Consider the following 115343-nt stretch of genomic DNA (forward strand, 5'->3'; position numbering starts at 1 on the left):
GCCCGCCGGGGCCCGGCGCGCCCGCCCCCCCCGCCCCCCGCCCCCCCCCCCACGCCACCGCGGTGATCAGACCTTGAGGGGCTCGCCCTCGCCGTCCCGCGCCGCCGGCCCGGCGACGGCCTGCGGCGTCTCGTCGTGCGTGAGGTCCGGCAGCCGGTGCAGCCACTTCGGCAGGTACCAGTTGCGCTCGCCGAGCAGCGCCATCACGGCCGGCAGCAGCACGCCCCGGATGATCGTCGCGTCGATCAGCACCGCGGCCGCGAGGCCGACGCCCATCTGCTTCATCGACTGCATGGACAGCGTCCCGAAGATCGCGAACACGGCGACCATGATGACCGCGGCACTGGTGACCACCCCGGCCGTGGTGACCACGCCGTGCCGGATCGCGTCCTTCGTCGCGAGCCCCCGCAGCCGCGCCTCACGGATCCGGGAGACCACGAACACGTGGTAGTCCATCGACAGGCCGAACAGGATCACGAAGAGGAACAGCGGCAGCCAGGTGATGATCGCGCCGACGCCCTCCGCGCCCACCAGCGAAGCGCCCCAGCCGTGCTGGAAGACGGCGACGAGAATGCCGTAAGCGGCGCCCACCGACAGCAGGTTCAGCACGATCGACGTGACCGCGATGGTCAGCGAGCGGAACGACAGCAGCATCAGCGCGAAGGCGAAGACCACGACGAAGGCGAAGACCGGGGCGACCGCTCCGCCCAGCTGGTCGTTGAAGTCCTTCGACCCGGCGACCTGCCCGGTGATCGGGGCCTCGACGCCTTCGACCTTGCCGAGGGTGGCGGGCCGCACGTCGTCGCGCAGCGTGTCCAGGCTCTCGCCGGCCTTGTCCAGGTCGGAGCCGCCGACCAGCGGGACGTACACGTAGGCCAGGTTCTGCGCGTCGTGCAGCTTGATCTCGACCGGACCCCGCGAGGCGCCCGAACTGATCGCCCGCGCGCGGAAGTCGGCGAGCGCGGACTTCACCTCGGGGGCGTTGATGTCCTTCGCCTTGACGACCACCTCGGCCGGCTCGGAGCCACCCGGGAAGGCGTCGTTGAGCCGGTTGTAGGTCTGCACGATGGGCAGGGAGTCGCCGAACTCCTGGTCCAGGGTGAGCTGCTGGGTCTTCATGCCGAGCGCGGGCGCCGCGACCGCGAGCAGCGCACCGGTCGCCACGGCCAGCGAGACGGCGGGCCTGGCGAGCACGACCTTCAGAACGGCGCTCCAGAACCGGCTGCCCTCGGAGGTCCGGCTGCCGGTGCCGTTCTTGCGGCGCTTGTCGGGGTGCAGGAACGGGATCCGGCCCTTCTCCACGCGCTCGCCGAGCAGCGACAGCAGCGCGGGCAGCACGGTCACCGAACCGACCATGGCGACCGCGACCACCATCAGGGAGGCCAGGCCCATCGCCTCGAACGTGGCGAGCCCGGTGAACAGCATGCCCGCCATCGCCACGCACACGGTGACACCGGAGACGATCACGGCACGGCCACTGGTCGCGGCGGCGATCCGCAGCGCTGTCTCCGCGTCCCGGCCCGCCGCCCGCTCCTCACGCTCACGGCGCAGATAGAACAGGCAGTAGTCGACCCCCACGGCCAGGCCGACCAGCAGCATCACGGAACTCGCGGTGTCGTCCATCGGCTGCCAGTGGCTGACGATGCTCATGAGACCCATCGTCGCCATGATCGCGGTGAGCGCGAGCGCCACCGGGAGCAGCGCGGCGACCAGCGCGCCGAACGCGATCAGCAGAATGCCCAGGGCCACCGGCACGGCGGAGTACTCGGCCTTCTGGAAGTCGTCGCCGAACGCGTCGGAGAACGTCTTCATCATGCTTGCGCCGCCGATCTCCTCGATCCGCAGCGAGGAGTGCTCCTTCCGCACGCCCTCGACGGCGTCGAGCACGGGCTCGACCCGGTCGCCCGCGGTGTCGGAGTCACCGCGCATGTCGAACTGCACGAGCGCGCTGCGGCCGTCCTTCGAGATCGTCTTCGTGTCGTACGGCGACGTCACGTCGGTGACCTTGCCGGTCCGCTCGACGGCCTCGACGACCGAGGCGACGGCGTTCCTGAACTCCGTGTCGGTGGCCTTGAGGGAGCCGTCCTTCGCCTGGACGAGGACGGTCTCGTTGGCCGGCTCCTCGATGCCGGCGTCCTCGATGATCTTGGCGGCGGTGTGGGTCTCGCCCGACAGCTGGTCGCTCTCCTTGACGTCGACCGTGCCCATCGCCGAACCGAGCCCCATCGCCAGGACGACGAACAGCACCCAGATACCGACGGCAGCCCATCGGTGCCGGGCGCTCCAGCCACCGGCCCGGGCCGCGAAGCCCCGCACCCGTATGTCTCCGTTCCCCATGACCGGACTGCCCCCTCGTGATGCGGTGGCGGCCCCCTGCCGCCCCCTTCCGCTTCGAAGGTATGGGCCGGATAAAGCCATCTCGTCGTGCTCTCCGGTGAAGTGACGGGGCCGGAACTCATCCCCACGGAGCGAGCCGGCTCCCCACTGGGGAGGACCCCAGGAGACTGTGGTCCCTTACACCTATCGACAGACAAACCGGGCTCCCCGGGTGTGTGGATCCTGAGCAGACGGTTGTGCCCCGCGAAGACCGATGAGTAATTTACGGGGCCGGGCAGCTGCCCGCCGCGGTCGTCGTGCCCACCCCCACGGGGCACGACGGCCGCTCTATCGTGAGCGGATGACGACGACATACGCGGCCCTGCTGCGCGGCATCAACGTGGGCGGCAGCAGGAAGGTCCCCATGGCCGACCTGCGCACGCTCCTGACGGACCTCGGCCACGACGACGTGCGCACCTACCTGCAGAGCGGCCAGGCCGTGTTCTCCAGCGGACACGGCGGCGAGGAGTCGCTGGCAGCCGAGATCGCGCAGGCCTTGGAGAAGCGCTTCGGGTTCGGCGTCGACGTGATCGTGCGCGACCACGCCTACCTCCGGGCGATCGCCGACGCCTGCCCGTTCCCGGCCGCCGGCCTGGAGCCCAAGCAGCTCCACGTCACCTACTTCTCCGCGCCGGTCACCCCCGACCGCTTCGCGGAGATCGACCAGGACGCCTGCCTCCCCGAGGAGTTCCGTCTCGGCGACCGGGCCCTGTACCTGTACGCCCCGAACGGCCTGGGCCGCTCCAAGCTGGCCGAGCAGCTGTCGAAGCCGCGCATCAACAAGGGCGTGATCGCCACGACCCGCAACTGGAACACCGTCGTCAAGCTGGTGGAGATGACGGGTGTCTGAGCACAACCCCGCCGTCGAGGCCGCGATGGAGGGCGAACTCGCCCTGCTCACCCCGACGGTCCGCCACTCGCCCGAGCAGGTCGGGGCGCTGCTCCACCCCGACTTCCACGAGTTCGGCGCCTCCGGCCGGCACTGGAGCCGGACCGCCATCATCGCCTCACTGGCCGCCGCGACCACCGAGCCGGGAGCCCGCCCCGTCGCCGTCTCCGCCCTGCGCGGCGTCCAGCTCGCCCCGGACCTCGTCCACCTCACGTACGACACGGAGTACGACGGCAGCCGCGCACACCGCAGTTCACTGTGGCGACGCACGGAGGGCCGCTGGCTGCTCTGGTTCCACCAGGCGACCCCGTTCAGCGAACGGGCAACGTGACCCGGCGCTCTCCCGGATAGGGCGCGTACGACGTGATCACTTCCGGCACGGTCAGCCGCGGGTCCGCGAAGAGCAGTGGCCAGTCGCTCTCGGAGCGGGCGGCGGCGACCTCGTCGGCCGCCGCGAGATCGTCCTCGGTGAGCGGCGCGCCCTTGCGGAGCCCCGGCTCCCAGCCGTCCCAGGGGAGCAGCTCCACACCGTTCAGCGCGGCCAGGTCGCGCAGGACGTTGCCCCTTACGAACCACAGGCCGCGCAGCCCCTCGACCGAGCTGAAGCCGCACGTCTGCGGGTCCACCCGCCCTTCACGGCAGGCCCGCCAGACGTCACCGGCCGTCAGGAAGGCGTCCCGCGGCACGTCCATCGGGTCGAACGGGACGTCGTAGCCGCTGTGGACCTGCGGGTCGGCCAGCCGCAGGCCGCCGTCCGGGGCGCGGTACTCGGTGACCCAGTGGTCCTCGTACCAGCCGTCGGCCAGGTAGGTGGCGAATCCACAGCGCAGACGCGCCGGCGTCCCCGTGGCCCGCAGGAGCGAGCACAGCAGGAGGGAGAAGTCCCGGCAGGTTCCCACGAACCTCGCGCCGGGCGCCCGGTGTTCGGTGAGGGGGGTGGACCCGCGCTCCCGCAGGATCCGCAGGATCTCCGTGACGTACCGGGACTCCGCGTCGTGGTGCAGCCGTTCCCCGGGCACCTCGTATCCGAACCGCCCGCCCTCGCAACGGTGGATGATCAGGCCCCTGACCAGCGCGGCCAGCCTGCGCGGGGCGCGGGGCAGCCCGCTCGTGCCGAAGTCCCCGGGATCGCTGTACGGCGTCTGCCGCGAGAAGAAGTCCTCGTTCATGCCGGGACCCTCGGCCCTGCCCCTGGGGCAAGGTCAACCTGCCGGCGATTCACCTGAACACCGCCTGCGCCCCCTGCGTACCTAGGAACGGACGGCACGAGAACGGAGTCTCGCGAGAGGAATCGCACGGCCACCGACAGGAGCCCGCAGTCATGAGCGACACGAACCTCGTCTACGCCTACGCGGTCCTGCGCCGCACCCCCGAGGCCGCGGCGGCCACGCCCCATCTGCGCGGTGTCGCCGGAGAACCGATTCACCTGATCACCCCGGCGGTCACCGGCCCCCAGCTCGCCTTCGCCATCGGCCACGTCCCGCCCGCCGACTACGACGACACACCTCTCCAGGCCCACCTCCACGACGTGGACTGGCTGGAGGCCACGGTCCGCTCCCACCACGCCGTGGTGGCCGCCCTGGTCGCCTCAGGCGCCGCCGTACTGCCCCTGCGCCTCGCCACCGTCTACCGCGACGAGGACGGCGCCCGGCAGGCCCTGGACACCCGGCGTGGCTACTTCCTCTCCCTGCTCGACCGCCTCACGGGCCACGTCGAACTGGGAGTCAAGACCTACGCCACCCCGGACATCGCCCCACCCGAAGCCGACCCCGAATCCGCACCGGACCCGGTCACGGGCCTCGGGGTCGGCCGCGCCTACCAGGTCATCCGCCGCCGCAGACAGCGCCGCAACGACGAGGCCTGGCGCTCGGTCACCCAGGCCGCCGCCCGCCTCACCGACACGGCCACCGCCCTCGCCGCCGACCGCGTCGCCCACACCCCCGAACGCGGCAGCCTGGCGGGCTCGGCCCCCGGCACCAACATCGGCAACGACGCCTACCTCGTCCCGGCCGACCGCGTCCGCGCCTTCCGCACGGGCATCCTCGCGACCGCCGAGGGCGTCCCCGGCCTCCGCGTGGAGATCAGCGGCCCCTGGGCCCCGTACTCCTTCGCCCTCCAGCCGGAACCGTACGAGGAACCGGCGGCGTGACGCTCACCCCGTGGGCATTCCTGCCGCGATGGCTTCGGACACCGAGCGGTGCCGGAGGTAGTCGAGCACTCCGTGCGGCCAGGCCGGCGCGATGCTGATCTCCGGCAGTTCCTCGACGCCCGGGAACACCCGGGCCAGTTCCCCCTTGGGGACGGCCACGAAATCCCCGGCGTCGGCGACGTTCACCCACCGCCGCACGGCCGTGGGCTTCGTGCCCTTCCCGTCGCACGGGGCCGGGTCGAGGCGGTGGAACACGGCGTGGGGCAGCGCCAGCGGCGAGCCGAGGGTGAGCAGCAGCCTCACGTCGAGTTCGTCCGCGAGTTCGTGCAGGGCCTCGTAGGCGACGACGCTGCCGAGCGAGTGCGCGACGACGATGTCGGGCCGGTGCCCCAGCAGTGCTTCCCGCACCCGCTCGCGTACCGCCCCTCGCCGGTCGGCGAAGTAGCGTCCCACCTCGGGGAAGAACATCCTGACCGTCTTCTCGACGACGGCAGGGCGCTGCCCGGACCGTCGGGCGACGTGCCCGCAGACCCACCGGACCCACCCGGTCGCCCGCCCCTGCACGCCGCTCGGGTCGACCCCCCAGGCTCGCGCCCACTGCTCGATCAGCACCACGTCGGCGTCGTCCAGATCGTCACTCTGCCGCTCACCGCGCAGAAGGTCGGCGTAGTACGCGGTTTCGAGCTCGAGCCCGGGGAGCCTGTCGCCGAGCGCTTCCAGCCAGTCCGCACGCAGGCGCTTGGCGCCGAGGCCGGGGGTGGTGTCGGCGGCCTTGTAGTTGCGGACGCCGTGGATGCCGAGGAGGCGGGTCATGGCAGGAGGTCCTCCGGGGCCTGGGGAGTGCAGCGGTAGGTGCCCAGGGCGCCGTCGACGACGGCGTAGACGACCTGAGAGCCGGCGAATCCGAACGAGGACACCTGCCCGGCGAGCGGGATCCTGGCGCGAAGGTGCAGCGTCCGGGCCTCCCGGACCTCGATGTACTGGGCGCGCCCCCGTTCTCCGAGGGCCACGCCGATCAGCTTGCTGTCGGAAGAGAAGACGAGCGGCAGCAGCGAGTGCGGCGCAGCCGACAGGGAGACGCTGCCGACGTCCTGCAGGAGCGCCGGTTCGGTCGGGAAGACGCACAGCCGCTGGAACGACATGGCGGCCAGGAGGGAACCGTCGGGTGAGCTCGCCAGGTGGGCGAGCGGTTCCGCCCAGGGCCATCCGGCGATCTCCTCGCCGGTGACCGGGTTGCGAAGACTCAGCCTCCTGCCGCCGGCATCCTGCACGGCGACGAAGCGCCCGTCGGACGAGCCGACGACGCCCGTGTCGAAGCGCGGCAGTTCCGGCAGACGGGCCTCGCCGGTGAGGCTCTTCCACAGCCGCAGATGACCGTCCTCGTTGCCGCTCACGAGGACCGACGTGCCGGGATGCACGGCGATGGAGGCCGACGCGGCCGCGACCGGCAGCCGGTTGACGACGTGCATCGACGCCGTGTCGATGACATGGAACTCCCTCCAGCCGCCGACGACCAGCAGGCTCCCGTCGCCGCTGAAGGCCAGGTCGTTCCCGGCCCCCAGATCCACGCTGCCGACGAGGGTGCGCGTGGCCACCGAGTGCAGGGCGACCCGGCCGTGCGCCGCTACGGCGACGAGGCGGCCATCGGGGGAGAAGCAGGCCGATCGGGCGTACTCTCCACTGTCCACCCGCGTGCGGTCACCGCCCGCGACGTCCCAGAGGGTCGTCCCGGCGGTGGAACACACGGCGAGCAGGTGTTCCGTGGGGCTGAAGGCCAGCGCACGGACTCTGGTCAGGTGCTCCGTCTCCCCGAAGCCCCACCGCGCCTCCTCCGACGGGCAGTCACCGGTGATGTCCCACACCGAGACGCCGAGTTCCTCGCTCGCGACCGCGAGCCGACGGCTGTCGGACGAGAAAGTGAGCGCCCCCACGGTGCCGGTTCTGCACTCCCAGGGCGGTCCGGCCGGAACACGGTTCGCCACGTCCCACAGCTGCACACTGCGCGTGAAGGAGTTCCGTGAGAAGGCGAGCAGGCGGCCGTCAGGGGAGAAGGCCACCTTGTTGACCCCGGCGGGGGACGTCTTGCCGAAGAGAGGTGCGACCGACCGCCAGGTCTCCGTCTCCAGCACCTGCACACCGCGGTCGGTCGACGCGGCGAGCAGCGAACCGTCCGGGGAGAACGCGATGTCGTACACCGCGCCGCCCGCGGTCGTGACGGAGCGGCTGTTGGAGTTCACATGGCCGCCCCGCGACCAGAGGAGCGTGTAGGCGGCGCTCTCCGGCTGGACGGCGACCTCCTGCGCGATACGGCTGAACCGCTCCCGGATGTCGGAGAGCCCGAGCCGGTCGGCGTCGAACGCGAACACGGACGCCCGCTCGGCGGCGTCGCTCAGGCGGGCGTGGGTGCCCCACGAGGCGCTGAGCAGCCGCAGGAAGTCGGTGCCCTGCTCCGAGTGGACGAGGTCGAGAGCACGGTGGTCGTCCCTGAGGCTGAACCGGATGAGGAAGTACGGGTCGGTGAGCAAGGACTCGGCGTGCGTGACCGACTGCGTCCGTGCGGCATGTGCCAACGCATGCCGCAGCACGTACGGTTCGCCCTCGGCGGCCTCCCACGAGTCGCCGTGTCCCGGCTCGGCCCCCGCGTACGGCCCGACGAGCTCCGACAGCAATCTGTCTTCGAGATCGAGGCTCCCCGCCTCGTCCAGCGGCTCCTCACTCGTCGGATGGTCGTGCAGGTAGTCGACCAGACCCTGGTGGAAGAGCCGGTACAGGGTCTCGCCGCTCTGCGGGTCGCTCCCGTACCGCAGGAAGGGCGAGGCCTCCCACAGGGTGTCCTGGAAGTGCCGTTCGTCGAGGGAGTCGGCACCCAGGGCCCGCAGGCAGCGCTTCAGGGTCGTGCGCGGCATGCCGTCGCCGCGGGAGCGGGCCAGCACGGCGAGCACCGCCCGCAGGTGCGGGTAGTCGTCGCGCCGTGTCTTCAGGATCGATTCCAGCAGCGCCGGCAGGTGGGGCGACGCCGCCCTGGCGTACATGTCGGCACCCACCTCGTCGCGGGGCGGGTACTTCAGGGTCAGCAGGAAATGCACGTACAGTCCGGCGAGCAGGAACGGACCCCACGGCTCGTCCGGTCGCGCGCCGCGCACGATGTGTGCCGCGCCCTTCCTGGCCAGCAGACCGGTGAACGGGGAGGACTCGCCCGTGGCGTAGGGCTCCCGGGTGGCCAGGAGCCGCTGGACGTAACGCCGGACGTCCTGTTCGACAGCGTCGGGTGCGGCCGAGTCGAGGTCGATGTGGACGCCGTCGATGTCGGCCGCCTCCTCCAGGGCCGACAGCGCGCCGACCACTTCGCGGCGGCCGCCCAGCAGGATCCTGCACGGCGCACGGAGGGTCTGCTCACCCAGGGACCGAGGTGCCAGCAGTTCGGCCACCAGGCGGAGAACCGCGTGCGGCTCGGTGCTCTCGTCCACGGCATCGAGCACGATGAGACGGTCCTTCGGGCCCCGAGCCAGCAGAAAGCGCAGCCCCTCGGCCGTCTGAGGCGGCGCGTTCCACTCCCGGTCGCCCTCTGCCTGCCCGTCCGTCCGCACGGGCCGGTGCACCCTCACCGCGGACGCGATGGCGTCGGCCACCTGCCGAGCCGACCGCTGGCGCGCATGCACCGCGACGACGTCCGGTACCTCGGGCAGGTCGAGTCCGGACGACTCCCACAACTCGCGAAAGCGCCGGCGCAGTCCGGGATCCGCGGCACAGACCACGACCCCCAGGAGCCCGGACTTCCCCGCACCGGCCGCACCCGTGACGGTCAGCAGGGGGCCCGCCCCGGACAGCCACTCCATGTAGCGGGTGAGTTCCGCCGTGCGGCCGGAGAAGAAGCCGATACCGGTGTCGACGGGGACGAGGCCGCGGCCCGAGGCGCGGTCGGCGAAGTAGGCGGTGTCGTCGGTCCGCCGGCCGGGATCGCCCTCTCCGGGGACGTGGCCCAGTGAGCGGCGCCGGGCCCTCAGCTGTTCGGGGGTCAGCGTGACCAGACGGGGGTTCGGCAGGAACGGCCAGTCCGCGTCCCCCAGTTCGACGCTGAAGCCGAGTGAGAGACGCTGGTCGGCGGGGTCGCTCCGGATCACCCGGATCAGTTCGCGGACGAACCGGCTGAACCCGATCGACTCCTCGTCGATGTGGAGGTCCAGGTCCGCGAGCCGGTGCAGTGCGGCAGCGATCCGGCTGCTGAACTGGCCGCGCTCCGTGGGGGAGTTGCTGACGGCGGCTCCCAGCGCCCAGACGCCCCGGTCCGCGTCGATCTCGGTGAGCGGCTGCCTGCCCGTCGCGACGCCGGCCGAGCAGGTGTCCACGAGGAAGACGACACGGTGGCGCATACCACCGCGCTCGACTTCCGCTTGCGCCTTCTCGATCCACCGGTCGACGTCCACCTCGCGGTTGTCGCGGGCGACGAAGGACAGCCGGTGACCTCGATCGATCCTGCCGTGCCCGATGAGGTGGACGACCACGACACCACAGGGCGGGCTGTCGACGAGCTGCCCGCGCAGTAGCCCCTCCACCTCGATCTCGGTCGGATCCAGCGTGGTGCCGACCTTGGCGCCGAGCCGGTCGAAGGCCTGCTCGACCTCACTCATCCGCGCCGGGACGAACCCCAGTTCCTCCATGTCGGAGCCCTCGTCGAAGCTCCCCACACCGATCAACAGCACGGTGACGTCAGGAGCCGGCGGCTGCCGATTCTCGCTCTCCAACTGGTCTCCCCGGGCGCCTGGTTCGGAGCGGCGCCGGGACGATGCGTCAGCGTCGCTCTCCGACGCTACCCGATCATCCGCCGGACACAAGGCCGGTCGTGACGCCCGGGACGGCGGCACCGAAGGCCTGAGATCGCGGGCGGGCCGGGGAAGACGTCAGGCGCTCACAGCCGACGGCAACGGCATCCGTGCCGCCTCGTACCGCTCCAGCACCACCCGTGCCACCTCCGGCGCCGGGCCCAGGACGTCCGCCAGGACGTCCGCCTCCGCCGCGCCCCGGGCGATACGGTCCGGGAGGAAGCCGGGGGCCAGGACGTACGGGGCGACGGCGACGCGGGAGCAGCCGAGGGCGCGCAGTTCGCGGACGGCGTCCTCCGTGCGCGGAAGGGATGCGGAGGCGAACGCAGGCCGCACGGCGCACCAGCCGGTGTGCCGCCACTCCCGCGCGATTTCTGCGATCACTGCGATCGCCTCCGGGTCGGTGGACCCCGCCGAGGCCAGGACGACCCCGGTCGAGGACTTGTCGGCGGGCGTCAGGCCCGCCTCGTACAGGCGCCGCTCCAGTGCCGCCAGCAGCAGGGGGGAGGGACCGAGGACGTCCGCCTGGTGGATGCGCAGCTGCGGCGGCGCCTCAGCGAGGACCGCGGGGATGTCCGCCTTCGCGTGGAACGCGCGGGTGAGCAGGAGGGGCAGGGCGACGACGTCGCGTACACCCTGCACCGCCAGGGACTCCAGGACCCCCTGTACCGAAGGGACGTTGAAGTCCAGGAAGCCCGTCTCCACCCGTACGTCGGGGCGCGTCGCGCGCACCCGGCGTACCAGGGCGTGCACCGTCGCGGCATGCCGCGGGTCGCGGCTGCCGTGGGCGATGACGAGGAGGACGGGCTTGGCGGTCATGGCCTTCAGTTCTTCACCAGCAGGCCGCGGCTGCGCAGCACCCACCGCTCCAGCGGGCTGAAGATCAGCAGGTCGATGGCGATGCCGACGACCAGGATGAGCAGGATCGCCTCGAACACCATGGCCATGTCGCTGGCGTTGCGGCCGTTCTCCAGCAACTGGCCGAGGCCCACGCCGAGGTCGGGGAAGGACGCGATGATCTCGGCGGCCATCAGGGAGCGCCAGGCGAAGGCCCAGCCCTGCTTCAGGCCCGCCACGTAACCGGGCAGGGCGGCGGGCAGGACGATGTGCCAGGTGCCCTTGAGGCCCGTGGCGCCGAGCGTGCGGCCCGCGCGCAGGAACAGCGGCGGCACCTGGTCGACGCCCGAGACCAGGCCGTTGGCGATCGAGGGGACCGCGCCGAGCAGGATCACGGCGTACATCATCGAGTTGTTCAGGCCCAGCCAGATCACCGCCGGCGGCACCCACGCGACCGACGGCAGGGACTGCAGGCCGGACAGGATCGGGCCGATCGCCGCGCGGATGAACTTCACCCGGGCCACGATCAGGCCCAGCGGCGTGCCGATCACCAGGGCGAGGAGGAACCCGAGCAGACCGCGCGAGACGCTGGTCCAGATGTAGCCGAGCAGCTCGCCCTGGAGCCACGCCGTCTGCACGACGTCCCACACCTCGGACGGCGCGGGCAGCTTGGTCGGGTCGTCGACCACCTTGAACGAGACGAGGGCCTGCCAGACCGCCAGCACCAACACCACGGCGAGGACGGGCGGCAGGATCTTCTGGGTGAAGGTCCGCCGGAACGGGACCCGGCCCGTCTGCCGCGTCTCCAGCGCGTCGAGGCCCGCCTCCAGCCCGGCGAGATCGTTGCCGTCCTTGGCGACGGCCGTCGAATCAGTGCTGGCCATGACGGCGGATCTCCCCACGCAGTTCTTCGGTGATCTCGACGGACAGCTCCGCCACGGCGGTGTCCTCGATGCGGCGCGGATGCGGGATGCCGACCGTCCACTCCCGCGCGATCCGCCCGGGGCGGGACGACAGCAGCACGACCCGCTGCGCGAGCCGCACCGCCTCGCGCACGTTGTGCGTGACGAACAGGACGGACACCTGCGTCTCGCGCCAGATGCGGGTCAGCTCGTCGTGCAGCACGTCCCGCGTGATGGCGTCCAGCGCGGCGAACGGCTCGTCCATCAGCAGCAGCTTGCTCTCCTGCGCGAGCGCGCGCGCCAGCGCAACACGCTGACGCATACCGCCCGACAGCTCGTGCACCCGCTTGCCGTGCGCGCCCTTCAGCCGGACCAGTTCGAGCAGCTCCTCGGCCCGCTCCCGGCGCTCGGCCTTCGGCACGCCCCGCAGCTTCAGGGCGAGTTCGATGTTCTTGCCCGCGGTGAGCCACGGGAACAGCGCGTGCTCCTGGAACATCAGCGCCGGACGGCCGTCCGTGGCGATCTCGCCGGCGCTGGGGCGGTCCAGGCCCGCCACCAGGTTGAGCAGCGTGGACTTGCCGCAGCCCGAGGCCCCCAGGAGGGTGACGAACTCTCCGGGCGCGACATCGAGGGTGATGTCGTCCAGGACGAGTTGCTGTCCGGCGGGCCCCGCGAACGACTTCGACACGTGCTCGATCCGGGCGGCGTGCGTGACCGACTCGGTGCCGTCGGCAGCCTTGGTGAGGGTCGTGGCCATGGTCGTCACCTCCTGGGAACTCTTCACAATGCGGCTTCGGACCGGGCTTACTTCGCGCCGAGACCGGCGTCGTCGACCGCGGGCTCGCCCTCGGCCTTCAGGACCTTGTTCAGCGGCGCGAGGTCGTAGATGCCCTTCAGGTCGGGCTTCTGCAGCAGCCCCGCCTTCACCGCGTGCTCCGCCTCGGTGTTGAGAGTGGAGGCCAGCGGGTCGTCGGTGAACCGGATCGACTTCCACGCCGGGTCGAGCACATCGGCCGGCAGCGCCTTGCCGGAGTCCTGCTCCAGCTGCTTGTTCGCCGCCGCCTTCGCCGCGTCCGGGTTGGCGTTGATCCACTTGTTGGTCTCGACCGAGCCCTTGAGCACGGCCTCGACGACCTTCGGGTGCTCCTTGAGGAACTGCTGCCGCACGATGATGTTCGTGATCACGAACTTCTTGTCCGGCCACAGCGTGGACTCGTCGAGCAGCTCCTTGCCGCCCTCGGCGACCAGCTTCGAGGCCGTCGGCTCCGGCACCCAGGCGCCGTCGATCGAACCGGACTTGAAGGCGTCCGGGGTGACCTTGTTGTCGCTGCGGACGACCGTGACGTCACCCTTGCCGCTCTGCGGGTCGACCTTCCAGCCCTGCTCCGCGGCCCAGTTGAGGAACGCCACGTCCTGCGTGTTGCCGAGCTGCGGGGTCGCGATCCGCTTGCCCTCGACGTCCTTCAGCGACTTGATCTTGTCCGGGTTGACGACCAGCTTCACACCGCCGGACGCCGAACCGCCGATGATGCGCAGGTTCTTGCCCGCGGACTTGGTGTAGCCGTTGATCGCCGGGGAGGGGCCGATCCACCCGATGTCGATGGACCCGGAGTTGAGCGCCTCGATCTCCGAGGGGCCGGCGTTGAAGATGGCCGGGTCGACCTTGGTGGCGCCCAGGGCCTTCTGGAAGATGCCCTTCTGCATGCCCACCAGCGCGGTGCCGTGGGTCAGGTTGCCGAAGTAGCCGATCTTGACTTTGTCGAGACCCTCGATCTTCTTCGCCCCGGCGGCGACCTTGGCGGTGCCGTCGTCCTTGGCCTGGGAGCCGTAACCGCAGGCGGCCAGTGTGAGCAGGGGAAGTGCGGCTATGACCGCGAGGCTGCGGCGCAGAGCGGATGAAGCAGGCACGGGAGGTGGTCCTCTCGGAGGCCCGGCGGTCACGGTCTTTCAGGTCGTGGCCGGGAGGTCGGCAGGTTTTCGTCTACGGCGGTGGGGGGTGAGGGCGCGCAGGCAGTGCGCGTACGTCAGCGCACACATCGCGCCACTCCGCCCTGCCCGCTGCCGAGAGCACCGCTGCCGACGCGGCCGCCCTCCTTCGCGAACGTGGAGTAGAAGTCGGGGGAGTTCATGTCAGAAGTCCCACCCGTCGTCCTCGGAGTCGTCCTTGACCGGCTCCGGGGCCGCGAAGGACTCGCCGACCATGCCGGCGGTGAGGGTCTGGCCGTCGTTGGGGTCGATCAGGATGAACGAGCCGGTGCGGCGCGAGTCGGCGTAGGAGTCGACCGGCAGCGGCTCGGCGGTGCGGATCTTCACCCGGCCGATGTCGTTGGCGACGAGCTGTCCCGGGTGCGGGTGCAGGGACAGGTCGTCGAGCGTGAGACGGGACGGGATGTCCTTGACGATCGCCTTGATCGTGCGGGTGCCGTGCTTGAGCAGCACCCGGTGACCGACCGTCAGCGGGGCGTCGGCGACGTGGCAGACGGTCGCCTCGATGTCCTGCGTGGTCGCGGGCGCGTCCTTGGTCGGCACGATCAGGTCGCCGCGCGAGATGTCGATGTCGTCCTCCAGCAGGAGGGTCACCGACTGCGTCGTCCACGCCACGTCGACCGGCTCGCCCAGCAGGTCGATGCCGGAGATCTTCGAGACACGGCCCGACGGCAGCACTGTGACCGAATCGCCGACGCGGAAGGAACCGGCCGCGATCTGACCGGCGTAACCCCGGTAGTCCGGGTGCTCCGAACCCTGCGGGCGGATCACGTACTGCACGGGCAGCCGGGCGTGGCAGTGGCTCAGGTCGTGACTGACCGGCACCGTCTCCAGGTGCTCCAGCACCGTCGGGCCGCCGTACCAGTCCATGCTCGCGGAAGGCTCCACCACGTTGTCCCCGACGAGCGCAGAGATCGGGATCGCCGTGACCTCGGGGACGCCCAGCTCCGTCGCGTACGCCGTGAACTCCTCGGCGATGGCGGCGAACACCTTCTCCTCGTAGCCGACGAGGTCCATCTTGTTGACCGCGAGGACCACGTGCGGCACGCGCAGCAGGGCGGCGATGGCCGCGTGCCGGCGGGTCTGCTCGACCACGCCGTTGCGGGCGTCGACCAGGATCACCGTCAGCTCGGCGGTGGAGGCGCCGGTGACCATGTTGCGCGTGTACTGCACATGGCCGGGGGTGTCGGCGAGGATGAACCGCCGCAGGGGCGTGGCGAAGTAGCGGTAGGCCACGTCGATGGTGATGCCCTGCTCCCGCTCGGCCCGCAGGCCGTCGGTGAGCAGCGCGAGGTCCGGCGCCTCCTGGCCCCGGCTCGCGGAGACGCGCTCCACGGCCTCCAGCTGGTCGGTGAGGACCGACTTGGAGTCGTGCAGCAGCCGCCCGACCAGGGTGGACTTGCCGTCGTCGACCGAGCCCGCGGTGGCGAACCGCAGCAGGGTGGTCTCCGCGAGTTCCTCGGTGGTGATCGTGCTCATCTCTAGAAGTACCCCTCGCGCTTGCGGTCTTCCATCGCGGCCTCGGACATCTTGTCGTCGGCGCGGGTGGCGCCGCGCTCGGTGAGCCGGGAGGCGGCGATCTCCACGATCACCTTCTCGATGGTGTCGGCGTCGGAGTCCACCGCGCCGGTGCAGGACATGTCACCCACGGTCCGGTAGCGAACGAGCCGCTTCTCGACGGTCTCGCCGTCCTTCGGCCCGCCCCACTCGCCGGCGGTCAGCCACATGCCGCTGCGGGAGAACACCTCGCGCTCGTGCGCGTAGTAGATCTGCGGCAGCTCGATGCCCTCGCGGGCGATGTACTGCCACACGTCGAGCTCGGTCCAGTTGGACAGCGGGAACACGCGGACGTGCTCGCCGGGCGCGTGCCGGCCGTTGTACAGGTTCCACAGCTCCGGGCGCTGACGGCGCGGGTCCCACTGGGAGAACTCGTCGCGCAGGGAGAACACCCGCTCCTTGGCCCGGGCCTTCTCCTCGTCGCGGCGGCCGCCACCGAAGACGGCGTCGAACTTCTCCGCCTGGATCTTCTCGGTCAGCGGCAGCGTCTGCAGCGGGTTGCGGGTGCCGTCCGGGCGCTCCTTGAGGACACCGCGGTCGATGTAGTCCTGCACGGAGGCCACGTGCAGCCGCAGCCCGTGCTCCTCGACCGTGCGGTCGCGGTAGTCGAGGACCTCGGGGAAGTTGTGCCCGGTGTCCACGTGCAGCAGCGAGAAGGGCACCGACGCCGGCCGGAACGCCTTCAGCGCCAGGTGCAGCATGACGATGGAGTCCTTGCCGCCGGAGAAGAGGATCACCGGCCGCTCGAACTCGCCCGCCACCTCGCGGAAGATGTGCACCGCCTCGGACTCGAGGGCGTCGAGGTGGGAGAGCGCGTACGGGCTTTCGGTTCCCTCGGAAACGGTCGCGACGGTCGTCGTCATGCCAGTCCCCTTTCGCTGAGCAGGGCGTACACGGACGCCGCGGACTCCTGCACGGTCTGGTCCTGCGACTCGATGCGCAGGTCGGGCGACTCGGGCGCCTCGTACGGGTCGTCGACCCCGGTGAGCCCCGTGAGCTCGCCCGCGGCCTGCTTGGCGTACAGGCCCTTCACGTCCCGCTCGCTGCACACCTCGACCGGCGTGGCCACGTGCACCTCGACGTACGCGGTGCCGTTGGCCTGGTGGCGCTTGCGCACCGCCTCGCGGCTGTCCTGGTACGGCGCGATGACCGGGACGAGGGCGAGCACGCCGTTGCGGGCGAGCAGCTCGGCGACGAAGCCGATGCGCTGCACGTTGGTGTGCCGGTCCTCGCGGCCGAAGCCGAGGCCCGCCGAGAGGAACTCGCGGATCTCGTCGCCGTCGAGCACCTCGACCCGGTGGCCCTCCTCGCGCAGGCGGCCGGCCAGCTCGTGGGCGATCGTGGTCTTGCCGGCGCTCGGCAGACCTGTGAGCCAGACGGTGGCTCCGGTCGTCACGTCACTCTCCTGAATCGTCGTCGTCATCCGTGCAGCCCGCATTCGGTCTTGCTGCGGCCGGCCCAGCGGCCGGCACGGGCGTCCTCGCCCTGAAGGACCCGGCGGGTGCAGGGGGCGCAGCCGACGGAGGCGTAACCGTCCATCAGCAGCGGGTTGGTCAGCACACCGTGTTCGGTGACGTAGGCGTCCACGTCGTCCTGGGTCCAGCGGGCGATCGGGGAGATCTTGACCTTCTGCCGCTTGTCGTCCCAGCCGACCACCGGGGTGTTCGCCCGGGTCGGGGACTCGTCGCGGCGCAGGCCGGTCGCCCAGGCCCGGTAGTCCTTCAGGCCCTCTTCCAGGGGCTGCACCTTGCGCAGCTTGCAGCACAGGTCGGGGTTGCGGTCGTGCAGCTTCGGGCCGTACTCGGCGTCCTGCTCGGCGACCGTCTGACGCGGGGTCAGGGTGATGACGTTGACGTCCATCACGGCGTCGACCGCGTCACGGGTGCCGATGGTCTCCTCGAAGTGGTAGCCGGTGTCGAGGAAGACCACGTCGACGCCCGGCATGGCGCGGGAGGCGAGGTGGGCGACCACCGCGTCCTCCATGGAGGAGGTCACGCAGAACTGCTTGCCGAACGTCTTCGCCGCCCACTGGAGGATCTCCAGCGCGGAGGCGTCCTCCAGGTCGCGGCCCGCCTGCTCGGCGAGCTTCTTCAGGTCCTCGGCGGTGCGCTCGTCCTGAACGGTCGTCATATCTGTGCCCCTCCGGATTCGGATCGCTTCAGCCCCTGGGCCAGCAGCCCGAGGAACTTCAGCGAGAAGGCCCGGTTGCACGCCGCGCATTCCCACGCGCCGTGCCTGCCGTCGGCGGCCTCGCTCGGACGCAGGTCCTCGTCACCGCAGTAGGGGCAGTAGAACGGGGCGGCTCGCTCGCTCACGACAGGGCCTCCTCGCCGGCCCGCGCCGCCCAGGTGGCGAACCGCTCGCCGTCCTCGCGCTCGGCCTGGAACCGCTTCAGGACGCGCTCGATGTAGTCCGGCAGCTCGTCGGAGGTGACCTTCAGGCCGCGCACCTTGCGGCCGAAGCCGGCCTCCAGGCCCAGCGCCCCGCCCAAATGCACCTGGTAGCCCTCGACCTGCTCGCCCTGGTCGTCGAGCATGAGCTGGCCCTTGAGACCGATGTCCGCGACCTGGATACGGGCGCAGGCGTTCGGGCAGCCGTTGAGGTTGATGGTGAGCGGCTCGTCGAAGTCCGGCAGGCGGCGCTCCAGTTCGTCGATCAGCTGCGCGCCGCGCTGCTTGGTCTCGACGATGGCCAGCTTGCAGAACTCGATGCCGGTGCAGGCCATGGTGCCGCGCCGGAACGTGGAGGGCCGGGCGGTCAGGTCGAGCGCCTCCAGGGCCTCGACGAGCGACTCGACCTGGTTCTCCTCGACGTCGAGGACGATCATCTTCTGCTCGACGGTGGTGCGCACCCGGCCCGAGCCGTGGGCCTCCGCGAGGTCGGCGATCTTCGTGATCGTCGCGCCGTCGACGCGTCCCACGCGCGGGGCGAAGCCGACGTAGAACCGGCCGTCCTTCTGCCGGTGCACACCGATGTGGTCGCGCCACTGCTGCGACGGCTGCTCGGGGGCCGGGCCGTCCACCAGCTTGCGCTTCAGGTACTCGTCCTCCAGGACCTGCCGGAACTTCTCCGCGCCCCAGTCGGCGACGAGGAACTTCAGGCGGGCGCGGGTGCGCAGCCGGCGGTAGCCGTAGTCGCGGAAGATCGAGATGACGCCCTCGTAGACGTCCGGCACGTCGTCGATCGAGACCCAGGCGCCGAGGCGCACGCCCAGCTTGGGGTTGGTGGACAGGCCGCCGCCGACCCACACGTCGAAGCCCGGGCCGTGCTCGGGGTGCTCGACGCCGACGAACGCGACGTCGTTGATCTCGTGCACCACGTCCAGCAGCGGCGATCCTGAGATGGCCGTCTTGAACTTGCGGGGGAGGTTCGAGTACGCCGGGTTGTTCAGGACGCGGCGCTTCATCTCCTCCAGCGCCGGGGTGGCGTCGATGATCTCGTCCTCGGCGATGCCCGCCACCGGCGAGCCGATCATCACACGCGGGGTGTCACCGCAGGCGGTGACCGTCGACAGGCCGACGCCCTCCAGCCGGTTCCAGATCTCGGGCACGTCCTCGATCCGGATCCAGTGGTACTGGACGTTCTGCCGGTCGGTGATGTCGGCGGTGCCGCGCGCGAACTCCTGGGAGATCTCGCCGATGACCCGCAGCTGCTGCGTGGTCAGCGCCCCGCCGTCGATCCGGACGCGGAGCATGAAGTACTCGTCGTCCAGCTCCTCCGGCTCCAGGACGGCCGTCTTGCCGCCGTCGATGCCGGGCCTGCGCTGGGTGTACAGACCCCACCAGCGCATGCGTCCACGCAGGTCGTTGGGGTCGATCGAGTCGAAGCCCCGCTTGGAGTAGATCGTCTCAATGCGTGTCCGCACATTGAGACCGTCGTCGTCCTTCTTGAACTGCTCGTTGCCGTTCAGTGGGGTGTGGTGCCCCACGGCCCACTGACCCTCACCGCGGTGACGGCTCACCTTGCGGCGGGGAGTCGCGGCAGCAGGGTTCTGCGGGGTGGCGGCCATGGTTGATACGTCCTTCGGGACAGGCGAAAATGCGGCTCTGACCTGCGCATGCGTGCGCATGGGCATAGGGCGCGTCATTGCGCGGGAGTGAGGCTGGAAAGAAAGATGCCGGGCGCGGGCTGAGTACGCTCAGTGCGCCGGACAGATGGCGCTGGACATGCGGCCGAGGTCGACGTGCCGCCGACTCACCAAGGCAATCCCAGTTCCAGACATGACGGAAGCGTGTCACGGCGATCTGGACACAGTCCAGCTTTGTCCAAGATGCGGACACCCTTGTCTCGCAGGGCAAGACAAGGGTGGCGTTGGTCACACCGGGAGTCCTTGAGGTGTCCGTCCAGGTCAGACGGGGAACGCCCCAGGCCACGGTCCCGGAGCGGCGACCTCCGCCTCCTCCTCGACCTTGGTGTCGAACAGCTTGAAGCCCCGCCGCTGGTAGTTGTCCATCGCGTGCTCGCCGTCCTTGCTGCAGGTGTGCAGCCAGACCCGCTTCGTCGGCGTCAGTCCCGCCCAGCGGTCCGCGAGGTCCCAGGCCCGGGCCGCGCCGTACGACAGCAGGTGCCCGCCGATGCGCCGGCCCCGGAACGCCGGGAGCAGCCCGAAGTAGACGATCTCCACGACCGCGTCGTCCTGCGCCTGAAGCTCCACGAACCCGGCGGGCGTGCCCCGGTCGTACGCCACCCACGTCTCCACGCCGGGCCGCTCGAGGTGCTCCACCCACCGCGCGTACGGCCAGCCGAGCCGGTCCGTCCAGAGGATGTCGCCGCCCACCGACGCGTACAGGTACCGGCTGAACTCGGGCGAGGGCACCTCGGAGCGGACGACCCGGACGTCCCCGTCCGGCGCGACGGCCGGCAGCAGGTCGGTCGGGGAGGTCTGCTCCAGGGACCAGGTGGTCACGGCGATGGTCGGCATGGGGGTCAGCAAACCATCAGGGGTGACGACCTGTCGAACGCCCGGCCTGGCGGGACGGAGGTGCCGAAGCCGGTGGAAGAGGGGCTTCGGTCACGTCATCGCAAAGCCGGAATTGCAAAACTAAAGACGAGATCAAGACTGCGCCGGGGGCCCGGAAAAGCATTGACCGGCGAGTCGTGATCATGCGAATCTCGGCCCGCTCGACAAGGAATTGCACGGCCTCCCCCCACGCCCTTTCCACCCTGCCTCCGGGCATTCGGATGAATTGGAAGAAGTGTCACCATGGCCAGTGCTCTCACCCCTCCCGCCCCGGTCCGGCGTTTCGACAGACGGGCGGTGGCCCTCGCCCTCGCCGTCGTCTCCTGTGCGGGTGCCACCATGTTCGCCACCGGCGGCCAGGCCCACGCGTCCACGCCGATCTACACCTCCTCGCCCTGCATCTCCCGTGACTCGCGGGGTTACGACCCGGACTGCGAGGCCGACCTCTTCATCAACTACAACTCCTCGCCCCAGAGCGGCGTCAAGCCGGCCCCGGGCGCGGCAGCCTCCATGTACGGGGACGTCTACGACTTCTCGGGCGGCCTGGACGGCAACGGCATCTATGTCTTCGTCTTCAGCACCGGAGGCGGCCTCCCGGGTGCGGGGCAGAAGATCAAGAACAACGCCGCCGCCGCCGACCCCTGCGGCGTGAACAACTACCGGATCTACTACAACTCCGGCTACACCGGCCACTCCCAGTACTTCGGTTCCGACCAGTTCTGCGGCGCTGACTTCAACTTCGACTCCACGCTGAAGAACGAGGACGCCTCCGAGCACTGGTCCTGACGGCGTTCGTGACCGGACGACCCGTCGCGGCAGGGGAGAGATGATGCGCAGGTCGAGGGCCGCAGGGCCCCTGGTGGCCGTGGTGACGGGCGCGCTGCTCGCCCTGGCCGGTTGTTCCCCCTTCGGTGCGGTCGGCCGGTCCGCGACAGAGGGTGCTCGTCCGTCGCCGACCGGTACTCCCGCGTGGCCCGCGGCGACGCCACGGTCGGGCCTCGCCAAGGGCCTGGTCCTCCCCCTGGAGGCCTATATGGAGCCGTACGCGGACACCGTGGCCGTTCAGGAGGCGGTCGACCGGCTCACCACCCGGTGCATGAAACGGTACGGCTACACCTACAGCGCCCCGGCCCGCGGTATGACCCCACCGCCGAGCAGCGACGACTCCAACATGCCGCGGCGCTACGGCATCACCGACCGGGACCTGGCGGCCCGGTACGGCTACTTCCTCGGCGACTCGGGCCGCACACCACCGCCGGCACCGAGACTCACGCCCGCCGAGACGGCCGTACTCACCGGGCGGCTGGCCGTCGCCCCCGGGGCGAAGAGGGCCCCGGCGCGGATCGACGGCAGACGCATCCCCGAGGACGGGTGTCTCGGGGAGTCGATCCGCCGGATCGGCCCGCGCATCGACGAGTCGCCGGCCGGCAGCCTCGACTACGAGAGCCTGCGCCGCTCGCAGAGCGACCCCCGGGTCCTGGCGGTGGTCGGTGCATGGTCGCGTTGCATGAAGGCGAAGGGCTACGACGTCGACAGCCCGCTGGATGCCGCGAAGCTCACCCCCGACACCCATCACGGACAGGCCGACCAGGCCGACATCACCACGGCCCTGACCGACATCGACTGCAAACGCCGGACCGGGCTGGTCAAAACCTGGTACACCGTCGAGTACGCCGTCCAGCGGCAGCAGATCGAACAGAACCAGCTGCAACTTCAACAGCTGAAAGAGCGCATCGCGGCCGAAGTAAAAACGGCGATGGCGGTACTCGGCCGGAATTCCTGAACCACCTGTGGCGAAAATTTCGAAACCGCTGTGTCCTCGAAAGGAATTCCCCCTTTCCATGAGATCGCGAACAGCACGGCGGCGGCGCACCGCCGTGGGCGTGGCCACCGTCGCCGGGTTCCTGTCGGTCGGCGGGCTGGCCGGGTCCGGACTCGTGCGGTCGCCCTCGCAGGCGGCGGCGGACACCCGCCCGCCGCCGCCGAGCGTGATCACCGCGCCGGTCGTGCGGCAGGTCCTGCGCTCCACCGTGGTACTCCGCGGCACTTTCGCCAACGGCCGAACGATCTCCGCGCAGCCCACCTCCGTGGCCGCCACCGAGGCTCCGTCCCGGCCCGCACAGCTCGTCGTGACGGGGGTGTTCACCAAGGCCGGCCGCCGGGTGGAGGCGGGCAGGACGCTGGTGGAGTACTCCGGGCGGCCGGTGTTCGCGCTGCCCGGAGCGGTACCGGCCTACCGCGATCTGGTCTTCGGCGAGCAGGGCGGTGACGTCGGGCAACTGCAGAAGGCGCTGGCCTCGCTCGGCTACGGCACCGGCGGCGACAGCCGGGGCGTCTTCGGCCCCGGCACCGAGCAGGCGGTGCGCGCCCTCTACCGGCACCTCGGCCGCCCCGCCCCCGTGTCGCGGGAGGACGGCACCACCGGCGACGACACGAGCAGTGGCCGGGGCGACGTGGCCTCCGGTGCGGCGCACTCCCCGGACGGCGAAGACGCGGCCGGGGCGCAAGGGCGGGTCCCGCCCGCCGAGCACGCCATGGTGCCGGCGTCGGAAGTGGTCTTCGTGCCGAATCTCCCGGCCCGGGTGGTGTCCGTCCCCGTCCAGGTCGGCGATCCGGTCAAAGGGCCGGTCATCACCCTCGCCCGCGGCGGCCTCACCCTCACCGGGCAGCTGGACCCCGCCCAGGCCGGCCTCGTCACCCCGGGGATGAAGGTGTCCGTGCTCGCCGAGGCGACCGGCGCGCAGGCTCGGGGCACCGTCGAGTCGGTCGGCGCCCTCGTCACCCCCGGCGACGGCAAGGACGGTCCCGAGGACTCACAGGACTCACAGGACTCCGGCGGCGCGACGGGCGGCGGAGCGTACCGGCCGCTGGTCGTGAAGCCGGCCAAGGCGTGGAGCGCGGCCTTCGCCGGCCAGGACGTACGGATCACGGTGACCGCCGCCGCCACGGCGAAGGAGGTCCTCGCGGTCCCCGAAGCCGCGGTCACCGCCGGCGCGGACACCCGTACGGCGGTCACGGTGGTCACGGACACCGGAGGCCGGCGGACCGTGCGGGTGACCACGGGGGTGTCCGCGGACGGCCTGGTGCAGATCACGCCGGTCGGCGCGCGACTGGGACCGGGCACACGGGTCGTGGTGGGGACATGACGGCGGCCCCGGCGGGCCCGGCCACCTCCGCCGCGCCGCCCGTGGTCCTGCGGCTGGCGGGCTGCTCGAAGACCTATCAGGGTTCCCCGCCCGTGCACGCACTGCGCTCGGCCGACCTGACCGTGCGGGCCGGTGACTACCTGACGGTGGTCGGGCCGTCCGGCTCGGGCAAGTCGACGCTGCTGAACCTGCTCGGGCTGCTGGACCGGCCCACCGCGGGCACCTTCACCCTCGCCGGCGTGGACGTGGCGCGGTTGCCGGAACGCGAGCGCACGGCCCTGCGAGGACGCCGCATCGGTTTCGTGTTCCAGGAGTTTCACCTGCTGCCGTACCGCACCGCACAGGAAAACGTCGCGCTGGCCCAGCTCTACGTCACCGGCCCCGCCGCCGACCGGGACCGGGCCGCCTCCGACGCGCTGGAGCGGGTGGGACTGGGGCACCGTCTGCACGCCCTGCCCACCACACTGTCCGGTGGCGAGAGACAGCGGGTGGCCATCGCCCGCGCCCTGGTCAACGAGCCGGACCTGCTGCTGTGCGATGAGCCGACCGGCAACCTCGACTCCGCCACCGCCTCCACTGTCATGGACCTGCTCGGACGTCTCAACGCGGCGGGCGTCACCGTCGTCGTCATCACGCACGACCCGGCCGTGGCCGCCCGAGCCCGCCGCCGCGTCACGATCCTCGACGGCCGGATCCTGGCACCTGACACGCACCGGGAGGACACCGCGGCCGCACCCCCGGCCGCTGAAAAGGCCGGTGCCCCGTGATCACCCGCCTGCCCCGGCGGGCCGGCACCCGCCCTCCCGGCATCGCCCCGACCCGGCTGCACGCCCGTGACCTGCTGGCAGAGGCGCTCACCGGCCTGGTTCAGCGCCCGGGCCGGTCCACCCTGACCATGCTCGGCACCGTCCTCGGCGTCTGGGCCTTCGTGGCGGTGCTCGGCCTGACGTCCACCGCGACGGGCCAGATCACCAAGTCCTTCAGCATGCTGGAGGAGACCACGGTCACCGTGACGGACGCGGCCCCCGGCAGTGCACGGGCCACCAGCTTCCCGGCCGATACCGACGCCCGCCTGAAGCGGCTCAACGGCGTCGTGTCCGGGGGGCTTTGGTGGACCGTGCCGGTACACGACAGGATCATCTCGGCGCGGCCGGACGTCACGTCTGCCGCCGCGGGCGCCCCGGGGTCCGGCATCGGAATGTACGCGGCCTCGCCCGGCGCCCTGCGCGCCATGCGGCCCACCCTCTCCACCGGCACCCTCTACGGCACCTTCCACCAGTCCCGGGGCGAGCGGGTGTGCCTGCTGGGCCTCTCGGCGGCCCGGCTCCTCGGCATCAGCCGACTCGACGGCGGCCCCGCCGTCTTCGTCGACGGCACCTCGTACAGCGTCGTGGGCATCGTCGCCGACACCGAAAGGCTGCCCCAGACCCTGCTCGGCGTGGTCATTCCCACGACCACCGCGCTGCGCGCATATGGCGCCCCCACCGACTCACCGGCCCAGGCACTGATCCGGACCCGCCCCGGCGCGGCACAACTGGTCGCGCGCCAGGCGCCGTCGGCACTGCGTCCGGACCAGCCGGACCTCATGAAGGCGACACCGCCGCCCGACCCGCACGGCCTGCGGGACCAAGTGGACACCGACCTTTCGGGGCTGTTCCTGGTGCTGGCCGTGATCTGTCTGGTCGTGGGGGCGTTCGGCATCGCCAACACCACCCTGGTCGCCGTCCTGGAGCGGCGGGCCGAGATCGGCCTGCGGCGCGCCCTGGGCGCCCGCCCACGCCACATCACCGCCCAGTTCCTGACCGAGTCCACGGCCCTGGGCACTCTCGGCGGCCTGCTCGGCACCTGCCTCGGGGTCGGCACGGTCCTGGGCACTGCCCTGGCCCGGGACTGGACGGCCGTGCTCCAGCCCGCCGCCGTCCTGCCCGCCCCACTCGTCGGCACCGTCACCGGACTGCTCGCGGGCCTGTACCCCGCGCTGCGGGCCGCCCGCACCGAGCCCCTCACGGCATTGCGCCGGTGAGCCGCGGCTCCCGCCCCGACGCGGTTCCCGGGCGGCCCATGCCCTCCAGACCCCCTGTTCTTACGACCTTGGAGAAACCTTGAGGCTGAGACACAGACCTCGTGCACCCTTCGCCCTGCTGGCCGCCGCACTGACGGTCACGGGCCTGACGCAGGCCGGTCCGGCCTGGGCCGCCCCACCGGCCGCGGCGAAGACCACCGCGACGGTGGCGCCGGGCGCGGCGGACAACGAGCCGAAAGCTCCCACCCAGGATCAGTCGTCCAAGGTGCTCTCCCCGGGCACCGTCCTGCCGAAGACCTGGAAGTCCTCCAACGACACGGCCGTGACCGTGGCCGGCGACGGGTCCGGGCTGCACCTCCTCACCGCCAAGAGCCGTGACGCCTACCAGTGGCGCACGCTCGCCACCCTCTCGGAACCCGGCTTCGGCACCGACCTGTGGATCGGCAACGCGTGCGTGACCGGTTCCGGCAAGCGCGCGGTCGTGGTCTACGCACCCAGGGACTTCACCAACCGGCCGGACCTGATGGAGCGAGGCGGTTTCGCGGCCGTCGTCGACCTGACCAGCGGCAAGGTGACCAAGCTCGCCGACACGGTGACCCTGGCGTACTTCGACCCGGGCTGCGGCACGGGGGAGACCGCCGTGCTCACACAGGTCGGTGACGACCGGACCGACCAGACCCGGCTGCTGACGGTGGACACCGTCACCGGTGCGGTCACCCACCGGCAGACCACGAAGGTCCGCGTCACCTCGGCCGTCCCCACCGGCACCTCTGTCGTCGGCGCGGCGGCGGGACGGCTGATCCGCTTCGACCGCACGAACCACGCCACCCAGCTCGCGACCACGTCGGGCCCCGCCTACGACCTGCGGGCCGACAGCGGTGGCGGCGTGGACTTCCTGGACGGCGGGGGCGGCAAGGCCCGCGCCCGCCGCACCGCCGACGGTAGGACCGCGACCTTCGCCGAAGGCGCCACGGGCTCGCTGGGCCTCGCGGCCGGAACCTCCGGGCGGGTCTTCCTCACCGGCGAGCCCACCGCGGCCCATCCGCCCGCCACCGTGCGCCGGCTGAATGCGGCGGCCCACGCCACGGTGTCCTCCACCGGCGCGCTCGCCGTGGACCAGGCGGTCTCCGCGAGCCTGCGCAGCCACGTCAGCAACCCGCTGGCGGCGACCGCCTGGAACACCCCCGCACCGCTCCGGATCAAGACGGAGATACCCGCGACCGGGAAGAAGGTCGCCTTCACCGTCGGCGCGGCCCCCGTCACGCCCGGCACCGCGGGCAGAAAGGCCTCGCCGGCCCTGACGACCGCCCGCACCACGGCGAAGGCCAAGCCCGCCACGGTCAAGCCCGCCATGGCGACCGCCGCCAACGGCACCGCGGCACCGGCCACACTGTCGGCGGCGACGATGTCCGCGGCGACGGTCACCACGGCGGCGGCGGGCGACCCCGACTCCACCGTCGACACCGACCGCGCATGCTCCCAGCCCCGCAACGACCCGGCGCAGCAGGCCTACCAGCCGACGCCCAATCAGGTCGAGTGGGCCGTCGACATGGCCGTACGCGGTGACCTGACCAGCTCCTGGGTCCGCCAGGGCGGTTGGCGCACGGCCGACGGACTCGGCACGGTGAACCCGCAGGCCATGTTCCCGCTGCCCGGACTCACCGGCACCTCGGGCGGACGCATCCCCGCCCAGGTCCTGCTCGGCGTACTGGCCCAGGAATCCAACCTCTGGCAGGCCGAGGGCGGCGCCCTGCCCGGCCAGACCAGCTCTACCCTCGCGAGCACCAACGGCTTCTACGGCCACCCCAACGACCCGGCGACCCCCGAGGACCACTGGCTGATCGACTGGTCCAAGGCCGACTGCGGCTACGGCATCGGCCAGCAGACCGACGGCATGAAGTCCGGCGACGCCGACGAACTCCCGGCCGCCCAGCAGAAGGCCATCGCACTCGACTACACCTCCAACATCGCGGTTGCCGCGCAGACGCTCGAAGAGAAGTGGAACGAGCTCCACGACACGGCCGTATCGCCCGGCGGCATCAAGCTCAACACCGACGACCCCGCAGGCATGGAGAACTGGTTCGCCGCCCTGTGGGACTACAACTCCGGCCTCAACTACTACGTCCCGGCCAACCCCACCGCTCCGTGGGGCCTGGGCTGGCTGAACAACCCCTCCAACCCGCTCTACCCGCCCGACCGGCACGCCTTCCTCGACCAGAACACCTACGCCGACGCCGGCCACCCGCAGGACTGGCCGTACGAGGAGAAGGTGCTCGGCTGGGGAGCCTGGCCCATCGACACCGGACGGGCCTACGCCGACAGCGGCACCGCGAACAACAGCAACACCGCGGGCTACTCGCCGGCCTGGTGGGACAACGACCGCGACCGGTCCTCCGTCAAACCCGACCTCGACACCTTCTGCTCCCCGGGCGTCAACGACTGCGACCCGACCGCCCCACCGCGCTGCGAGGTGGACCACCTCGGCCCGAGCTGTGACCCGCCGCACTGGTACCACGCCCCCCAGACCACCTGGAAGGTCGCCTGCGGAACCAGCTGCGGCCACGAGTACCTCACCTACCAGACCCTCAAGACCGAACTGGGCAACGGCAACAACGGGTCGGGCCACATGTGCGACAACTCGGTGCCGTCGGGGGCCGTCGTCGTGGACGACGTACCGGCCTCCCTGCCCCCGATGACCGACGGCTGCTCCAAATCCGGCTGGAGCAACGGCGGCACGTTCTCCTTCAGCCCCTTCCAGGCCGACGCGCAGAACCACTACGAGGCCAAGGGCGATCTGCACCAGATCGGCGGCGGGTTCGGCGACCACTTCTGGTACGCCCACACCAGGAACCTGGACACCGGTGCGTACGACCAGTACGGCTCCGACCTCTCGCAGACCCCCGACGTCTCCGGTGTCATGGCCGTCACCGGCACCTGGAAGCTGAGCTCGCAACTCAGCGGATGGACCCGCGTCCTGGTCCATCTGCCCGACACCGGCTCCCAGACGCAGGACGCCGTCTACACCGTGCACCCGGGAGCGGGATCGGCCCAGAACCGCATCCTGAACGTGCACACACAGACCAACTCCTGGGTCAGCCTCGGCGTGTTCGACTTCTCCCCGTCGTCCGGCGCCTACCAAGGGGTCTCGCTCAGCAACTTCGCCCCCGACGGCACGGCTGACGAGGACATCGCCTGGGACAGCGTCGCCTTCCAGCCCCTCCCGTCCAAGCCCAAGGACATCGTGGTCCAGATGGGCGACTCCTACTCCTCCGGCACCGGCGCGGGCTCGTACGACTACGGCACCGCCACCGGCCCCTACGCCTCCATCGCCACCCAGTCCTCACCCGGCCACGACTGGAACGCCTGCCTGCGCAGCGCGAACTCCTGGGCGCGCAAGGCCGATCTGCCCGGCACGAGCACATCCGTCGGGTCGCGCGCGGACGCTCTGGACAAGACGCTCGACTTCCACTCCGTGGCCTGCAGCGGGGCCTTCTCCTACGACCTCGACACCTCCCTCGACACCAACGGCAACGGAGGCCCGGGAACGCTCGGCCAGTACGGCGAGGTGTCCCAGCTGGACTCGGGCTTCCTCAACGCCGACACCACGCTCGTCGCACTCACCGTGGGCGGCAACGACGCCAACTTCGGCGGCACCGTGGGCGCCTGCGGAGACCTCACCCAGGGGTGCCCCTCCGACTCGACGGTGCAGCAGAACCTCACCTACGCGACCGGGAAGATCCCCCCGCTGCTGCAGGACATCCACGCCAAGGCACCCAACGCGAAGATCATTCTGCTCGGGTATCCGGAGCTGTTCGACACCGGCAGTCTCACCTGCGTCAGCGTCATGACGGCGGGGGCGCAGGCGCAGTTGAACGTGTGGGCGGACGACATGAGGGACAAGGAACAGGCAGCGGCGGACCAGGCGAAGGCCGCCGGCGTCCCCGTGACGTTCTATTCACCCGACAGCGAGTTCTCCGGCTACCGCATGTGCGACTCGCCGTCCGGCATCAACGACCTGGTGGCCGGCCCCGCCGCCGACAACCCGGCCGACTTCTCCTGCCCCGGCAATCCCATCTGCCCGGGGATGGAGAGCTACCATCCCACCTCCACCGGCACCTCCCGATACGCCCTGGCCTTCCAGGACGCCATGGCGGCGGCCAAGTACTGACCCTCTGAAGGGTGGCCGCCGCACGAGGCGGCCACCCACCCCCCGGCCCTCCAGGCCGCTCAAGTCCCCCTCGGTACGGAGAAACGCCCATGAAACCCGGTGCTGTCGCCCCGCCCCGGCGGACCGTGTACAGAGTCCTGGCCGTCGGCGGCACGCTCCTCATCGCGGTCGCGGTCGTCACCCTCGTCTGGGCCATGGCGACCTGGCCGCACCCCCCGCCGGCGGGAACCACCACCCGGGACCAGGCACGCACGCACATGCGGCAGGACGCCGAGCACTACGCCGACGCCCTCGCCGCCGCGGGCCGCGACACACCCCTCACCCAAGAGAGACTGCGCACCCTGCCGACCCCGGCCGGCCTCGCCATCGGAACCACGACCCTCACCACGCGCGGCGCGTCCACGGTCGTGACCTTTTCCACCCACGCGTCCTACGGCAGCCCCACGGCCCGCACCGGGACCACGGCCTGCTACCGGGTCACCCTGACTCCGGGCCGGCCCGCACCCACGCTCGCCGAGGTGCCCGTCGCCACCTGTGGCACCCGGCGAGAGGCGTCCTAACCGAGCGCCCGCTCGACCGACGCCAGCGGCAGCGCGAACAGCATCCGCCCCGACTGGGACCAGACCTCGCCGGTCTCCTGCCAGTAGGACAGGGAACCCGACCCGCCGCTCCAGCAGTTGCGCGTCTCGTCCGTGCCGCACTCCGCCGCCCGGGCGCCCTCCGTGTCCTGGCGCCACAGCGTCCCGTGCCCGCCCGGACTGCCCGCCGCGCGGTCCAGGTACCAGCGCGAGCGGTACGCCAGCACACCCCGCACCTCGGCCGCCTTGGTCTCGTACGCCTCGGTGGGCGCCGCCCGCCCCGAGGAGTCGGCGGTGAGCGGACCGGAGCGGTCCGGGTCCCGGTTCAGCGCGTAGCGCCACAGCCGGGTGCGCCGGTCGCCGTCGGCGGGCGCCCACTCGCTCGCGACGAGACTGTCGGGGGAGGTGCTGCGGTCGAGGGAGACGGTGGCCGGGCGGGATGTACCGGCCCCGCCGGGCAGGGTGTACGAGCCGACGGCCGGCAGCACGAACCGGTAGCCGTGGGCCGCCCAGCCGCCCCGCACCCGGCCGACCGCGTCGGACTCGACGGTGGCGCGCTGGATGCGGTCCATGTCGTACACGTACAGCGCGTCCCGGCCGCCCTCGCGGGTCGTCACCAGCAGCTTGTCCTGGTACCAGACCATGCCGGACAGCGGGGAGACCAGCCCCCGGTAGTCCCGCCCGCCGTCCACCGGTACGGCCAGCAGGGCCCAGGTGTAGCGCAGCGCGCCGGGGTCGTTCGCGTCGACGAAGGCGACCTTGGCCAGGCCCTGCCCGGGGGCCGGGCCCTCCATGGAACCGCCCTCGGCGCCGCGGGTCCAGCCGGAGAGGATCACGCGGTTGCCGCCCCAGCGGCCGTCATCGTCCGCGTCGCCCGAGGTCGTGACCGCGCCGGCCCGCCATCCTCGGGTGTCGGAGCCGCCGAAGCAGTACGCGCGAGCGGCCGCCGGTTCCACCGGCAGGCTGCGCTTCTCGGCGGTGGAGCAGCCGGCCGCGTCCCGCAGCGGGAGGTCCGCGCCCTCCAGTACCGTGCGGACGCCGACCGGCCGGCCCATCTTCGACGCGAGCCGGTCCAGCCACCGCCCGGGCACCCGGTGCTCGGCCAGGTACGGCTGCCCCGCCCCGTCAGGCGCGGCGACCGGCTTGAGAGCCCCGGGAGCGTCGGCGACGGTGGCCTGTGAGGCGCTGATCAGGGTGGCGGCGGCGGTGAGCGCGAGGGCCGTCCCGGCCAGGGTCGCGCGCAGCGCCCTGCCCCGCCTGCGCCGCCGGTGTCTGCCGCGATGCTTCATAACGTCCTCCCGAGACGGACCAACTGCGCCTGATGATCCGCACGTTGACGGAGGAGCAGGTGGGGTGGCCCGTAGAGGGATGCTACGGCAGGTGAGCGGTGCCGCGGACGAAGACCCCGCAAATATGCGAAAGATGCACCCCTCAGGGCGGCTGGTGCGGCACGCGCAGTAAAGCTCAGGGCTGCTGAGCGGCACACGCAGTAAAGCTCAGGGTTGCTGAGCGGCACGCACTGTGACGCTCGGGGCGGCTTGCGGCATGCGCCGTGAACCTCAGGGCGCCGCTTCGACGCCGCGCTGCCTGCTCACCGCCGGTGCGGTCGAGTGCGGCAGCAGATCCCGGGGGTCGGCGGGCAGCAGCACCTCGACCTCGACCTCCTCGGCGAAGCGGTACGGCCGGTGCTCCAGGAACGCTCCCAGATACCGTCGCACCCGCGACATCTCGGCACGCACCGTCACCGTGCGGGCCGGGTCCCCGAACACGTCCCCGGCCAGCCCCGAGGCACTGCGGCCGGAGCGGTGGGCGGCGAGGAGGAACAGCAACTCAGCGTGCCGTGGACTCAGTTCCCGGACCCAGGAGCCGGCCCCGCCACGCACCTCCACCGACCAGTGCCGCGCCGGCCTGAGGTCCAGCACGATCCTGGCCGGACCCTGCGGCACCGGCTGGTCGGCGGCCGCCCGCACCAGCCAGCCCCCGGCCAGCGGCTCCACCGAGCACGGCCCGAGCGCCGGCAGCCGTATCCGGCCCGCCGACAGCGACTTCGGCAGGGCCACGCGCCGTACGTACGGCATCCCGCTGACCGCGGCGGTCCAGCCGTCCGGGTCGACGACCAGGCCACGGCCGCCGAGCCGGGCCAGCACCGGCGCCGCCACCGCGCGCAGCCGCTCCAGCGACTCCGTGTGCATCTCCCGCAGCCGGGCCTCGGCCAGCTTGGCCACCGAACCCACCCAGGCGAGCGTGGCCGGATGCATCGTCTCCAGCGGCCCGCTCACGTCCACCACGCCGAGCAGCCGGCCGTCCCGGGGGTCCGTCAGGGGAGCACCCGCGCAGGTCCAGTCGGCCAGAGAGCGCACGAAGTGCTCGGAGGCGAAGACCTGCACGGGCCGGCGCACGACGGCCGGGGTGCCCACGCCGTTCGTGCCGACGACGTCCTCACGCCAGTCCGCGCCCAGCTCGAAGCCGAGCCCGTCCGCCTTGCGCAGCACCTGCGGGCTGCCCTCACGCCACAGCACCCGGCCGTCCTCGTCGGCCACCACCATGATGTGGTGCGCGACGTCAGCGGCCGCCAGCAGGCCCTCCCGCAGAACCGGCAGCACATGGCGCAATACCGACGTCTCGCGCCGCCGCCGCACCTCCTCGCGGGACAGCGGGGCCGCCCGGACGTCGTGGTCCGGGTCGATCCCCCCGCGCAGCATCCGCTCCCAGGACCGCTCGATCACCGGACGCGGTGACACCGGAGCGGGCTGCCCGGCCAGCCGCGCGGCGCGGACCTCGCTGAGGACCCGGGCCGCCCGTGTGCTGTCGACGGCGGCCAAGTGCGTGACGTCCATGCGCGTGCGCCCCCGGGGTCGCTTTTGACTGTCCGTCTCATAGTGCCGCCTGCCCCGGCCGGACGCGCACAGTCCGCACACAGTCGGCAGCAAGTTGCAACCCCCTGCAACCCTGGTGGACGGCCCGGCGGTGTCCGAAACTTGATCCGCGCCGTCCCGAGCGGCGTTCAGCGGCTCGAACGGGCCAGTACGGCGGGGGTGGTGCCGTGTCGGCGCAGCACCACCCTCGCTCTTCGCGCGCCGAACCCGCGCGCACGCGGACCGGTCGACCGGATCAGGACACCGGCCGGGCCCGCTCCACCACCGACGCCAGGTCCAGCGTGTGCGGCAGCGTCCCGAAGGCCGCGCCCCCGTCCCCGCCGAGCCGCCCCGCGCAGAACGCGTCGGCGACCTGCGGCGGCGCGAAACGGACCAGCAGGGAACCCTGGAGCACCAGCGCGAGCCGCTCCGTCAGCCGCCGCGCCCGCCCCTCCACACCCTCCAGATCGGCGAGTTCGGTCAGCAGGCTCTTGATGGCTGCGTCCAGGCGGTGATCGGCGCCGCGCGCCTGCCCGACCTCCCGCAGATACGCGTCCAGCGCCCCCGGCTCCCGCTGCAACGCCCGCAGGACGTCCAGCGCCTGGACGTTGCCCGCGCCCTCCCAGACCGAGTTCAGCGGCGCCTCGCGCACCAGCCGCGGCATCTGGGACTCCTCGACGTAGCCGTTGCCGCCGAGGCACTCCGCGGCCTCCACGGCGACGGGCGGGCACCGCTTGGTCACCCAGTACTTGGCAGCCGGCACGGCGATCCGCAGCAGCGCCCGCTCCTGCTCGCCACCGTCGTCGTACGCCGCCGCGAGTCGCAGCGCCAGCGTCGTCGCCGCCTCCGACTCCAGTGCCAGGTCGGCGAGGACGTTGCGCATGAGCGGCTTGCCGGCGAGCTTCCCGCCGAACGCCTCGCGGTACGTGCAGTGGTGCACGGCCTGCGCCACGGCCTGCCGCATCAGCCCCGCCGAGCCGAGCACACAGTCCAGCCGGGTCGCCGCGACCATCTCGATGATGGTGCGCACCCCGCGCCCCTCCTCGCCGACCCGGCGCCCCCACGTCCCGTCGAACTCGACCTCGGCCGAGGCGTTCGACCGGTTGCCCAGCTTGTCCTTCAGCCGCTGGATCCGGAAGACGTTGCGCGTGCCGTCCCCGAGCACCCGCGGCACCAGGAAGCAGGTCAGCCCGCCCGGAGCCTGTGCCAGCACCAGGAAGCCGTCGGACATGGGCGCCGAGCAGAACCACTTGTGCCCGGTCAGCTCGTAGGTCCCGTCCTCGGCGAGGGGCCGTGCCGCCGTGGTGTTCGCCCGGACGTCGCTGCCGCCCTGCTTCTCCGTCATGCCCATCCCGAACAGCGCCCCGGCCTTGAGGTGCGCGGGCCGCAGCTCACGGTCGTAGACCATGGACGTCAGCCGGGGCTCCCACTCGGCCGCCAGGTCCGGGTCGGCGCGCAGGGCCGGCACCGCCGCGTGCGTCATCGACAGCGGGCAGCCGTTGCCCGCCTCGACCTGCGTCCACACCAGGAAGGCGGCGGACCGCCGCAGATGCCCGGCCGGCCGGTCCCAGGCGGCCGTCAGACCGGCCGAGACGCCCTTGCCGAGCAGCCGGTGCCAGGAGGGGTGGAACTCGACCTCGTCGACGCGGTTGCCGTACCGGTCGTGCGTGAGCAGCCGCGGCGGGTTCTCGTTGGCCAGCCGCCCCCACTCCTGCACCTGGGCCGAGCCGGAGGTCCGGCCGAGCGCGGTCAGCTCGCCGAGGACCTCCTCGCGCAGGTCCGGATCGACGTGCCGGCCGACCGCCTCGGCCAGGGCCCGGTCGGCGGAGAAGACGTCGTACCCGGCCAGAGGCGGGACCTGGTTCGTCACGGTGTGGGTGCTGCCTGCCATGCTGCGAACGTACCCCGCGGTAGCGCCTTGGCACCCGGTGGACCCGGCCCGGTCCGCGAAGACCCGGCCTGTGGGTGAGTGGGGACGGGCACGGCGGATACCGTTAGGGGGTGCAGCCAGCAAGTGAAACCCCCGACACGCCCTCCGGGCGCCTCCACCGGGCACGGGCCCTCTACCGGAACGTCTCCAAACGCAGGACCGCCTGGCTGTTGGTCAAGGACACCGTCAACTCCTGCGTCGAGTACCGCATCCTCGGCCTCGCGGCCGAGGCCGCGTTCTTCACTCTGCTGTCGGTGCCGCCGCTGCTGCTGAGCATGATCGGGCTGCTCGGTTACGTCGACGCCTGGACCGGCGCCGACACCATCCAGAGCCTGCAGACCAACCTTCTGGAGGCCTCCCGCACGGTCCTGTCCGACCAGGGCGTCCGCGAGATCGCCCAGCCCATCCTGCACGACGTGATGAAGGGCGGCCGGCCGGACGTCATCTCCATCGGCTTCCTGTTCGCCCTGTGGTCGGGCTCCCGCGCGGTGAACGTCTTCATAGACACGATCACCGTGATGTACGGCCTCGACGGCGTCCGGGGCATCGTCAAGACCCGACTGATGGCGTTCCTGCTGTTCATCGTGGCCCTGCTGATCGGCTCGGTCGCGCTGCCGCTGATGGTGGCCGGGCCGGACGCCGTGGTGCGGATCGTGCCCTGGTCCACGACGGTCGTCCAGGTCCTGTACTGGCCCACGGTGATCCTGCTGTCGATCGCCTTCCTGACGACGCTGTACCACGTGTCCGTCCCGGTCCGCTCCCCGTGGATCGAGGACGTGCCCGGCGCGCTGGTCGCCCTCGGCATGTGGGTGCTCGGCAGTTTCCTGCTGCGGATCTACCTGACCAGCACGGTCGAGGGCCCGACGATCTACGGCTCCCTCGCCGCGCCCGTCGCCGTGCTGCTGTGGATCGGTGTGTCCGCGTTCGCCGTGCTCGTCGGGGCCGCCGTCAACGCCGCCATCGACCGGGTCTGGCCGGCCGCCGCGACGGCCGCGGCCCGCGAGGCCAACGAGCGGCTGCGGCAGGCCCAGGTCGCCGAGTACGTCGCCCGCGCCACCGCCACGGACGAGGCCGACCCCGACATGCCCTCCGAGTTCCCGGAACGCTGGTCCCGCTTCCTGCCCCCCGAGGACGTCTCGGCCCGCCTGCGCACCCACGTGAAGAGCACCCACGTGAAGAACACCCACACCAAGAGCACCCAGGTGAAGAACACCCAGGTCAACGGCGAGGGGCAGCCGCCCACGGACACGTGACGGGCGAGGCCCTCACGGCTACCGCGTCCCTGCCGCGGCCTCCTCACGTACGACGTCCCCGAAGCCCTGGGGCGCACGCCCCAGCACCTGACGCATCCCGTCCGTGAGGTGCGCGGTGCGGCCGTCGGAGGGTGTCGAGGAGGGGGCGAAGATCCCCGTCATTCCCACCTCACCTCACCTCCTCCTCGCGTGGCACACCGAAACCGGGCGGCGCCTCTCCGTAGTCCCGCGTCGACACCGCCCGGTACGACAGCGGGCGCCCCGTCGCCCTGGCCCCTCGCCCCTCGCCCCGGCGATCTCCCGCGACGGCCTCCCCGGAGGTCGGTGGTCGCGCCCCGAGAGCGTGCGAGTCCGCCCCTCGAACGGCACGTGGCCCGGTCCTTTCCGCGCTCGCGGATACCGGAGCCGGCACGAGCAGCCCCGGGGCCCGGCCCGCTGCCGGGCCCGCGGCGTAGCGTGGCTCCCATGTACGTGGAGCGGGCGTCGCGGCTGCCCGGGGCCGTCGTGTGGACCAACAGCCCGTCCCGGCCCGGGGCGGGACGGGTGCTGCCCGACGGGTGCATGGATCTGCTGTGGCACGACGGGCGGCTGATGGTGGCCGGGCCCGACACCCGCGCCCACCTCCCGGACGGTGGGACCGGCCCCTGGGCCGGAGTCCGCTTCTACCCGGGCACGGCCCCGGGGCTCCTGGGCGTTCCGGCACACGAGCTGCGCGACCGGCGCGTCGACCTCGCCGACCTGTGGCCGGCCCCGCGGGTGCGGCGTCTGGCCGACGGTGTGAACGCCGCCGCCGACCCGGCGAGCGGCCTGGAGGAGCTGGCGCTGCGGCAGGCCGCCGGTTCCGAACCCCCGGACCCGCTGCTGCGGCGGGTCGTCACCGCCCTCGACGCGGGCCGCCCCGTCGCCGCGACCGCCGACGAACTCGGCCTCGGGCCACGCCAGTTGCACCGGCGCTCGCTGTCCGCCTTCGGCTACGGCCCCAAGACCCTGGCCCGGATCCTGCGGCTGCACCGAGCCCTCGCACTGGCCCGGGCGGGTGTGCCGTTTGCGGAGACGGCAGCCCGGGCCGGTTATGCCGACCAGGCCCATCTGGCCCGCGACGTGCGGGAGCTGGCGGGACTACCGCTGGGGCAGCTCATCGGCGGCGGTGGCTAGCGGGGCGTACAGATCCACTCCGTTGCCGTCCGGGTCGTGCACGACGGCGTACCGCTGCCCCCAGAAGGCGTCCCACGGTTTGAGCTCGCCGTGGTACCCGGAGCCGACCAGCTCGTCGTACAGCGCGTCCACCTCCCCCGGCCCGTCGCAGCGCAGGGCGAGCGAGGCCCGGCCCCCGCCCGTGGGCGGCCGCCACCCGGGCAGGAAGGAGCGGACCGTCTCCTCGGTGTCCAGCATCAGCCGCAGCCCGCCGGGCAGTCCGGCCTCGGCGTGTGGCTGGTCCCCGGCGTCGTCCGGAAAGGCCAACCCGAGCCGGCGGTAGAACGCGACGGAGGCGGTCATGTCGGAGACGACCAGGCCGATGGCATCGAATCGTGCAGTCATGAGGCCACAGTAGGCAGGCACAGGCGACCCGGTCTTGAAGAAAACGGACGCCTCGCAGCGGGCCCCGCGTCGTAGTTCCGGCTCTCCCCCTCGGACCCCCCCGGAGCCCCCTGGCCATCACCCGGAACCAGGAGTCCGGAGCCGACATCAGCTGAGCACGGTGCAGAGGTGGACGTCCCGCAGGCTCGTCCCGATCAAGGCGTAGAACCATCCCCGCGTGCCTTCCAGCACAGCAGGCTGCCGCCTCGGCTCGCCGGAACGGCTGACGTCCCACGTCAGCCGCATGTAGGTGGTCAGGCCGTCGTAGCGGGTCGAGCAGCATCGCCTTTGCCTGCGCGGGCGCCCGGGTCCGGCAGGCCGCGTACCAGGGCGGCTCCCGGGCCGACCAGAGCCACCGGTCACGCCATTCACCCGTTCGGCGTAATTCCCAGCCCCCTGACATCTCGTCGTTTCGGCAGGTCGGATGAGTCGTGGCAGGGCCCGCACGCATTGAGGGGTCTGGTCACGGTGGCGTCGTATGTGCAACGGCGCTTGCCTGGTCGCAGAGCTGCCCGCGAGTGCCGGCGTGCGTGCGCCGGGCCGCCAGGGGCAGCGGACGGCCCGCACGGAAGGAGTGTGATCGCATGGCCAGCGAACCCGAGGGGAACGCTCCGCTCGAAGCGGTCAGGGAGACGCTCGAAAGGACCGTCTCCGACGTCCAGCGCGTCCTGGGACTCCAGGGACTGCGCGCCGGCGACGGCGGCGGGGAGGCTCAGCTCCAGGGGGGCAGCACCCTGTCGATCGGCTGCAGCACGTACAGCATCGCGTGCAATCCCAAGTGATGTGGCCGGGGCCGAGGGTCGGTCCTCCGGAGCCTCGACAAGGAAAGGAACGCGATCTCATGGCCAATGAGCCGCAGGGGAACGCCCCGCTCGAATCGGTCAGGGAGACGCTCGAGAAGACCGTCTCCGACGTCCAGCGCGTCCTGGGACTCCAGGGACTGCGCGCCGGCGACAGCGGAGGGGGCGCTGTACCTCAAGCCGGGGTCAGCACTCTGTCGGTCGGTTGCAGCACGGCCAGCGTGATCTGCGGCACCCAGACCATGCAGCGGTAGGGACCTGATGCGACAGCCACTCTGCCGGGGCCCGCGCCACGGCCCCGGTGGGCGGCCATGAACCGCCTCGCGGCCATGGCCGCCCACCATCACTACGGTCTCGTCGACCCCCGGTACTACGAGCCGCTGTCACGCCGCCCGATCACGTCGGAGTACCGCGACGCCCTACGCCGGTTGCTGCCGGAAACATGGATCCTGCAACGCGGCGATGTATGGCTGCACGCGCGGGGGCCCGCAGAGGCGGAAGCGCCCGCCCAGGGCTTCAAGATCCACGTCTCCGCCACCCCCGCGCACGCACTCCGGCTGCTCGATCTCGTGGTGCCCGTATGTGTGGGGTTCGGTGTCGAGTTCAAGACCGCCGGCGATCCGGTCCTGCTCGGCCTGCTCAACTCAAAGCTTCAGGAGCGCGGTCGCTCCGGCAAGTTCATGACCGTCTACCCACCGGACGAGGGCGTGTTCACCGAGCTGATCGAGGCGCTGTACCGGCGTACGGCCGACGAGGCGGTCGAGGGACCGTACATCCTGTCGGACCGACGCTACCGCGACAGCGGTGTGCTCTTCTACCGCTACGGCGGCTTCCGCCCCCTGCGACGGCTCAACGTCGACGGCACGACGAGTACGTACCTCGTGTCGCCCACAGGCGAGTACGTCGCCGATGAACGCCTGCCGTACTTTCACCTGCCCCCCTGGGCCCGCGATCCGTTCGCCGCGCGGTCCGACGCGGTATCCCAGGAGGCCACGGACAGCATCATCCTCAACGACCGTTACCTCATCGACGGTGCGCTTGCGTTCTCCAACGCGGGCGGTGTGTATCACGGCACGGACAAGGTCACTCTCGAGCCGGTCGTCGTCAAAGAGGCCCGCCGGCTCACCAACTGCTGGACGAGCGAGGACCGCGTGTGGGACGCGGTCGACGTGCTGCGCCATGAATACGACATGCTGCGCCATCTCGAAGGCCTGGACTTCGTTCCCCGGCCGGTCGACCTCTTCCGCGACTGGGAGCACACCTTCCTCGTCGAGGAGCGGATCGAAGGCATCTCACTGCACGACTTCTGGGCCCGGGACAATCTCATCCTCGCGCCGTACATTCGCAGGGAGGGGCGGCTGGCACGGTTCGTTCCTCGTTTCCGGGACGTGGCCGAGCGGCTGATCGCCATGGTGGAGGAGGTCCACGCACGAGGAGTGCTGTTCGGTGACCTTTCACCGAACAACATCCTGATCGACCCGGACACCCTGCGCATGGGGTTCATCGACTTCGAGTGCGCCGTCCGCGAGGACGACGAGGCAGCGATGCTGGAGTACGGCGGCCGGCTGGGTACACCCGGGTTCCTCCACCCGGATCGCTCCTCACGTGACAGGCTGCTGCCGTGCGACGACTGGTATGCCGTCGCCATGCTTCTGTACGGCTGTGTGGTCCCCGTGACGGCGCTGTTCGGTCTCAACCCGGCGGCCAGGGACGTCTTCCTCGACGAGTTCGTCGAACTGGGCTTGCCCGATCAGGTGAAGTCCGTCATCACGCATCTGACGACCGGAGCGGTGGGTGAGGCGAAGACCGTACTCGCCGAATGGCAACGGGACGAGGGCATGCGACGCCCGACGGGGAGGGCCGCGGTGCGGGAGGGAGTACCGGACCGCATCCTGGCGCAGGTACACCGGACCCTGGCCGGCCTGGCAGACGGCCTGCTGCGGACAAAGGACGAGCGGCGTTCCGATCGTCTGTGGCCGTCCGACCCCATGGTCTTCGCGACGAACCCGCTCAGTGTCGCTTACGGCGCCTGCGGCCCGGCGCTCCTCCTCCATGCCATCACTCGCGAGACGCTGCCGGACGAGGTGGCCTCCTGGCTGCTACGGCAGCCCGTCGACACGGACACCTGCCCGCCCGGTCTCTACCTCGGTCTGGCCGGCATGGCCTGGGCCTTCCGTGATCTGGGCCTGGAGGACAGGGCCGCCTCGCTGATGGAGACGCTGTACACCTCCCCGCTGCTGTACGAGGAGCCGGGCGTGTTTCTGGGCGCCGCCGGATGGGGCACGGCCTCGCTTCATTTCCACGCCCAGACCGGGGCGCGGGTACACCTCGATCACGCCGTCCGCGCCGGCGAACACCTCCTCACGACCGCACAGCACGAGGAGAAGACCTCCTATTGGCCATGCCGTCACGACGGGTTGGTGCACTACGGCTACGGCTATGGGGCGAGCGGGATCGCTCTCTTCCTCCTCCATCTCTATCGGGCGACCGACGACAACCGCTTCCGATCCTGTGCCGTCCGCGCACTGGAATTCGACCTCGCCCATGTGAGTCACGGCGAGTCGGGGATGCAATGGCCGCGGTTCCAGGACGAGACGGTCGTGTATCCGTACTGGATCCACGGAAGCTCCGGCATCGGCAGCACCCTGGTGCGCTTCCACCACCTACTCGGCATCGAACGCTACGGCGAACTCGCCCGGCGCGTCGCGGACGACACCTACGTCAAGTACTCCTACACCCCGGGGCTGATCCAAGGCCTCACCGGAGTTGGCGAGTTCATGCTGGACATGTACTCCTTCACCGGTGAGGAGCGCTACCGCCGCAATGCCTTCGACATCGCCGAGACCCTCCTGTGGTTCAAGATCGAAGGAGAGGACGGCACAGCTTTTCCCGGCACATGGCTCACTCGTGTCTCCCACGACTACGCGACCGGTTCGGCGGGCGTCGGTCTGTTTCTGTCCCGACTCCTCCGTCCGCGCCCCCGAGCCTTCGTCGACCTCGCGCCATCATGAGGGCATGAGGGCATGAGGGCTCAGCACGACGACGAGGGCGAACGCCACCGGCGCCGCACAGGGGATGTGCGGCGGGCCCCGCACGACCACGCGCCGGTGGTCCCCGCGCCCCGCGGGTCACGTCTCGGTACGCCCCCGCGGAGACGCCTGCGTCAGGGCGGGAGGTGTCGGTCGGGCCGGGGAGGTGCCGGAAACAGGGCGTGGACGCGTTGGTCAGGGCGGGGACGTTTCCGTCATGGCGGGTGTGCCCGTCAGGCCGCCCCGTCGGAGCCGCCGGGCCGCACCGCGACCGCGTCGACCTCGAACAGCATCCCGGGCAGCGCCAGCGAGGCGACCCCGCTCAGCGTCTGCGCCGGGAGCCGCTCCCCGAAGCGGGCGTGCAGGGCCTTGCCCAGGATCTCCAGCTTGCCCAGGTCGTGGTCCACGATGAACGTGCCGAGCCGTACGACGTGTTCGTAGCCGAGACCGGCCCCCTCTAGGGCCGAGCGCAGCCGGTCGAACGCCAGCTCCACCTGCGCGGCGAAGTCGCCCGGCACCGGGGCGCCGGTGGCGTCCGAGGCGTACTGGCCGCCGATGAAGACGTTTTCACCGGGTGCCGACACGGCGTGGCTGTAGCCGAAGGGCGTGGGGTCGTGGAGCGTGGCCGGGTTGGTGATGGTGCGCGGGTCGCGCGTCATGGGAGGCAGCCCCTTCGCTGAGTACGTCCGCCGCCACACCGACGACGGACCTGGCTCTCCCGCCAACTCCGAGCGCACACAGGCGCATTCCCGCCCGCCCGGGCAGCCGCCTGCCCCGTCGCGCACGTGCACGCGCGCGATGCGCTCCCGACAGCCCACGCCGCACCTGTCCGACAGCCCACAACACACCTACGCGCGCGGGGCCGCCGTGCTCGCCCGTTCCACCAGCCGCGTCGACAACTCCGTGCGGGTGCTCTCCGGACGATGGCCGTCCATCATGCGCAGCAGCGACCGCAGAGCAGTGGCGGCCATCTCGGACAGCGGCTGGCGCACGGTCGTCAGGGCGGGGGAGGCCCAGCGCGCCTCGGGCAGGTCGTCGAAGCCGACCACGCTGATGTCGTCCGGGACCCTCAACCCCCTTTCCGCCAGCGCCTCGTAGGCGCCCAGTGCCATCCGGTCCGAGCAGACGAAGACGGCGGTCGGCGGCTCGGGCAGGTCGAGCAGTTCCAGCATGCGGCGGTGGGCGACGCTCTCGTCGAAAGCGGCGTGCCGGACGTACTCGGCGCGGTGCCGGATGCCTGCCGACGTGAGCGCCGAACGGTATCCGGCGACCCGGGCACTGCTGCACATCGTGCGGCGGGGACCGGCGATGACGGCGATCCGCTCGTGGCCCAGGGACAGCAGGTGCTCCGTGGCGGTCAGGCCACCCTGCCAGTTCGCCGCCCCCACCGAGACCACGCCCTCCGGTGGCTCCTGCACCGGGTCGATCATCACGAACGGGATGCGGTGCTGCGCCAGCCACGCGTACTGCGGGTCGCTCAGCTCGGCCAGGTTGAACACCACGCCCGACGAGCCCCGGGCAACCAGCTTGTCCAGCCAGCCGCGCTCCGGGCGGCCGACCCGGGAGCGGAGCAGCGCCGCCGACACCACGACCTCCAGGCCCGCGTCGTGCGCCGCCTCCTCCACGCCGTGCAGCACCGCGCCCGACCAGGAACTCTCCAGCGAGTGCACCACCAGGTCGACCAGCCGGGGGGCCTTCGCCGCGTCGAAGCGGGGTCTGCGCACGTACCCGAGCCGGTCGAGCGCCTCGGTCACGCGGCGACGGGTCTCGGGTGCCACGTCCTCACGGCCGTTGACCACCTTGGACGCGGTCGGCACCGACACCCCCGCCTCGCGCGCCACGACCGCCAGCGTCGGACCGGCCGCCACGCTCGCACTCGCCGTACGGACCATCGGGAACCCACCTCTCCGGCCCGCCCGAGGGCCGTGGAAAGTTTCGACCAGCGCTGCACACGGCGGTCACGGGATCCGGCCGGGCAGAAAGCGCTTCCTATCGTAGGTCGGGCGCAGGACGGCGGGAAGACGGGCGGATTCACTGCTTCGCGCCGGTCAAAACTTTCGAAACCCCGAACAGCGCCTCAGCCAGGTGCGCAGGTCAGCCGAAACCCGGTGAAGTCCGCCGTGAACGCCGCGTCCACGAGGTCCCGGGCGTGGATCCCCGCCATCGCACCGGTGAACCGCAGCCGGGAGCCGTGGTCGTCGGACAGCCGGCCGAAGTCCAGCGCCGGCCCGACCGCCGTACGCACCCCGTCACGGACGTACCAGAAACGGGCTTCGGCCCCCTCGACCGTCACCCCCAGCGTCACCGGCAGCCTGTCCACCTGCCCGTCCATCCGTTCGTCCCCCCGGCGGTCCACCTGCCCGTCCACCCGACGGTGCATCCGTTCGTCCCCCCGGCGGTCCACCCGATGGTCCACCTGTCCGTCAACCGGCCCGGCCACCCGGGGGCCCACCGGCCGGTCCGTTCGTCCGTCCACCGGCCGGTTCGTTCGTCCGTCCACCGGCACATCGACGACGGCGACCTGCCGCAGGCCGTCCTCGTCGCGCTCGACGAGACTGAGCACCGTACGGCCATGGCCACGGCCTCGTGTCCCGCTCCACTGCTGTCCGCGCTGCGGTTCGCCCTCCGGCTCCGCCCACGTCAGGTCCAGGGCGAGATACGCCTCGGGGTTGTACCAGAGCACCAGTCCGGCCGCCTGCGTGAAGGTCACCGGCCGTGCCTCCACCGTCACTTCGGCCTCGGCGTGGTGCTCGGTGAGACGCTGGGCCAGCAGGGAGGCCGCCCACCGGGACTCCGGCCCGTGCCGGCCGCGCAGCCGGACCCACCCGGGGCGGGCCGTCGTATCCGCCCAGGACGGGTCCGGCGGCTCGCGCAGGGTGCTCCACGGCCAGGACAGGTCCTCCGGCGGTGCGGCCGGTGGCAGCGGGTGCGGTCGCGTGGGCACGTCGACCTCGGCCGCGGGGTGCCACCCGCCCTGCCGCAGCCGGGGCCAGCCCTCCGCGTCCCAGGTCACCGCCTGGATCGCGGTCTCCCGGCCGAGGGTGCAGCGCCGGCCCAGCGGGGTGTGCAGCGGACGGGCCGTCAGATGGCTGAGCAGCCACTGCCCGTCCGCCGTCTCGACCAGCTCACCGTGCCCCGCCTTCTGCAACGGCACCCCCGGATCGTCCCGGGTGGTCAGCAACGGAAGCTCGTCCAGCTCGTACGGCCCCGTCAGCTCCTTGCTCCGAGCCACCCGCACCCCGTGTTCCCAGCCCGTGCCGCCCTCGGCGAGCACCAGGTAGTACCAGCCGTCGCGCCGCAGCAGCTTCGGCCCCTCGATCAGCCGGTCGTGCTGGAGCAGCAGGTGCGTAGCGCCGAGGGGTTCCAGCGTGTCCCGGTCCAGCTCCGTCGCGACGATCCCCGCGAACCGCTCACCCCCGGGCCGGTGGTCGTTCTGCAGGTTCAGCAGCCACAGCCGGCCGTCCTCGTGGAACAGCGCCGGGTCGAAACCGTGGCTCGCTACCCGGCGCGGTGCGCTCCACTCGCCGCCGACGCGGGAGGCCGTCGAGATGTAGGTGTCGAGGTCGAAGTAGGGGGTGCCGACCGAGCGCACGACGGTGTACGTCACCCAGAACCGTTCCCCGTCCCAGCTCAGCGACGGGGCCCAGATCCCGCCCGAGTCGGGCACCCCGGCCAGCGAGTCGCCGGGGACAGCCCCCCGCACATGGCCCGCGTACTCCCAGTGGGCCAGGTCCCGGGAGCGGTGCAGCGGGATCGTCGGGAACCACTCGAAGGAACTGGTCGCCACGTAGTACCAGTCGCCGGCCCGCACCAGCGACGGATCGGGGGCGAAGCCGCGAAGGACGGGGTTGTGCAGGACGGTCACGCGAGGGCTCCCGGAGCGTCGGTCGCCCTGGGGGCCGCAGGGAGTCAGGGTCACCTGCGGCCCCCAGGAGTCAGGGGATACGGCGAAGGGGGATCACTTGAGGGCGCCGAGCGTCACACCGGTCCGCCAGTAGCGGCGCATGGCGACCATCATGATCGCCATCGGGACGATGGACAGCAGCGCTCCCGTCAGCACCAGGCCGGTCAGGTCGATGCCCGACTCCAGTCGGGTGCCGGACCAGTTGTACAGGCCGAGGTTGAGCGTCCAGTTCTCCTTGCCGCGCAGCACGGTCAGCGGCAGGAAGAAGGCGTTCCAGGTGTTGACGAAGGCCAGCAGGAACACCGTCGCGCCGCCCGTCGTCATCATCCTCAGCACGATGCTGAGGAAGATCCGCAGCTCCCCGGCGCCGTCGATCCGGGCCGCCTCCAGCAGCTCGTAGGGAATCGTCGCCTCGGTGTACACCTTGGCCAGGTACACACTGAACGGGTTGATCAGGCAGGGGATCAGCATCGCCCACGGCGTGTCCACCATGCCGATCGCGGAGAACAGCAGATACAGCGGCAGCGTCAGCAGCGCGATCGGGATCAGGAACGAGCCCACGACACACGCGAAGATCGCGTTGCGCCCGGGGAAGTCGAAGCGGGCCAGTCCGTAACCGGTTGCCAGCGCGATCAGCGTGCCGCCGAGCGAGCCGACGCCCGCGTACAGGAACGAGTTGGCCGTCCACCGCAGGAAGATCCCGTCCTGGTAGGTGAACACCTGATGCAGGTTGTCCCACAGATGCCAGCCCGAGAACCACAGGCCGTTGCTCTGGTAGAGCGCCGTGCGGTCCTTGGTCGCGGCGACGATCAGCCACCACACCGGGAACAGGCTGTAGACACTGGCCAGCGCCAGTCCGACGAGGAGGAAGCGCTGGCCGCCCCGTCGGCGGGAGGCCGGGTCGGGCTCGGACAGCCGCCGCACGCCACGGACTTGGGGCCGCTCGGCCGTCCGCTCGGTCAGCGTCATCAGTCGGCCTCCTTCGAGGTGAGCCGGTAGAAGAGGAAGGAGGCGATGCCCAGGATCAGGGCCAGGAGCACCGACAGGGCGGCCGCGTAGTTGTAGTTGCCCGCGTTGAACGCCTGGTTGTAGATGATCATGATCGGGGTGAAACTGTCGCTGACCGTCTGCGGGGTGATGTTGCGGAACAGCGCCGGCTCGTTGAAGATCTGCAGCATCTGGATGATCGAGAGCAGACCTGTCAGGACCAGCGCCCCGCGCACGAACGGGATCTTGATACTGCGTGCGATCCGCAGCTCGGAGGCGCCGTCCAGCCGGGCCGCCTCGAACAGCTCCCGGGGCACGCCCTGCAGCGCCGAGTAGATGATCACCATGTTGTAGCCGATGCCGTGCCAGGTCAGCAGGTTGCCGATGGACGGCCACACCATCGACGGTGCGAAGAAGTTCCAGTCGAGGCCGAGGGACTTGCCGATCGCGGTGAGCGGGCCGACGTCCGGGCTGTAGAGGTTGACCCACACGATCGCCGCCACCACGCCCGGGATCATGTAGGGCACCAGCAGCACGATCCGGAACCTGCTCGCCACCCTGGACGTCAGCGCGTCCAGGAACAGCGCCAGCAACAGGCTGACCAGCAGCATCAACGGGATCTGGACACAGGCGAACAGCACCACCCGGAGGATGGAGTTCACGAACGCGGAGTCCGTCAGCCCCTGGGTGTAGTTGTCGAGCCCGACGAACTCCGTCGTCGCACCGCCGAGGCCGAGCCCCGACTGCTTCTCCGTGAACAGCGACTCGTAGACCGCGTAGCCGATCGGAAGCAGATACAGAAACAGGAAGCCGAGCTGGAAAGGCACCGTGAAGGCAGCGCCTTTCCAGCGCATGGAGCGAATCATCGAATGCCTCAGCCCTTGACGCTGATACCGCGGGACTTCAGGTCCTTCACCGTCCACTCCTGCATGTGCGCCAGCAGGTCGGTGACCTTCTCCTGCTTGTTGACGACCTTGGCCCAGCCCGCCTGGAGCTCGGTGAACATCGCCGTCCAGTTGGGCCCGAAGGTCCAGTCGGTGGTGACCGTTCCCAGGCTGTCCGTCACCACCTTCTGCGCCGGCTCGTAGTTCTTGCCGAGCAGCTTCTGCGAGATCGACTCGCCGACGTAGGAACCGCTGTCCTTCAGCGCCGGCATCACGCCGTTGCCGGTCTCCGGGCTCGCCATCGTCTTGACCGCGTCCTGGTTCGTCGACATCCACAGGGCTGCCTGGGCCGCCTGCTTCTGGTCCTTGCACTGCTTGGTCACCAGGGTCACGCTTCCGGTCAGGTTCGTGCCGGCCGGTGTCTTCGCCGCCTCGCCCCGGTACGCCGGCCAGGGCGCGAGTGCCCAGTCGCCGAAGGACTTGGTGAAGTTCTGCACCATGCCGGCCATCTGCCAGGTGGAGATCTGCCGGGTCGCGGTGGCACCGCTGTCGTAACTGCGCTGCACGGCCGCGTAGTCGGCGAAGGACAGCTTGGCGTTCAGGTCGTTGTCGATGATCTCCTGGATCACCTTGGCGGCCTTCAGGGTGCCCGCGTCCTGGAAGTCCACCTTCCAGGCGTTGCCGTCGATCGCGTACCAGTGCGCCCCGGCCTGCATCGCGAGCACCTCGAGGGTGCTGGGGTCCTCGCCGGCGTAGTTGGTGATCTTGATGTTGTGCTTCTTCAGTACCTTGCCGGCGGCGATGACGTCGTCCCACGTCGCCGGAGGCTTGAGCCCGTACTTCTTGAAGACGTCCGTGCGGTAGATCGTGAACTGGGGCGCCGAGCTGGTGGGAACGCCGTAGAACTTGCCCTGCACCTGCGCGCTCGCCCAGGCGCCGGTGTTGAACTTGTCCTTCTCGCCCTCGACGTAACCCGTGATGTCGGCGAGTGCGCCCTGCGAGACCCAGCTGGTCACGTACTCGGCGGTGTTCTGCACCAGGCAGGGGGCGTTGCCGGCCTTCACCGCGTTGGTCAGCTGCTTCTGCATGGTCAGCTGGTCGGTGACCTTCGTGTACTTCAGCCGGACGTCCTTGTGCGAGGCGTTGAACGCCTTGACGACCGCCTCCTGGCCGTTGGCCCAGCCCCAGAAGGGGAGGGTGACCGGGCCGGACCTCGACGCCGCGTCGTCACCCGAGTCGGAACCGCCGCAGGCGGAGAGCAGACCTGTCAGCGCGATACCCGCGACAGCGGCGGAGGCGAACCTTCTCCGGGGGCTGGTGAAGTTCATCTGACCGTGATCCTTCGGAATAGGGCGTTCTCGGAACGAGAGGGAGGCGGCGGCTCGGGGTGCCGACGGGAACGGCGGCCGGAAACACATCGGCTCGCGGTAGTGGGGGGTTCGGCCAAGCAGAAGCTGTAGTAAGCGGTTGCTGGGACGTTAAGCGGATGTGTCCACTCATAGCAAGAGGTGCGCGGCAGTTTGTTTACGGCGGGCGGCCCGGGGCGGCACGGTCCGCGGTACCGGTCTTGTCTCCGCCATGGTGGACGTATGTGCAGGTCAAGGCCGTGCGACAAGGGGGTGTGCCGAGGAGCGACAGGCCTGGAGGGGAGGCCCGTGACGGGCCGCGAGATGGTGGTAACCGGTTACGTAACGCTCTCCGCGGGGCCGCCTTCCAGGAACCGCCTTCCGGTTGTCCCCGGGCCCGCTCGCTACCCGCGGGGAGCGGGCGGCCGCACCGAGTTGCGGACCAATACGTGGGTGCCCAGGATCAGATGGTCGCCGTCGGCGCCCTTGCGGCGGCCCGCACCGCCCTCGCGCCGGTCGGCCACCGCCCGCAGCGCGACCCGGCCCATCTCCTCGTACGGCACGTGCACGGTGGTCAGTTGGGGTGTGAGCTGCGAGGCCAGCGGGATGTCGTCGTAGCCGACGACCGAGACGTCGTCGGGTACCCGCAGACCCGCCGCGCGCAAGGCCTGCATGGCACCCGCGGCGACCACGTCCGTCCCGGCGAGCACCGCGGTGAAGTCCGGCGTGTCGTGCAGGGCCGCCTCGACGGCCTCGTAACCGTGGTCGTAGTCGTACGGCCCGTGCCGGACCAGCCCCGGGTCGAACGGCGCCCCGTACGCCTCGAAGGCTCGCCGGGCACCCCGCAACCGACCCTGAGCGGTGGTCAGTTCGGCGTGCCCCGGCAGGACGAGGACGCGGCGGTGCCCCGCCGAGAGCAGGTGGCTGGCCATCGCGTAGGCGCCGCCCTCGTTGTCGTAGTCGACGGTCGTCGCAGGGACGTCACCCTCCAGCGGGGGCCGGCCGACCAGGACCAGGTGCGAGCCGGCCGCGTCCAGGGAACGGGCGAAGCGGGCCATGCGCAGCTGGTACTCGTCGTAGTCGTAGGCGCCGCCGAGCAGGATCACGGCGGCGACTCCCTGCTGCCGCATGAGGTTCACCAGCGCGAGCTCCCGTTCGGGGTCGTCGCCGGTCGTGCCGACCAGGGAGAGCCAGCCGCGCAGGGTGGCGGCGCCCTCGACGCCCTTCGCCACGTGGGCGAAGGCGGCGCCGGTGATGTTGTTGATGAGGATCGCCACCGTCGGTGTGCCGCCGCCCGCGAGTGAACGGGCATGGGCGTTGGTGACATAGTCCAGGTCCCGGACCACCTTCATCACCCGGCGGCGCAGCTCCTCCGACACCGGGTAGTTACCGGAAAGCACCCGCGAGACGCTGGCCACGGAGACGCCCGCGCGCTCCGCGACATCACGGATGGTCGCCCGGCCGGCGTCGCTCGTCGCCTTGCGCTGACTCACCCTTGGGGCTCCTTCGCGGTAGTGGTCCGGTCTGTGATCGTCCGGTCCGTTGTGGTCCGGCCCGTTGTGCTCCGGTCCCTGGATGGTCCGGTTGTCGCGGTCCGGCCGGTGGTGGGCCGGGGCGGTGCGCCCGCTGTGCCGCGGCCGCCGGTCGGGGCCGCGGCGCCCCGGGTCCCGGTGCGCCGGGCCGTGCTGCGCCGGTGCATGGCGCCCCGGCCGCCGTGCCTCGGCCCGCCGTCCCCGAGGTCGCTGTCCCCCTGCCCGCTGTCGCCCGGCCCGCCGGGCCATGGAGCCGGTTGTGACGGCCCCGGGGTCGTCGGTGCGGAAACCGTATCCCATCATTCCCCCAGGCCGGGGGGCCTGTGGACAACGGACGCCGCGGTACGCCGCCGCGCTGTCACGCCCCCAAGCTGGATGCGCCTCACGACGTCGGCCCCCACGCTGGATGCGCCTCACGACGGCTGCCCCCACGCTGGATGCGCCTCACGACGTCGGCCCCCACGCTGGATGCGCCTCACGACGGCTGCCCCCACGCTGGATGCGCCTCACGCCGCCCGCCCCAAGCTGGACGCGCCTAACGCCCCCGCCCCGCACCGGAGCCGCCTCACGCCACCCGCACCAGATCCGCGCGCCGCACCTCGTGGGCCAGCGGTGCGCCCGCCGCCACGCGCTCCAGTTCCTCGACGACGATGTGCCCGAGCCGCTCCAGCTCGTTGCCGAGGGAACCGGCGATGTGCGGGGTGAGAAACACGTTGGGCAACTGGTACAGCGGTGATCCGGCGGGCAGCGGCTCCGGGTCGGTCACGTCCAGCACGGCGCGCAGCCGGCCGGAGACCAGCTCGTCGGTGAGCGCCTCGTGGTCGACCAGCGCGCCGCGGGCGGTGTTGACGAGCACACCGCCGTCCCGCACCAGGGCGAGCCGGTCGCGGTCGAGCATGTGACGGGTCGCCGGGATGTCGGGGGCGTGCAGGCTCACGATGTCGCTGCGGCGGAGCAGATCCTCCAGCGACAGCGACTCGGCACCGAGGGCGGCGGCCTCGGCGGGGCTCACGTACGGGTCGTGCAGCAGGACGGTGAGGTCGAACGGCCGCAGCAGTTCCAGCAGCCGGCGTCCCACGCGCGAGGCGCCGATGACGCCGACGCGGCGGCCGAGGTTGCCGGTCGCCGCGGTCTCGGAGGGGCCCGGGTGGGTGTGGGTGCGGCGGAAGCGCTCGCGGTGGTCGAAGGCGTCCTTGCCCAGCAGCAGGATCATCGCGAGCGTGTACTCCGCGACCGGCAGGGCGTTGCCCGTCACCGCGCTGGACACCGTGACCCCGCGTTCCCACAGGGCCTCGCCGACCAGGGAGCGGACCGAGCCGGCCGCGTGCAGCACGGCGCCGAGCCGCGGAGCCGCCGTGAGGACGCCGGTGTCCAGGTGTGGGCAGCCCCAGCCGGTGATCAGCACCTCGGCGGAGGCCAGGGCGGCGGCGCCGGCCGGATCGGCGAAGTCCCGTACCACCAGCCCGGGATCGATGTCGGCCGTGCGCCTCAGCCGCTCCATCAGCGGCGGAGGGAAGAGCAGCGGGAGGTGAACCGGGTCCATCGCGAACACGGCCCGCGGCAGCTGAGGGCTGGGCATGACTCTCCTGGAGCAGAGGGATGGAAACAGTTTCAGAAAGCGCCTTCTACCGTAGATCCGTCACGAAGCGGCGGTCAATCGCCCATCAGGGGCCACCTCGGGAGGCGCAGGTGCGGGACGGTATCCGTTCCCCGACGAGCCGCCGAATGACCACTCTCGGAAATCGGTTACTACGGTTTCGGTGGCGGAAGGTCAGGCAGGGACGAGGTTCCAGAGGTGCTGAGCAGCGGCGAAGGGCACCCGCACAACCGGTTTCCGACGCACAGTGTTTTCGAAAAATCGCTCAGGCTCTTGACGCGCCATCCCGCCCGGAAGAAGCTCTGCCGGACGCATAGCAACCGGTTTCCACGCTGATCCCTCCCGTCAGCGTTCCGAGTGTTCCGGCATGCGACCGGCATGTCGAACGGCAAGAGCAGGAGGTGGTGCGTCCATGCACCCACATGCCGGTGCACCCCTGAGCCGCCGCCGGTTCCTCTCCCTTTCGGCAGCCGGTGCCGCGACCGGTACGGCAGCGCTGAGCGGCTGCGCGATGCGGGTCTCCAGCGGTGTCAGCGGCGACGGCGAGACCGTCACGGTGATGGCGAAGGCCGACGACTTCTCCCCGGAGCTGATCCGGCAGGCCCGGAAGGACCTCGGCGTCAAGATCGTCACGGTGCGCTACGACATCACCAAGCTCATCGGCATGATGACCAACGGCGCCCCGCCCGATCTGGTGCGCGGCGTCGGTGCCACGGACGCCCCCTACTTCGCGGCACGCGACGTGATGGAGGACCTGGACCCCTACTTCGCCCGGAGCCACGTCCTCAGGGCCGCCGACCTCGACCCGGTCAACGACCTGTGGCGCTACGACGGCCGCACCCAGGGCAAAGGCCCCCGCTACGGCATGGCGAAGGACTTCTCGCAGGACTCCATGTTCTGGTACAACACCGCCCTCTTCGACGAGGCGGGGGTCGGCCACCCGCCGGAGACCGAGCCGGTCACCTACGAGGAGTGGCTGGAGGACGCCAGGCGGCTCACCCGGCGCAGGAACGGCCAGACGACCGTCTTCGGCGGCAGCTACCAGGGTGTGCTCACTCCCAATCTGCTGGCGAGCCTGACGGCGTCCGCCGGAGGCAACCTTTTCACCGACGACTTCTCCCGGATCGACTTCACCACCCCCGAGGCCCGCAAGGCCCTGGCCTGGTACGTCGAGTACGGCCGGAGCCGGGTGGGGCCCAGCATCGTCCAGCCCGACCCCAACGCCTGGGACGGCCCGACCTACCAGGCGGGCCGGATGGCCATGTCCAACTCGGGCTACTGGCTCGGTGGCCTGATCAACACCGACAAGAAGCTCGCGTCCCACTCGCGCCTCGCCCCGGCCCCGCTCTTCGCGGGCGGCCGGCGGGTCAGCCCCTGCCAGGCCGGAACCGGATTCTGGATGCCGAGGAAGGCGAAGAACAAGGACGCCGCCTGGCGGGTCTTCGAGTGGTTCTTCGGCGAGGGCCCGGCCAGAGCCCGCGCATCCGGCGGCTGGGGCATCCCCACTCTGAAGTCCCTGCGCCCGCTGATGCCCGCCCGGGAGGACTACCAGAAACGGGTGCTGAAGGTGCAGAACGCCGAGCTCAAGCACTTCTCGGTGATCGCTTTCACGCCCTACGCCTCGGCGGACTCGCTCTACGCCCTCTTCAACCAGGAGGCACCGGCAGCGATGAACGGTCACATGTCCGTCGACGCCCTCGCGGGCCGCCTGAACTCCGTCATGAACGAGCAGTTGAAGCGCGGGAAGGAGCAGGTCGGATGACGGTCGACCAGATGTCCGTCACCGGGAGGCCCGGCGTGCCCGACGGCATCGCCCGCAGGGCCCCTGCCGACCGGCCCCGGATCTCCATGACCGGCCGCAGGCATCGCGCTTTCTACCTGTTCACCGCCCCCTGGGTCATCGGTTTCCTGCTGCTGACCGTCGTGCCGATGGCGTACGCGCTGTGGCTGAGCTTCACCACGTACGACGGCATCTCGCCGCACTGGCGCTACGTCGGACTCGGCAACTACGCCGAGCTGTTCTCCGATCCGCAGACCTGGAACTCCCTCGGCCGCACGGGCCTGTTCGCGGTCACGTCGGTGCCGCTGTCGATCATCGCGGGACTCGGCCTGGCCGTCCTGGTCAACCGCCCCATCAGGGCACGCGGGCTGTTCCGCACCCTGCTCTATCTGCCGGCCGTGGTGCCACCGGTCGGCGCCGGTCTCACCTTCAAGGCGCTCTTCGACCAGAACTCCGGCGCGGCGAACGGTGTCCTCACCCTCTTCGGGTTCGACGCCCTCGGCTGGCTCGCCGACCCCTACGCCCGCTACGTGCTGCTGATGAGTGTGCTGTGGGCCGCCGGAAACGTCATGATCATCTCGCTGGCCGGGCTCCAGGACGTGCCCCGGGAACTGCACGAGGCCGCCCGGATCGACGGAGCCGGCGCCTGGCGGACGTTCCGCAGCATCACCGTGCCCCTGCTGTCGCCGGTCCTGCTCTTCCAGACCGTCACCGGTGTGATCGCGTCCGTGCAGACCATCATGCCGCTGCTGCTCACCCCGGACGGCACGACGGCGGGCGTCACCGCGCTGCCGCAGTCCAACTACCTCTACATGATGCACGTGTTCTCGCAGTACTTCGCGCTCGGCCGCTACGGCTACGCCTCCGCGCTGCTGTGGGTGCTCTTCGTCCTGATCCTCATCGCCACCGGGCTCATCTTCAGGTTCACGTCCGGTGTGGTGTTCTACAACGTCGACCCGGAGGCGAAGAAGTGACCGCCACCAGTCTTCCTCCCGGATCCGCGCCCCGGGCGCGGATACGTGCCGGCCGCCTGGTCCTCTACACGGTCCTCGTCGTCGTCACCGGACTGTTCGTCGGCCCGTTCGGCTGGCTGGTCCTCAGCGGTCTCAAGACCCCGGCGGAGCTGGCCGCCTCGCCCGTGCACTGGCTGCCCACGCACATCCAGTGGCACAACTTCGCGGACGCCTTCAACCTGATCGACTTCCTCGGCTATGCCCGCAACTCCCTGATCATCGCGACCCTCTACGCCACCCTTGTCACCCTCAGCTCCGCCTGGGTCGGCTTCGGCTTCGCCCGGCTGGAGGCCCCGGGAAAGAAAACGCTGTTCGGCATCCTCATCGGCTCGATGATGCTGCCGCAGATGATCACGCTGCTGCCGACCTACCTGATCTTCGCCAAGCTCGGCATGGTCGACACGTACTGGCCGTGGGTGCTCTGGGGCCTGGCCGCCGCCCCCTATCTGGTCTTCCTCTTCCGCCAGTTCTTCGCCGGACTGCCCCGTGAGCTGGAGGAGGCGGCGATCGTCGACGGCTGCGGATACGGCACGATCTTCTGGCGCATCTTCCTGCCTCAGTCCTGGCCCGTGCTCTCCGCGAGCTTCGTGATCGCCTTCACCTGGTCCTGGGGCGACTACATCGCGCCCCAGCTGCTGCTCTCCACCGACCGCTCCACCCTCGCGGTGGCGGTCATGTCCACCTACGTCACCTCGGCCGGCACTCCCGTGGCCAACCTCCAGGCCGCGGGCTCCGTGATGTACGTCGTGCCGATCCTGTTGATCTTCCTGGTCGCCCAGCGCGGGTTCATCGCCGGAACGTCCACCTCCGGCCTCAAGTAACCCTGCCCGCTGCCCTGTTCAACCTTCGCAAGGAGTCGCACATGTCCCCGTCCCCGTCCCGCCGCAGCGCCCTCCAGGCGGCCGGCGCCACCGTTCTCGCCGCCGGGTTCACCCAGCTCTCGGCGGCCGCCGCCCGGGCGGACGAGGCCGCCGTCGCCGCGCCGAAGCTGGTGACGTACCCCCGCCCGTCCGCCATGCCGACGAACACGAGTTTCAAGGTGCGGGTGCGCACCGCCCCCGACGGCGAGTGGCAGACGCTGGACATCTGGCGGCCCCAGCTGGGGGAGATCAACCCGGCCACCGGGGCCGGCAAGACCTACAACTCGTCACTGGCGTACTTCGACTTCCAGGGATCCGTCGAGGTGGAGGTCACCTACCTCAAGGGCGGCACCACCAAGGTGCGTGTGAGACCGGACTCCTACGGCATCAAGCCCGAAGTGGGGGGTGACACCCTGCGCTTCACGCTCGACCGGCCGCGCAACGTCGTCGTGCAGATCAACGACGACATCTTCGACTGTCTGCACCTCTTCGCCCGCGCGGTCGAGAAGAAGAGGCCCGCGCAGGACGATCCGAACGTCCTCTACTACGGCCCCGGCGTCCACACCACCGCGGACGGCACGCTGCTCGTCCCCTCCGGCAAGACCGTGTACCTCGACGGCGGCGCCGTGCTCAAGGCGACCGTCATCTTCCGGAACGTGGAGCACGCCGGGATCGCCGGCCGGGGCGTGCTCGCCGGAACGGCGGGCGGCGGCGCCCTCGTCGAGAACTCACGCAACATCTCCATCGGCGCCGTCACCGTCCTCAACCCGAACGGCTACGCCGTCCAGCTCGGCGAGGCCACCGGCGTCACCATCAAGGGCCTGGGCTCCTTCAGCTCCAAGGGCTGGGGCGACGGCATCGACGTCTTCTGTTCCAGCAATGTCGTCATCGACGGCGTCTTCATGCGCAACTCCGACGACTGCATCGCCATCTACACCCACCGCTGGGACTACTACGGCGACACCAGCAACGTCACCGTGCGCAACTCCACCCTGTGGGCGGACGTCGCCCACCCCGTCAACGTCGGCACGCACGGCAACTCCGACAACCCCGAGGTCCTGAAGAACCTCACCTTCAAGAATCTCGACATCCTGGACCACCGCGAACCCCAGATGGGCTACCAGGGCTGCATCGCCCTCAACCCGGGCGACAGCAACCTCATCAAGAACGTCAAGGTCGACGGTGTACGCGTCGAGGACTTCCGCTGGGGCCAGCTCATCCACATGCGGGTCATGTACAACACGAAGTACAACACCTCGGTCGGCCGCGGCATCCAGGGCGTCTACGTCAAGGACCTCTCCTACACGGGCAAGCCGCTCGCCACCTGTCTGCTGCTCGGCTACGACGCCAAGCACGCCATCAAGGACGTCACGTTCGAGAACCTCGTGGTCAACGGCACGGTCATCGCCGACTCGATGAAGAAGCCGACCTGGTACCTCACCACCGACACCATCCCGATGCACGCGAACGAGCACGTCCTGAACCTGAAGTTCCTCACCACCGCCGAGGCGGCCGCCGCGTCATGAGCACCGACCCCACGCCCACGCACCCCGTGAGCCACAGCGCCCTGAGACCCACCGCACCGAGCCGCCGCGGCTTCCTGGGCGGTGCCGCCGCCCTGCTGCTGGCGTCGGGCGCGAGCGGACTGCTCGTCCCCGGTACCGCCCGGGCCGCCGGCCTGGACGTCACGGCACCACGCACCTTCACCCACCCCGGCCTGCTGCACAGCGCCGACGACCTGGCCCGGATGAAGGCCGCCGTCGCCGCCAGGGAAACCCCGGTGTACGACGGTTACCTCGCCTTCGCCGCCCACGCGCGCTCGAAGTCGACGTACGCCGTCCAGAACGACGGCCGGATCACCACCTGGGGCCGCGGTCCGGCCAACTTCCAGAACCAGGCCGTCGCCGACTCCGCGGCGGCCTACCAGACCGCGCTGATGTGGTGCATCACCGGCGAGCGCGCCTACGCGGACAAGTCCCGGGACATCCTCGACGCCTGGTCGGCGTCCCTCACCGCCGTCACCGGCGCGGACGGGCCCCTGGGCGCGGGGCTCCAGGTCTTCAAGTTCGTCAACGCCGCCGAGCTGCTGTGCCACACCGGTTACGACGGCTGGGCCGAGGAGGACGTCGAACGCTGCAAGGAATCCTTCCTGCGCGTCTGGTATCCCGCCATCTCCGGTTACATGCTCTACGCCAACGGCAACTGGGACCTCACGTCCATCCAGTCGATCCTGGCCATCGGCGTCTTCTGCGAGGAGCCCACGCTCTTCGAGGACGCGCTCAGGTTCGCCGCCGCCGGGGCGGGCAACGGAAGTGTCCCGCACCGCATCGTCACGGACGCCGGACAGGGCCAGGAGTCCGGGCGCGACCAGGGGCACGAGCAGCTCGCCGTCGGCCTGCTCACGGACGCCGCGCAGGTCGCCTGGAACCAGGGCGTCGACCTGTACGCCTTCGACGGGAACCGGCTGCTGAAAAACGTCGAGTACGCCGCCCGCTACAACCTCGGTGGCGACGTTCCTTTCGTGCCCGACCTGGACCGCACCGGCAAGTACATCAAGACGTCCGTCTCGGCGACAGGGCGCGGCACTCTGCCCCCGGTCTACGAGATGGCGTACGCGCACTACGCGGGCGTCCGCGGCCTGGACACGCCCTTCACCGAGGCGGCCGTCTTCCGCGGCGGCGGCGGTGCCCGCGTCGTCGAGGGGAGCAACGACGACCTGCCCGGCTGGGGCACCCTCACCTTCGCCGGCACGAAGGCCCCGTCGCCGTCAGCGCCCACGGCTCCGGCCGGTGTCACGGCGGTCGGCGGCGAAGGGTCCGTCGCGCTGGCCTGGCTGCCGTCGGCGTGGGCCGAGTCGTACACCGTCCTGCGCGCGGCCGCCGCCGACGGGCCGTACGAGAAGCTCGCGACCGGGATCACCGGCCCGGCGTACACCGACCGCCGGACCCGTCGGGGACGCGCTTCCTACTACAGGGTCACAGCGGCCAACTCCACGGGCGAGAGCGTGCGTTCGGCCTGGGCGGCAGCGGCCCCCGGGCTCCCCGGCCCCTGGCGGACCCGTGACGTCGGAGACGTCGGGCTCCCCGGCTCCGCGCTGTTCGACGGGGAGCGGTTCGTGCTGGAGGCGTCCGGCACCGCCGGCACCCACCGCCTGGCGTACCTGCCGCTGCGCGGCGACGGTACGGTCACGGCCCGCATCGTATGGCCGCTCAGCTCCCAGTACTCCAAGATCGGCGTCACCGTCCGGGCCGCCCCGGACGCGGACGCCGCCCACGCGGCCATGCTGATCCAGGGCCTGCCGCTGCACACCTGGAGCGGTGTGTGGAGCGTACGGGCGAAGGCCCAGGGAGCGGTCACCGGCACGGGAAGCACACCTGTGCCCCCCTCACAGCAGCCGGCCATCACGACCGGTGCCGCCTTCCCGATCTCCTCCCTCGGTGACCTCCCGGAGTCGGCGACACCGCTCCAGGCCCCGTACGTCGAGGGCGCCGGCGACGGTTACCGGCTGCGCATGCCCTACTGGGTGCGGGTGACCCGCCGGGGCGGCCGCTGCACCGGGGCCATCTCCCCGGACGGCGCCCACTGGACCGAAGTCGGCACCAGCGAAGTCGAGTTGGGCAGAACGACCTACGTCGGTCTCACCCTCACCTCCTGCCTGGGCGTCGACGAGGACTACGCCGAGACCGGCACCGGTGCCTTCGACAACGTCAGCGTCACCTCCCGCACGGGCGGTGAGGTCTGGTCCGTGCCACGCCCCGCCCGGGCCACGGTCGACCTGCGGGCCGCACCGGGCGCCGACGCGGTCGAGCTGGCCTGGACCGACCCGGACCTCTCGGCCCGCTACACGGTGCTGCGCTCCACCTCCGCGAAGGGCCCGTTCGAGACGGTCGCGAGCGACCTCGGCCCCGTCGGATTCGGCACCCGCGTCCGGTACTCCGACGCGACCGGAACACCCGGCACCACGTACCACTACGCGGTGGCGAAGACGAACCGCGCCGGACGCGGCCCGCTGTCGGCTCCGGCCGAGGCGACCATGCCGGCCCCCGCCACGCCCCGGCTCGCCTCGCCCACCGAGGCGTTCACGAACCGGGGCGCCCCCTTCCGGCACCTCCTGCGCGCCACGCACCAGCCCACCCGCTTCACAGCGAAGGGACTGCCCGACGGGTTGCGCCTCGACCGGCGCACCGGCCTGATCTCCGGGACCCCCACCCGGACCGGCGAGTTCACCGTCACCACCACCGCCGGCAACGCGGCCGGAGACGCCACCGGCACGCTCACCCTCACGGTCGGCGACCCGCCGCCCGCGCCCTGGGCCCATGGCGACCTGGGCGACGTCATCCTCGACGACCGCGCCTACGGCACACTCGGCGTGGTCGCCGTCCAGACCCCCGGCAGCACCTCGTACGAGACCGGCACCTTCGTGGTGCGGGGCGCCGGAACCGACCTCACCGTCAACAACCAGGGCATGACGGGCCAGTTCGTACGACGGCCCGTCAGCGGTGACTGCGAGGTCACCGTCCGCCTGGTCTCCCGCTCCGGAGCCACCGGCGACCGGGTCGGCCTGCTCATGGCCAAGTCCCTGTCGCCGTTCGATCTGGCGGCCGGGGCGATCGTCTCCGGCGGCACGAGCGCCCAGCTGATGCTGCGCCCGACCGTCGCCGGAAAGTCCGCCTTCACGGGCAACGCGGCGGTCACCGCCCCCTGCCTGCTGCGGCTGAAGCGCACCGGGACGCACTTCACCGCATCCGCCTCGACCGACGACGGCGCCACCTTCACCCCCCTCGCCGACGGAGACATCCCCGGCTTCGGTGACGCCCCCTACCACGTGGGCCTCGTGGTCTGCTCCCGCGACCCCCTGGCCCGCAGCACCACCCAGTTCGACGAGGTGAGCATCACCCCCGTGTAGTACTCCACGGATCGGAGAACCCCACATGAGCCGCACTTCCCCCCACACGCACCACGACGGCGGCCAGGTGAGCCGCCGCGGTCTGCTCAAGACCGCCGGCGGCCTCACCGCGGCCCTCGCCCTCGGCGCCACGGCCACGGCCACCGCCACCACGGCCGGCGCCGCACCCGCCACCTTCGCCCACCCCGGCATGCTCCACAACGCCGGCGACATCAACCGCGCCAAGGTCAGAGTCGCCGCGGGCGACGACCCCTGGCTGTCCGGCTGGAACAAGCTGACCGCCAACTCCCACTCCCAGTCCACCTGGACCAACCGGGCCACGGCGACGATCATCCGCGGCGGCACCGGAGAGAACTACCCGCAGCTCTACAACGACATCGCGGCCGCCTACCAGAACGCGCTGCGCTGGAAGGTCGGCGGCACCGAGGCCAACGCCCGCTGCGCCGCCGCCATCCTCAACGCCTGGTCACACACCCTGACCACGGTCACCGGCAACGCCGACCGGTTCCTCGCCGCCGGCATCTACGGCTGGCAGTTCGCGAACGCCTGCGAACTCATGCGGGACTACCCGGGGTTCGACCTCGCCGCAGCCCAGGAGATGCTGGTCAGAGTCTTCTACCCGCTCAACAACCAGTTCCTGACCGGCCACAACGACGCCTGCATCACCAACTACTGGGCCAACTGGGACCTGTGCAACATGGCCTCGATCATGGCCATCGGCATCCTCACCGACAACGCCGCCAAGTACGACCAGGCCGTCACCTACTTCAAGTCGGGCGCGGGAAACGGTTCCGTCCAGCACGCCGTCCCGTTCCTGTACGGCAACGTCGAGGGCTACGACCTCGGCCAGTGGCAGGAGTCGGGCCGCGACCAGGGCCACACCATGATGGGCATGGGTCAGATGGGCGCCCTGTGCGAGATGGCCTGGAACCAGGGCGACGACCTCTACTCGTACGACGGTCGCCGCTTCATGAAGGCAGCCCAGTACGTCGCCAAGTACAACCTGAACATGGACGTGCCGTACACGACCTACACCTGGGGTACCGGTCAGAACTGCTCCCAGCAGTCACAGACCGTGATCAGCTCGGACTCCCGCGGCCAGGTCCGCCCGGTCTGGGCGATGCTCCACTACCACTACGGGCGGCGCCTGCTCCTCGACGACAAGTACATCGCCCAGATGTGCTTCTCCGTCGCCCCCGAGGGCGGGGGAGGTGACTACGGCACCACCAGCGGCGGGTTCGACCAGCTCGGCTTCGGCACGCTGATGTACGCCAAGTAACCCGAACAGTCCCTCCCGTCCGCTCGTGCACCGGAATACCGCGCCACAATGAGGTGCTCTGATCTTCACGGTGCACGAGCGCGGTGAGGAGGCTGGTGGACGTATGACGGCAGACCAGGAGGCCCGGCAGGCCGACCCCGTGGTGAGCACGCCCTTCGGCGCCCTGCGGGGCCGGTACGAGCGCGGAGTCGCGGTCTTCCGCGGCATCCCCTACGCGGCCCCTCCCTTCGGCCCCCGCCGCTTCCGCCCGCCCGTGCCGCTGCCGCCCTGGGACGGTGTCCGTGACGCCGGTGTTTTCGGCCCCACCCCGCCGAAACCGCCGTACTCCGACGCCTTCGCCCACTACCTGTCCGACCCGGTCGTGCCCGGCGACGCCTGCCTCAACCTCAACGTCTGGACCCCGCAACCCGACCCGAAGGCCCGCCTCCCCGTCCTCGTCTGGCTGCACGGCGGCGCACTGACCAGGGGTTCTTCCGCCGTCCCCGTCTATGACGGGCATGCCTTCGCCCGCGACGGCGTGGTCTGCGTGTCCATCAACTACCGGCTGGGCGTCGAGGGCTACGGACTGTTCCCGGACACGCCCCCGAACCCCGGCCTGCGCGACCAGATCTCAGCCCTGACCTGGGTGCACGAGGCCATCGAGGCCTTCGGCGGCGACCCCGGCCGCATCACCCTCTTCGGCCAGTCCGCCGGCGCGATCAGCATCGGCGCCCTCATCGCCGCCCCGCAGATCCAGGGGCTGGTGCGGCGGGCCGTCCTGCAGAGCGGACCGCCCGAGGCGTCCGAGCGGGCCAAGGTCCGGCGGATGGTCCGCCGTATGGCCTCCCGGCTGAAGATCCCCGCCACCGCCGAGGCCTTCGCCGCCGTCGACCGTGATCTGCTGCTGCGCACCCAGGCCGAGGTGGGCAGGCTGAGCAGCCCGGTGGTCGGCGGGCCCGCCTTCGGTCTCGTCATCGACGGCGACGTCGTCCCGCGCGACCCCCTTCAGGCCCTCACCGACGGCGGTGCGGCCCCCGGGGTCGAGCTGCTGCTGGGCTGGACCCGCGACGAATACCGGCTGTGGCTGGTGCCGGGCGGCCTCCTGGACCGCGTCGACCGCCTCGGGGCCGTCGCCCTCGCGGGCGCCATGGCCCGCTGCCACTGCGGCAACGAGGTACCGCGTGGTTACCGCACCCTGCACCCCGAGGCCGGCACGGCGGAGACCGTCGGCCAGCTCGTCACCGACCATCTGCTCCGCATACCCCTGCACCACCTGGCCGACGCGCGCACGGAAGCGTCGTACGTCTACGAGTTCGCCTGGCCCTCGAACCTGCCCGGCCTCGGCGCCTGCCACGCGCTGGAGCTGGGCTTCGTCTTCGACACCGGGGACGTCCCCGAGTCGCGGAAACTCGCCGGGGAGGGCGCCCCGCAGGAACTGGCCGACGCCATGCACGGGGCGTGGGTCCGGTTCGCCACCGACGGCGACCCCGGCTGGGAGCGCTGGGACGCGACCCATCCGGTGCGCGTCTTCGGGGACCCGGCGCCGGACGCCGAGGACGGCCTGGCGTACACGGCCCACGGCCCCCGGGACCGTGAACTGGCCCTCTGGAAGGCCGACGCCCTCAAACCCGCGGAACTCCCACCGGCCTCGGTCCCCGTCGACGACCCGCACGGCCGCGTCACGGAACTGCGGTCGGCCGTACGGCGCCTGCGACGCTCGGGCGCCCTCCGACGCCACTGACGGCGCCGCCACCGGTCGGGTCGTTCGGTAATGTGTTCGCCCGGGAAGGCCCGAACGGCCGCTGCCAGGAGGGCGACGCAGCCTCAGCCGTAGATCACGTCCCATGACCACGGACGTCCGCACGGCCTTTGGCCCTGCCCGCAGCACGCACCATGAGACGCACGGGGGAACACAGATGACGACCACTCACGCCCTGTCCGAGGTGGGCAGCAGCCCACCGCCGGACAGCGACACGGTCATCGACGTACGGGACCTGCGGATGCGCTACCGCAGCCAGGACGTGCTGAAGGGGGTCGGCTTCACGGCCCGGCGGGGCGAAGTCGTCCTGCTGCTCGGCCCGAACGGCGCGGGCAAGACGACCACGATCGAGGTCCTGGAAGGCTTCCGGATGCGCTCGGCCGGGGACGTGACCGTCCTCGGCACCGATCCGGCCGACGGGGACGAACGGTGGCGTGCGCGCCTGGGCATCGTGCTCCAGTCCTGGCGCGACCACGGCAAGTGGCGGGTGCGGGAGCTGCTGGCCCATCTCGGCTGCTACTACGTGCCGTACTCGACCGCTGTGGTGCCGCGCCCCTGGGACGTCGACGAGCTCCTCGCCGCGGTGGGGCTGACGGGGCAGGCGGACCAGCGGGTCGGGACCCTCTCCGGCGGGCAGCGTCGGCGTTTCGACGTGGCCGTCGGCATCGTGGGCAGGCCCGAGGTGCTGTTTCTGGACGAGCCGACGGCCGGCCTGGACCCGGAGGCGAGGAACGAGTTCCACGGCCTGGTGCGCGGGCTCGCGGACGAGAACACCACCGTTGTGCTCACCACGCACGACCTCGCCGAGGCGGAGAAGCTCGCCGACCGGATCCTCATTCTGGCCGGTGGCCGGATCGTGGCCGACGGCTCGGCCGCGGAGCTGTCGCGGCAGGCGTCGGCCGAGGCCACGGTGCGCTGGACGCTGGACGGGCGGCCGTTCGAGGAGGCCACGGCCGAGCCCACGCGGTTCGTGCGCCGGCTGTTCGAGGAACACGGCGAGGCGGTCGGAGGGCTGGAGGTGCGCCGGGCGAGCCTGGAGGACACCTACCTGGCGATGGTGCGGGAGTTCGAGTCGGGCCACGGTCCCGACGAGCGGGCCGTACCGGCCCTCGGGGAGGGGTCGCTGTGAGTGCGGTGGGGTACGCGGCGCTGGTAGGGGTACGGCGCGGCTGGACGGAACTTCGGCAGACCTTCACCACCGGTCAGGACATGTTCGGCTACGCGCTGTGGACCGTTCTGCTCGTCGTGCCGCTGTACTTGGGCAGGGACGAACCGCTGAAGGGCGCAGGCATCTCGACCGGCGCGTTCATGCTGCCGAGCATGCTGGGGATGACGGTCGCGTTCACCGGGTTGATGACCACGGCGCAGCTGCTGACGACCGAGCGCGAGGACGGCACCCTGCTGCGGGCCAAGGCCGTGCCCCACGGCATGGTCGGCCATCTGGTCGGCAAGATCGTCATGGTGTCCGGTACGGCACTCGTCTCCATGGCGCTCCCCTTCGCCGTGGGCGTGTTCCTGGTGGACGGGGTGGCCCGGCAGGGCGGCGGAGCGTTGCTGGCGCTGGTGTGGGTGGTGCCGCTGGGACTCCTGGCCACCCTGCCGATGGGCGCCGTCGTCGGCTCACTCGTCAGCAGTCCGCGCACCGTCGGGCTGCTGATGCTCCCGGTGATGGGGCTCGTGGTGATCTCCGGGATCTACTTCCCGCTGTCGGAGCTGCCCGGGTGGCTGCAGACCGTCGGGCAGGTCTTCCCCTTCTACTGGCTCGGCCTCGGTCTCCGCTCGGCGCTGCTGCCGGCCGGCGCGGTCGCCGCCGAGGTCGGCGCGTCCTGGCGGCACCTGGAGACGGCGGGAGTGCTGTGTGCCTGGGCCGTCGCCGGGCTGCTCCTCGCCCCGTCCGTCCTGCGCAGGATGGCCCGCCGCGAGTCGGGGGCCGCGATGGCGGAACGGCACCGGAAGGCGATGCAGCGGGTCGTCTAGACGATGCGGCAGGTCGGTCGGACAGGCCCGTGGCTGCCGGAACCTATGCCGTCACGGGACCAGGGCCCACCGAGTCCCGTACCACCACGTGCGTGCCCAGCAGCAGATGTTCGTCCGGGGCGCCCTGGGTGTGCTCCAGGGCCGTCCGGACGGCGAGACGGCCCAGTTCCTCGTAGGGGACGTGGACCGTCGTCAGGGCCGGGTGCAGATCGCGGGCGAACGGAATGTCGTCGTAACCGGCGAGCGAGACGTCGTCCGGCACCTTCAGGCCCGCTTCGTGCAGTGCGGTGAGGGCACCCGCCGCGACCATGTCCGTGGCGGCCACCACCGCGCTGAACTCCAGCCCGTTTGCGAGGGCCTGCCGCATCAGACGGTGGCCGGCGTCCCGGGTGAAGTCGCCGTGCAGGACGAGGGACGGGTCGGGGGTGAGGCCGCGGGCCCGGTGCGCCGCGAGGTAGCCGCGTTCACGGCCCAGGGCCGTCGTGTGGTCCGCCCGGCCGCCGAGGAACAGCACCCGGCGGTGGCCCCGTGCGAGCACGTGGGTGACCAGGGTGTGGGCGCCGCCCTCGTTGTCGTACTCGATGACCGTCACCGGGGCGCCCGGGTCCAGCGGCGGCCGGCCGCACAGGACCAGACGGGAACCGGCCGAGGCGAGGGAGTCGGCCATGCGGCGGGTGCGTTCGCGGTACGCGGGGGTGTCGGCCGTCCCACCGACCAGGATCACCGCGGCTGCCCGCTGGGCGCGCATCATCTCGACGAAGTCCAGTTCGTGCCGGACGTCGCCCTCCGTGCTGCACACCAGGCAGAGATGGCCGAGCCGGGTCGCCTCGCGCTCCACGCCGTGGGCCATGTGCGCGAACGACGGGCCGGTGATGTCCTCCAGCACGAAGGCGAGGGTGGGCGTGCCGGCGCCGGCGATGGCCTTCGCCCGGGCGTCGGCCACGTAGTCCAGCTCGCGGACCGCCCGCATCACGCTCCCGCGCGTCGCCGCGCTCACCGGATACACCCCGCCGAGCACCCGGGACACCGTCGACGCGGAGACCCCCGCGCGCGCCGCCACGTCCCGGATGGTGCTACGGCCCGCGTCCCCGCTCTTCCTCGTCATGCCCTGCCCCGTCCCTCCCGGGCGCCGGTCAGCGCCCATCCCCCTGAGAACCGCGGCAACGCCGTAGCAACCGGTTCCCATGGTCGGAGGCTAGCAGCGGGGGGCGAGGGGGAGGAGGGCTTTGCGCGCACGGCCCGGACGGCGGGGCGCTGCGCAGGAACGGCGGGGCGCGCGCCGGACAGCGGCGTTGTGCGTCGACACCGGAGGCGAATCACCGGTACGCCGGGGCGTCCCACCCTGGCAGAGCGCTCTGCGCCGGGGCGAGGTGCGCTTCGCCGAGACACAGCGGGCGCCGCGCCCCGGGACGGCGGGCGCACCGGGAGGGGCGGGCGCTTCGCGCGGGGCAGCCGGGGGCTACGCCGTCCGTAGTGTTTCGGCGATGCCCGAGACGGCGTCCGGCCCCACCCGGCAGCAGCCGCCGATCAGCCGGGCTCCCGCCTGCTGCCAGCCCTTCACCTGGCCCGCGGTGAAGCTGGAGCGGCCGGTCCAGGCACGTGCCTCGGCGTCCCAGGTCTCGCCGCTGTTGGGGTAGACGACGACGGGCTTGCCGGTGACCCGCGCCGCCGTCGCCACCGCCGTGTCCACGTCCTGCGGCGCGCAGCAGTTCACCCCGACCGCGATCACCTCGTCCGCCTCGGCGGCCAGGGCGAAGGCCTCCTCCAGCGGCTGCCCGGCACGGGTGCGGTCACCGGCGACGGAGTACGTCAGCCAGGCCGGCACCCCGAGCCCGCGCACGGCCCGCAGCAGGGCCCCGGCCTCGTCGGCGTCCGGAACCGTCTCCAGGGCGAGGACGTCGGGCCGGGCCGCGGCCAGCACCTCGAGGCGCGGCCGGTGGAAACGCTCCAGCTCGTCCACGCTCAGCCCGTACCGCCCCCGGTACTCGGAGCCGTCCGCGAGCATCGCCCCGTACGGACCGGCCGAGGCCGCCACCCACAGGGGCCGGGTGGCCCGTGCCCGCCGGGCCGCCTCCCGGGCCGACTCCACGCTCAGTGCCATGAGTTCGGCCGCCCGGTCGTGATCGATCCCGCGCTTGGCGAAGCCTTCGAACGTGGCCTGGTAACTGGCCGTGATCGCCACGTCCGCCCCCGCGCTGAAGTAGGCGAGGTGCGCCTCGGTCACCGCCTCCGGCTGTTCGGCGAGGAGCCGGGCGGACCACAGCTCGTCGCTCAGGTCGTGCCCGGCCGATTCGAGCTGGTTGGACATGCCTCCGTCGAGGACGACCGTCCCGGCGGCGAGGGCTTCTGCGAGGGAGAGGGTGCTGGTCATGCCGACGACGGTAGTCGACGTTCCGCGGCGGACCCCAGCCGATTGTGTCCATCAGATGAACAGGTCGACCAGCATGTGGGATCGCAGCTACGATCAGGACCCTCCTCCTCCGCTTGTACAGGAACCCTCATGACCGTCCCCAGCCCCACCGAGGCCGCAGAACCCGCCGACCCGGCCGCGACCGGCACCGCCGCGGCACCCGCTCCCCGCCGCACCTTCGGCCTCGCCGCCGCCACGGCCCTCGTCATGGGCAACATCATCGGCGGCGGCATCTTCGCCCTGCCCGCCACCGTCGCCCCGTACGGCACGATCAGCCTGCTCGCGTTCCTCGTGCTCTCGGTGGGAGCCGTCCTGCTCGCGCTGCTCTTCGGCAGGCTGGCGCGGCGCAGCCCCGTCACCGGCGGCCTGTACGTCTACCCCCGGGACGCCTTCGGCGAGTTCGCCGGGTTCCTGTCGGCCTGGTCGTACTGGACGATGTGCTGGGTCAGCATCGCCGCCCTGGCCGTCGCGGTCGTCGGCTACGTCGAGGTCCTCATACCCCTGCACGGCAACCACGCGCTCCAGGCCCTGGTCGCGATGGCCGCCCTCTGGCTGCCCGCCGCGGCGAACTTCGCGGGCACGCGCTGGGTCGGCGCGGTGCAGGTCGTCTCCACGGTCCTGAAGTTCGTCCCGCTGCTCCTGCTCGCCACGATCGGCCTGTTCTTCGTCGACGCGGACAACTTCGGCCCGTTCAACGCCTCCGGCCAGAGCGTCTCCGGCGCGCTGGCCGCCTCCGCCGCGCTGCTGCTGTACAGCTTCCTCGGCGTCGAGTCCGCCGCCGTCAGCGCGGGCGAGGTCCGCGACCCCGAGCGCACGGTCGGCCGGGCGAGCGTCCTCGGCACCCTGGCCTCCGCCCTCGTCTACGTCCTCGGCACGATCGCCGTCTTCGGCCTGGTCCCGCACGACCGGCTCGTCGACTCGAGCGCGCCCTTCGCCGACGCCGTCAACGCGATCACCGGCGGTGGCTGGGGCGGCACCGCCATCGCGCTGGTCGCCGTCGCCTCGATCACCGGCTGCCTCAACGGCTGGATCCTCATGGCCGCGCAGATGCCGTACGCCGCCGCCCGCGACGGCCTCTTCCCCGCACCCTTCGCCCGCCTCGGCAAGGGCGGCGTCCCGGGCTTCGGGGTGTGGGCCTGCGCGGTCCTCGGCAGCCTGCTCATCGCCCTCAACTACACGGCAGGACCGGACACCACGTTCCGCGTCCTCGTCCTGATCACCACCTTCACCGGTTGCGTGCCGTACCTGCTGTCGGCGGCGGCCCAGCTGTACTGGCTGGCCCGTGGCAATCGCGACGGTGTCCGGCCCGCCGGCCTCGCCCGCGACCTGACCGTCGCCGTCCTCTCCTTCGGCTTCTCGTTCTGGCTGATCGCCGGCGCCGGGTACGCGGCCGTCTACCAGGGCGTGCTGTTCCTCTTCGCCGGGATCCCGGTGTACGTGTGGCTGCGGGGACGCAAGGACAGGGCCGGGGCGGAGGCATAGCATCGGGGGATGCCCGAGGTCGCCGCAGCGCATGCCGAAGTACGTGAGGTCCTGCAAGTCCCCGCTGGCGAGGCGGTGTTCGAACCGCTCACGCACAATCCGTCGAACGGCGTCACGGCCGGGGTGTGGCGGGTCGGCGGCGGCGAGCGCTCGGCCGTCCTGAAGGTGCTGACGCGGACGAAGGAGACCGGCGTCGCCTGGTCGGCGTCCAACGATCCCCGCCACTGGAACTTCTGGCGGCGCGAGGCGTACGTCTACCGGTCCGGGCTCGTCCGGGTCTGGGAGCGGTACGGCATCCGCGCCCCCCGGCTGCTGGAGTGCGTGGAACGGCCGGACGGTGACGTGGCGTTGTGGCTGGAGGACGTGCCGGGCGAGCCGGCGACGGTCTGGCCCCTCACCCACCACGTCGAGCACGCCCACCGACTGGGCGCCGCGCAGGGTGCGGTCGGCGCGGGGGAGGACACCCCGTGGTTGTCGCAGGGCTTCCTGCGGGACTACACCTCGGCGCAGACGACGGGCAGGGCCCTGCTCGACGACGACGCGGCGTGGCGGCACCCCCTGGTCCGGCGGCACTTCCCGCCCGGCCTGCGCGAGGACATGGTCCGCCTCCACCACGACCGCGAGTGGTTCCTCACGGTCATGGAGTCGCTGCCCCGCGCCCTCAGCCACCTCGACCAGTGGCCGGCGAACGTCGTCTCCGGCCGCTCGGGCACAAGCGTCCTGCTCGACTGGGCGTTCACCGGCGACGGCGCCCTCGGCGAGGACCTCGGCAACTACCTCCCGGACTGCGTCCTCGACCTGTTCGTCCCGGCCGCGGACCTGCCGGGCCTGGCCAAGGCGGCCTACGACGCCTACCTGCACGGACTGCGCAAAAGCGGCTGGCGGGGCGACGAACGCCTCGTCCGGCTCGGCGTGTGCGCGTCCGCGGTGAAGTACCACTGGCTCACCGCGCTGATGCTGGCGCGGGCGGACCAGGAGCCGGTGGCCTACGGCGGTGCGGGCACGGTCCCGGCCGAACTCCGTTACCGGGAAAGGGGCCTGACCCTGGCGTTCCTGGCCGGGTGGGCGGCCGAGGCGCGGACGCTGGCCCTCCTGCTCGGTTTTCCCGAAGCCCCCAGCGGCCGTTGAGCCGCGAGACGGAACGAGAGGTCATGGCCAGAGTCGCCGAGCTGTCGTACTACCCCGTCAAGGGCTGCGCCGGTACGCCGGTACGCGAGGCGCTGCTGACGCCGACCGGGCTCGCGCACGACCGCAGCTTCATGGTCGTCAGCGAGGAGGGCGTCTACCGGACGCAGCGCCGGGATCCGCTGCTGGCCGTCGTCCGCCCCCGCATCACACCCGACGGCGACCGTCTCACGCTCAACGCACCCGGGGCCGAGTCCCTCCACCTGCGGGTGGACACATCGGGCACCCGGCAGAAAGTGGATCTCTTCGGAACCGCTTACCAGGGAATCGACCAAGGCGACGACGCGGCGGGCTGGCTCTCCGACGTGCTCGGTGCCCCGAGCCGGCTGGTACGGGTCCCGCCCGAGCACGACCGGGTGACCGACGGCCTGACACCCGGCACCTCCGGGTACGCCGACAGCTGCGCCCTGCACGTCGTCTCCCGCTCCACCCTGGGCCTCCTCGACGCGAAGATGGCCGCCCGCGGCGTGCGCGCCCTCCCCGCCGACCGGTTCCGCCCCAACCTCGTCATCGACGGCTGGGACGACCCCCACACGGAGGACCGCGCCCACCACCTGCGCATCAAAGACACGGAACTCGGCTACGCCAAACTCGCCATCCGCTGCGCGGTCACCCTCGTCGACCAGCACACCGGCACCCGAGCGGGCCCGGAACCCCTGCGCACCCTCGCCACCTACCGCCGCGCCACCCAGGGCGGCATCGCCTTCGGAACGAAGTACGCGGTACTCCGGCCGGGCAAGGTGGCGGTGGGCGACGAGGTGCGGGTCGTGACATGGGGGGAGCCGGAGCTGTGAGGGAGGGCGGAGTGCGAGCTGTGAGGCCGGCCGGCCACCGCAGCGGAGGAGTCACTTGCGCGCACCCCGCCCGCCCCCTCGCCGACCCCGCCCCCGCCCCCTCGGCGGCGCCGGTATCGCGAGGCTGATGATCAGGGCGGAGCCCAGGGCGTAGGGCCACCAGCCGAAGCCGATGTCCGCGGAGGCCGCCGCGCCGCCGGTGGTCGCGGCCGCCGCCGGGGAAGCGGTGAGCAGGAAGAGGGTCGCCGTCAGGACGCCCGTGGCCGTTGCTGTGGTGTGGGAGAGGCTGCGCACACCACGGGGACGGGCCCGACTTCCGCCGATAACAGAAAATCGGTGAACGACTCGCCCCGTCAGACCCGTTGACCTCCTCGTGGCACACCCTTACCTTTTCGGCGTTCGTAATGACAGATGACGTTCGGAATATCGAACGACATGGTGTGTTCCCCCCACCCCATGAGAGGCAGGCCGCATGAGCCGCGACCCTGTTCTGCCCGAAGCCCCCAGCCGCAGACTGCTGCTGAAAGGCGCCGCAGCCGCCGGCGCCTTTGCCGCCGTCCCCGCCCTCCCCGGCGTCGCCCAGGCGGCACCCCCGGCAGAAACCGCTGCCGAAACACCCGGCAAGCGCCCGAAGCCGGCCCCCTTCGTGAACCCGCTCGTCCGCAACCGTGCCGACCCGCACATCCACCGGCACAAGGACGGCTTCTACTACTTCACCGCCACCGCCCCCGAGTACGACCGCATCATCCTGCGCCGCTCCCGCAGCCTCGGCGGCCTCGGCACGGCCGACGAGTCCGTCATCTGGCGCGCCCACGCCACCGGCCCCATGGGCGCCCACATCTGGGCGCCCGAACTGCACCGCATCGGCGGCAAGTGGTACATCTACTTCGCCTCCGCGCCCGCCGAGGACATCTGGGCCATCCGCATCTGGGTGCTGGAGAACTCCCACCCCAACCCCTTCCAGGGCACCTGGGTGGAGAAGGGCCAGATCAAGACGGCGTGGGAGACCTTCTCCCTGGACGCCACCACCTTCACCCACCGGGGAAAGCGCTACCTCGCCTGGGCCCAGCACGAGCCCGGCCTGGACAACAACACCGGCATCTTCCTGTCCGAGATGGCGAACCCCTGGACCCTGACGGGCCCCCAGGTGCGGCTGTCCACCCCGGAGTACGACTGGGAGTGCATCGGCTTCAAGGTCAACGAGGGCCCCTACGTCCTCAAGCGCAACGGCCGCCTGTTCATGACGTACTCGGCCAGCGCCACCGACTTCAACTACTGCATGGGTCTGCTGACCGCCGACGCGGACAGCCACCTCCTGGACCCCATGAGCTGGTCCAAGTCGCCGACCCCGGTCTTCACCAGCAACGACACGAACAAGCAGTACGGCCCGGGCCACAACTGCTTCACCGTCGCCGAGGACGGCCGCACGGACGTCCTCGTCTACCACGCCCGCCAGTACAAGGAGATCAACGGCGACCCGCTGAACGACCCGAACCGTCACACCCGCGTCCAGAGACTCGGCTGGAAGCCCGACGGCACCCCCGACTTCGGCATACCGGTCGCCGACACCGCGACGGCGGGTGACTGACATGAGACGTGCCTGCGCCACCCTTCTCGCCCTGTGCCTGGGGCTGTTCACGGCCCTCGCCACCGCCGGGCCCGCCCAGGCCGCGCCCTGGACGATCACCAACGGCACCCAGTTCACCGACACCTCGGGCAGCCCCGTCCACGCGCACGGCGGCGGAGTCCTCAAGGTCGGCAGCTACTACTACTGGTTCGGCGAGCACCGCAACGCCGACAACACCTTCCGGTACGTCGACGCCTACCGCTCGACCGACCTGAAGAACTGGGAGTTCCGCAACCACGTCCTGACCGAGGCGAGCGCCCCCGAGCTCGCGACCGCCAACATCGAGCGGCCGAAGGTCATGTACAACGCCTCCACCGGCAAGTTCGTGATGTGGATGCACAAGGAGAACGGCACCGACTACAGCGAGGCCCGCGCGGCCGTCGCCATCTCCGACACCGTCGACGGCGACTACACCTGGAAGGGCAGTTTCCGCCCGCTCGGCCAGCACATGTCCCGTGACATCACGGTCTTCACCGACACCGACGGCGCCGGATACATGATCTCCGCCGCCCGCGAGAACTACGACCTGCAGATCTACCGCCTCACCGCCGACTACACCGGCGTCGCGAGCCTGGTCGCCAACCCCTGGCCGGGCGGCCACCGTGAGGCACCGGCACTGTTCAAGCGGGGCGGCGTGTACTTCATGCTGACCTCGGGCGCGACGGGCTGGAACCCCAACCAGCAGCAGTACGCCACGGCCACCAGCATCGCCGGCCCCTGGTCGGCCATGAAGAGCATCGGCGACTCCACGGCGTACGGCTCGCAGACCGCCTTCGTGCTGCCCGTGCAGGGCACCTCCGGCACCTCGTACCTCTACCTGGGCGACCGCTGGGGCAACTCCTTCGGCGGCACCGTCAACGACTCGCGTTACGTGTGGCTGCCGCTGACCTTCTCCAACGCGACGACGATGGCCATGTCCTGGTCACCGGAGGTCACGATCGACACGGCCGCCGGAACCGTCACCGGCACCGGCGCCACGTACAACACCCTCATCGCCCGCCACTCCTCCAGGTGCGCGGACGTGACGAGCCAGTCGCTGTGGCCCGGGGCCCAGATCAAGCAGTACGACTGCAACGGAGGCGCCAACCAGAAGTACTGGTTCAAGTCCGTCGGAAGCGGTTACTACCAGCTGATGGTCAGGAACAGCGGCCTGTGCGTACAGGAGAACGCGAGCACGGTCACGCAGGAGAACTGCACGTCCTCCGCGACGAGCCAGCAGTGGTCGCTGACCACGACCGGCTCGTACGTGAACGTCAGGTCCCGCGCGAGCGGCGAGTGCCTGGACGTGAACGGGGCGTCCACCGCCAACGGTGCCGCGCTCATCACGTACACGTGCAACGGTGGCACCAACCAGCAGTGGACACGCGGGACCTGACACCCGCCCGCCCGGCGGGGGCGCTCAGGTCAGCAGGTCGGTCGCATCGACCGCCGTCCCCGCGCTGAGGAACCCGCTCGCCCCGCCTCCTGCGAGGGGTGGGGGGAGTGCGGGAGGGCGGTGGGAGCGAGGGCGACAGTTGAATCGATGCGGTGAAAGGGCTTTCATCGGCGTCCGGTCAGAGATCCGGTGAATACTGCTCCAGGTCTAGAAAGCGCTTGTGCGGAGCGGTACGGTCGCCCTCCAGGTCGTGTCGTATGCCGGGAGGAGCCTGGAGTGAGACGTTTCAGCATCGCCGTCGTCGCGGCGGTGGCCCTGGGGGCCGCATCGACGTCCGCACCCGCCCACGCGGATGCGAGGAGCGGGGGCCGGGGCCTCTCCCACTGCGCCGCCGGCACCTGCCACTTCGACGTCCCGCCGGGCACCTACGACGTACGGGTCACCCTCGGCGGCCGGGCGGCGTCCAGCACGAGCGTCAGCGGGGAGACCCGCCGCTCCCTGCTCCCCGAGACGGCCGCACCGGCCGGACAGCGCGTCACCCGCAGCTTCACGGTGAACGTCCGCACCCCCGAGGGCGAGCCCACCGGCCCCGAGGGGACCCCCGGCCTCGACCTGAACATCGGCGGCTCCGCCCCGGCCCTCGCCGACCTCAGGGTCACCCGGGCCCGGCCCACCCGCCAGATCTTCCTGGTCGGCGACTCCACCGTCTGCGACCAGCCCGGCGACCCGTACTCCGGCTGGGGACAGCAACTGCCCCAGTACCTCCGCAAGGGTGTGTCCGTCGCCAACTACGCCGATTCCGGGGAGAGTACGGTCTCGTATCTGGGGAACCCGCAGCTGTGGGCCACCGTACGGCCCCTGATCCGCCCGGGCGACCCGGTCCTGGTCCAGCTCGCCCACAACGACAAGACCACGGACGAGGCCACCTACCGGACCAACCTGGAAACCCTGGTGGCCGGCGTCCGGGAACAGGGCGGACAGCCGGTCCTTGTCACTCCCATCGTGCGGCGCTGGTTCAACCCCGACGGCACGCTGAACAACGGAACCGCGCTCCTGGTCAACGGCCTCGGTGTCGACCACCCGGCCGTCATCCGCGCTGTCGCCGCCGCCCGGGACGTCCCGCTGATCGACCTCACGGCGAAGACCAAGGCGCTGGTGGAGTCGCTCGGCGTGGAAGGCTCCAAGGCGCTGTACCTCACGAACGAGGCGCGCGACAACACGCACACCTCCGTGCGCGGTGCGACGGCCTACGCGGGCCTCGTCCGCGACGAACTCGTCACCCGGCATCTGGTGCCGAAGGGCACGGTGCGGGTGGGATGAACCCCTGGGGCGCCCCGACCGGAACCGGGGCGCCCCAGGTCCGATCCGTATCCACCGGCCCGAGCACGAAAGACACCCGATGCAGCTGCCTCCCGACCGCACGACGTCCCCGTTCACCGGCTACACCCGCGCCCACTGGGAGGCGGCGGCCGACTCCCTGCTGACCGCCGTCGAGCCGTACGCCACCGACGACCGCGCGCTCTACCACCTGCCCGGCGACCGGGCCAGCTGGACGGGCCGCCTCTCCGACGGCCTGGAGGGCTACGCCCGCACCCTGCTGCTCGCCGCCTTCCGCCGCGACGAGAAGGCCCTGGAGCGGTATGCGACGGGCCTCGCCGCCGGTGTCTCGGGCGTCTGGCCCCGTATCGAGGACCGCCACCAGTCCCTGGTGGAGGCGGCGTCCATCGCCCTCGCCCTGCGCCTCACACGGGACCTGCTCTGGGACCGCCTGGACGAGGGCGTGCGGCAGCGGACCGCCGCCTGGCTGACCGACGCCCTCACGGCCGAGCCCTGGCCCTGCAACTGGGAGCTGTTCCCGGTCACCGTGGGCGGCTTCCTGGCCGAGATCGGCCACGAGCCGGACGCCTCCCGCGCGGCGATCGACCGCGGTCTGGAACGCATCGAGCAGTGGTACGTCGGCGACGGCTGGTACACCGACGGCGACGGCCGCAAGTACGACTACTACAACGGCTGGGCGATGCACCTCTACCCGGTGCTGCACGCCTGGCTGGAGCGCGACGAGCGACTGCTTCAGCTGTACGGCGACCGCCTCCACCGGCACCTCTCCGACTACGCCCGCCTGTTCGGCGGCGACGGCGCCCCCATGCACCAGGGCCGTTCCCTGACGTACCGCTTCGCCACGACGGCCCCGCTGTGGCTGGGCGCGCTGACCGGCCGTACGCCCCTGCCCCCCGGCGAGACCCGGCGGCTGGCCTCGGGCGCGCTGAAGTACTTCCTGGACCGGGGCGCGGTGGACGACCGGGGCCTGCTCTCCCTCGGCTGGCACGGCTACGACGAGTCCGTCCTCCAGGGGTACTCGGGCCCGGCCTCGCCGTACTGGGCGAGCAAGGGCTTCCTCGGCCTGCTCCTGCCCGCCGACCACGAGGTGTGGACGGCACCGGAGGAACCCGGCCCCGCCGAACGCGCGGACTTCGCCACCCCCGTCGGGCCTCCCAACTGGCTGCTGCAGTCCACCCGTTCCGACGGCGTGGTCCGGCTCCACAACCACGGCAGCGAGGACGTCCGCTACGACCCGTACTACACGCGGCTGGCGTACTCCACCGTGACGACACCCGCGGACTCGTACGACAACAGCGTCCTCGTCGGCGGCGACCCGGGCCGCACGGGCATCGAACCGCTCGGCGTGGGCGAGGGCTGGGCGGCGTCCCGGCACACGGCGGGCGGGGGAGCGCGGGTGACGAGCGCGGTGCTGGTGCACGGGGCGGCGGAGGTGCGGGCGTACCTGGTCACCGGGGCGGAGCCGGGGACCGAGGTCCGCGTGACCGGCTGGGCCGCGCCGGACGGCACCCGGGCGGAACTCCTGCCCGCCGTCGGTCTCGACGCCGGCCTCACCGGAGCCACCACCGGGGACCCCACCCTGTTCGTCGCCCTGGCCCGGCTCACCGCCGAGGCGGATCCGGTACCGCTGGCGGAAACGGTCGCGGTAACCGCTTCCGGGGAGGGCGGGCTGACGGTCCGCTGGAGCGATGGGCCCGACGTGCGGGTCCGGCTGGACGGGTCCGGCGTGCACGTCGACTGAGGTCTGCCGCCTCGGACCGCCCTCGGACGGTGCTCCGTCTGCTTCTCGGTGCCCCGGCGTCCGCCGTACTTCGGTCCGCGCCGAAGCAAGCCGGGCCTAGCGTGGCGGCATGACCGCAGATCCACAGCAGAAGCCGTCCGGCCCGGCGGCAGCCGCCACCGCCTTCGCCGCCCTGCACCGGGCCGCGGAGCCCCTGCTCCTGCCCAACGCCTGGGATCACGCGTCCGGCCGGGCCCTCGCGGGGCAGGGCTTCCGGGCGGTCGGGACGACGAGCCTGGGTGTCGCCGCGGCGGCGGGTCTTCCCGACGGGGCGGCGGCGACCCGGGAGGAGACGCTGCGGCTGGCCGTGGCCCTGGGATCCGAGCCGTTTCTGCTGTCCGTCGACGCGGAGGGCGGATTCAGCGACGATCCGGACGAGGTGGCGGAGCTCGCACGGGAGTTGCACGCCGCCGGAGCGGTCGGCATCAATCTGGAGGACGGTCTCGGGCCGCCCGCCCGGCACGCGGCGAAGATCACGGCGGTCAAGCGGGCCGCTCCTGACCTGTTCGTCAACGCCCGCACCGACACCCACTGGCTGGGCGACGGCGACGGCACTGTCGAGCGCCTCGGCGCCTACCAACAGGCGGGCGCGGACGGGGTGTTCGTGCCGGGCCTCACCGACCTTCGGCGGATCGAGACGCTGGTGCGCCACCTGGAGGTGCCCCTTAACGTCCTCTACTCGCCCGGCGGCCCACCCGTCTCCCACCTCGCCGACCTCGGCGTAAGCCGCATCAGCCTCGGCTCGCTCCTGTACCGGCGGGCACTGGGCGCGGCACTGGAGGCCGCGGCCGGCGTCCGCGCGGGCCGCACACCGACGGGTCCGATACCGTCGTACGACGAGGTGGCGGGGCTCGCCGGGCCCTGTCGCGCGCCCGGCAGGGCCGGCAGCCGGACCGGCCTCTAGGTGTCGAGCGCGGCGACCAGCAGGGACACGGCGGCGAGGTCGGGCACCGTGCGCAGGCAGGTCACGGCCTGCCGGGCCGCGTACTCGCGCTGTGCGGCGGTCACGGCCGGGTCGACGGAGGTCTCGGCCTGCACATGGATGTAGTTCAGGGCCGTGGCGAAGAGCATCGAGAAGGATTCCGGGCCGGTGAGGACGGCCCGGCCGCCGGCCTCGCGGTACGCCCGGGCCAGGCGCCGGGCAGCGGCGATGTCCACGTCGTTGCCGCCGGACCAGACGTGGAGGGCGCGTGCGAACTCCCGCTCCGCGGCTACGGGGCCGGCGTTGTCCCAGTCCAGGAGGACGGGCCCGTCCCGGCCGATCAGCACGTTCTGGGGCTGGAGGTCGAGGTGGGAGGTCACCCGGCCGTCGGGCGGTGCGGGAGTCACCCAGTAGGCCAGCGGCGGCGCGGACGTGGCGACGAACCGGTCCAGTTCGTCCGACCACGGCAGGCCGGCGTCCCGCACCTTCTTGAGGACGTCCTCCCAGCCGGAGTCGTCGGGGCACCGCTCGTACCAGTCGTCCGGGGCCTCGACGGTTCCCTCGCCGGCCCGGTGGAGCAGAGCCATGGTCCGGCCGAACCAGTCCAGGACGTCCGGGTCGCGGGCGTCCGCCTCGGCTCCGTCGACCCAGTCGTACAGCTTCACCCACGACCCGCCGCCCGGGGAGTCGAGGCGGGAGACATGGGCGCCGTGCCGGTCGCGGTGGAGCCGGGGCGAGGCGATGCCCAGGCCCGCCGCGGAGGCCCGTAAGGCGGCCTCGCGGGCGACCTGGGCCTCGTCGCAGCCGAAGAGGAGTTCCTTCACGGCCCAGGAGCGGCCGTTCCCGGTGAGTCTCCAGATCCGGCCGAGGGCGCCCCGGGCGATGGGTGTGATGGTCCAGGGGCCGGTGCCGAGGGAGTAGCGCTCCGCCATGACATCGGCCGTGACGTCGGCTCGGGTGCGTTCGGTCATCCGGAAGTCCCTTTCTCGCCCGGCCAGTTCATCAGCAGTACGTGCAGGGCGTCGATCGCCCTGTCCCAGGAGACCTGCACGTCACGGGGCGCGCCGAAGGCGCCGGTGGACTCCAGGGCGCAATAGCCGTGGAAGGTGCTGCGCAGCAGGCGCACGGCGTCGGTGAGGTCGGGTTCCTCCAGACCGTAGGCGCGGAGCATGCCGTACGTGACGTCCGCCGTTCGCCGCATCGCGGGGGAGTCCGTGGCGAGTTCCCGGTCGATGCGGATCTGCGTCGCCGCGTACCGGCCGGGGTGCTCCAGGGCGTAGGCCCGGTAGGCGGCGGCGAACGCGGCGAGGGTGTCCCGGCCGGTCTCCCGCCCCTCGACCGCCTCCGCGATCCGGTCGACGATCTCGCCACCGGCGAGGAGGGCCATGCGGGTCCGCAAGTCCTTCAGACTCCGGACATGGGTGTACAGACTCGCGTCCTTCACCCCGAACCGGCGGGCCAGCGCGGACAGGGTGACGCCCTCGAACCCGACCTCGTCGGCGAGCTCGACCGCGGCCGCCACGAGGCGCTCGGGGGTGAGACCGGCTCTGGGCATGGGGTCGGGGATCACCTCTCGAAGAGCGCCGTGCCGAGGACGAGCCCCCTCGGACGCACCACGTGATCGTAGCCGCCGGCGGGCGTGGGGGAGCGCCGGACCGGTGGGGCGCACCAACTCCCTCGGTGACGGCACGGCTGGCCTTCGGCACCGTCGGGCGGGGCAGCGGGCTGTGCGGCTCGGGGCCGTGTCCTACGCCGTCGTGCAGGGCCGGGACCTCCTCCCGGCCCTGCACGGACGCCGGCCGGCAGGGCGTCACCGGTGGCGCAGGAGTTCCAGGTCCGTCCCCCAGGCGTCGAGGACCCGGTCGTGCCCGGCCCGGCGCGCCGCCTCCTCGATCTCGTCGAAGAGGGCCCGCTGGGTGGGCGGATCGCCGTCGGCCAGCACGCGCCGCAGGACGGGCAGGAGCCGGTCCGCGGCCCACCGGGGGTCGCCCAGAGGCTGCCGTTCGAGCTCCCACCGCAGGAACTTGTTGTAGGGCCGGACGCGGCGGTGCAGCGCGAAGAGCACCTCCAGGGCGTACGGGACGCTCTCGGCGGCGTCCAGATGACCCATGTCCGGGCGGTCGTCGCGGTAGCTCTTGAGCGAGCGGTAGGTCTGGTTGACGTAGGCGTCGAGCCAGCTGGCGGCGGCGTCCCGGGCCTCGTCGGCGCCGAGGGTGCGCTTGTCGTCGAGGATCCGGGCGATGGTCCCGTCCAAGCGGTCGAACAACACTTCGGCGTGGACGTAGGAGTACCGCGCGAAGCTGTCCGGCCGGCCGGGCATCCCGCGGGTGCGGAACTCCGCGAGGGGGATGACGACGAGGTCGAGGTGGGCCGAGCGGAAGCGGTCGAGCGCCGCCAGGGCCGGGACGCCCTCGTCGTGGACGACGACGTGCAGGTCGTAGTCGGAGCGGGCCGTCGGCATGCCGGTGTGGACCCGGGAGCCGCTGAGGACGAGCCCGACGACGGCGGGGTCGGCGATGGCCCGTGAGGTGAACGCCCACAGCGTCTCCTCGGGGCTCGCGCCGGGGACGGGCTCGTGGTTGTCGCGCACCATGGTGATCTCTCCAGGCGGAAACGTCCGCGGCGCGCGCAGGCGGCGGCCGCGGGTACGGATCGGTTCGCGTCTGCGGCGCGAGGGGAGCGCCGCCGGAGAGGTCACTGCACGCTGCCGAGGCTACCCGCCCCGGCCTTCGGGCTCAGCCCTTCGGACAGCTCCTGTGCGACGGGCAGGGTGCCTTTCCGGCAACTCCCGGTCACCGCACCGTCATAGAGTTGCCGGGGGAAACGGGCTCCGGACGGGGGAGGCGGCATGACGCAGGGAGCTGCGCGGCGCGAGGACGAACCCGGCGGCTTCGCGGAGACCGCCGACGACGGCTTACGCGAGCCGCGCCCGCTGTGGCGGCAGCGCGACTTCGGGATCTTCTGGGCCGCCCAGACGCTCTCCGTGCTCGGCGACTCCTTCGCGCTGATCGCCCTGCCCCTGCTGGTCCTGGAGGCCACCGGGTCCCTCGCGCGGATGGGCCTGCTGACGGGGGTGGGAGGGGCCGCGGCGGTCGTGGCGGCGGTGTTCGCCGGGGCGATCGTGGACCGCGTGGACCGGCGCCGCCTGCTCATCGCCTGCGACCTGCTGCGCATGGGCCTGTACGGGGCCGTGCCGCTGGTGTGGCTGTTCGGCCCGCAGACCTGGCTGCTGTACGTGGTGCTGCCGCTGTGCGAGGCCGTCGGCATGCTGTTCGCGGTCGGCTACGTCACGGTCGTGCGCGGCCTGGTCGGCACGGGGCGGCTCACCGAGGCCAACGGACGTCTCAGCGCCACCGCCGCCGGAGCGGGGGTCCTCGGGCCGCTGTGTGCGGGGCTGGTGGCCGCGTGGTCCGGCCCGGCCGCGGCCGTCGGAGTGAACGCCGCCAGTTTCGGGGTGTCGGCGACCTGCCTGTTCTTCGTTCGGTTGCGCCCACGCAGTGCGGACGAACAGCAGGGCGAGCGGCCCGGGTTGTGGCAGGACCTGTGCACCGGCATCGTCTTTCTCCGCGGCCACCCCGTGCTGCGCTCGCTCACCGGCCTGCTGTTCGTCTTCAGTTTCCTCACCCTCGGGATCCATGACCTGGTCATCTATCACCTCAAGCACGATCTCGGGCACGGCGACGGAACCGTCGGCACCGTCATGGCGGCCGGCGCGCTCGGCACCGTCACCGGCGCCCTGCTCGTGGCCGGGGTCCGCCGCCGCCTCGGCTTCGGGCCGACGTGGGCCGGCTCGGTCGCGGGGTGCGGGCTCGCCTTCGCCGGTCTCGGCTGGGCGCGTGACGTGCCGGTCGTCGCAGTCCTGAGCGCCGCCTTCCTCGCCTGCGCCGCCGTGGGAGGCACCTGCTCGATGTCACTCCGTCAGGAAATCACCCCGGAACACCTCCTGGGCCGGGTCACCTCCACGTTCTGGACCCTGCACTACGCGGCGGCACCGATCGGTGCCGCCGTGCTGACCTGGGCCGCGGAGGAACAGGGCACGACCCCGGTCGCCCTGGCCGCCGGAGCGATCTGTGTCCTGCTCGCCGTGGCGGCCCTGTTCACCCCGGTTCGCGGCGCGGGCCGGACCGTCAGCCGTTGATGCCGCTGTAGTGCCGCAGACTCCACCGCCACACCAGCCGCGCCGCCAGATACGCCAGCAGCCCGAGCAGCGGTGAGGCCGCCGCGAGCCAGAAGGGGACTCCGGTCGTGTGGCCGTGGCCCGTCAGGACCGCCGCCGGGAAGTAGGCGACGAAGGCGAGCGGAAGACCGAAGGTGAGGAATCCGCCCACCGCTCTGGGCAGGACGTTCAGCGGGTAACTGCCGAAGGTGCCGAGGAGTTCCTCCAGCCAGCGGCCCCACATGTCGGCGGCCGGGAAACGCAGGGACGCACTGGCCACGACCGTGAACAGGGCGGCCTCCAGCAGCATGCCGCCGAGCACGGCCGCGACGAGGTACGTGACACGGCCCGTCGTCCAGTCCAGGTCGCTGCGGGAGAGCGCGCCCACCATCAGGCCCGCCGCCACCGTCAGGTCCCCGATGGCGTTGGTCGGGAAGAACGCCAGCTGGATCTGCCGGTGCACCGGCATGGGGCGCATCAGGTAGATGTCGATCCGCCCTTCCTGGATCTGCCGTCCCGCCCAGTGCATGCGGCCGAGGAACAGCACGAACAGCCCGTGCGCCAGCATCCGCGTCGCGGGGATCAGCAGCACGTCGGAGCTGTCCCAGCCGCCCATCCCGGCGAACCGGGACAGCAGTACCGTCGCGAACACGATCACCGACACCTGCCAGATCGCGCCGATCGCGATCATCAGCAGGAACTCGGTGCGGTATTCCATCTGTGCGCGGAAGTTGAGCGCCGTCACGCGCCACACGATCCGCAGAGCCTTGAACGACATGTCAGCCTCCCTGCGAGATCACGCGCCGGGCGGCCCGCCGCCACAGGAACCGGGTGGACAACGCCAGCGCCACGACCCACGCGGCCTGCACGGAGAGCTGGAACGCCGCGTCGGACAGGGGGATCCGCCCCACGTACAGCGACAGCGGCACGCTCAGCGTGGCCTGGAACGGCAGGAAGGAGCTCATCGTCACGAACCAGTCCGGGAAGAACCACAGCGGCGCGTACACGCCGGACAGCAGGTTCTGCGCGAACAGCAGGATGAGCATCGCCGCGGTGTTGCGGACCGTCCAGAAGCACAACTGGTCGAGGAGGAGCATGACGTAGTACAGGACCCACTGGCCCAGCAGCATGCTCAGCGCGAACACCCCGGCCACCGCGGCCGACCGGGGCGGTTCGACGACCCCCGCGGCCAGGCAGATCGCGTACCCCGTCAACGCCCAGGCCAGGCCGTACAGTTGCTCACCGGCGGCGCGCAGGGCGTAGTAGCGCTGCGGCGGCAGCGGGCGCAGGTACCAGTAGACGATGGTGCCGAAGTGCATGTGCTGCAGGACGGTGTCCCGGCCCGCGTACTGGTCCAGCTCCCGCAGCCGGGACGCCAGTACCGCGAGCACGGCGTACGTGACCGCCTGGTCGCGGCTGAGCCCCGCGGTCGTGCCGGACTGGGCGTACAGGCCCCTCCACAGCGACCAGACCAGCACCACCTGCACGGCCAGCCGCAGCGCGACGGCGGTCATCCGGGGCGGTGCGTTCAGCTCGCCGAGCGGGGTGACCCGGGCGGCGCGCCAGGCTTGGAGCACGGCCACGTCAGACCTCCCCGGCGTGCGCGTACGCGGCCCGCATCACGTCCTCGAGGTCCGCCTCGTCCAGCGCGATGTCCGCCACCTCGAACCGCTCGATCACCGCCTTCAGCGCCTGCTGGACGGTGGGCGCGTCCGGCCCGTCGGGGCCGAGGACGATCTGCGCGCCGGTGTGCCGCAGCAGCGTGGTGCCCGGCGGCGGCACGACCTCGGCGTGCGGATCGGCCAGCGTGGCCCGCACCTGCCACGTGGAGCCGAACTTCCGGCGTATCTCGTCGAGCGAGCCGTCCAGCATCAGCCGGCCGTGGTTGACCAGCACCACCCGCTCGGCGAGCCGCTCGACCTCCGTCATGTCGTGCGTGGTCAGCAGCACCGTACGGCCGCGCTGTTCCACCTGGTGCCGCAGGAACTCCCGCACCTGCTCCTTCACCACCACGTCCATGCCGATGGTGGGCTCGTCGAGGAAGACCACCGGCGGGTCGTGCAGCAGGGCGGCGGCCAGGTCGCTGCGCACCCGCTGGCCGAGCGAGAGATGGCGGACCCGGGTGTCCCAGAACGACGACAGCTCCAGAATCTCGTCGAACTCCTTCAGCCGTGCGGTGTGTTCGGCCTTGGGAACCTCGTAGATGTCCCGCAGGATCGCGAACGACTCACGCACCGGCAGGTCCCACCACAACTGGGTGCGCTGCCCGAACACCGCGCCCACGTTACGGGCGTTGCGCTCGCGTTCCCGGTACGGCACCACGCCCGCGACCCGGGCCTCGCCGGACGTGGGGGTGAGGATGCCGGTGAGGATTTTGATGGTGGTGGACTTGCCGGCGCCGTTCGGGCCGAGCAGGGCGAGGAGTTCACCCGCGGCCACGTCGAAGGTGATGTCGGAGACCGCGTGCTTGGCCACTCGCTCGGGGTTGACCAGGGAACGGACGGCGCCCGCGAAACCGGGGCGGCGGACGGTGGTGTGGAAGGTACGGGACAGCCCGCGGACCTCGATGGCGACACTCAACTGACCCACCAGCTTCCTTGCGGTGAACACAGCGGCGGCCGGTCGGCTGGGGGCCGACCGGCCGCGGATGACATCCCGAGCCTGTCGGAATGTCGATCAATCGATTAATCAGTTTCTTACTCGGTGGTCGAGAACACGAACGAGAACTCCACGGGCTCCGCCTTCAGGAAGTACTGCGGCAGCGGACCCGGACCACAGGACTGCGAGCCGATGCCGTGCAGCCCGTGGTCGAGGTTGACCCACACCGTGTCCCCGGCCGTGAGGTCGGTGCGGTGCCGGGCGGCGTCGAGCTGCTCGGTCGTCCAGCGCCGCGCGGTGAACCAGAACTCCGGGTCACCCTCGATCCGCAGACCGCCGAGCTCCACCCAGCGCACATCGGCACGGGCGCCGTTCTCCTGCGGACGGACGTACGGCGTCTGCAGCCCGTCCACCGTGGACTGCCAGCGGCCCACCATGGACGCCTTCCCGGTGTCCGGGTACGCCTCGCCGGGACCGCCGCCGAACCACTCCACCCGGTCCGCCTCCGGCAGTCCGAAGCGCACGCCGAGCCGGGGCAGCGGCACCGTCCAGTCGCCCTCCGGCGTCACGGACACGCTCAGCCGCAGCCGCTCGCCGTCGGACGTCCAGCGGTACACCGTGTCCAGACCCACCTCGCGGGCCGCGGGCGCCACCCGGGTCCGCACCGTCAGCGCGTCGTCGCCCGCCTCGACCGAGACCAGGCGGTGCCGCATCCGGTGCAGGCCGAGCGTGCGCCACAGCATCCCGTAGCGGGTGTCGGTCTGCCACTCGGCGCCGTCGTCGTTGTCGGTCGTCGCCCGCCACACGTCCAGCCGCGGTGCCGCGCCGACCTCCACCCCGCCGATCGACAGCAGCGCACCGGTACGGGCGTCGAACCCGGCCGGGCCGAGCGTGATCCGCTCGCCGTCCCGCACGGGCCGGTCGGTCGCGGGGAACGACGGCAGCGGCCGCGCCGCCACCGCGAACTGGCCCCAGGCCACCACGTGGCCCTTCGCGGCCCACGACGTGTCGTCCGCGAGCAGCGCCCGCACCGTCCACTGCCGCTCGCCGCCGCGGCCGTCCGCGGGCGGCTCCGGCAGCTTGACCTCGGCGCTCTCGCCCGGAGCGAGCGCCGGCACCGCGAGCGAACCCGACTCGACGGTCTCGCCGTCCACCTGGCAGGACCACTCGAAGGCCAGCGCCGACAGGTCGGCGAAGTCGTGCTTGTTGGTGACCCGCACGGTTCCGTTGGTGCCGTCGCCCTCGATCAGGACCGGCTCGATGACCTTCTTGTACTCGATCAGGCCCGGCGACGGGGTCCGGTCCGGGAAGATCAGACCGTCGCACACGAAGTTGCCGTCGTGCAGTTCCTCGCCGAAGTCACCGCCGTAGGCGTAACCCAGCTCGGCGTGCTCGACGCCGTGGTCGATCCACTCCCAGATGAACCCGCCCTGGAGCCGCTCGTGCTTCTCGAACAGCTCCTGGTAGTCGGAAAGTCCGCCGGGGCCGTTGCCCATGGCGTGGCCGTACTCGCACTGGATGAAGGGCAGTTCGCGGCGCTTGTGCGTACCGCCGTCGAGCCGCTCCCCGATCTTGGCGACCTCCGCGTGGGAGGCGTACATCCGCGAGTAGACGTCCGTGTCGCGGCAGTTCCAGTCGCCCTCGTAGTGCACCAGCCGCTCGGGGTCGCGGCCGTGGATCCACTCGGCCATGGCGGTGAGCCCGCGGCCCGTGCCGGCCTCGTTGCCCAGCGACCAGAACACGATCGACGGGTGGTTCTTGTCCCGCTCGACCATGCGCGCGGCGCGGTCCAGCAGGGCCGGGGTCCAGCGCTCGTCGTCGACCGGGTTGTCCCGCCAGTCCTGCTCGACGAAGCCGTGGGTCTCCAGGTCGCACTCGTCGATGACCCACAGGCCGTACTCGTCGCACAGATCCAGGAAGGCCGGGTGCGGCGGGTAGTGCGAGGTGCGCACGGCGTTGAGGTTGTGCCGCTTCATCAGCAGCACGTCCTCGCGCATCGTCTCCAGGTCGAGCGCGCGGCCGTGCCGGGGATGCCACTCGTGGCGGTTGACGCCCCGGAAAAGGATCGCCGTGCCGTTGACCTTGACGAGCCCGTCCTCCAGTACGACTGTGCGGAAACCGATCCGCAGCGGCACCCGCTCACCCTCGGTGGCCAGCACACCGTCGTACAGCTTCGGCGTCTCGGCGTTCCACGGCTCGACGGCGACCGTGACCGCCTCGCCGGTCGCGACATCGATGTCCAGGGCCGGGACGGTCACCCGCCCCTCGACGTCGGAGTCGACGCGCAGGGTGCCCTCGCCGGTGGTGTGGTCGTAAGAGGCGTGCACGAAGAAGTCGACCGTGCTGCCCGCCGGGCGGTGCAGCAGCGTCACGTCACGGAAGATGCCCGGCAGCCACCACTGGTCCTGGTCCTCCAGGTACGACCCCGCCGACCACTGGTGCACGCGCACGGCGAGCACGTTGCGGCCGGGCTTCAGTAGCTCACCGACCGTGAACTCGTGCGCGAGCCGCGAGCCCTTGAACTCGCCGAGCTCGGTGCCGTTCAGCCAGACGCGGGCGCACGACTCGACGCCGTCGAAGCGCAGCACCGCCCCGCCGTCCGACGGCCAGTCGGACGGCAGGTCGAAGACGCGCAGGTGGTCACCGGTCGGGTTCTCCGTCGGGACGTGCGGCGGGTCCACCGGGAAGGGGTAGAGGTGGTTGGTATAGATCGGGGAGCCGAACGCCCCGTCGCCCTGGAGAACCCAGTGCCCGGGGACCGTGACCTCGGCCCAGTTCCCGGCGTCGTAGCCCTCCTCGGCGAACGAGTCGTCCTCGGCGTCGGCGGTGGGCGACACCCGCAGGCGCCAGCTGCCGTTCAGCGACAGGGACCGCGCGTCGGAGGACGCGTACCAGGCGCGGGGCGGCAGGGCCCCGCTGCCCGGGGAGACGTCCTCGACGTAATCGACGGATGGGGTCGTGCGGTAAGACATCGGTCTCCTAGCTCAGCCCTTGATGCCGGTCTGTGCGATCCCCTGCACCAGCCAGCGCTGGAGGAAGAGGAAGACGAAGACCAGGGGCAGGATGGATACGGCCGTGGCCATGAAGATCAGATGGAACACGACGGTCTGGTTGGTCATGTAACTGGAGAGCGCGACCTGCACCGTCCAGGAACCGGGGTCCTGGCCGATGACCAGAGGCCACAGGAAGGCGTTCCAGCCGTTGATGAAGGTGATGGTCGCCATCGCCGCGAAGAAGTTCAGCGAGTTCGGCACGACGACGCGCCAGTATGCGCCGAAGTAGCCCAGTCCGTCCATGCGCGCCGCCTCCTCCAGCTCCTTGGGGAACCCCAGGAAGTACTGCCGGAACAGGAAGCAGGTGAAACCACTGAACAGCCCGGGAATGATCAGACCCCGGTAGGTGTCGACCCAGCCGAGCGAGGAGACCAGCACGAAGCTCGGCACGAAGGTGACCGCGGTCGGGACCATCAGGGTCCCCAGGACGGCGTAGAAGACCTTGTTGGCGTGCCTGTACGGGATGCGGGCCAGACCGTAGCCGGCGAGGGAGCACACCAGCAGGACGCCCACGGTGTGCAGGGTGGCCACGACCGCCGAGTTCCACAGGGACTGGCCGAAGGGGACCGTCTCGTCGGTGAACAGTTCCTTGATGTTCCCCCACTGGATGTCCGTGGGGAAGAACTTCCAGTTCTCTCCGGTGATCTCGGCGTCCGTCGAGAGGGCGTTGCGCACCAGGATGTAGAACGGGACCAGGAACAGGAAGGCGGCGACGCCCGTGGCGATGTAGAGCCCGGTGGAGCTCATCACGCCGCCACCGCGCCTGACCCGGCTGGGTGCGTTCGGCGCCGGTGCGGACTTGCGCACCTTGGTCATGGTGGTGGTCACTTGGACTCCTCACCCCTTCCGAAGCCCATGATCTTGCCCTGGAGCAGGGTCACGGCACAGATCAGCACCGTCAGGATGAGTGCTCCCGCGCTGCCGGCACCGTAGTCCTGGCTCTCGCCCAGGGCCTTGTAGTACAGCTCGACGAGGGGCGGGCGTCCCCAGGTGGTCTTGGACAGCAGGTTGAAGAACTCGTCGAAGGCCTGGTAGGCGGCGATCAGCAGCAGCAGGATCACCGCGGTGGACGTGGCGCGCAGCTGGGGCAGGGTGATGTACCGGAAGGTCTGCCAGCCCGACTTGGCGCCGTCGATGGCGGCGGCCTCGTACAGCTCGTCCGGGATGTTCTGCAGCGCCGCGATGAAAAGGATCATGTAGAAGCCGGATTGCAGCCACAGCCGGGCCGTCACGATGACCAGCCAGTACCAGGGCGGGTTCGGGTCGATCAGCCAGGCGATGTTCTCGATCCCGAACCAGCCCAGGACCGTGTTCATCAGACCGAAGCGGACCCCGCTGAAGATGGACATCTTCCAGATGAGCGCAGCGGCGACGTAGCTGACCGCGGTGGGCAGGAAGAAGACCGAGCGGAAGAACGCCCGCATGAAGCGCATCCGGTTCACCAGCAGGGCCAGGCCCAGCGACAGCGCCCAGGTGGTGGGCACGATGAACGCGGCGAAGACGGTGAAGGTGCCGAGCGAGCCGACGAAGTCGTCGTTCGTCAGCATGTACACGTAATTGTCGAAGCCGACGAACTTGTCCGGCGTGACGGTGAAACGGGCCTCGAAGAAGCTGAGCCAGAGGCTCCAGAGGATCGGCGCGTAGACGAAGATCGCCAGGCCGATCAGGAACGGCCCGGTGAAGAGCCAGAAGGCGAGGGCGGGGCTGCCCCGCAGGCCCCGCCGCGGCTTGGCCGGTGAGGCCTTCGCCGGGGCGGAGCCCGCCAGGGCGGGCTCGGTGGTGGTCGACATGTCGTGGTCCGTCCCGCGGCCTATCCGAACAGCTTCTTGAGCTCGCGGTTGACGGCCACGTCGGCCCTGTCGAGGGCCTTCTCCGGGTCCATGGACTTGCGGACGGAGTTGGCGAAGACGTCCTCCAGGGCGGTGATCATCGCCTGGGTCCAGCCGATGTTGTCGAAGTGGCCGAACTCGTTGAAGAGCTTGACGCCTTCAGCGGCGTTGCCCGACTTGAGCTTGTCGGCCGTCTTGGCGAGCGAGGTGCGCGGCGGGATGTGGAAGCCGTAGGAGGTGGCCCAGTCCTCCTGGTACTCCTTCTGGTCGATCCACAGCCACTTGACGTACTCCTTGGCCGCGTCGACGTCCTTGCCCTTGGCGTTGACGAACATCGACCAGCCGCCGTTGTAGACCGACTGCTTGCCGGAGTCCACGGTCTTCGGGAAGGGGAAGACGCCCCAGTCGTCGCCGAGCGCGTCCTGGATGGCCGGCATCGCCCACATGCCGCAGAACTGGATGGCGCACAGGCCCTGGATGAACGAGGACGGGTCCCAGGACTCGGTCGGGGCGCCGAGGAGGAGGTCGCCGCTGGTGAACAGCTTGCGCATCTTCTTGATGCCCTCGACGACGCCGGGGGTGTGGTAGGCGATCTCGTTCTTGTCGTTGAGGGTGTCCGCGCCGGCCGACCAGATCATCGGGAAGATGACGCTGTGGAGGTCGTTGCCCATGTACAGGCCCTTGACCTTGCCGGTGGTGAGCTTGGCCGCGGCCTCCATCAGCTCGTCCAGCGTGGTCGGCACCTCGACCTTGGCCTTCTCCAGCATCGACTTGCGGTAGAAGAAGAACTGCGGGTCGTCGATCATGCGGACGCCGTATATCTTCCCGTCGACCGTGTGCGACTTGATGTCGGCCGGGTTGAAGTCGTCCTTGACCGGGTCGATGATGTCGGTCAGGTCCGCCACCTGGCCGCTCTTCACCATCTGGATCTGCGGGTGGAACTCGAACAGGTCCGGCGCGCTCTTGGTGAGCAGTGACGAGAAGAGCTTGCTCTCGTAGTCGGCGCTGGTGATCCACTGCGTGGTCACGTTGGCCTTGTCGTACGCCTTCGCGTACTTCTTGATGGCCTGCTCGGTGCCCGCCTCACCGTACGCGTGGAACATCTGCGTCAGGTTGGTGCCCGAACCGGAGCCGCCACCCCGGCCGTTGTTGCCGCCGCACGCGGCCAGTCCGCCCGCGGCGGCCAGGCCCATCGCGGCCCGCAGTACGTTCCGGCGGTCCCAGTTCATGTTGCTCGATGCCGACATGCTGACGTCCTTGTCTCGAGTGCGGCTGCGGCTCTGCGGCTCACTGCCTGATGGCTCACGGCCCGAAGGCTCGCGCCAGATGGCTCAAAGAGAGGTGCGGTGCGGGACGCTAGAGCTTCGACTAAGGCTTCGGCAAGGGGTTGGACGAAGTCTGTGCGAAGCGTTGTATCCCGTTCGCGATTTCGAACGCATGGGGGAAGTGGAGGGGATGGTTCCGCCGTTACGAGGGTGGGATGGTGGTACGGCTCCTCGCAGGGGCGGCGCGTTTGCCGTTCTTCTGCCCGACGGTCTGCAGCGCGCCTTCGAGCGCGAAGGTGGCCGCGCCGAGACACACCGGGTCGGTGGGGATCGGGGAGAGGACGACCTCCGTGGCGGCCAGCGGCCGTGGCAGCGCGTGCCGGGTCACGGCCTCGCGCACCTCGTGCAGCAGCGGCTCGCCCAGGGTGCGGGCCACCCAACTGCTCAGCACGACGATCTCGGGGTTGAACAGGTTGACCAGGTCCGCGACGCCGGCGCCCAGATAGCGGGCGGTGTCGTGGACGACCCGGCGCGCCACGGGGTCGTCCGCCGCGACCCCGCGGGCCAGGGCGTCGATGGTCGCCGTCTGGTCCTCGGCGTGCAGCAGCGCGCTGTCGGGGCTGAGTTCGCGCAGGTTCAGCATGATGCCGCGCGCTCCGATGTACGTCTCCACGCACCCGTGGTTGCCGCAGCGGCACGGGCGGCCGTCCAGCACCATCGTGGTGTGGCCCCACTCGCCGGCGCTGTTGCTGACTCCCCGGTGCAGTCCGCCGCCCAGGACGAGACCGGCGCCCACGCCCGTGCCCAGGTTGACCACCACGGCGTTCCCGCGCCCGCGGGCGGCCCCGAACCACAGCTCGGCGACCGCGCTGGCGCGCAGCGGATTGTCCAGGTACAGCGGGTAGGCGATGTGCTCGGTGAGCAGGTCGAGCAGCGGCACGTCGTGCCAGTCCCAGTTGGGCGCGTACTCGGAGACACCGGTGGCGCGGTCCACCTGCCCCGGCACGCTCACCCCGACCCCCAGCACCCGGGCGCCCTCGATGCCGGCCTGCGTGACGACCGAGCCGACGGCGGTGACCACGTGGCCGACCACCTGCTCGGGCAGGCTCTCGCCGGGCCGGACGTCCTCCTCGGCGCGGGCCAGCACGTTCAGCCCGAGGTCGAACAGCTCCACATGGACGTACGTCTCGGCGATGTCGACGCCGATCAGCGCGCCGCCCGAGGCGTTGACCGCGACCAGGCCCCTGGGGCGGCCGCCCGCCGAGTCCTCGAAGCCCACCTCGGTGATCATGCGCAGGTCGAGCAGCTCACCGACGAGCGTGGCGACGGTCGCGAGGCTGAGCCCCGTGGCCGCTGCCAGTTCCTGCCGGGAGGTAGGTGACTCCGCGATGATCTGGCGCAGCACCTCGTAGCGGTTCGCGGTGCGGATGTCACGTGATGTGCGCTTCACCGGGGTGCCCCATTCCTTCCCAGACCGGCCGGGCCGGATCGACGTCGGCACCGGCGCGGCGCAAGGCTATGGGCTGCCGGGACTTTCTACAAGGGGTTTGGAAAGGGGCTTTATAAAGTCCCCGACCGGTGCGGGCCGTCGAGGGCCGACGGTGGCCTGACCATGATGCCTCAGGACGGGTGCTCCGGCCCTTTGCGGGTCAGTCCCGCTCCTCGGCGGGGCCGCCCGTGGGGTACGCCCCCACCTCGTCCGGGCGGTCCGCGCCGGCGACCGCGGCGCCCAGCTGCCGCTGCACCTGCTCCGGCAGTGTCGTGCCGCGTACGGTGCCGACCAGGTCCCGGGCCAGATCGTGCAGTTTGGTGTTGGTGTTCTGGGAGGTCCTGACCAGCACGCTCCAGGCCGCCTCGGGTGTCAGGCCGAAGGAGGCCATCAGGATGCCGCGGGCCAGGTCGATGGTGGGCCGGGTCTGCATGGCGCGGCGCAGCTGGGTCACCTCGGCGCGCAGGTCCTGGCCGTCGTCCACCGGCGGGGCCGTGCCGGAGGGGGCCGTGCCGGAAGGGGTCGTGCCGGACGGCGGGGTGGTGCCGGACGCGGCTGGGGATGCGGCGTCCGGCCGGCCGGAGTCCGTCAGCATCTCCCGTGCGCCGGTCAGGTCGAGAAGGCGCTCGACCGCGACCCCGCAGGAGCGGACGACGACCGACTTGCCCTGGCCGACGGCGCGATCGTGCAGCTCCAGCAGTGCGTTGAGGCCGGAGCAGTCGCAGAACCCGACGGCGTCCAGACGGAGATCGAGGCCGTCGCCCGACAGCGTGAGCATGTCGTACAGCTCGGGCAGCAACCGTCGGCTGCCCAGGTCCAGTTCGCCCCACATCGTCACGGTCATCCGGTCGCCGTCCGGAACGATGTCCATGGTCGCCATGCAGGGCGGGATCGCCGTCGGTGCACAGTCGTCCGCCGTGGATGCGGCGTCTTCTCGGGTGTGAGACCGCGCAGAGTACGCAGGCTCCGGCATGGCCCTGTTCTCCCTCGTCCGTTCGCCTTGCCTCCGCTTCCAGCGTTGCGTCTCTACCCCACCCACGTCAACCAATACATGAAACGCAGTACGTGTTTTTGGGTGCGTGAATGTTCTGTCGCTAGAGTTGTGGCCATGGATGGAGTGCCCGAGCCACACACCGGATGGACGTTCCTCACCAACCATGCGCGTGTGCTGGCTGCCATTGCCGACAACCACAGTGCCCGTATCCGGGACATCGCGGCCCACTGCCGGCTCACCGAGCGAGCCGTGCAGAAGATCATCGCGGACCTGGAGCAGGACGGGTACCTCTCGCACACCCGGGAGGGGCGCACCAACGCGTACCGGATCGACCCCGGCAAGGTGCTGCGCCACCCGGCCGAGGCGGGGCTGACCGTTGCGTCCCTGATGTCCCTGCTCGTCAAGGACGAGGTCGACCGAGCGACCTCCACCACCCGCAGCCGGCCGCACGCCGCGACATGACCGCGCGGGCTCCCGCCCGCCGCCCCTTGCCGGCCGGCAGCCCCCCGGCGACCGGCAGGACTCCGTCGTCCTCCCGCCGCCCACGCCCGCGCGAGGACGTCACGCCCGTGCCCGCGCGAGCGCGTCCCGCCTACGCCCGCGCGAGCACGTCCCGCACGAAGGCGTTGGCGAACTTCCCCCGCGGGTCCAGCTCCTGCGTCAGAGTGCGGAAGTCGCCGAGGCGCGGGTACAGCTCCCGCAGGCCGGAGGGGGGCAGGGTGAACACCTTGCCCCAGTGCGGGCGCGCCCCGAAGGGGGCGAGCGCCGCCTCGACCCGCCGCACCACCGGCAGGACCGCCCGCGTCTCGTCGATCCAGGTGAAGTGCGCCGCGACGGTGTCCCGCCCGTACGAGGGGCTCAGCCACTGGTCGTCACCGGCGACCGTACGCACCTCGCAGGTCAGCAGGACGGGGGCGACGTGCTCCCGGATCGCGTCGAGCGCGTGCAGCATCTCCACGGCGTGCCCCCGCGGCAGCAGGTACTCGGACTGCAGCTCCGCCCCGCTGCTCGGCGTGAACTCCGCCCGGAAGTGCGGAAGCCGCTGGTGCCACGGCCCCGGCACACCGAACTGCTCCGTGCAGTTGACCGCGGGCATGCCCGGCACCGGGTGCATCTTCTCGGTTGCGGGAGCGGCCCAGGGAAAGGCGGGCAGCGGCTGGTCCGTACGCCGCTTGAGCCACACCTGTCCGAAGCCCGGCTCGCGCCAGTCGGTGAACAGGCTGACGCTGTACCCCGTCGCCATCACCGTCTCGAACACCCCGGAGTCCAGGCCCTCCAGGGGCAGCCCGGTGAACACGTGCTGCTCGACCTCGTAGGACGGCTCCAGGTCCAGGGTGAGCGCGGTGACGACGCCGAGCGCGCCGAGTGAGGTGACGGCCCCGCCGAACCGCTCCTCGTCCCGCCCTATGGTCACCACCGAGCCGTCGGCCGTGACCAGCTCCACCTCGCGCACGGAGGCCGAGAGCGGGCCGTTGAGCACCCCCGAGCCGTGCGTGCCGGTCGCGACCGACCCGGCCACCGAGATGTGCGGCAGGGACGCCATGTTGTGCAGGGCGAGCCCCTGCCCGTGGACCCGGCGGGCCAGTTCCGCGTAGCGCACACCGCCGCCGACCCGGACCGTCCGGGCCACCGTGTCGACCTCCACCTGAGGGGGCAGGTCCGCCAGCGACACGAGGACTCCCTCGGGGCCGGGTTCGGCGATCTCGTTGAACGAGTGCCCGCTGCCCAGGACCCGCACCCGGTCGCTGTCCGCGACGAGCGCTCGCAGCGCGGTCGACGAAGCGGGCCGGTGCAGTTCCTTGGCCGCGTAGGTGATGTTGCCCGCCCAGTTGGTCACGGTCCCGTTCATCCGTCGTCCTTCCCCGAGGCTGCGGGGACAGGAGAGCCCCCGGGGCGGAACCTACCCGGCCCCCGGAGTCCATTGCCGCCGCCGTCCGGATCGGCCTACGGTAGGGACCGTAGAGAGCGGTTTCTACGCAGGGTGCGGGAGCTGTTCCGGCAGCGCCCCCCGAGCCGGAAGGTCACCTCCTTGAGCCAGCGCCCCCAGGCACTGTTCGCCCTGGACGCCGAGAACGTGCCGCAGGTCTTCCCGCCCGAGGTGCTGGCGAGGCTGCAGAAATCCGTGGACATCGATCCGGACCTCGTGGTCCGGGACTTCACCGACCCCCGGGTCCTCGGTGCACTGGCCCGGACCGAGGTCCTGGTGACCGGCTGGGGCTGCCCCCGGATCGACGAGACGGTGCTCGACGCCGCTCCGCGGCTCCGGGCGGTGCTGCACTCGGCCGGATCCGTGAAGTCCTTCGCCACCCACGCCCTCTGGGAGCGGGGCATCGCCGTCTCCTCGGCGGCCGCCGCCAACGCGCTGCCGGTCGCCGAGTACACCCTCGCCATGATCCTGCTCGCCGGGAAGGACGTCCTCGCCGCCCGCGACCGGATGCGCACCGAGCGCACCTCCGCGGGCTGGGGCGTCATCCCCGGCATCGGCAACTACCGCCGCCGGGTCGGCGTCATCGGAGCCTCCCGCATCGGCAGCCGCATCCTGGAACTGCTCCGCCCCTTCGACCTGCGGCCGGTCCTCACCGACCCCTACGTCGACGAGCGCAGGGCCGCCGCGCTCGGCGTCCCCCTGCTGCCGCTGGACGAGTTGCTGCGCACGTCCGGCATCGTCACCGTGCACGCCCCCGAGACGCCGGAGACCCACCACATGATCGGCCGCCGCGAGCTGGCACTGATGCCCGACGGGGCGGTGCTGATCAACACCGCGCGCGGTGCGCTGGTCGACCACGACGCCCTCGTGGCGGAACTGCGCACCGGGCGCCGGACCGCGATCCTCGACGTCACCGACCCGGAGCCGCTCCCCGCCGATTCGCCTCTCTACGACCTGCCCGGCGCCTTCGTCACCCCGCACCTCGCGGGCTCCCAGGGCAACGAGCTGGCGCGGCTCGGCATGACGGTCGCGGACGAGGCCGCGCGCCTGTACGCGGGAGAGTCACCGGCCCACGCGATCGATCCGGCGTCCCTGGGGCACCTGGCCTGAGGAATCTGTGAGCCGCCTTGGTGACACCTTTGCCGAGCGGAGTCCGCCGTTCGCCTGCTCGTCACCGTAGGCAGGACGATGACGCCCTATGGTGACGGCGCCGCCCCCCGCGACACCTCGCCCCCCTCTGTCCGGAGGACAGTCATGGCCGCCGTCAAGGCTCACAAGCCCCGCAGACGTCCCCTCGCCGCACTCGCCGGAGCAGCAGCCCTCACCGCCACGTCGATCGGCCTGTGGGCGGCGACCGCCCCCACCGCCCAGGCCGCAGCCCTTCCGGCGCCCGACCACGTGGTGGTCGTGGTGATGGAGAACCACGCCTACTCGCAGGTCATCGGCAGCTCCAGCGCCCCGTACCTCAACAACACCCTGAAGGCCGGTGGCGCCAACCTCACCCAGTCCTTCGGCCTCACCCACCCCAGCGAGCCGAACTACTACATGCTGTTCTCGGGCTCCAACCAGGGCCGCACCGACGACAGTTGCGTCGGCGTCGGCTCGATCTCCGCGCCCAACCTCGCCTCCGAGCTGATCGCCGCCGGCAAGACCTGGGCCAGCTACAACGAGTCGCTGCCCAGCCAGGGTTCGACGACATGCAGCAGCGGAAACTACGCGCAGAAGCACAACCCCTGGTTCGGCTTCTCCAACGTGCCGACGAGCACCGCCAAGACCTTCGCGCAGTTCCCGTCCGACTACACGACCCTGTCCAAGGTCTCCTTCGTCGTCCCGAACCTGTGCAGTGACATGCACGACTGCCCGGTCTCCACCGGCGACACCTGGATCAAGAACAACCTGGGCGCCTACGCCACCTGGGCCAAGACCCACAACAGCGTCCTCGCCGTCACCTTCGACGAGGACAACAAGCTCTCCGGCAACCGCATCCCCACGGTCTTCTACGGCGAGCACGTCACCGCGGGCAGCTCCAGCTCCACCACCTACAACCACTACAACGTGCTGCGCACCGTGGAGGACCTGGCCGGTCTGACCACGCACGCGGGCAACGCCGCCTCGGCGGCCGACATCACCGGCATCTGGAACTGACGCCTGTGTACCTCGCGGACTCCAGACGTACGGACGCCCGCGGCACGGATTCCCGCAGCACCGAGGCCGCCATCGTCCCGGACTCCCGTCCGGGGCGGTGGCCGGCCGCCGTGCCCGGACCCGTGCTGGCTCTGGGCGCGGTCAGCCTCATCACGGACATCTCCTCGGAGATGATCACCGCCGTCCTGCCGCTCTACGTGGTCGCGGGCCTCGGCCTGTCCCCGCTCGGCTTCGGGCTGCTGGACGGCATCAACAACGGTGTCGGGGCCCTGGTCCGGCTCGCCGGCGGGCACCTCGCCGACCGGGGAGGCCGCCGGCACAAGCTCGTGGCCGGCCTCGGCTACGGCCTCTCGGCCCTGTGTAAACCGTTCCTCCTGCTCGCCCACACTCTGCCCGTGATCAGTGCGGTCCTCGCGGCCGACCGCACGGGCAAGGGGCTGCGCACGGCACCGCGCGACGCGATGATCTCGCTGGCGACCGAACCCCGGCACCGGGGGCGGGCGTTCGGCGTGCACCGCGCCATGGACACCACCGGGGCGCTGCTCGGCCCGCTGGCCGCCTTCGCCGTGCTCCGGGCCACCGTCGACGGCTACGACGCGGTGTTCCTGGTCAGCGGCTGTGTGGCGGCGCTCGGGGTGCTGGTGCTGGTGCTCTTCGTCCCCGGCGAGATCACCGCCACCGGCGCCGCACCCCCGCCCACCGCCGGCCCTGCCCCGGCCCCGCCCGGCGCCCGGCGCCCGCTCGATCCGCCCCGCGCTCGCGGTGACCTGGCCGATCCGCCCGATCCGCCCGGCGCTCGCGGTGCCCTGGCCGATCCGCCCGATCCGCCCGGCGCTCGCGGTGACCTGGCCGACCCGCCGGACCCGCCCGGCGCTCGCGGTGACCTGGCCGACCCGTCGGACCCGCCCGGCGCTCGCGGTGCCCTGGCCGACCCGCCCGGCCTTCATGGCGACCTGGCCGACCCGCCCGGTCCGACGCCTCCCCACCCCTCGCACCGCTCGCTCCCCTCCCGGCCCACCCTGCGGGACTCGCTCGGTCTGCTGCGCCGGCCCCGGCTGCGGCGGCTCACCCTGTGCGCGGCCCTGCTCGGCCTCACCACCGTCAGCGACTCCTTCCTCTATCTGCTGCTCCAGAGAGAAGAGGGCATGTCCGCCCACCTGTTCCCGCTGCTGCCGCTCGGCACCGCGGCCGTCTTCCTGCTGCTCGCCGTACCGCTCGGCGCGCTCGCCGACCGGATCGGCCGCCGGCGGCTGTTCCTGGGCGGCCACGGCGTCCTGCTGCTCGGGTACGGCCTGGTGCTCTGCCCGTGGCACGGCCTGGCCGCCCTGGCCGCCGTCCTGGTCCTGCACGGAACCTTCTACGCGGCGACCGACGGCGTGCTCGCGGCCGCCACCGCGGGTGCGGTCGAAGCCCGCCACCAGGGGGCCGGGCAGGCGCTGGTGGGCACCGGCCAGGCGCTGGCCCGCTTCGCCTGCTCGCTCGCCTTCGGCGCGGCCTGGAGCGTGTGGGGCGGCCGGACGGCCCTCGCCGTCGTCGCCGTCGCGCTGGCCGGTGCCGCCGTCGCGGCGTCCTTCGTCCTCCGCACCATCGATGAGGTGCCCGCATGACCAGAAACACCCGCCTCGTGATCCTGCTGGCCGCCGTCGTACTGCTCGGGGCGTTCGGAACCGGAGCCGTCCTGCACGCCAGGCAGCAGTCGGGCCTGCGCGACCAGCAGCAGGCGGACGGCCCCGCCGTGCGGTCCGGAACCGTCTCGCTGCGGCCGTCGGGCGGACGACGGCTGCTGATCCGCAACCTGGCCTGGGGCCCGCACCGCGACGAGATCGCCAGTGTGCCCGCCGGCCGCCCGCAGGGGCCGCGCACCGCGTCGGGCGTCAAGTGCCTGCGCTTCCACGCGGCGGCGGGCACCGGCATCTGCCTGCAGGCCGTGCACGGCACGCTGGGGGACAGCTACCGGGCCGTCGTGCTCGACGCCCACCTGCGGGAACGGCGCCACTTCCCGGCCGCGGGCATCCCCACCCGGGCCCGCGTCTCGCCCTCCGGCCACCTGGTCGCCTGGACGGTCTTCGTCAGCGGTGACTCCTACGCGGGCACCGCCTTCTCCACCCGCACCGCCGTCGTGGACACCCGCACCTGGGCCTTCGACGACAACCTGGAGTCGTTCCGCCTCGTCAAGGACGGCCACCCCTACCGGGCGGCGGACATCAACGTCTGGGGCGTCACCTTCGCCGACGACAACCGCTTCTACGCCACCGTGGCGACCGGCGGACAGACCTATCTCGTCCGGGGCGACCTCACGGCGCGCACCCTCACCACCCTGCACCGCAACGTCGAATGCCCCTCCCTCTCACCGGACGGCACCCGCATCGCCTACAAGAAGCGCGTCAGGGGAGCCTCCCCCGACGCCCCGTGGCGGCTCTACGTCCTCGATCTGCGGACCATGAAGGAGACCGCCACCGCCGAGCGGCGCGACATCGACGACCAGGCCCTGTGGGCCGACGGCTCCACCCTCGTCTACGCCCTGCCCGGCGACTACGGCTCGGACCTGTGGACCGTCCCCGCCGACGGCACCGGCACGGCCCGGCGGCTGATGGCCTCCGCGGTGGCACCCGCCTACCTCGGGTGACAAACGGGGCATCGGGGACCCCGGTGCGGCTCCCGCGCTCGCGGCGGCATACCGTGAGGAGTCGTACGTCCGAACCGGGAGGAGAGACGGGATGGGCAGCCGTACCGCGCTGGTCGAGGATCTGATGGAGCGGTTCCCGCATGTGCCGCGGGAAGCAGTCTTCAAGGAGGACCTGCTCCGCGGCGGCGTCGCCTTCGACCCCTCCGCGCTCAGCGACAACGAGGGCGGCGAGGTCAAGCCGAAGTCGTACTTCATCTTCTCCTTCGACCACGGCACCCTGCCCGAGCTGGGTGAGGCCGCACTGCGCAGGCCGCCCGAGGAGATCATCCTCACCGGCGGCCCCTACGACCTGCGCCGCACCGTCGTCTCGGTGCGGGTGAACCCGTCCTCGCCCTACCGCGTCGCCGCGAACGACGACGGGGTGCTCGGCCTCTACCTCGACGGCAAGCGCATCTCCGACGTCGGTGTGCCGCCGATGCCCGAGTACTACCGGCACACCCTCGCCAACGGGAAGTCCGTCATGGAGGTCGCCCCGACCATCCAGTGGGGCTACCTGATCTACCTGACGGCCTTCCGTGTGTGCCAGTACTTCGGCGCCAAGGAGGAGTGCCAGTACTGCGACATCAACCACAACTGGCGCCAGCACAAGGCGGCGGGCCGCCCGTACACGGGCGTGAAGGACGTCGACGAAGTCCTCGAGGCGCTCGACATCATCAACAGGTACGACACCGACAAGGTGTCCACCGCGTACACGCTCACCGGTGGGGCGATCACGTCGAAGGTCCAGGGCCTGGACGAGGCGGACTTCTACGGGCGGTACGCCAAGGCCATCGAGGAGCACTTCCCGGGCCGCTGGATCGGCAAGGTCGTCGCCCAGGCGCTGCCGAAGGACGACGTCCAGCGCTTCAAGGACTACGGGGTGCAGATCTACCACCCCAACTACGAGGTGTGGGACGAGTACCTGTTCAAGATGTACTGCCCCGGCAAGGAGCGGTACGTCGGCCGTGACGAGTGGCACAGGCGGATCCTCGACTCGGCCGACATCTTCGGCGCGCGCAACGTCATCCCCAACTTCGTGGCGGGCGTGGAGATGGCGGAGCCCTTCGGCTTCAAGACCGTCGACGAGGCCATCGACTCCACCACCGAGGGCCTGCGCTTCTTCATGTCGCACGGCATCACGCCCCGCTTCACCACCTGGTGCCCGGAGCCCACGACGCCGCTCGGCAAGGCCAACCCCCAGGGCGCGCCGCTGGAGTACCACATCCGTCTGCTCCAGGCCTACCGGCAGACCATGGAGGACTTCGGCCTCTCCTCGCCTCCCGGCTACGGCCCGCCCGGCGCCGGCAACGCGGTGTTCTCGGTGAGTTCCTTCATGGACAGCCTCCCGGCCGACGCACCCACCGCCGTTTGATAACGCTTCGATGACGTCGAGCCTTTTCACGGCACGGCATCGAGTCGCCCGGCGGCCGCACCCGTATGACACTCCGAGCCTGGAGTCATGGGGTGCGGCCGTCCTGTCGTGATATCTGAACAGGGCGCTTGTCAGTTGTGTGGGTGGCGTGAAAAGCTCTCCCCCTGCCGCGAGGTTCCCCCCAACTCCAATGCCGATGTGGTGAGTTGACCTCGCTTGTGGATGCAGGAGACTCATGCCCGACCTGCCGACCCCTCAGGACGCCACCGAGGCCGCGCTGTTCTCCGAGTGCTGGGACGCGGTCCTCGCGTACGCGGACCTGTGCACGTCCGGTTCCACGGCCGCCGCACAGCTCGGCCGCGAGGCGTTCGCACACGGGGTGCGCGAGGCCCGCGCCGCCGAGACCGGCCAGGTCCGCGGCACCGCCCGGCGCCCGGCCCGGCTGCCCCGCATACCCCTGCTGCTGACCTCCGTACGCACCACGGCCGCGGCCTGGGAAGAGGAGGGGCAGGGCCACAAACTGGACCCCGACCTGCGCCTGTGGCTCAACTCGGACGCGGCCGCCCGCTACACCGGCCCGCCCCTGCAGCGCCCGCTCGCGCTGCGCGGCCTGCGCGACCTGCAGCAGCCGGACGCCGAACTGCTCTGGTTCGCCGAGGTCGAGGCGCTGCCGCTGCCCCTGGTCGCCCGCCGCCTCGGGCTCGATCCGGCCGGCGCCGCCGAGGAACTCCGGCAGGTGCGCACCCTGTTCCGGGACCGCTGCCACCGCAACCACCTCGACACGCCCATGGACGGCCGGTGCCGCAGCTACGCCCGGCTGCTGGACGCCGTCACCCGCTCCTCCGCCGCCGAGGCACCCGGCGACCTCTCCCGGCACCTCGCCACCTGCGTGCGGTGCGCCGAGGCCGCCGCCTGTCTGCGCCTGCACGGCGGTGCCCTGCCCGGGGCGCTGGCCGGCGGGGTGATCGGCTGGGGAGGCCTCGCCTACCTGGAGCGCCGCCGCCGCGCCGCCGAGGTGCGGCTCGGTGCAGGCCGGCCCGGCTCGACGGACGCCGAGCCGGGGGACGGCGAGCAGAAGGCGCGTGTCGCCCGCAACGGACTCCTCGTCGCCGCGGTCCTGGTCTCCGTACTGGCCCTCGGGGTCTCCCTGATGCCCTTCGGCGGCGACGGCGACGATCTCGGCGCGCCCGGCGTCGACCGGCAGCCGGTGGCCGACAGCGCTCCGCCCCTGCCGTCCGTGCCGTCCCTGCCGCCCGCGACCTCGAAACCGGCCGACCGGAACACCCCGAGATCGAAGCAGCCGGAGAAGCCCGGCAAACCAGAGGACGAGAACCGCCACACCGAACCGCAGGGCACCTCCTCGCCCACCGCCCGGGCCGAACCCGACGAGCCCGAGGACCCCGTCTGCCGGGTCGAGTACGACCTGGTCAACCAGTGGCCCGACGGCTTCCAGGCCACCGTCACCATCACCAGCACCCGGCCCCTCGACGCCTGGCGCGTCGCCTGGTCCTTCCGGGACGGCCAGCAGGTCGGCCAGATGTGGGACGCCTCCGTCTCCCAGGACGGCTCCCGCGTCAGCGCCGCGGCCGCCGACTACAACAAGTCGGTCCCCGCGGGCGGCGACCTGTCCTTCGGCTTCCTGGCCTCCTGGCGCGGCAAGAACTCCCCGCCGTACGACTTCGAGCTGAACGGCCACGCCTGCGTGAAAAACGGTTGACGCACCCGCGCCGCGGCGGGATAACGTGACGTCGGTTCCGCGCACACCGCGGTTCCGTGCAGAGAAGAAGCGAGCGACGAGGAGGTGTCGACCGATGGCTGTCATTGCGATGAGCGCTGCCCGCATCCAGTTCATGAAGTCCACCTCCATGGCCACCGGCTGATCCGACCGACTGTCGGCCCGGGGGCCGACCTCGGAAGGGTCACCCTTGTCTTCCTCCTCTGCTTCATCCGTTTCCTCCGCGCTCGCTCCCTACGGCTGGGACGACGCCTGGGCCGAGGTGTTCGCCCCGTACGAGGCCGAAGGGCTGCTGCCCGGCCGGGTCGTGCGGGTCGACCGCGGGCAGTGCGACGTCGTCACCGCCGACGGGCCGCTGCGCGCCGACACCGCGTTCGTCACCCCGCACGACCCCCTGCGAGTGGTCTGCACCGGCGACTGGGTCGCCGTGGAACCCGGCGGGAACCCGCGCTACGTCCGCACCTGCCTGCCGCGCCGCACCGCCTTCGTCCGCTCCACCTCCTCCCAGCGGTCCGAGGGGCAGATCCTCGCGGCCAACGTCGACCACGCCGTCATCGCCGTGTCCCTCGCGCTCGAACTGGACCTCGGGCGCATCGAGCGTTTCCTCGCGCTCTCCTGGGAGTCCGGGGCCCAGCCCGTCGTGGTCCTCACCAAGGCCGACCTCGTGCCGGACGCCGTCACCCTCGCGCACCTCGTCCAGGACGTGGAGACGAGCGCGCCCGGCGTGCCGGTCGTGCCCGTCAGCTCTCACGACGGCGCAGGGCTCGACATGCTCGCAGCGATCGTCGGCGGCGGGACGTCCGTACTGCTCGGGCAGTCCGGCGCGGGCAAGTCCACCCTCGCCAACGCCCTGCTCGGCGAAAACGTCATGGACGTCCAGGCCATCCGCGACGTCGACGGCAAGGGCCGCCACACCACCACCACACGCAACCTCCTCGTCCTGCCCGGCGGAGGCGTCCTGATCGACACCCCGGGGCTGCGCGGCGTCGGCCTGTGGGACGCCGAGACCGGCGTCGGGCAGGTGTTCTCCGAGATCGAGGAACTCTCCGAGCGGTGCCGCTTCCACGACTGCGCCCACGAGGCGGAGCCGGGGTGCGCCGTGCTGGCCGCCATCGACAGCGGTGAGCTGCCGCAGCGACGGCTGGAGAGCTACCGCAAACTGCTGCGGGAGAACCAGCGCATCGTCGCCAAGACCGACGCCCGCCTCCGGGCCGAGATCCGCAAGGACTGGAAGCGGAAGGGGGCGATGGGCCGGGCCGCGATGGAGGCGAAGCGGGGGGCGCACCGGCGTTCGTAGCGGCGTCCCGGCGACCGTGCCCTGCCCGATCGCGGTGTCCGATTTCCGCCAGCGGCCGCACCGCCGCCGGTGGAGACTGGACCCGTGACGGACCAGAAAACGGACGAGGACACCAGGTACGAGGCCGTGCGCAGTCGCGACGCCCGTTTCGACGGCGTGTTCTTCTTCGCCGTCGAGACGACCGGCATCTACTGCCGGCCGAGCTGCCCCGCGGTCACCCCGAAGCGGGCCAACGTACGGTACTTCGCCACGGCCGCCGCCGCGCAGGGCTCGGGCTTCCGGGCCTGCCGGCGGTGCCGCCCGGACGCCGTGCCCGGCTCCGCCGAGTGGAACGTCCGCGCGGACGTGGTGGGCCGGGCCGTGCGGCTCATCGCAGACGGCGTCGTCGACCGGGAGGGCGTCGCCGGGCTCGCCGGCAGCCTCGGCTACAGCGCACGGCAGGTGCAGCGTCAGCTCACCGCCGAACTCGGCGCCGGGCCGGTCGCCCTCGCCCGGGCCCAGCGGGCCCACACCGCGCGCGTCCTGGTGCAGACCACCGAGCTGCCCATCACCGAGATCGCGTTCGCGGCGGGTTTCGCCAGCGTGCGGCAGTTCAACGACACGATCCGGGCGGTGTACGCGTCCACGCCGAGCGAACTGCGCGCCACCGCCCCGCGGGGCGGCAGGGGCCGCCGTACGGCGACCCCGAACGCCGGCATCCCGCTCCGGCTCGCCCACCGCGGCCCCTACCGGGCCGGACCCGTCTTCGACCTGCTGGAACACCAGGCCGTACCGGGCATCGAGGAGGTGAGCGGACCGCCCGGCGCCCGCACCTACCGGCGCACCCTGCGCCTCCCGTACGGCACCGGCGTCGTCGCCGTCGACGAACGCCCCGGCACCGCCCGGACCGGGCTCGGCGCCCACCCGGGCGGCTGGCTCGACGCCCGGCTGCACCTCACCGACCCGCGCGACCTGACCACCGCCGTCCAGCGGCTGCGGCGCCTCTTCGACCTCGACGCCGACCCCTACGCCGTCGACGAGCGCCTCGCCGCCGATCCGCGGCTCGCCCCCCTGGTCGCCGCCCGGCCCGGGCTGCGCTCGCCGGGCACCGCCGACCCGGAGGAACTCGCGGTGCGCGCCCTGACCGGCCGGACGCAGGCGGAACGGCTCGTACGCCGCTACGGCAAGGCCCTCGACGCCCCCTGCGGGAGCCTCACCCACCTCTTCCCCGAGCCGGCCGTGCTGGCCGGAGCCGAGCCCGCCGGCCCCCTCGGCGCGCTCACCGCCGCCCTCGCCGACCAGGCCGTACGCCTGGACCCGGGCGCCGACCGGGACGACGCGCAGGACGCCCTGCGGGCCCTGCCCGGTCTTGACGCCCGTACCGTCGCCGAGATCCGCACCCGCGCCCTCGGCGACCCCGACGTGGCCCCGCCGGGCCTCGAAGCCCCCGACAGCTGGCGCCCCTGGCGCTCGTACGCCGTGAACCACCTGCGCGCAGCAGGGGAGTGGGAGTTGTGATGACCTGCCCGACCTACTGGACGAGTGTGCCCGGCCCCCTCGGACCGCTGCTCCTCACCGCGGCCCCGACCGGCGAGCTGACCTCCCTGTCCGTGCCCGGGCAGAAGGGCGGACGCGTGGTGCGGGACGACTGGCGGCGCGACCCGGGGCCCTTCCGGCAGGCCGAGGAGCAGCTGGCCGCCTACTTCGCCGGGGAGCTGAAGGAGTTCCGCCTGGCCTGGCGCACCGAGGGCACCGCCTTCCGCGAGAAGGTGTGGGCCGCGCTGGACGACATCCCGTACGGCTCGACGGCCACGTACGGCGAGATCGCCGCGCGCATCGGGGCGCCCCGGGCCGCCGTGCGGGCGGTCGGCGGTGCCATCGGGGCGAACCCGCTGCTGGTGGTCCGCCCGTGCCACCGGGTGATCGGGGCGGACGGCGCCCTGACCGGGTATGCGGGCGGCCTGGACCGCAAGATCCGGCTGCTGACGCATGAGGGGGTGCTGCCCGCTTAGTGCTGCCCGGGTGGGGGGCCGGTTCAGCGAACTCCGACCGAGGGGTGCCGGTTCCGTTGGGACCCCGCTGAAAGGCGCCGGCTCAGCCCCAGAGGACCGCGCCCAGCCAGGCCGCCGCGATCAGCTGGCAGGTGAACAGTTCGGTCAGGATGCCGGCGCCGCCCGCCCGCATGACCGTACGCAGGGCAGCCACGGCGTCGGTGTGGCGGCCGAGGCGTAGCCGCTCGAAGAGGTAGACACCGCCCAGGAAGCCGGGGATCGAGCCGAGGACGGGTATCAGGACGAAGCCCAGGACGGAACCGGTCCCGGCGCAGGCGAGCATGCGGCGGGTGGTCCGGTTCATGCGCAGCCGGCGGGGCGGGAGCGCCCAGCGGACGGCCTGGGAGACGAGCAGCAGGACCGTGGCTCCGACCAGCACCCACCAGGCGACGGGCCGGGGATCCTTCAGCGCCCACCACATGACCGCCGCCCACACCAGCAACGATCCCGGCATGGCAGGCAGCAGCACTCCGCACAGCCCGAGCAGGATGACCAGCCCGACCAGCAGGAGGTCCCACACTCCCATCTGACCAGACTGCCGGAACACCGAAGAACGCGCAGGTCAGAAGCGTGGCCGGAGCTCAGACCCGCAGGTCAGCCGCGCGCGCCGGGCCGGGATCCGTATTTCGCATGACCGTTCTACGGCTCACTCGACGTGCCGTTCACCGCCCCTCGGTGGGCCGGTTTTTTCCACAAGCCCCGTTTTCATCCGGCTCGTGCGGTGGACAATTACGGGCATGAGCCAGCAGGGGGGAAGGCCCACCGGTCGCGAGGACGACTGGTGGAGGGAGTTGTACGACGACTCCACCGATGACACAGGCCCCGCACCGGCGCGGGATTCCCTCGACGACCGCTTCGCGTCGGCATCGGGGGCAGTGGGAGGCCCGGCGGAGGCGCGAACCGGTTCCCCGGACCGACGGGCCTCTGCGGACCGGCCGAACCCTGCGGACCGGCCGAACCCTATGGACCGGCCGAACCCTGTGGACCGGCCGGCGCCCCCGGACCGGCCGGCCTTCTCGGAGCAGTCGAACCTCTCGGACCGGCCGGCGCCCTCGGACCGGCCGGCGCCCTCGGACCGGCCGGGCTCCTCGGACCGGCCGGTGGGGCGGGGCTTCGGAGTGGAGCCGGTGGTCCCGGCGCCCCGGGCCGGGACCGACGACATGCCGGACACCCGCCGCCCGAACGGCAGGCCCCCGCAGCGCGCGCCCTGGGAGCCACGACCACCCGGCCCCACCGGGCCGACCAGCTTCCCTACCACGGCGCGCCCACCGCAGCGGGCCGACCGGACCCCCACCCCCGCGCCCTCCGAGGAGCGCCCGGGCGCCTTCGACCCGGCCTCGGAGAGCTCCGGACCGCCGCCTGCGCCGACGGTTCCCGACGTGCGGACGCCCCGGGTCCCGCCCCCGCCCGCAACCCCTCCGACCTGGCCGAACCCCGAGACCCACCCGGCTGCGGGCGCCGCCGCGGCACCCCCGGCCACCCAACCCCGCGAGTCGGCGTCCCGACCGCCGGCGTCGGCCGGAGCCGCCCCGCCGCGCCCCGTCGAGCCGCCGTCCGTGGCCGCACCGCGCGAAGAGCCGCCGTCCGTGCCCGCGCCGCCCGCCGAGTCGCCGCCCGACGTGCCCTCGCCCCCGGCCACCGACCCCTCTCCGGACGAGCACAGCCCCCGGATCGAGCGCCCCGCGCCCGTCTCGCGGTCGCGTGGTCACGTCGGCACGCGACCACCCACGTACGACGCCGAACCCACCGCCCTCCCGGCCGCCGATCCGGACGATCTCGACGATCTCGTGGCGGACACCGTGCTGGACGGGGCCCGTTACGGGGCCTGTACGGTGCGGGCCGTCTCGCTGCGGGGGGACTCCGCGCGGTATCGCGGAGAACCCCGCAGGGACGCGCTGCTCACCGCCCGGTTCGGCACGGGGGAACACGCGCTGCTGCTGGTGGCGATGGCGACCGGCGCCCGGGCCAGGCCCGGGGCGCACCGGGCCGCCGCCGAGGCCTGTCACTGGATCGGGCGAGCGGTCGGGCGCAGCCACGCACGGCTGGTCGAGGACATAAGGGACGGCCGGCGCGGCGACCTGAAGTCAGGGCTGCACCGGCTCACCGACCGCAGTCTCGGAAAGCTGCGGGCCAGCGCCTCCGAGCAGGGCGTCGACCCCGGGGAGTACGCGGCCAGCCTGCGCTGTCTGCTGCTGTCGGCCGACCCCGGGTGCCGGACACGGGTGTTCTTCGGGGTCGGACCGGGCGGACTGTTCCGGCTGCGCGAGGGGGAGTGGCAGGACATCGAACCGCAGGTCGCCGAGGTCAAGGGCGACCCCGTCCTCAGCTTCGGCTCGCCGCCTTCCGAGACCCCCGAGGGCGACCGGCTCACCATGGACCTGGGCATCCCCACCCCGCCCAGCCCCTACGAACCGGCCCCGGAGCCGCCCCGCGAGCCCTTCCGCTTCCGTACCTCCGTCGCCCGCCCGGGTGACACGCTCCTGATGTGCAGCGGTGGCCTCGCCGAGCCCCTGCGCGGCGAGCCCGAACTGGGCGAGTACCTCGCCGAGCGGTGGTCCCGCCCCGATCCGCCCGGCCTCGCCGCGTTCCTCGCCGACTCCCAAGTACGGGTCAAGGGTTATGCGGACGACCGTACGGCCGCCGCCGTGTGGGAGGCGTGAGCGCGAGCCGTGTGACTTGATGGAACCCGGAGGGATCCCAGGAGACCGAAGGGGCAGACGACAACCATGGCCAAACAGAACGTCGCGGAACAGTTCGTCGACATCCTGACCCGCGCCGGAGTCAGACGGCTCTACGGGGTCGTCGGCGACAGCCTCAATCCGATCGTCGACGCCGTCCGCCGCAACTCCGCCATCGACTGGATCCACGTCCGGCACGAGGAGACCGCCGCCTTCGCCGCCAGTGCCGAGGCGCAGATCACCGGCGGTCTCGCCGCCTGCGCCGGCTCCTGCGGCCCCGGCAACCTCCACCTCATCAACGGCCTCTACGACGCCCACCGCTCCATGGCCCCGGTCCTCGCCCTCGCCTCGCACATCCCGTCCAGCGAGATCGGCCTCGGCTACTTCCAGGAGACCCACCCAGACCGGCTGTTCGCCGAGTGCAGCCACTACAGCGAGATGATCTCCAGCCCGCAGCAGATGCCGCGGCTTCTGCAGACCGCCGTCCAGAACGCCGTCGGCCGCAGCGGCGTCAGCGTCGTCACCCTGCCCGGCGACATCGCCGACCGGCCCGCCCCGGAAAAGGCCGCAGAGACCGCCCTGGTGACCTCCCGCCCGACGGTCCGCCCGGGCGACGCCGAGATCGACCGGCTCGTCGAGATGATCGACGAGGCCGGCAAGGTCACCCTCTTCTGCGGCAGCGGCACCGCCGGAGCGCACGCCGAGGTCATGGAGTTCGCCGGGAAGATCAAGTCCCCGGTCGGGCACGCCCTGCGCGGCAAGGAGTGGATCCAGTACGACAACCCCTTCGACGTCGGCATGAGCGGCCTGCTGGGTTACGGCGCCGCCTACGAGGCCACCCACGAGTGCGATCTGCTGATCCTGCTCGGCACCGACTTCCCCTACAACGCCTTCCTCCCCGACGACGTGAAGATCGCCCAGGTCGACGTCCGGCCCGAGAACCTCGGCCGCCGCTCGAAGCTGGACCTCGCGGTGTGGGGCGACGTACGGGAGACGCTGCGCTGTCTGATCCCGCGGGTGAAGGAGAAGAAGAACCGCCGCTTCCTCGACCGGATGCTGAAGAAGCACGCCGACGCGCTGGAGGGGGTGGTCAAGGCGTACACCCGCAAGGTCGAGAAGCACACGCCGATCCACCCCGAGTACGTGGCGTCCGTGCTCGACGAAGTGGCTTCTGACGACGCCGTGTTCACCGTCGACACCGGTATGTGCAACGTCTGGGCCGCCCGCTACATCTCACCCAACGGCCGCCGCCGGGTCATCGGCTCCTTCTCCCACGGCTCGATGGCGAACGCGCTGCCCATGGCGATCGGCGCCCAGTTCACCGACCGCAAGCGGCAGGTCGTGTCGATGTCCGGCGACGGCGGCTTCTCCATGCTGATGGGCGACTTCCTGACGCTGGTGCAGTACGACCTGCCCGTGAAGGTCGTACTGTTCAACAACTCCTCCCTCGGCATGGTCGAGTTGGAGATGCTGGTGGCCGGCCTCCCGTCGTACGGCACCGCGAACAAGAACCCCGACTTCGCCGCCGTCGCCCGTGCCTGCGGTGCGTACGGGGTGCGCGTCGAGAAGCCCAAGGACCTTCCCGGGGCGCTGAAGGACGCCTTCAAGCACAAGGGGCCCGCTCTCGTCGACGTCGTCACCGACCCCAACGCGCTGTCCATCCCGCCTAAGATCAAGGCCGAGATGGTGACCGGGTTCGCCCTGTCCGCCTCGAAGATGGTGCTGGACGGCGGGGTCGGCCGGATGCTGCAGATGGCCCGCTCCAACCTGCGCAACGTGCCCCGGCCCTGACATCTGTCAGGACCCGCCCGCTCGGCATCCTCCTAGCCTGGTGGGGGCGTGAGCACACCCCCACCAGTCCAGCCGCAAGGAGCGTCATGCCGAGCGAGGAGGGCCGGCCCGATGAGGCGTCAGCACTCGCCCCGCCACCGCACCTTCGTGACGTAGGCCTGGGCTCCCGGATAGTCCGCGACCATCGAGTGGCCATTCGGGTCGGGGTTGTAGTGCAGGCACTGGACCCGGGTCGTGTCCCCCGCCCAGTTCCAGTGGACCTCGATGTGGTCCAGACCCGGATAGGGCACGCCGTTGTTGAAAATGGAGCGGAACGGAACGCTCCCGGACCAGTCGCCGCCGCTGCGCAGCACCAGCCCCGTGAAATTGGCGTTGCTGTACACGCAGAAATTGCCCTTGGCGCAGCCTTCCGGATCGGGTGCCGCAGACGCCGTCGGCGCGGTGACCAGAATGCTGGTGAAAGCAGCCGCCAGTACCGCCCCCCACATACGCTTCTTCACTTTCCCGGTCTCCTTCGATTCGCTGGTTCGGTGTGGTGTCGATAACTACAGGCAGTGAGCCTGAGCCCAGCATTCACCAATTACGCTTGTTCATCGTTCTCGGGGAAATGCTCCATTTCGGGCGCGCTGCCGCCTCTCTTTTCATCACCCAGTCCGCGTTGAGCCAGCAGATTCGTGGCCTGGAGAAACGCCTGGGGGTGCGCTTGTTCGAGCGCACCAACCGGATGGTCGATCTGACAGACGCCGGGCGGATGCTGCTCCCCGCGGCCAGGGCGGCGGTCGACGCCATGGTGCAGCTGCGCCGCACCGCCGATTCGCAGGTGCGTCGCGTCTCGGGCCGGCTCGTCGTGGGGACCGTCGGAGCGGAGGCCGCCATGCCTCATACGCACGCCGCGCTGCGGGCCCTGCAGGAGGAAGGCCACCCGCTGCTGACGGTGCACATGGTCACCCTGGACGCCTACCGGTTCGCTGCCGCCCTGCAGGACAAGGAAGTCGACGTGGTGTTCGGGCGCCCTCCTGTGCCGGAGGGCATCGAGCAACAGCATCTGGCCACCGAGCCCCGGGTGGCGTGTCTTCCGGCCGACGGTCCCCTGGCCCGGCAGGCCGACACCACTCTCGCCCAATTCGCCGGCCATCCCGTGGTCGACTGGCCCGCGCAGGTGCCGCGCGCCTGGAGGGAGTTCTGGGCCGTCGATCCCCGCCCTGACGGCAGCCCCGCGCGGTACGGGCCCGTCGTCACGGACATGGAGACGCTGCTGCACACCGTGGCCCGGGGGAAAGCCATGGCCTTCCTGCCGGCCGCGGCCCGCGACCTGTTTCCCCGTCCAGGCGTTCGCTACGTCGATGTCAGGGACCTGCCGCCCTGCACGTCAGCCCTGCTCTGGCTGGCCGAGCGCCGTGACGAGCCCGCCATCACCGCCATCCGGCAAGCCGCCCGCAGCGCCACCCGCAGCTGCGGACTACAGGAGGTGGGCGGCCGGTGAGCGGGAGGCGGGAACCGGCGGCGGTCAGCCGGCTTCGCCGGCGGGCCGCCCCCCGTCGCGTTCCCGCTAGACGCTCGTGACCCGGTAGCCGCTGACCCACGCACCGATCGCGTAGTAGCCGGATCCGTCGATGACGATCGAGCCACCGGTGCAGTCGGAGTTGTCCCACAACTCCACCCTGGTGGTGGCGCTCGACGACTTGGCGGACCGGGTCCTGTCGTTCCAGTTGTCGCCGACGTATTTACATGCCCCCACCTCCCCGGAGAACGTCGTGTCCGGACCCTCGAAGTCGGTGTCGCTGTAGGCGCGCCAGCTGCCGCTTGCCTGGGGCTGGGCGAAGGCCGGCTGGGTGGCGATGACGATTCCGGCCAGAGCCGCAACCGTGAGCATGGTCTTCCGAATGGCGGGCAAGACATCTCCTTTTCGATCACGCGGTGCCCGAATGAGAACCTGTGAAAGAGATGGTGTTTCCACCCTCTGTCGGCCCTCTCGGTGCGGTGCTCGGATACTTTCAGTCCGAGCGCACCGTTGTCAGGTGCCGTGATCAGCCATCATTCCCGCCGGTTGATAAGTACCAGCTTATGAATGCAGGTCGCGGAACGGTGACGCCGTGACGACGCACCACGAGCAGAACAACGCACCGAACACTTTGATCGCAATAGCGTGGAACGCTGCGTCAGACTCAGCCTCGTGACCACAACCAGGAACAGGCCCTAGCGGTACGGCTCCCACTGGCGCGCAGACGTCTCGTACACGTAGCGGGGCAGGCCCTTGATGCCGCTGGTGCGGAACGGGCGGCCGGCGTCGTCGATCCGGACCGTGCCCGTGCGGCCCTGCGAGGACCAGTCCAGCTCCAGGTACCAGCGGCAGTCGCACGCCTGGGTCCTGGCGTTGACCAGCAGCACCTCGGGGTCCTGGGCGGAGACGCGGTACGGCATGCGCACCGCCGGGATCGGCGTACCGGTGTCGTTCCCGGCGACCGAGCGGGCGATGGGGCGGTCCTTGTCCAGGTTCACGTCGAAGGAACGCGGGGTGACCGCACCGCCGCAGCCCCGGTCCATGGCATAGGCGTTGCCCTGCGCCGGGGCCGTCCGCCCCACCACGCGCACACGCAGCGCCTCCAGCACGACGGCTGTGCCGGTGCGCCCCTGCACGGTCAGCCGTACCAGCGTCTCGCCGCCGTGCACCGCGTTCTGCGTCGCCGCCCAGACCCCGGCGTCCTGGGGGACCGGTGGCGGTGGGACCTGCGCGGGCGGCTTCGCGATGACGTAGTCGTGAGCGCAACCGAGCTGCCAGGCCTGGGAGTCGGCCGACCAGGTGAGGGGCGGGGTGGCGGCGGAGCCGCCGGCGGGCGGGGTGGTGCGGGAGGAGGGCGAGGGGGAGGACTTCGGCTGCTTCGGGGTGGCGGACGGTGCGGGCCGCCGAGTGGTGGGGGAACTGTCACTCGGGGTGGGCGAGGCGCTCCTCCGGTCCCGGGCTTCGGCCGCCGCCGTAGCGGACGGGGCGGGCCCGGCCGCAGGGGTCCGGTCGCCGGTCGTGGCACGCCGATCGTCCGGCAGCGCGGCGAGGCTCCCGAGGGTCACGAGCGCCGCACAGACGGCGGCCAGCCCGGCCGCGACGCGTCTGCGGCGGTACCAGGGGCGGTGGGGGAGCGGGGGTTCTTCCGCGGGGGCGTCCACCGCGTCGTCCACCGGGGCGGACGCCGTGCCGTCCACGGGCGCGGACGCCGCGTCGTCCTCCGGGGCGGATTCCGGGCCGTCCACGGGCGCGGACGCCGCGTCGTCCTCCGGGGCGGATTCCGGGCCGTTCGTCAGACCGTCGACGACGTCCGGTGCCCGCTCCGGTCCGTCCGCCCCGGCGGCGGCCTCACCCCCCTGCGCCGTACCGGCCGTACCCACCGCTCGGGGCCGTTGCCGCGCCGCCACCGCAAGGAGCCAGCGGCGGTGCAGTTCCAGGCGTTCCTCCGGGGACGCCCCGCACAGGGCGGCGAAGCGCTCCACGGGGGCGAAGTCGACGGGGACCGCGTCGCCCGCGCAGTAGCGGTGCAGGGTCGAGGTGTTCATGGCCAGGCGCCGGGCCAGCGAACCGTAACTGCGGTCCGTGCGCTCCTTGAACGTCCTCAGCAGCGCCGCGAACTCCCCGACGTCGTCGACGTCGTCCTGTGCCGACACCGTTCCCCCGTCTCCCAGACCCGACCCGGCCCGGAACGGCATCCCAGGCACCCCATGTACCTGCACGTCAGATGGGCTGGGATGGTTCCACCGGGGCCGATCCGACGCGGGCT

At 71.5% G+C, this 115343-nt stretch carries 95 protein-coding genes; 46 read left to right on the forward strand and 49 right to left on the reverse strand.

The genetic code is table 11. From position 1 onward, the window contains the following. Positions 1–66: 66 nt before the first annotated feature. Entirely contained in the window at positions 67–2337 is a 2271-nt protein-coding gene (locus ACFCXS_RS26750; RefSeq protein ID WP_376645872.1) for an MMPL family transporter, read from the reverse strand. 340 nt (positions 2338–2677) lie between these two features. On the opposite strand from ACFCXS_RS26750, the gene ACFCXS_RS26755 reads away from it, so the two are divergent. Beyond that, entirely contained in the window at positions 2678–3226 is a 549-nt protein-coding gene (locus ACFCXS_RS26755; RefSeq protein WP_376645873.1) for a DUF1697 domain-containing protein, read from the forward strand. Further along, positions 3219–3596: a DUF4440 domain-containing protein gene (locus tag ACFCXS_RS26760; protein WP_376645874.1), complete on the forward strand. Its 378-nt coding sequence runs from the start codon at positions 3219–3221 to the stop codon at positions 3594–3596. The genes ACFCXS_RS26755 and ACFCXS_RS26760 overlap by 8 nt, the downstream gene beginning before the upstream one ends. Here the strand turns inward: ACFCXS_RS26760 and ACFCXS_RS26765 are convergent. Further along, positions 3577–4434, reverse strand: coding sequence for a transglutaminase-like domain-containing protein (locus ACFCXS_RS26765; protein WP_376645875.1), 858 nt, complete (start codon positions 4432–4434; stop codon positions 3577–3579). The genes ACFCXS_RS26760 and ACFCXS_RS26765 overlap by 20 nt on opposite strands. Before the next feature lie 152 nt (positions 4435–4586). Between ACFCXS_RS26765 and ACFCXS_RS26770 the strand changes: the two genes are divergently transcribed. After that, positions 4587–5414: a GvpL/GvpF family gas vesicle protein gene (locus ACFCXS_RS26770; RefSeq protein ID WP_376645876.1), complete on the forward strand. Its 828-nt coding sequence runs from the start codon at positions 4587–4589 to the stop codon at positions 5412–5414. 3 nt (positions 5415–5417) lie between these two features. Here ACFCXS_RS26770 and ACFCXS_RS26775 read toward each other — a convergent pair whose 3' ends face one another. The 14 genes from ACFCXS_RS26775 to ACFCXS_RS26840 all read right to left on the reverse strand — a co-directional run bounded on the left by ACFCXS_RS26775 (position 5418) and on the right by ACFCXS_RS26840 (position 20437). Beyond that, on the reverse strand, positions 5418–6227 hold the full coding sequence (locus ACFCXS_RS26775) for a hypothetical protein (protein ID WP_376645877.1): 810 nt from the start codon (positions 6225–6227) through the stop codon (positions 5418–5420). Further along, the gene (locus ACFCXS_RS26780; protein ID WP_376645878.1) at positions 6224–10156 is read right to left on the reverse strand and encodes a hypothetical protein; all 3933 of its coding nucleotides are present in this window, start codon (positions 10154–10156) and stop codon (positions 6224–6226) included. Before ACFCXS_RS26780 ends, ACFCXS_RS26775 begins: the two co-directional genes overlap by 4 nt. 156 nt (positions 10157–10312) lie before the next feature. Continuing rightward, positions 10313–11053 (reverse strand): sirohydrochlorin chelatase, encoded by a 741-nt coding sequence (locus tag ACFCXS_RS26785; RefSeq protein ID WP_376645879.1) that lies wholly within the window; start codon positions 11051–11053, stop codon positions 10313–10315. Between the two features lie 5 nt (positions 11054–11058). Continuing rightward, the gene (locus ACFCXS_RS26790) at positions 11059–11955 is read right to left on the reverse strand and encodes an ABC transporter permease (RefSeq protein ID WP_376645880.1); all 897 of its coding nucleotides are present in this window, start codon (positions 11953–11955) and stop codon (positions 11059–11061) included. Further along, positions 11942–12730, reverse strand: coding sequence for an ABC transporter ATP-binding protein (locus tag ACFCXS_RS26795; RefSeq protein ID WP_361939527.1), 789 nt, complete (start codon positions 12728–12730; stop codon positions 11942–11944). Before ACFCXS_RS26795 ends, ACFCXS_RS26790 begins: the two co-directional genes overlap by 14 nt. A 47-nt stretch (positions 12731–12777) precedes the next feature. After that, complete coding sequence (locus tag ACFCXS_RS26800) at positions 12778–13881, reverse strand: ABC transporter substrate-binding protein (RefSeq protein ID WP_376645881.1); 1104 nt, start codon at positions 13879–13881, stop codon at positions 12778–12780. A gap of 222 nt (positions 13882–14103) precedes the next feature. Further along, a complete protein-coding gene (locus tag ACFCXS_RS26805; protein ID WP_376645882.1) occupies positions 14104–15438 on the reverse strand; it encodes a sulfate adenylyltransferase subunit 1 in 1335 nt (444 codons plus the stop codon). A 2-nt stretch (positions 15439–15440) separates the two neighbouring features. Further along, on the reverse strand, positions 15441–16379 hold the full coding sequence (cysD, locus tag ACFCXS_RS26810; protein ID WP_376645883.1) for a sulfate adenylyltransferase subunit CysD: 939 nt from the start codon (positions 16377–16379) through the stop codon (positions 15441–15443). Then, positions 16376–16912, reverse strand: coding sequence for an adenylyl-sulfate kinase (cysC, locus tag ACFCXS_RS26815; RefSeq protein WP_376645884.1), 537 nt, complete (start codon positions 16910–16912; stop codon positions 16376–16378). Before cysC ends, cysD begins: the two co-directional genes overlap by 4 nt. A 23-nt stretch (positions 16913–16935) precedes the next feature. Then, entirely contained in the window at positions 16936–17646 is a 711-nt protein-coding gene (locus tag ACFCXS_RS26820; RefSeq protein WP_376645885.1) for a phosphoadenylyl-sulfate reductase, read from the reverse strand. Further along, positions 17643–17831 carry a hypothetical protein gene (locus tag ACFCXS_RS26825; protein WP_376645886.1) on the reverse strand — a complete coding sequence of 63 codons (189 nt, stop codon included), beginning with the start codon at positions 17829–17831 and terminating at the stop codon, positions 17643–17645. Before ACFCXS_RS26825 ends, ACFCXS_RS26820 begins: the two co-directional genes overlap by 4 nt. Further along, positions 17828–19525: a nitrite/sulfite reductase gene (locus ACFCXS_RS26830; protein ID WP_376645887.1), complete on the reverse strand. Its 1698-nt coding sequence runs from the start codon at positions 19523–19525 to the stop codon at positions 17828–17830. Before ACFCXS_RS26830 ends, ACFCXS_RS26825 begins: the two co-directional genes overlap by 4 nt. A gap of 129 nt (positions 19526–19654) precedes the next feature. Next, the gene (locus tag ACFCXS_RS26835) at positions 19655–19738 is read right to left on the reverse strand and encodes a putative leader peptide (protein ID WP_311241247.1); all 84 of its coding nucleotides are present in this window, start codon (positions 19736–19738) and stop codon (positions 19655–19657) included. Between the two features lie 126 nt (positions 19739–19864). Further along, positions 19865–20437: a GNAT family N-acetyltransferase gene (locus ACFCXS_RS26840; RefSeq protein ID WP_376645888.1), complete on the reverse strand. Its 573-nt coding sequence runs from the start codon at positions 20435–20437 to the stop codon at positions 19865–19867. 282 nt (positions 20438–20719) lie between these two features. On the opposite strand from ACFCXS_RS26840, the gene ACFCXS_RS26845 reads away from it, so the two are divergent. The 7 genes from ACFCXS_RS26845 to ACFCXS_RS26875 all read left to right on the forward strand — a co-directional run bounded on the left by ACFCXS_RS26845 (position 20720) and on the right by ACFCXS_RS26875 (position 30373). Next, positions 20720–21262, forward strand: a complete 543-nt coding sequence (locus tag ACFCXS_RS26845; RefSeq protein ID WP_376645889.1) for a hypothetical protein — start codon at positions 20720–20722, stop codon at positions 21260–21262. Between the two features lie 43 nt (positions 21263–21305). Then, positions 21306–22259: a hypothetical protein gene (locus ACFCXS_RS26850; RefSeq protein ID WP_376645890.1), complete on the forward strand. Its 954-nt coding sequence runs from the start codon at positions 21306–21308 to the stop codon at positions 22257–22259. A gap of 58 nt (positions 22260–22317) precedes the next feature. Then, positions 22318–23622 carry a peptidoglycan-binding protein gene (locus ACFCXS_RS26855; protein WP_376645891.1) on the forward strand — a complete coding sequence of 435 codons (1305 nt, stop codon included), beginning with the start codon at positions 22318–22320 and terminating at the stop codon, positions 23620–23622. Beyond that, positions 23619–24389, forward strand: coding sequence for an ABC transporter ATP-binding protein (locus ACFCXS_RS26860; RefSeq protein ID WP_376645892.1), 771 nt, complete (start codon positions 23619–23621; stop codon positions 24387–24389). The genes ACFCXS_RS26855 and ACFCXS_RS26860 overlap by 4 nt, the downstream gene beginning before the upstream one ends. After that, positions 24389–25645 carry an ABC transporter permease gene (locus tag ACFCXS_RS26865; protein WP_376646082.1) on the forward strand — a complete coding sequence of 419 codons (1257 nt, stop codon included), beginning with the start codon at positions 24389–24391 and terminating at the stop codon, positions 25643–25645. Before ACFCXS_RS26860 ends, ACFCXS_RS26865 begins: the two co-directional genes overlap by 1 nt. A gap of 79 nt (positions 25646–25724) precedes the next feature. Beyond that, positions 25725–29813, forward strand: coding sequence for an SGNH/GDSL hydrolase family protein (locus ACFCXS_RS26870; protein ID WP_376645893.1), 4089 nt, complete (start codon positions 25725–25727; stop codon positions 29811–29813). 89 nt (positions 29814–29902) lie between these two features. After that, positions 29903–30373, forward strand: coding sequence for a hypothetical protein (locus ACFCXS_RS26875; RefSeq protein ID WP_376645894.1), 471 nt, complete (start codon positions 29903–29905; stop codon positions 30371–30373). Here the strand turns inward: ACFCXS_RS26875 and ACFCXS_RS26880 are convergent. From ACFCXS_RS26880 to ACFCXS_RS26890, 3 genes are all read right to left on the reverse strand, one after another. Further along, positions 30370–31680 carry a hypothetical protein gene (locus ACFCXS_RS26880; protein ID WP_376645895.1) on the reverse strand — a complete coding sequence of 437 codons (1311 nt, stop codon included), beginning with the start codon at positions 31678–31680 and terminating at the stop codon, positions 30370–30372. The genes ACFCXS_RS26875 and ACFCXS_RS26880 overlap by 4 nt on opposite strands. A gap of 270 nt (positions 31681–31950) precedes the next feature. Further along, positions 31951–33228, reverse strand: a complete 1278-nt coding sequence (locus tag ACFCXS_RS26885) for a GAF domain-containing protein (RefSeq protein ID WP_376645896.1) — start codon at positions 33226–33228, stop codon at positions 31951–31953. Positions 33229–33502: 274 nt separating this feature from the next. Further along, positions 33503–35137 carry an acyl-CoA dehydrogenase family protein gene (locus ACFCXS_RS26890; protein ID WP_376645897.1) on the reverse strand — a complete coding sequence of 545 codons (1635 nt, stop codon included), beginning with the start codon at positions 35135–35137 and terminating at the stop codon, positions 33503–33505. Between the two features lie 110 nt (positions 35138–35247). Between ACFCXS_RS26890 and ACFCXS_RS26895 the strand changes: the two genes are divergently transcribed. Beyond that, positions 35248–36429: a YihY/virulence factor BrkB family protein gene (locus tag ACFCXS_RS26895; RefSeq protein WP_376645898.1), complete on the forward strand. Its 1182-nt coding sequence runs from the start codon at positions 35248–35250 to the stop codon at positions 36427–36429. Positions 36430–36447: 18 nt separating this feature from the next. Here the strand turns inward: ACFCXS_RS26895 and ACFCXS_RS26900 are convergent, their stop codons facing one another. Further along, positions 36448–36591, reverse strand: a complete 144-nt coding sequence (locus ACFCXS_RS26900) for a hypothetical protein (protein WP_376645899.1) — start codon at positions 36589–36591, stop codon at positions 36448–36450. Between the two features lie 303 nt (positions 36592–36894). On the opposite strand from ACFCXS_RS26900, the gene ACFCXS_RS26905 reads away from it, so the two are divergent. Then, positions 36895–37584: a helix-turn-helix domain-containing protein gene (locus tag ACFCXS_RS26905; protein ID WP_376645900.1), complete on the forward strand. Its 690-nt coding sequence runs from the start codon at positions 36895–36897 to the stop codon at positions 37582–37584. Here the strand turns inward: ACFCXS_RS26905 and ACFCXS_RS26910 are convergent. Continuing rightward, complete coding sequence (locus ACFCXS_RS26910; protein ID WP_376645901.1) at positions 37549–37968, reverse strand: VOC family protein; 420 nt, start codon at positions 37966–37968, stop codon at positions 37549–37551. The two genes, ACFCXS_RS26905 and ACFCXS_RS26910, sit on opposite strands and share 36 nt — an antisense overlap. Positions 37969–38591: 623 nt before the next feature. On the opposite strand from ACFCXS_RS26910, the gene ACFCXS_RS26915 reads away from it, so the two are divergent. The 3 genes from ACFCXS_RS26915 to lanKC are packed head-to-tail and all read left to right on the forward strand — an operon-like array spanning position 38592 to position 41818. Next, the gene (locus ACFCXS_RS26915; protein ID WP_376645902.1) at positions 38592–38789 is read left to right on the forward strand and encodes a hypothetical protein; all 198 of its coding nucleotides are present in this window, start codon (positions 38592–38594) and stop codon (positions 38787–38789) included. 59 nt (positions 38790–38848) lie between these two features. Beyond that, positions 38849–39061 (forward strand): hypothetical protein, encoded by a 213-nt coding sequence (locus tag ACFCXS_RS26920; protein ID WP_376645903.1) that lies wholly within the window; start codon positions 38849–38851, stop codon positions 39059–39061. 57 nt (positions 39062–39118) lie between these two features. Continuing rightward, positions 39119–41818 carry a class III lanthionine synthetase LanKC gene (lanKC, locus tag ACFCXS_RS26925; RefSeq protein ID WP_376645904.1) on the forward strand — a complete coding sequence of 900 codons (2700 nt, stop codon included), beginning with the start codon at positions 39119–39121 and terminating at the stop codon, positions 41816–41818. A 251-nt stretch (positions 41819–42069) separates the two neighbouring features. On the opposite strand, the gene ACFCXS_RS26930 is transcribed toward lanKC, so the two are convergent. The 8 genes from ACFCXS_RS26930 to ACFCXS_RS26965 all read right to left on the reverse strand — a co-directional run bounded on the left by ACFCXS_RS26930 (position 42070) and on the right by ACFCXS_RS26965 (position 52068). After that, positions 42070–42495, reverse strand: coding sequence for a RidA family protein (locus tag ACFCXS_RS26930; RefSeq protein WP_376645905.1), 426 nt, complete (start codon positions 42493–42495; stop codon positions 42070–42072). A 189-nt stretch (positions 42496–42684) separates the two neighbouring features. Then, positions 42685–43728, reverse strand: coding sequence for a LacI family DNA-binding transcriptional regulator (locus ACFCXS_RS26935; RefSeq protein WP_376645906.1), 1044 nt, complete (start codon positions 43726–43728; stop codon positions 42685–42687). A 185-nt stretch (positions 43729–43913) separates the two neighbouring features. Next, positions 43914–45701: a family 43 glycosylhydrolase gene (locus ACFCXS_RS26940; protein ID WP_376645907.1), complete on the reverse strand. Its 1788-nt coding sequence runs from the start codon at positions 45699–45701 to the stop codon at positions 43914–43916. 93 nt (positions 45702–45794) lie between these two features. Further along, positions 45795–46709, reverse strand: a complete 915-nt coding sequence (locus ACFCXS_RS26945; RefSeq protein WP_376645908.1) for a carbohydrate ABC transporter permease — start codon at positions 46707–46709, stop codon at positions 45795–45797. Beyond that, entirely contained in the window at positions 46709–47593 is an 885-nt protein-coding gene (locus tag ACFCXS_RS26950; protein WP_376645909.1) for a carbohydrate ABC transporter permease, read from the reverse strand. The genes ACFCXS_RS26945 and ACFCXS_RS26950 overlap by 1 nt, the downstream gene beginning before the upstream one ends. 8 nt (positions 47594–47601) lie before the next feature. Then, positions 47602–48939, reverse strand: coding sequence for an ABC transporter substrate-binding protein (locus ACFCXS_RS26955; RefSeq protein WP_376645910.1), 1338 nt, complete (start codon positions 48937–48939; stop codon positions 47602–47604). A gap of 422 nt (positions 48940–49361) precedes the next feature. Then, positions 49362–50450 carry a LacI family DNA-binding transcriptional regulator gene (locus ACFCXS_RS26960; protein WP_376645911.1) on the reverse strand — a complete coding sequence of 363 codons (1089 nt, stop codon included), beginning with the start codon at positions 50448–50450 and terminating at the stop codon, positions 49362–49364. 604 nt (positions 50451–51054) lie between these two features. Continuing rightward, positions 51055–52068: a hydroxyacid dehydrogenase gene (locus ACFCXS_RS26965; RefSeq protein ID WP_376645912.1), complete on the reverse strand. Its 1014-nt coding sequence runs from the start codon at positions 52066–52068 to the stop codon at positions 51055–51057. A gap of 430 nt (positions 52069–52498) precedes the next feature. On the opposite strand from ACFCXS_RS26965, the gene ACFCXS_RS26970 reads away from it, so the two are divergent. The 9 genes from ACFCXS_RS26970 (at position 52499) to ACFCXS_RS27010 (ending at position 65639) form a co-directional block, all read left to right on the forward strand. Then, positions 52499–53848 carry an extracellular solute-binding protein gene (locus ACFCXS_RS26970; RefSeq protein ID WP_376645913.1) on the forward strand — a complete coding sequence of 450 codons (1350 nt, stop codon included), beginning with the start codon at positions 52499–52501 and terminating at the stop codon, positions 53846–53848. Continuing rightward, a complete protein-coding gene (locus ACFCXS_RS26975; protein WP_376645914.1) occupies positions 53845–54840 on the forward strand; it encodes a carbohydrate ABC transporter permease in 996 nt (331 codons plus the stop codon). Before ACFCXS_RS26970 ends, ACFCXS_RS26975 begins: the two co-directional genes overlap by 4 nt. Then, entirely contained in the window at positions 54837–55700 is an 864-nt protein-coding gene (locus ACFCXS_RS26980) for a carbohydrate ABC transporter permease (protein WP_376645915.1), read from the forward strand. The genes ACFCXS_RS26975 and ACFCXS_RS26980 overlap by 4 nt, the downstream gene beginning before the upstream one ends. A gap of 41 nt (positions 55701–55741) precedes the next feature. Continuing rightward, positions 55742–57265 (forward strand): glycosyl hydrolase family 28 protein, encoded by a 1524-nt coding sequence (locus tag ACFCXS_RS26985; RefSeq protein ID WP_376645916.1) that lies wholly within the window; start codon positions 55742–55744, stop codon positions 57263–57265. Then, the gene (locus tag ACFCXS_RS26990) at positions 57262–60645 is read left to right on the forward strand and encodes an alginate lyase family protein (RefSeq protein ID WP_376645917.1); all 3384 of its coding nucleotides are present in this window, start codon (positions 57262–57264) and stop codon (positions 60643–60645) included. The genes ACFCXS_RS26985 and ACFCXS_RS26990 overlap by 4 nt, the downstream gene beginning before the upstream one ends. A gap of 25 nt (positions 60646–60670) precedes the next feature. Next, on the forward strand, positions 60671–61924 hold the full coding sequence (locus ACFCXS_RS26995; protein ID WP_376645918.1) for an alginate lyase family protein: 1254 nt from the start codon (positions 60671–60673) through the stop codon (positions 61922–61924). A 103-nt stretch (positions 61925–62027) separates the two neighbouring features. After that, entirely contained in the window at positions 62028–63644 is a 1617-nt protein-coding gene (locus ACFCXS_RS27000; RefSeq protein ID WP_376645919.1) for a carboxylesterase/lipase family protein, read from the forward strand. A 175-nt stretch (positions 63645–63819) separates the two neighbouring features. Beyond that, positions 63820–64791 (forward strand): ABC transporter ATP-binding protein, encoded by a 972-nt coding sequence (locus ACFCXS_RS27005; protein WP_376645920.1) that lies wholly within the window; start codon positions 63820–63822, stop codon positions 64789–64791. Beyond that, positions 64788–65639 (forward strand): ABC transporter permease, encoded by an 852-nt coding sequence (locus ACFCXS_RS27010; protein ID WP_376645921.1) that lies wholly within the window; start codon positions 64788–64790, stop codon positions 65637–65639. The genes ACFCXS_RS27005 and ACFCXS_RS27010 overlap by 4 nt, the downstream gene beginning before the upstream one ends. Positions 65640–65682: 43 nt before the next feature. Here ACFCXS_RS27010 and ACFCXS_RS27015 read toward each other — a convergent pair whose 3' ends face one another. After that, positions 65683–66744, reverse strand: coding sequence for a LacI family DNA-binding transcriptional regulator (locus ACFCXS_RS27015; protein ID WP_376645922.1), 1062 nt, complete (start codon positions 66742–66744; stop codon positions 65683–65685). A 354-nt stretch (positions 66745–67098) separates the two neighbouring features. After that, positions 67099–68010, reverse strand: coding sequence for a homocysteine S-methyltransferase (mmuM, locus tag ACFCXS_RS27020; protein ID WP_376645923.1), 912 nt, complete (start codon positions 68008–68010; stop codon positions 67099–67101). Between the two features lie 129 nt (positions 68011–68139). Between mmuM and ACFCXS_RS27025 the strand changes: the two genes are divergently transcribed. The 3 genes from ACFCXS_RS27025 to ACFCXS_RS27035 are packed head-to-tail and all read left to right on the forward strand — an operon-like array spanning position 68140 to position 71510. Further along, on the forward strand, positions 68140–69531 hold the full coding sequence (locus tag ACFCXS_RS27025; protein WP_376645924.1) for an amino acid permease: 1392 nt from the start codon (positions 68140–68142) through the stop codon (positions 69529–69531). A 9-nt stretch (positions 69532–69540) separates the two neighbouring features. Continuing rightward, positions 69541–70659: an aminoglycoside phosphotransferase gene (locus ACFCXS_RS27030; protein ID WP_376645925.1), complete on the forward strand. Its 1119-nt coding sequence runs from the start codon at positions 69541–69543 to the stop codon at positions 70657–70659. Between the two features lie 23 nt (positions 70660–70682). After that, positions 70683–71510, forward strand: a complete 828-nt coding sequence (locus ACFCXS_RS27035) for an MOSC domain-containing protein (protein WP_376645926.1) — start codon at positions 70683–70685, stop codon at positions 71508–71510. Between the two features lie 51 nt (positions 71511–71561). Here ACFCXS_RS27035 and ACFCXS_RS27040 read toward each other — a convergent pair whose 3' ends face one another. Beyond that, positions 71562–71804 carry a hypothetical protein gene (locus tag ACFCXS_RS27040; RefSeq protein ID WP_376645927.1) on the reverse strand — a complete coding sequence of 81 codons (243 nt, stop codon included), beginning with the start codon at positions 71802–71804 and terminating at the stop codon, positions 71562–71564. 178 nt (positions 71805–71982) lie between these two features. Here ACFCXS_RS27040 and ACFCXS_RS27045 point away from each other — a divergent pair, with 178 nt between their 5' ends. The 5 genes from ACFCXS_RS27045 to ACFCXS_RS27065 all read left to right on the forward strand — a co-directional run bounded on the left by ACFCXS_RS27045 (position 71983) and on the right by ACFCXS_RS27065 (position 78534). Continuing rightward, positions 71983–73098, forward strand: coding sequence for a family 43 glycosylhydrolase (locus tag ACFCXS_RS27045; protein ID WP_376645928.1), 1116 nt, complete (start codon positions 71983–71985; stop codon positions 73096–73098). Position 73099: 1 nt separating this feature from the next. Next, entirely contained in the window at positions 73100–74512 is a 1413-nt protein-coding gene (locus ACFCXS_RS27050; RefSeq protein ID WP_376645929.1) for an RICIN domain-containing protein, read from the forward strand. A 276-nt stretch (positions 74513–74788) separates the two neighbouring features. Beyond that, entirely contained in the window at positions 74789–75832 is a 1044-nt protein-coding gene (locus ACFCXS_RS27055) for a rhamnogalacturonan acetylesterase (protein WP_376645930.1), read from the forward strand. Positions 75833–75911: 79 nt separating this feature from the next. Beyond that, entirely contained in the window at positions 75912–77591 is a 1680-nt protein-coding gene (locus tag ACFCXS_RS27060) for a DUF2264 domain-containing protein (protein ID WP_376645931.1), read from the forward strand. Positions 77592–77700: 109 nt separating this feature from the next. Further along, positions 77701–78534, forward strand: a complete 834-nt coding sequence (locus ACFCXS_RS27065) for an isocitrate lyase/phosphoenolpyruvate mutase family protein (RefSeq protein ID WP_376645932.1) — start codon at positions 77701–77703, stop codon at positions 78532–78534. Here the strand turns inward: ACFCXS_RS27065 and ACFCXS_RS27070 are convergent. From ACFCXS_RS27070 to ACFCXS_RS27080, 3 genes are all read right to left on the reverse strand, one after another. Then, the gene (locus ACFCXS_RS27070) at positions 78531–79523 is read right to left on the reverse strand and encodes a phosphotransferase enzyme family protein (RefSeq protein ID WP_376645933.1); all 993 of its coding nucleotides are present in this window, start codon (positions 79521–79523) and stop codon (positions 78531–78533) included. The genes ACFCXS_RS27065 and ACFCXS_RS27070 overlap by 4 nt on opposite strands. Continuing rightward, positions 79520–80107 (reverse strand): TetR/AcrR family transcriptional regulator, encoded by a 588-nt coding sequence (locus ACFCXS_RS27075; protein WP_376645934.1) that lies wholly within the window; start codon positions 80105–80107, stop codon positions 79520–79522. The genes ACFCXS_RS27070 and ACFCXS_RS27075 overlap by 4 nt, the downstream gene beginning before the upstream one ends. 255 nt (positions 80108–80362) lie before the next feature. After that, a complete protein-coding gene (locus ACFCXS_RS27080) occupies positions 80363–81145 on the reverse strand; it encodes a hypothetical protein (RefSeq protein ID WP_376645935.1) in 783 nt (260 codons plus the stop codon). A 255-nt stretch (positions 81146–81400) separates the two neighbouring features. Between ACFCXS_RS27080 and ACFCXS_RS27085 the strand changes: the two genes are divergently transcribed. Beyond that, complete coding sequence (locus ACFCXS_RS27085) at positions 81401–82690, forward strand: MFS transporter (protein ID WP_376645936.1); 1290 nt, start codon at positions 81401–81403, stop codon at positions 82688–82690. Here the strand turns inward: ACFCXS_RS27085 and ACFCXS_RS27090 are convergent. The 9 genes from ACFCXS_RS27090 to ACFCXS_RS27130 form a co-directional block, all read right to left on the reverse strand. Further along, on the reverse strand, positions 82680–83486 hold the full coding sequence (locus ACFCXS_RS27090; RefSeq protein WP_376645937.1) for an ABC transporter permease: 807 nt from the start codon (positions 83484–83486) through the stop codon (positions 82680–82682). The two genes, ACFCXS_RS27085 and ACFCXS_RS27090, sit on opposite strands and share 11 nt — an antisense overlap. Position 83487: 1 nt before the next feature. Continuing rightward, on the reverse strand, positions 83488–84291 hold the full coding sequence (locus ACFCXS_RS27095) for an ABC transporter permease (protein WP_376645938.1): 804 nt from the start codon (positions 84289–84291) through the stop codon (positions 83488–83490). A gap of 1 nt (position 84292) precedes the next feature. Further along, positions 84293–85288, reverse strand: a complete 996-nt coding sequence (locus ACFCXS_RS27100) for an ATP-binding cassette domain-containing protein (RefSeq protein ID WP_376646083.1) — start codon at positions 85286–85288, stop codon at positions 84293–84295. 116 nt (positions 85289–85404) lie between these two features. Further along, complete coding sequence (locus ACFCXS_RS27105) at positions 85405–88278, reverse strand: glycoside hydrolase family 2 TIM barrel-domain containing protein (protein ID WP_376645939.1); 2874 nt, start codon at positions 88276–88278, stop codon at positions 85405–85407. Positions 88279–88290: 12 nt separating this feature from the next. Further along, a complete protein-coding gene (locus ACFCXS_RS27110; RefSeq protein ID WP_376646084.1) occupies positions 88291–89175 on the reverse strand; it encodes a carbohydrate ABC transporter permease in 885 nt (294 codons plus the stop codon). A gap of 8 nt (positions 89176–89183) precedes the next feature. Beyond that, positions 89184–90149, reverse strand: a complete 966-nt coding sequence (locus ACFCXS_RS27115) for a carbohydrate ABC transporter permease (RefSeq protein ID WP_376645940.1) — start codon at positions 90147–90149, stop codon at positions 89184–89186. Between the two features lie 20 nt (positions 90150–90169). Continuing rightward, entirely contained in the window at positions 90170–91435 is a 1266-nt protein-coding gene (locus tag ACFCXS_RS27120; RefSeq protein ID WP_376645941.1) for an ABC transporter substrate-binding protein, read from the reverse strand. A 220-nt stretch (positions 91436–91655) separates the two neighbouring features. Next, a complete protein-coding gene (locus tag ACFCXS_RS27125) occupies positions 91656–92903 on the reverse strand; it encodes an ROK family transcriptional regulator (RefSeq protein ID WP_376645942.1) in 1248 nt (415 codons plus the stop codon). Positions 92904–93102: 199 nt separating this feature from the next. After that, entirely contained in the window at positions 93103–93822 is a 720-nt protein-coding gene (locus ACFCXS_RS27130) for an ANTAR domain-containing protein (protein WP_376645943.1), read from the reverse strand. A 228-nt stretch (positions 93823–94050) separates the two neighbouring features. Between ACFCXS_RS27130 and ACFCXS_RS27135 the strand changes: the two genes are divergently transcribed. Further along, positions 94051–94398 carry a helix-turn-helix transcriptional regulator gene (locus ACFCXS_RS27135; RefSeq protein ID WP_376645944.1) on the forward strand — a complete coding sequence of 116 codons (348 nt, stop codon included), beginning with the start codon at positions 94051–94053 and terminating at the stop codon, positions 94396–94398. A gap of 130 nt (positions 94399–94528) precedes the next feature. Here ACFCXS_RS27135 and ACFCXS_RS27140 read toward each other — a convergent pair whose 3' ends face one another. Continuing rightward, positions 94529–95785: a D-arabinono-1,4-lactone oxidase gene (locus ACFCXS_RS27140; protein ID WP_376645945.1), complete on the reverse strand. Its 1257-nt coding sequence runs from the start codon at positions 95783–95785 to the stop codon at positions 94529–94531. Between the two features lie 180 nt (positions 95786–95965). On the opposite strand from ACFCXS_RS27140, the gene ACFCXS_RS27145 reads away from it, so the two are divergent. The 9 genes from ACFCXS_RS27145 (at position 95966) to ACFCXS_RS27185 (ending at position 107068) form a co-directional block, all read left to right on the forward strand. After that, positions 95966–96973, forward strand: a complete 1008-nt coding sequence (locus ACFCXS_RS27145) for a hydroxyacid dehydrogenase (RefSeq protein ID WP_376645946.1) — start codon at positions 95966–95968, stop codon at positions 96971–96973. 144 nt (positions 96974–97117) lie between these two features. Next, complete coding sequence (locus tag ACFCXS_RS27150) at positions 97118–98008, forward strand: alkaline phosphatase family protein (protein ID WP_376645947.1); 891 nt, start codon at positions 97118–97120, stop codon at positions 98006–98008. Between the two features lie 5 nt (positions 98009–98013). Beyond that, positions 98014–99615: an MFS transporter gene (locus ACFCXS_RS27155; RefSeq protein ID WP_376645948.1), complete on the forward strand. Its 1602-nt coding sequence runs from the start codon at positions 98014–98016 to the stop codon at positions 99613–99615. After that, positions 99612–100634 (forward strand): TolB family protein, encoded by a 1023-nt coding sequence (locus ACFCXS_RS27160; protein WP_376645949.1) that lies wholly within the window; start codon positions 99612–99614, stop codon positions 100632–100634. The genes ACFCXS_RS27155 and ACFCXS_RS27160 overlap by 4 nt, the downstream gene beginning before the upstream one ends. Positions 100635–100725: 91 nt before the next feature. Next, entirely contained in the window at positions 100726–102045 is a 1320-nt protein-coding gene (locus tag ACFCXS_RS27165) for a radical SAM protein (protein ID WP_376645950.1), read from the forward strand. A 235-nt stretch (positions 102046–102280) separates the two neighbouring features. Next, entirely contained in the window at positions 102281–103762 is a 1482-nt protein-coding gene (locus ACFCXS_RS27170; protein ID WP_376645951.1) for a cellulose binding domain-containing protein, read from the forward strand. Positions 103763–103970: 208 nt separating this feature from the next. Further along, complete coding sequence (rsgA, locus tag ACFCXS_RS27175; RefSeq protein WP_376645952.1) at positions 103971–105077, forward strand: ribosome small subunit-dependent GTPase A; 1107 nt, start codon at positions 103971–103973, stop codon at positions 105075–105077. An 84-nt stretch (positions 105078–105161) separates the two neighbouring features. Continuing rightward, a complete protein-coding gene (locus ACFCXS_RS27180) occupies positions 105162–106574 on the forward strand; it encodes a DNA-3-methyladenine glycosylase 2 family protein (RefSeq protein ID WP_376645953.1) in 1413 nt (470 codons plus the stop codon). Next, on the forward strand, positions 106574–107068 hold the full coding sequence (locus ACFCXS_RS27185) for a methylated-DNA--[protein]-cysteine S-methyltransferase (protein WP_376645954.1): 495 nt from the start codon (positions 106574–106576) through the stop codon (positions 107066–107068). Before ACFCXS_RS27180 ends, ACFCXS_RS27185 begins: the two co-directional genes overlap by 1 nt. A gap of 82 nt (positions 107069–107150) precedes the next feature. Here ACFCXS_RS27185 and ACFCXS_RS27190 read toward each other — a convergent pair whose 3' ends face one another. Then, complete coding sequence (locus ACFCXS_RS27190; protein ID WP_376645955.1) at positions 107151–107633, reverse strand: DUF456 domain-containing protein; 483 nt, start codon at positions 107631–107633, stop codon at positions 107151–107153. A 1144-nt stretch (positions 107634–108777) separates the two neighbouring features. On the opposite strand from ACFCXS_RS27190, the gene ACFCXS_RS27195 reads away from it, so the two are divergent. Beyond that, positions 108778–109767 (forward strand): protein phosphatase 2C domain-containing protein, encoded by a 990-nt coding sequence (locus ACFCXS_RS27195; protein WP_376646085.1) that lies wholly within the window; start codon positions 108778–108780, stop codon positions 109765–109767. A 66-nt stretch (positions 109768–109833) separates the two neighbouring features. Next, complete coding sequence (locus ACFCXS_RS27200) at positions 109834–111576, forward strand: pyruvate dehydrogenase (protein WP_376645956.1); 1743 nt, start codon at positions 109834–109836, stop codon at positions 111574–111576. Positions 111577–111695: 119 nt separating this feature from the next. Here ACFCXS_RS27200 and ACFCXS_RS27205 read toward each other — a convergent pair whose 3' ends face one another. After that, positions 111696–112076, reverse strand: coding sequence for a peptidase inhibitor family I36 protein (locus ACFCXS_RS27205; RefSeq protein ID WP_376645957.1), 381 nt, complete (start codon positions 112074–112076; stop codon positions 111696–111698). A 35-nt stretch (positions 112077–112111) separates the two neighbouring features. Here ACFCXS_RS27205 and ACFCXS_RS27210 point away from each other — a divergent pair, with 35 nt between their 5' ends. Further along, a complete protein-coding gene (locus tag ACFCXS_RS27210) occupies positions 112112–113059 on the forward strand; it encodes a LysR family transcriptional regulator (protein ID WP_376646086.1) in 948 nt (315 codons plus the stop codon). Between the two features lie 66 nt (positions 113060–113125). Here the strand turns inward: ACFCXS_RS27210 and ACFCXS_RS27215 are convergent, their stop codons facing one another. Then, positions 113126–113470 (reverse strand): peptidase inhibitor family I36 protein, encoded by a 345-nt coding sequence (locus tag ACFCXS_RS27215; protein ID WP_376645958.1) that lies wholly within the window; start codon positions 113468–113470, stop codon positions 113126–113128. A gap of 302 nt (positions 113471–113772) precedes the next feature. Next, the gene (locus ACFCXS_RS27220; protein ID WP_376645959.1) at positions 113773–115230 is read right to left on the reverse strand and encodes a helix-turn-helix domain-containing protein; all 1458 of its coding nucleotides are present in this window, start codon (positions 115228–115230) and stop codon (positions 113773–113775) included. Positions 115231–115343 lie beyond the last annotated feature (113 nt).

Origin of the sequence: Streptomyces sp. NPDC056373, assembly GCF_042262425.1 — a bacterium.
Classification (GTDB): domain Bacteria; phylum Actinomycetota; class Actinomycetes; order Streptomycetales; family Streptomycetaceae; genus Streptomyces.

Coding starts and splice junctions, on each gene's coding strand:
- ACFCXS_RS26750 (WP_376645872.1), bottom strand. CDS start 2,337: ATGGGGAACGGAGACATACGGGTGCGGGGCTTCGCGGCCCGGGCCGGT.
- ACFCXS_RS26755 (WP_376645873.1), top strand. CDS start 2,678: ATGACGACGACATACGCGGCCCTGCTGCGCGGCATCAACGTGGGCGGC.
- ACFCXS_RS26765 (WP_376645875.1), bottom strand. CDS start 4,434: ATGAACGAGGACTTCTTCTCGCGGCAGACGCCGTACAGCGATCCCGGG.
- ACFCXS_RS26770 (WP_376645876.1), top strand. CDS start 4,587: ATGAGCGACACGAACCTCGTCTACGCCTACGCGGTCCTGCGCCGCACC.
- ACFCXS_RS26775 (WP_376645877.1), bottom strand. CDS start 6,227: ATGACCCGCCTCCTCGGCATCCACGGCGTCCGCAACTACAAGGCCGCC.
- ACFCXS_RS26785 (WP_376645879.1), bottom strand. CDS start 11,053: ATGACCGCCAAGCCCGTCCTCCTCGTCATCGCCCACGGCAGCCGCGAC.
- ACFCXS_RS26790 (WP_376645880.1), bottom strand. CDS start 11,955: ATGGCCAGCACTGATTCGACGGCCGTCGCCAAGGACGGCAACGATCTC.
- ACFCXS_RS26795 (WP_361939527.1), bottom strand. CDS start 12,730: ATGGCCACGACCCTCACCAAGGCTGCCGACGGCACCGAGTCGGTCACG.
- ACFCXS_RS26805 (WP_376645882.1), bottom strand. CDS start 15,438: ATGAGCACGATCACCACCGAGGAACTCGCGGAGACCACCCTGCTGCGG.
- cysD (WP_376645883.1), bottom strand. CDS start 16,379: ATGACGACGACCGTCGCGACCGTTTCCGAGGGAACCGAAAGCCCGTAC.
- ACFCXS_RS26820 (WP_376645885.1), bottom strand. CDS start 17,646: ATGACGACCGTTCAGGACGAGCGCACCGCCGAGGACCTGAAGAAGCTC.
- ACFCXS_RS26830 (WP_376645887.1), bottom strand. CDS start 19,525: ATGGCCGCCACCCCGCAGAACCCTGCTGCCGCGACTCCCCGCCGCAAG.
- ACFCXS_RS26835 (WP_311241247.1), bottom strand. CDS start 19,738: ATGTCTGGAACTGGGATTGCCTTGGTGAGTCGGCGGCACGTCGACCTC.
- ACFCXS_RS26840 (WP_376645888.1), bottom strand. CDS start 20,437: ATGCCGACCATCGCCGTGACCACCTGGTCCCTGGAGCAGACCTCCCCG.
- ACFCXS_RS26845 (WP_376645889.1), top strand. CDS start 20,720: ATGGCCAGTGCTCTCACCCCTCCCGCCCCGGTCCGGCGTTTCGACAGA.
- ACFCXS_RS26850 (WP_376645890.1), top strand. CDS start 21,306: ATGCGCAGGTCGAGGGCCGCAGGGCCCCTGGTGGCCGTGGTGACGGGC.
- ACFCXS_RS26855 (WP_376645891.1), top strand. CDS start 22,318: ATGAGATCGCGAACAGCACGGCGGCGGCGCACCGCCGTGGGCGTGGCC.
- ACFCXS_RS26860 (WP_376645892.1), top strand. CDS start 23,619: ATGACGGCGGCCCCGGCGGGCCCGGCCACCTCCGCCGCGCCGCCCGTG.
- ACFCXS_RS26875 (WP_376645894.1), top strand. CDS start 29,903: ATGAAACCCGGTGCTGTCGCCCCGCCCCGGCGGACCGTGTACAGAGTC.
- ACFCXS_RS26880 (WP_376645895.1), bottom strand. CDS start 31,680: ATGAAGCATCGCGGCAGACACCGGCGGCGCAGGCGGGGCAGGGCGCTG.
- ACFCXS_RS26885 (WP_376645896.1), bottom strand. CDS start 33,228: ATGGACGTCACGCACTTGGCCGCCGTCGACAGCACACGGGCGGCCCGG.
- ACFCXS_RS26890 (WP_376645897.1), bottom strand. CDS start 35,137: ATGGCAGGCAGCACCCACACCGTGACGAACCAGGTCCCGCCTCTGGCC.
- ACFCXS_RS26900 (WP_376645899.1), bottom strand. CDS start 36,591: ATGACGGGGATCTTCGCCCCCTCCTCGACACCCTCCGACGGCCGCACC.
- ACFCXS_RS26905 (WP_376645900.1), top strand. CDS start 36,895: ATGTACGTGGAGCGGGCGTCGCGGCTGCCCGGGGCCGTCGTGTGGACC.
- ACFCXS_RS26910 (WP_376645901.1), bottom strand. CDS start 37,968: ATGACTGCACGATTCGATGCCATCGGCCTGGTCGTCTCCGACATGACC.
- ACFCXS_RS26915 (WP_376645902.1), top strand. CDS start 38,592: ATGGCCAGCGAACCCGAGGGGAACGCTCCGCTCGAAGCGGTCAGGGAG.
- ACFCXS_RS26920 (WP_376645903.1), top strand. CDS start 38,849: ATGGCCAATGAGCCGCAGGGGAACGCCCCGCTCGAATCGGTCAGGGAG.
- lanKC (WP_376645904.1), top strand. CDS start 39,119: ATGAACCGCCTCGCGGCCATGGCCGCCCACCATCACTACGGTCTCGTC.
- ACFCXS_RS26930 (WP_376645905.1), bottom strand. CDS start 42,495: ATGACGCGCGACCCGCGCACCATCACCAACCCGGCCACGCTCCACGAC.
- ACFCXS_RS26935 (WP_376645906.1), bottom strand. CDS start 43,728: ATGGTCCGTACGGCGAGTGCGAGCGTGGCGGCCGGTCCGACGCTGGCG.
- ACFCXS_RS26945 (WP_376645908.1), bottom strand. CDS start 46,709: ATGACGCTGACCGAGCGGACGGCCGAGCGGCCCCAAGTCCGTGGCGTG.
- ACFCXS_RS26950 (WP_376645909.1), bottom strand. CDS start 47,593: ATGATTCGCTCCATGCGCTGGAAAGGCGCTGCCTTCACGGTGCCTTTC.
- ACFCXS_RS26955 (WP_376645910.1), bottom strand. CDS start 48,939: ATGAACTTCACCAGCCCCCGGAGAAGGTTCGCCTCCGCCGCTGTCGCG.
- ACFCXS_RS26965 (WP_376645912.1), bottom strand. CDS start 52,068: ATGCCCAGCCCTCAGCTGCCGCGGGCCGTGTTCGCGATGGACCCGGTT.
- ACFCXS_RS26970 (WP_376645913.1), top strand. CDS start 52,499: ATGCACCCACATGCCGGTGCACCCCTGAGCCGCCGCCGGTTCCTCTCC.
- ACFCXS_RS26975 (WP_376645914.1), top strand. CDS start 53,845: ATGACGGTCGACCAGATGTCCGTCACCGGGAGGCCCGGCGTGCCCGAC.
- ACFCXS_RS26985 (WP_376645916.1), top strand. CDS start 55,742: ATGTCCCCGTCCCCGTCCCGCCGCAGCGCCCTCCAGGCGGCCGGCGCC.
- ACFCXS_RS26990 (WP_376645917.1), top strand. CDS start 57,262: ATGAGCACCGACCCCACGCCCACGCACCCCGTGAGCCACAGCGCCCTG.
- ACFCXS_RS26995 (WP_376645918.1), top strand. CDS start 60,671: ATGAGCCGCACTTCCCCCCACACGCACCACGACGGCGGCCAGGTGAGC.
- ACFCXS_RS27000 (WP_376645919.1), top strand. CDS start 62,028: ATGACGGCAGACCAGGAGGCCCGGCAGGCCGACCCCGTGGTGAGCACG.
- ACFCXS_RS27005 (WP_376645920.1), top strand. CDS start 63,820: ATGACGACCACTCACGCCCTGTCCGAGGTGGGCAGCAGCCCACCGCCG.
- ACFCXS_RS27015 (WP_376645922.1), bottom strand. CDS start 66,744: ATGACGAGGAAGAGCGGGGACGCGGGCCGTAGCACCATCCGGGACGTG.
- mmuM (WP_376645923.1), bottom strand. CDS start 68,010: ATGACCAGCACCCTCTCCCTCGCAGAAGCCCTCGCCGCCGGGACGGTC.
- ACFCXS_RS27025 (WP_376645924.1), top strand. CDS start 68,140: ATGACCGTCCCCAGCCCCACCGAGGCCGCAGAACCCGCCGACCCGGCC.
- ACFCXS_RS27030 (WP_376645925.1), top strand. CDS start 69,541: ATGCCCGAGGTCGCCGCAGCGCATGCCGAAGTACGTGAGGTCCTGCAA.
- ACFCXS_RS27035 (WP_376645926.1), top strand. CDS start 70,683: ATGGCCAGAGTCGCCGAGCTGTCGTACTACCCCGTCAAGGGCTGCGCC.
- ACFCXS_RS27045 (WP_376645928.1), top strand. CDS start 71,983: ATGAGCCGCGACCCTGTTCTGCCCGAAGCCCCCAGCCGCAGACTGCTG.
- ACFCXS_RS27050 (WP_376645929.1), top strand. CDS start 73,100: ATGAGACGTGCCTGCGCCACCCTTCTCGCCCTGTGCCTGGGGCTGTTC.
- ACFCXS_RS27060 (WP_376645931.1), top strand. CDS start 75,912: ATGCAGCTGCCTCCCGACCGCACGACGTCCCCGTTCACCGGCTACACC.
- ACFCXS_RS27065 (WP_376645932.1), top strand. CDS start 77,701: ATGACCGCAGATCCACAGCAGAAGCCGTCCGGCCCGGCGGCAGCCGCC.
- ACFCXS_RS27070 (WP_376645933.1), bottom strand. CDS start 79,523: ATGACCGAACGCACCCGAGCCGACGTCACGGCCGATGTCATGGCGGAG.
- ACFCXS_RS27075 (WP_376645934.1), bottom strand. CDS start 80,107: ATGCCCAGAGCCGGTCTCACCCCCGAGCGCCTCGTGGCGGCCGCGGTC.
- ACFCXS_RS27080 (WP_376645935.1), bottom strand. CDS start 81,145: ATGGTGCGCGACAACCACGAGCCCGTCCCCGGCGCGAGCCCCGAGGAG.
- ACFCXS_RS27085 (WP_376645936.1), top strand. CDS start 81,401: ATGACGCAGGGAGCTGCGCGGCGCGAGGACGAACCCGGCGGCTTCGCG.
- ACFCXS_RS27090 (WP_376645937.1), bottom strand. CDS start 83,486: ATGTCGTTCAAGGCTCTGCGGATCGTGTGGCGCGTGACGGCGCTCAAC.
- ACFCXS_RS27105 (WP_376645939.1), bottom strand. CDS start 88,278: ATGTCTTACCGCACGACCCCATCCGTCGATTACGTCGAGGACGTCTCC.
- ACFCXS_RS27110 (WP_376646084.1), bottom strand. CDS start 89,175: ATGACCAAGGTGCGCAAGTCCGCACCGGCGCCGAACGCACCCAGCCGG.
- ACFCXS_RS27115 (WP_376645940.1), bottom strand. CDS start 90,149: ATGTCGACCACCACCGAGCCCGCCCTGGCGGGCTCCGCCCCGGCGAAG.
- ACFCXS_RS27120 (WP_376645941.1), bottom strand. CDS start 91,435: ATGTCGGCATCGAGCAACATGAACTGGGACCGCCGGAACGTACTGCGG.
- ACFCXS_RS27130 (WP_376645943.1), bottom strand. CDS start 93,822: ATGGCGACCATGGACATCGTTCCGGACGGCGACCGGATGACCGTGACG.
- ACFCXS_RS27135 (WP_376645944.1), top strand. CDS start 94,051: ATGGATGGAGTGCCCGAGCCACACACCGGATGGACGTTCCTCACCAAC.
- ACFCXS_RS27140 (WP_376645945.1), bottom strand. CDS start 95,785: ATGAACGGGACCGTGACCAACTGGGCGGGCAACATCACCTACGCGGCC.
- ACFCXS_RS27150 (WP_376645947.1), top strand. CDS start 97,118: ATGGCCGCCGTCAAGGCTCACAAGCCCCGCAGACGTCCCCTCGCCGCA.
- ACFCXS_RS27160 (WP_376645949.1), top strand. CDS start 99,612: ATGACCAGAAACACCCGCCTCGTGATCCTGCTGGCCGCCGTCGTACTG.
- ACFCXS_RS27165 (WP_376645950.1), top strand. CDS start 100,726: ATGGGCAGCCGTACCGCGCTGGTCGAGGATCTGATGGAGCGGTTCCCG.
- ACFCXS_RS27170 (WP_376645951.1), top strand. CDS start 102,281: ATGCCCGACCTGCCGACCCCTCAGGACGCCACCGAGGCCGCGCTGTTC.
- ACFCXS_RS27185 (WP_376645954.1), top strand. CDS start 106,574: ATGACCTGCCCGACCTACTGGACGAGTGTGCCCGGCCCCCTCGGACCG.
- ACFCXS_RS27190 (WP_376645955.1), bottom strand. CDS start 107,633: ATGGGAGTGTGGGACCTCCTGCTGGTCGGGCTGGTCATCCTGCTCGGG.
- ACFCXS_RS27200 (WP_376645956.1), top strand. CDS start 109,834: ATGGCCAAACAGAACGTCGCGGAACAGTTCGTCGACATCCTGACCCGC.